Source organism: Bradyrhizobium sp. USDA 4516 (assembly GCF_054055915.1).
This window is the reverse complement of record NZ_JBSRXT010000001.1, coordinates 3,809,196-3,919,332: the sequence shown is the minus strand read 5'-3', so window position 1 is coordinate 3,919,332 and position 110,137 is coordinate 3,809,196. Positions and strand designations below refer to the sequence as shown.

Here is a 110,137-nt window from a genome sequence, read left to right as displayed (position 1 = left end):
GACCTGGGTGCCGTCGGGCAGTTCGGCATAGCCGGTGGCGAGCAGCACCAGAAGCTGCGGCCGCACCTTGCGCGCAGCGGCGGCGAGTTCGATGCCGGTCATGCCGGGCATCACGTGATCGGTCATCATCAGGTCGATCTCCTGGTCGCTCCTGAGGATTTCGAGCGCCTGCGGTCCGGAATTGACGCCGATCACGCGGTGACCAAGGTCCTCCAGCATTTCCATGGTGGACATCGCGATCAACGGATCATCGTCAACCAGCAGGATCACCGCCGAGCGCTTGACCGTTTGCGCTGCAGGCGCCGGGCTCTCGACTTCAGGCACCGCCGTTGCAACCGGCAGCACCAGTGCAGCCGTGGTGCCCTTGCCGACCGCGCTCGACAGCTCCAGCTCGCCGCCGAGCTGCACGGCGAGCCCATGCACCATCGACAGGCCGAGCCCGGTGCCCTTGCCCACCGGCTTCGACGAGAAGAACGGCTCGATCGCGCGCTTCAGCACGTCCGGCGACATGCCGGTGCCGCTGTCGATCACCGAGAGCTTCAAATAGTCGCCAGGCTGCAGCGCCGGATCATTCTTCGCCTGCCAGGTCGCGAGGCGGATCTCGATCACGCCGCCATCCGGCATCGCGTCGCGCGCATTGATCGCAAGGTTGAGGACCGCAAGCTCAAGCTGGTTGCTGTCGACGCAGGCGAGCGGCAGCCCCCCGGGAATGTCGAGCCGCAACATGATGCGCGGTCCGAGCGAGCGCTCGAGCAGATTGCTCATATCGCGCACCAGCGCGCCGAGATCGACCGGCACCGCGCGCAGATCCTGCTGCCGCGCGAATGCCAGCAGCCGCTGCGTCAACGACGCGCCGCGCTCGGCGCCCTGCAATGCGCCGTCGACCAGGCGACGCAGGCGTGGGTCCTCCGGCAAGCGCTTGCGCAGCAGATCGAGATTGCCCATCACCGCCATCAGCAGATTGTTGAAGTCGTGCGCGACGCCGCCGGTGAGCTGGCCGATCGCCTCCATCTTCTGGGCATGGCGGAGCTGTTCCTGCGCCCGCTCGCGCGCCGCAACCTCCTTCATCAGGTCGGCGGTGCGCTGCTCGACCCGCTGCTCCAGCGTCGCGGTGAGTTCGGCGAGTGCGGTGCGCTCGGCGGCGAGCTGCGCCAGCAATGCCTCGCGCTCGATCTCCGCGGTCTTGCGTGCGCTGATGTCGGAGCAGACGCCGACCAGCGAGCGGATGCCGCCGTCGGGCCGCCGCACCGCGCGGGCGCGCACGTCAACCCAGTGCTCAGTGCCGTCGGGCCAGATGTTGCGGTATTCGATCTGATAATCCGAGCCGGTGCGCAACGTTTGTTCGACGATCTCGCTCCGGCGCGCGCGGTCGTCGGGATGCACCGCGGCCAGGAGATCCTGATAGGTGAAGGTATCGCCCGGCCTGCGCCCGAAATATGTCTTGCAGGTCGGCGACGCCTCGAGCTCGAAATCCGGCAGATGAAGCTCGAGCGCGCCGAGATGACCGGCATTGAGCGCGGTCTGCAGCAGACCTTCGCTCTCGGTCAGATCCTCGAGGATCTGACGGGTCTGGTATTGGCGGCGGCGGCCGCGCACCGTCGCGGCGACCAGGCTTACCAGCGTGGTCGGATGAAACGGCCGCTCGATGAAGGTGACATTGCCGAGCGCCCGGCCGAGCCGCGCTGCTTCGGGATTGCGCTCGGGTCCCCCCTTCTCGCTGATCAGCACGATAGGAAAGTCCGACCATGACGGCTGCTCGTTCAGCCAGTGCGTCAGGCCGGCGAGATCGGCGGCCCTGATCACCTCGTCGGCAATGATGGCAAGGCCCGCCCCGCTTGCGATCTGGCGTTCGAGCTCGGCGAGATCACCGCAGATGTTGGCGTAATAGCCGGCTTCCTTGATCAGGTGAGCAGTCTTGACGGCGTCCCGCTCGCTCGCGGCGAGGATGACCGCGCGTTCCGAGGACGGACCAGGCTTCATCGCGTCTGTCCCCGCGGCGGCCGGGCGTCGACACCGTCCGGCACATCACACAACCGCCGGACGGCCATGGCCACGATGCCGGCGGCGGGATCAATACGCATCATGGGACCCCCTAACGTGAGCGAAACTCGCACGTGCGCCCAACCGTTCCCGGGAAGCCGAGTTATTTTTGCCGCAGGGGCAGCCGGTTGGCGCGGCTCCCGCACCGCGAATCGGTGAAACAACCCCATGCACAGTACGTGATCGGTCTTCGCCAGCCCCTGAAACGGGGGAAGGTCGGGATTGGGGTCAGCTGATCCCCACCCGCTTTGCTCTGGCGAGCAAAGCCACCTCCCCTTTTTCGAGGGGAGATGGAAGAAGCGCAGCGCGTCCTAGCGCCGCTCGATGACCAGGCTCTGGACCGCCTGGCCGAAATAGCCGCGCTGATCGGCGAGCCGCGACATTGCAAGCCCGGCGCCGTCGGGCCCGATCCAGGACTGGCCGTCGAGCAGGATCCAGTCGCCGACCGGCTCGCGCGCCAGGCTCACCGAGAGATCAGCGTTGATGAAGGTCCATCGGCTGAAATCGAGCGCCGGCGAGGTGCCGTTGGAGAAGTCCGAGGCAACCACTGCCCGCATCGCCTGCGAGACGGCGGCGCCCGCAATCAGCGGGCGGTCGACGCGGAACCATATCGCGCCAGGTCCCGTCACGCCGAAGCGGCCGCGCGCGGCCCGCATCGAGATGCATTTCACGAACGGACTGTTCGCAAGATTGCCCGGCTCGATCATACTTTCGTCGGGGCCCGGCAGATCGACGGCAAGCGCTGTGATGTCAGGCGGCAATTCGGCCGTCTGTTGCTTGATCTTGAGCACGGTGGCCGAAACCACGAGAACGCCGTCGGCAAGCAGCCTGACGCCACAGAGCTGGATCTTGCGGCCGTCGCGCAGGATCTCGCTCGAGACCGTCAGCGGCGCCACCGGCACCGGGCGCATCAGGTCGATGGTGACGCGCGCGATCCGCATCGGCACCGGCGTCGGAAGGGCTTCGGCCGCCCACACCACCAGCGCTGCCGGTGCGGAGCCATGCTGCATCCGCGGATCCCACGGACCCGCGGCGTCGGGACTGGTGACGACGCGGTCGCCGTCGACGCGAAAGATCGGTTCCATCACAGCATGATCCGGAAAAGTGGGACGCAGTTTTCCCCGCGACAAACGCGAAGCGTTTGCGCGTGGATCATGCTGAAATGAAGAGCTGAAGCGCGATGATGATTCATCGTGATCTCATCGTGCTTCAGGCAAGCACCGGATCGACCGCGTCCTCATACTCTTTCCTGAACCGGGCGATCAGCTCGGCCGCAGGCACCACCTTGGAGATGCTGCCGACGCCCTGGCCCGAGCCCCAGATCTCCTTCCAGGCCTTCGGCTTGGCGCGCTCGCCGGACGTATCGGTGCCGAAGCTCATCTTGGAAGGATCGGAGGTCGGCAGGTTTTCCGGATCCATGCCGGCCGCGACGATCGACGGCTTCAAATAATTGCCGTGCACGCCGGTGAACAGGTTGGAGTAGACGATATCCTCGGCGGACGAATTGGTGATCATGTCCTTGTAGCCCTCGACCGCGTTTGCCTCCTTGGTCGCGATGAAGGCGGAGCCGATATAGGCGAAGTCGGCGCCGATGATGCGCGCGGCGCGGATGGCGCGGCCGTTGGAAATGGTGCCCGACAGCGCGATCGGCCCGTCGAACCATTGCCGCGTCTCCGCTACGAACGGGAACGGCGACAGCGTGCCGGCATGACCGCCGGCGCCGGCCGCGACCAGGATCAGGCCGTCGGCGCCCTTCTCGATCGCCTTGTGCGCGAACTTCTGGTTGATCACGTCGTGGAAGACGATGCCGCCCCAGCCGTGGACGGCCTGGTTGAGCTCCTCTCGCGCGCCGAGCGAGGAGATGATCATCGGCACCTTGTGCTTCTCGCAAAGCGCCATGTCGTGATCGAGCCGGTTGTTCGACTTGTGCACGATCTGGTTCACCGCGAACGGCGCCGACGGCCGTTCCGGATGCGCCTTGTCATAGGCGGCGAGCTCTTCCTTGATCCGGTACAGCCATTCGTCGAGCAACTCCGGCGGCCGCGCGTTCAACGCCGGAAACGAGCCGACCACGCCGGCCTTGCACTGCGCGATAACGAGGTCGGGCACGGAGATGATGAACAGCGGCGCCCCGATCACGGGAAGAGACAGGCGGCCCTTGAACAGAGCAGGCATGGACATTTGAAGCGGATCCTCAAGCGTTGGTCGTTGATTGGTCTCGAATGCTGACCGTCATACCAACAAGGCAATCTTTCCAGTGTCAAGTATTGCGTTTTGGCGCTGCAAAAAAGATGACAAATCCTCATCCTGAAACCGTGTTTTCGCGGGCGCCTGGCATCCCAGACGCAAAGCCTGGCCGCCGCTATTGGCAGACCGCCCGTGTCACGAAATTTTCCGTCCTGCAGTCGTTCGGGCCGCGCTTGTGGCCCGGCAGATAGACCAGCGGCGAGCATTTCTCGGAGGCGTCGGTATCGATGCCCTTACCTTCCCGAAACCCCTTGCTCTGGCACAGCCGGTCGGCGCCGATCTTGCAGTCCGGCGCACCGTTCGAGGCCACCACGCAGGCCGCGCGTCCGGTCACCACCGTCGAGGGGCGCGCGATGTTCGACAAATCGTTGATGGTCTCGCCGGGGCTCTTCAGCGGCGGCAGCGCCGATTTCGACTTCTCGAACAGCTTTCCGATTTCGTTGATCAGCCCGGGATTCTCGCGCTCGACCGGCGCCGGCGGCAGCTCGATCTGTTGCTGCTGGGATTCAACGGGCTGCGGCGACGGCGACTGCACGCCGAGCGCGGGCGGCGCGGATTGCGCCCATCCTCCGTCGACCGCAGGCAGCGCCATCGACAGTGCAAGGCCCGCCATCGCAACGCGCGCCCTGGCGGGATTGAGTCTCGCAGGATTCACCGGTCGTCGATTCCATCGGCCATCGCAGCGAGCGTAGTCCGAAGCCGTCCGTGGACAAAGACGCGAACGACTAGAACTTTGGTCAGATCAGCTTGAATGCGACGACAAAGCCCAGCACCAGCACGATCGCGCCGATCGCGACCCACAGGCCGAGCCGCTTCTCGAGTTCGGCGCGGATGAAATCGCCATAGCGGTTGAGCAGCACCGCGACGAAGAAGAAGCGGCCGCCGCGCGCGACGATCGAGCACAGGATGAACAGCCAGATGTTGTAGCCGGCAAAGCCCGAGGTGATCGTCACGAGCTTGTAGGGGATCGGCGTCAGTCCCTTCAGCAGGATGATCACGGCGCCCCATTCGGCGTAGGAGGCGCGGAACGCGTCGACCTTGTCGGAGAGACCGTAGAGATGGATGAGCCACTGCCCGAGCGAGTCGTAGAGCAGTGCGCCGATCGCGTAACCGAGCACGCCGCCGGCAACCGACGCCACCGTGCAGACCGCGGCGAACCACCACGCCCGCTTCGGCCGCGCCAGCGACATCGGCAGCAGCATGATGTCGGGAGGGATCGGGAAGAAGGAGCTCTCGGCGAAGGCGACGGCCGCGAGAATCCACAGCGCATAGGGCTTGTCGGCCGCCTCGACGCACCAGTCGTAAGTCCGTTTCAACATGGGCGCGATGAACCATCATGGAGCGGATTTGTCCATGCCGGGATTGAGCTGAAATTTGGTTGATTTACGGCTACCGTTTGCGCAGCCGGTTCTCCAGCGCGACAATTCGGCGCCGAACCACCGGGACCGGCCCCGGTTTGGGCAGCTTGACCGGCGACTTCGGCAGCTTCTCGGCGATCCCGAGCAGCCGCTCGCGCCGCTCCATCTCGCGCCAGACATCCTCCGGCTTCACGCCAGCCGACGCCCAGAGAACGGCGAGGTTGTAGAACAGGTCGGCGCTTTCGCGAATGACGGCATCCGACTTGCCGCTGACGGCGTCGATCACGACTTCGATCGCTTCCTCGGCGAGCTTCTTGGCCATCTTGGCCGGGCCGCGCTGGAACAGCCGTGCCGTGCGCGACGTAGCCGGATCAAGATCCTTGGCCGCGATCACCGCCTGGTAAAGCCGCTCGATCGAATCACTCATGCTTCGAGCCTAGTCGAAACGCGTCGCCAGCGTGTTAACGGCGACGACGAAAAAATCCACCGGGCCGCGGCCGGTGGATTGGATGCTTTGTGACAGTTCTGAGAACCGCCGACGGCCGTCAGTACGGCTGATACGGCAGTTGCGACCGCCGCCCGTAATAGCCGCGGTAACCATAGTACGGTCCGCCGCCGTAATAGACCGGGCCGCCACCATAGTAGACGGGACCACCGTAGTAGCCCGGGCCACCATAGTAGCCGTAGGAGTCGTAATAGTCGCGACGGCTCTGGGCTGCGGCGATCGCGAGGCCCGTGCCGACGATCCCGGCGAACGCAGCCGCAGCCGCTGCGCCACCGCCGCCATAGTAGCGACGGCGGGCACTGATGTCGGTCGCGCCGCTCGTGCCTTGTGACGTCGTCACAGCGGTCGCCTTGCCTGCCGAAGCGGAGCCTGCGAACGCCATCGTCGGCTCGACGGCCGTCAACGTCACTGCAGCAACCGTTGCCAATGTGGCTGCGCGGCCAATGGACGAAAAAACACCTTTTCGCGCAAACATTGCAGTCATCCTTTGTGGAAGCTGGCCCGACGGGCCTTGGTTAGCTAACCCACTGCCTCCAGATTAGGTTCCCCAAACCGAATGCAAGCTGAACGACCTGAGGTGAAAACATGGCAAGCCGAAGCCTGGCAGTCATCGACCGTTCACCTTGCCTGGGGCAAAATGCCTGCAAATAACGCTTGAAATTGACGCTTGCTCTGGCGCATTCGATGTCATGAAGCAGGCGCGCCGGCGCGGCACTTTGTCTCGCCTCCCGGATGTCATGATGCAGGTAAGTCGGACCACCGTTCTCCGCTGGATGCTGGCCGGCATGATCGGCCTCGCAGGAGGCGTGTGGCCGGCGCTGACGCCGCTGCGCGCCAGCGATCCGCCGCCGCCGCTCACCATCCAGTTCACGCTCGACCGTCCGCTTGATGCCGCCGCAGCGCCATTTGTGATGGCGTTATCCGGCGGCCTGTTCAGCGCCGAGGGCCTCAGCGTCGGCACCAACGTCGCGACCAGCTCGGCGGATGCCATCGCGCGCGTCGCCGACGGCTCGAGCGATTTCGCCCTCGTCGACATCAACTCGCTGATCCGCTTTCGCGACGAGCCCGGTGCTGCGCCCGTCAAGGCGGTGTTCGTGCTGTTCAACCAGGCGCCTTATGCGATCATCGCGCGCAAGAGCCGCGGCATCAGGACGCTGACCGACATGCAGGGCAAGAGCCTCGGCGTCGCCGAGGGCGACCTCTCGATCCGGCTATGGCCCGCGGTCGCGAAGCAGAACGGCATCAAGCTGTCGGGCGTGAAGCAGAGCACGATCAGCGCCGCGGTGCGCGAGCCGATGCTCTCCGCCGGCCAGGTCGATGCCGTCACCGGCTTCTCCTATCTCTCGGCGATCAATTTGCGCGATCGCGGCGTGCCCGCCGACGATCTCGCGGTGCTGCGCTTCGCCGACTATGGCTGCGAGGCCTACGGCTTTGCCGTGATCGTCAGCCCGCGCCTTGCCGCCGCGAAGCCGGATGCGGTGAAAGGATTCGTGCGCGCGGCAATCCGCGGCACCAACCTCGCGATCAAGGATCCGGCCCGCGCCGCCGGCGAGGTCGCGAGCCGCATGGATGGCGGCTCGCGCGATCTGGAGCTGGAGCGGCTGAACGCCATCATCCGCGACAACATCCTGACCAGCGAGGTAAAGCGCGACGGCATCGGCGGCATCGAAGCGGAGCGCTTCGAGCGCTCGGTCGACCAGCTCGCGGAGGACTTCAAATTCCAGAAGCGGCCGCACGCCGCCGACATCTTCGACGAGGCTTTCCTGCCGCCGATCGACGGCCGGCTGGTGAATTGACGGCTCCGCTCTGCTCGTCATGGCCGGGCTTGACCCGGGCATCCACGTCTTCGATGACCGCCTGCAAGAAAGGCGTGGATGGCCGGGTCAAGCCCGGCCATGACGGAGTGCGATGCACTGCCGGCCGCTGGCCCTGCATCGCGAACCCTGATTAAATTGCATTCTCGCCTGATCGGGCGCCCACCGCTGACGAGTGCCGCCGGCATGTCCATGCTTCGCCTCTATACCCGCGTCCTCGAACTGCTCGGCAAGGAGGCGCGGCTCGGCTGGATCCTGGCCATCGCCAACGTGCTACTCGCCGGCGCGCAATTCGCCGAGCCGGTGCTGTTCGGCAAGATCGTCGACGTGCTGTCGGGCCGGCCGGTCACCGGGCTGTTCGCGACCTCCTCGGCATGGCCGCTGCTCGTCGCCTGGGCGGTGTTCGGCCTGTTCACGATCGGCTGCAGCGCGATCGTGGCGCTGCAGGCCGACCGGCTGGCGCACCGCCAGCGCCAGGCGGTGCTGACCGATTATTTCGAGCACATCCTGCAGCTGCCGCTGACCTTCCATTCCGGCACCCATTCCGGGCGGCTGATGAAGGTGATGCTGAACGGCACCGACGCCCTGTGGCGGCTCTGGCTCGGCTTCTTCCGCGAGCATTTCGCCGCGATCATGTCGCTGATCGTGCTGCTACCGCTTTCGCTCTACATCAACTGGCGGCTGGCGATCCTGCTGTTCGGGCTCTGCGTCGTGTTCACCGTGCTGACCACGCTGGTGGTGCGCAAGACCTACGGCATGCAGAGCGAGGTCGAGGCCTATTACAGCGACCTCTCGGCACGCGCCTCGGACGCGCTCGGCAATGTCGCGCTGGTGCAGAGCTTCGTGCGGATCGATTCCGAGGTGCAGGGCCTGCGCTACGTCGCCGACAAGCTGCTCGCGGTGCAGATGCCGGTGCTGTCATGGTGGGCGCTGGTCACCGTGATCACACGCGCCTCGACCACGATCACGGTGCTCGCGATCTTCACCGTCGGCATCGCGCTGCATAACCAGGACCTCACCACGGTCGGCGAGATCGTGATGTTCGTCTCGTTCGCCACCATGCTGATCCAGAAGCTCGAGCAGGTGGTCAGCTTTATCAACAACGTGTTCATGGAAGCGCCGCGCCTGCAGGAGTTCTTCGACGTGCTCGACGCGGTGCCGGCGGTGCGCGACCGGCCCGGCGCGGTCGATCCCGGACGGCTGTCCGGCCTCGTCGAGTTCGACGACGTCTCGTTCTCCTATGACGGCAAGCGGCCGGCGATCGAGGATCTCAGCTTCACCGCTCTGCCGGGCCAGACCATCGCGCTGGTCGGCTCGACCGGCGCCGGCAAGTCCACCGCGATCGCGCTGCTGCATCGCGCGTTCGATCCGCAATCGGGCATCATCAGGATCGACGGTATGGACATACGCGCACTGAAGCTGACGGCGCTGCGGCGAAACATCGGCGTGGTGTTCCAGGAGGCGCTGCTGTTCAACCGCTCGCTCGCCGACAATCTGCGCGTCGGCAAGCCCGACGCCACCGACGAGGAGCTGCGCACCGCCGCGGCGCGCGCGCAGGCGCTGGATTTCATCGAGCGCAGCGAAAAGAAGTTCGATACCCATGCCGGCGAACGCGGCCGCATGCTGTCCGGCGGCGAACGCCAGCGGCTGTCGATCGCGCGTGCGCTGCTGAAGGATCCGCCGATCCTGATCCTCGACGAGGCCACCAGCGCCCTCGACGCCGTCACCGAGGCCAAGGTGAATGCCGCTCTCGACGAAGTGATGAAGGGCCGTACCACCTTCGTGATCGCGCACCGCCTGTCCACCATCCGCCACGCCACCCGCATCCTGCTGTTCGACCAGGGGCGGGTGATCGAAAGCGGAACTTTCGATGAACTGGTGGCGAAAGGCGGGCGTTTTGCCGAGCTGGCGCGGGCCCAGTTCATGGTCCAGGAACAGGCGCGCGCCGGCATCGAGACACCATAATTCCCGCCTTTCCAATTGAGGCGGCTGCCGAAATTCAGCCGATTTCGTCCACGATATAATTCCCCGGCCTCTGTTCTCTGCTGGCAAGCCGGTATAGGGTTTGCATCGCCGCAATGCGGCGCCGGACACGCTTGAAACCCGTACGTCACAATCGCAAGACCTCCTTTTTTCAAGGCGGGTCTCAAAGGACCGGAACCGGATTCGTGCACCTTCCTCGCCCGTCATTGAAATGGATTCTGGCCGTCGCGATGCTCGCCATCGCCGCGCCGCAAATGGCGCAAGCCGAGGCACTGCTGGTTGTCGAGGCCGATTCCGGAAAGGTGCTGCAGGCCGACAATGCGACGATGCCGTGGTACCCGGCTTCGCTCAGCAAGATGATGACGGCCTATGTGACGCTGAAGGCGGTCAAGGACGGCCGCGTCTCGCTCGACACGCTGCTCACGGTGTCGCCGACCGCGTCGTCGCAGTCGCCATCGAAGATGGGCTTCCGGCCCGGCACCCAGGTCACCGTCGACAACGCGCTGAAGATGATGCTGGTGAAGTCGGCCAACGACATGGCCGTGGTGCTGGCCGAGGGCATCGGCGGTTCGATCGACGGCTTTGCCGGGATGATGAACCAGACCGCGCAAAGGCTCGGCATGACGCAAACGAGCTACGTCAATCCGAACGGCCTGCCCGCCGACGGCCAGATCACCTCGGCGCGCGACATGGCGATCCTCGCCCGCGCCATCATCCGCGACCTGCCGGAATACGAGTATTTCGTCCACATCCCGTCGATCCGCTTCGGCCGCCGCATCACCCAGAACTTCAACAAGCTGATCGGCCGCTATCCCGGCGCCGACGGCTTCAAGACCGGCTTCATCTGCGCCTCCGGCTACAATCTCGTGGCGTCGGCGACGCGTGACGGCAAGCGGCTGATCGCCGTGGTGCTCGGCGCCTCCTCGGGCCGCATGCGCGCGATCCGCGCCGCGCAGCTCCTGGACCGCGGCTTTGCCAACAATGGGATGGCGTGGCTGCGGCCCTCGCTCGGCACCGTCGACAATCTGGTGCCGATCGATTCCACGCCGCCGAACCTGCGCGAGGAGATGTGCGGTCCCAAGCACAAGCGGCCCGCCAGCGACGAGGACGCCGAAGACACCGTCGCCAGCGCCGGAAGCTCCAGCACCAATGGCGACGGCGGCGTCAGCTTCTTCGCCTCGGGCCTGCAGGCTGCGATGCCGACCAAGCCGGCTGACATGCTGGCGCAGCCCGCCGCGGCCTCCGAGCCGGTCGTGGTTTATACGGGGCCGACCAAGACCGGTGCTGCGTTGATCGCCGCGGTCGAGGCCGACACCGAGAAGATGCAGCCGGTCAAGCGCGCCAAGGGCAAGCACAGCCGCGTCGCGGGCAAGAAGCCCGATGCGGCCGATGACGCGAAGGCCGACACCAAGGGCGCCTCCAAGTCGGACAACAAGCCGGCGGCCAAGCCCGCGCGTCACGCCAACGCCAAGCCGGATGCCGCAGCTGCGAAGACGGCCGCGGCCGACAAGCCCGCCGCCGCAAAGCCTGCCGGCAAGCCGGCGGCGGCAAAGCCGGCTGCCAAGCCCAAGACTGCGGCCGACAAACCCAAGGCTGCCGACAAGCCGAAAGCCGACGCCAAGCCGGCCGGCTAGCACAGCGCCCGCCCGTCATTTCCGACCGTCATTTTCTCCAATGCGTCGATAACGCGCAGCGGCTTGCCATTGGCCGCGGCATCGCTCAATACTGACTGAAATATCGCGGCCAAAGGTCGGAAAACCCGGAAGCAATCCGGGACATCAGCCAAATTTGAGAGAGGGGATTGACCATCATGGAGCGCATCTGGCTCAAGCATTATCCGGCCGGCGTGCCCGCGGATATCGACGTCACGCAATATTCGTCGCTGGTCGAATTGCTGGAAGAAAGCTTCAAGAAATTCGCCGATCGCAAGGCGTTCATCTGCATGGACAAGGCGATCACCTATCGCGAGCTCGACGGGATGTCGACGGCGCTCGGCGCCTACCTGCAGAGCAAGGGCCTGCAGAAGGGCGCACGGGTCGCGCTGATGATGCCGAACGTGCTGCAATATCCGATCGCGACCGCCGCCGTGCTGCGCGCCGGCTATGCCGTGGTCAACGTCAACCCGCTCTACACCCCGCGCGAGCTCGAGCACCAGCTCAAGGATTCCGGCGCGGAGGCGATCATCGTTCTGGAGAACTTTGCCACCACCGTGCAGAAGGTGCTTCCCAACACCGCGGTCAAGCACGTGATCGTCGGCAGCATGGGCGACCTGCTCGGCCTCAAGGGCGTGATCGTCAATCTGGTGGTGCGCCGGGTGAAGAAGATGGTGCCGGCCTGGTCGATTCCCGGCGCCGTCGGCTTCAACGAGGCGCTGTCGGCCGGCCGCGCCGCCAAGCTCAACAAACCGACGCTGACGCTCGATGACGTCGCCTTCCTGCAATATACCGGCGGCACCACCGGCGTCTCCAAGGGCGCGACCCTGCTCCACCGCAACATCCTGGCCAACGTGCTGCAGAACGACGCCTGGCTGCAGCCGGCGCTGGCGAAGCCGCCGATCGTCGAACAGATGGTCATCGTCTGCGCGCTGCCGCTCTATCACGTCTTCGCGCTCACCGCCTGCTATCTGCTGGGCATGCGGGCCGGCGGCACCAATCTGCTGATTCCGAATCCGCGCGACATGGCGGGCTTCGTCAAGGAGCTGTCGAAGTACCAGGTCAGCTTCTTCCCGGCGGTCAACACCCTCTACAATGGCCTGCTGAACACGCCCGGATTCGACAAGCTCGACTTCTCCAAGCTGAAGATCGCCAACGGCGGCGGCATGGCGACGCAAAGGCCGGTCGCCGAGAAATGGTTGAAGGTTACGGGCATCTCGTTGTCGGAAGGCTATGGCCTGTCGGAGACGTCGCCGACCCTGACATGCAATCCTGCAACGATCGAGGAGTTCTCCGGGACGATCGGCCTTCCCGTCCCCTCGACCTGGCTCTCGATCCGCGACGATGACGGCAATGAGTTGCCGATCGGCGAGGCCGGCGAAATCTGCGCCAAGGGCCCGCAGGTGATGGCGGGCTACTGGAACAGGCCGGACGAGACCGCGCGCGTGATGACGGCGGACGGCTATTTCCGCACCGGCGACATCGGCGTGATGGACGAGAAGGGCTACACCAAGATCGTCGATCGCAAGAAGGACATGATCCTGGTCTCCGGCTTCAACGTCTATCCGAACGAGATCGAGGAAGTGATCGCAAGCCACCCGGGCGTGCTCGAATGCGCCGTGATCGGCGTGCCCGACGCGAAGTCCGGCGAAGCGGTGAAGGCCTTCGTGGTCAAGAAGGACCCGAACATCACCGCCGAGGACATCATCAAGTTCAGCGCCACCCAGCTCACCGCCTACAAGGTGCCGAAGCAGATCGAGTTCAGGACCGACCTGCCGAAGACCAATGTCGGCAAGATCCTGCGCCGCGAGCTGCGCGACGAGAAGAAGGCCGCGGCCTAAGGCGTGAGTGGACTGACGTTCGATGTCTGACGCAAGCCTCGCGACGCCGGCTGACGTGCTTGGCTTCTGGCGGAATGCCGGCCGCGACCGCTGGTACAAGCACGACGACGCCTTCGATGCCGAGATCCGCAGCCGCTTCCTTGCCACCTGGCAGAAGGCGGCTGCCGGCGAATTGTCGTCATGGGAGGCGAGCGATGAGGGCGCGCTGGCGCTGACCATCGTGCTCGACCAGTTTCCGCGAAACCTGTTTCGAGGCGACGCCAGGACCTTTTCAAGCGATGCGCTGGCGCGTGAAGTGGCAAGGCGCGCCATCGACCGCGGCGTCGATGCGCGGACCGCCCCCGTGCTGCGCGAATTCCTCTATCTGCCGTTCGAGCATTCGGAGGACCTCGACGACCAGCAGCGCTGCGTGACGCTGTTCGGGCAATATGACTGCCATCCCGACAACCTGAAATACGCCGAGGACCACGCTGACATCATCCGCCGGTTCGGCCGCTTCCCGCACCGGAATCGCGTGCTGGGCCGGCAGACCACGGCCGAGGAGCAGGCCTTTCTCGACGCCGGCGGGTTTTCCGGCTGATGACGGAACGGTGACCAGAGCCTTTTTCCGTTCCGATTGAATCGGAACGGGGCTCTAGATTCTTGTTTTGACGCGTTTTCTTCACGCGAACCGGGATCCACTTCGCTCGAAAACGCTTTGGCCTCCGGCATTGCCGTTCTTCGGCGAGCCCGTATTGTGCCGTGCTGTAGCCGGGTTTAAGACAGTTCCGCTTCACCGAGGGAGAACAACGATGACGATCAATGTTGGCGACAAGCTGCCGGAGGCCAAGTTTCGCGTGATGACCGCCGAGGGTCCGCAGGTCAAAACCACCGACGACATTTTCAAGGGCAAGAAGGTCGCCCTGTTCGCGGTGCCCGGCGCCTACACCGGCACCTGCCACAAGATGCATCTGCCGAGCATCTTCCTCAACGCCTATGCCATGAAGAACAAGGGCGTCGACACCATCGCGATCGTCTCGGTCAACGACGCCTTCGTGATGAACGCCTGGAAGCGCGACACCGACCAGCGCGACGAAGCCGTCTTCCTCGCCGACGGCAACGCCGACTTCGCCAAGGCGATCGGCATGGAGCTCGACGCCTCCGGCAACGGCCTCGGCATCCGCTCCAAGCGCTACTCGATGCTGGTCGAGGACGGCGTGGTGAAGAAGCTCAACCTCGAGCCCGCCCCGGGCAAGGTCGAGGTTTCCGGCGGCGACACGCTGCTCGGTCAGCTCTAAGCCGACGCTTCTTCCCTTCTCCCCTTGTGGGAGAAGGTGGCGCGGATGCAATCCGCGCCGAATGAGGGGTCTCTATCCGCGGAGACAGACCCCTCACCCGTCCGCGATGCTGCGCATCGCGTCCACCCTCTCCCACAAGGGGAGAGGGCAAGATCGCCGAAATTTAGGGAATCGTAGGATGGGTAGAGCGCAGCGAAACCCATTGCCTTCGTGCCGTGCATTGAGATGATGGGTTTCGCTGCGCTCTAGCCATCCTACGCACCCGACACGCTGCGGGCCTAACTCTTCAACTTCGCCATCGCCACGCCTTCGCGCGCCAGCTCGTCGGCGCGTTCGTTCTCAGTGTGGCCGGCGTGGCCCTTGATCCAGTGCCAGCGCACCTCATGCGGCTTCAGCGCGGCGTCCAGACGCTGCCACAGCTCGACATTCTTGACCGGCTTCTTGTCGGCGGTGCGCCAGCCGTTGCGCTTCCAGCCATGGATCCAGCCGGTGATGCCCTGGCGGACATACTGGCTGTCGGTGGTGAGATCGACCACACAGGGCTTCTTCAGCGCTTCCAGCGCCGAGATCGCCGCCATCAGCTCCATGCGGTTGTTGGTGGTGTGCGCCTCGCCGCCCTTCAATTCCTTCTCGACCTCGCCGAATCTGAGGATCGCGCCCCAGCCGCCCGGCCCCGGATTTCCGGAGCAGGCACCATCGGTGAAAACAGTCACATGCGGCTTTTCGCTCACGCCGCGCACCCGGCCGGCGTGATGCCGTAGTCGTTGATAGCAGCGACGCTCTGCTGGAAGCGCAGCTTGCGGACATATTCCAGCGGGTCCTTCGGCTGCACCAGCGCGCCTTCGGGCACGTTGAGGAAATCGACCAGGCGCGTCAGCAGGAAGCGCATCGCGGCACCGCGCGCGAGCAGCGGCAGCGCGGCCTCTTCCGCCGCCGACAGCGGGCGCTCGCGGCCATAGGCGTTGAGCAATGCGCGCGCCTTGGTGACGTTGAAGGAATGATCCGGCTCGAAGCACCAGGCGTTGAGGCAGATCGCGACGTCGTAGGCCAGGATGTCGTTGCAGGCGAACGGGAAGTCGATCAGGCCCGAGAGCCTGTCGCCCAGAAAAAACACGTTGTCGGGAAACAGGTCGGCATGGATCACGCCGACCGGCAGATCGGTCGGCCAGGCGGCTTCGAGATGATCGAGCTCGCGCGCGATGAAGTCGTGCAAGCCCGGCTGCACGCTGTCGGCCCGCGCGGCGGCGAGATCGAACAGCGGCCGCCAGCCGGAGACCGACAGCGGATTGTTGCGGACCAGCGGAAAATCCCGGCCGGCAACGTGCATTTTGGCCAGCGCCTCGCCGACGCCGGAGCAATGCGCCACGTTCGGCCGCCGCGGCCACACGCCCTCGAGGAAGTTGATGATCGCGGCGGGCCGGCCGGCGAGCCGGCTAGTGACTTCGCCCTTGCGGTTGCGCGCCGGCTGCGGGCACGACACGCCGCGCTCGGCGAGATGGGCCATCAGCGACAGGAAATACGGCAGGTCGTCCTCCGCCACGCGCTTCTCATAGAGCGTGAGGATGTAGGCGCCCTGGCTGGTGTGCAGCAGGAAGTTCGAATTCTCGACGCCCTCGGCGATGCCCTTGTAGGAGAGCAGTTCGCCGATGTCGTAGCTTTTGAGGAATTCCGCGAGGTCTTCGGCGGCAACGTCGGTGTAGACCGCCATATGGTCTATTCCGCCGCGGCAGCGTCAGGCCGCAGCGAACGCGGCAGCGGGAAGAACTCGTTCTCCTCCGCGGCCGAGACCGTCTCCACGTGCAGTTCATAGCGCTCGGCGAAGGCGCCCATGATCTCCTCGACGATCACTTCCGGCGCAGAGGCGCCCGCGGTGATGCCGAGGCTCGTGATGCCTTCGAACCTGCTCCAGTCGATGTCGCTGGCGCGCTGGGCGAGCACGGCGATCGGACAGCCCTCGCGCTCGGCGACCTCGCGCAGGCGCTGCGAGTTCGACGAGTTCGGCGCGCCGACCACGATCAGGGCGTCGACCACCGGCGCCACCTTCTTGACCGCGAGCTGACGGTTGGTGGTCGCGTAGCAGATGTCCTCCTTGTGCGGACCATTGACGTTCGGGAAGCGCTGCTTGAGCAGCGTCACGATCTCCGCGGTGTCGTCGATCGACAGCGTGGTCTGGGTCACGAAGGCGAGGTTGTTGGGGTCCTTCGGAACAAAGGTCTTGGCGTCCTCGGCGGTCTCGATCAGGGTCACGGCGCCCGCCGGCAGCTGCCCCAGCGTGCCGACCACCTCGGGGTGGTGGGAATGGCCGATCAGCAGGATCTCGCGGCCGCGCTTGAAATGGATCGCCGCCTCGCGGTGGACCTTGGTCACCAGCGGGCAGGTCGCGTCCAGCGAGAAGAAATTGCGGGATTTGGCCTCGGCGGGAACCGATTTCGGAACGCCGTGGGCCGAAAACACCACCGGCGCGTTGGTATCGTCGGGAATTTCGGCCAATTCCTCGACGAAAATGGCGCCTTTGGTCTTCAGGCTGTCGACCACATACTTGTTATGGACGATTTCGTGCCGGACATAGACCGGCGCACCATAAATGGTGAGGGCACGTTCGACCGTGTCGATGGCACGGACCACCCCGGCACAAAAGCCGCGGGGGGAACAAAGCACGATTCTAAGGTCGGGTTTTTTGGCTGACATCGGGCTGTCTCGGGGCAATCTCGGGACCGAATCACCCCTCGCCGGCGGGCGGGGAACGGCCAATTTGAGTAAGGACTTGGGACTGCTTTCGGGCGCTGTCAAGGCGATTTTGCTGGCCCATTGCGCCATTCCCCCCGGAGGGCTTATATAGGCCCTATAATTCCCGTCATCGCCGATGACTACCAGCTTCGCCTCGACAGAGGTGGGCGAAGCACAAAGGAGATTTGCCATGAGCAACGCACCGCTGATGCCGAAGGCGACTGCCGTGTGGTTGGTCGACAATACCGCCCTGACCTTCGATCAGGTGGCCGATTTTACCAAAATGCACCCCCTCGAGGTCCGCGCCATCGCCGACGGCGACGCCGCCCAGGGCATCAAGGGCATGGACCCGATTTCGAACGGCCAGCTGACCCGCGAGGAGATCGAGCGCGGCGAGCGCGACCAGAACTACCGCCTCAGGCTCCAGGAGAGCAAGGTGGTGCTGCCCTCCGCCGCCAAGAAGAAGGGCCCGCGCTACACCCCGGTGTCGCGCCGCCATGAGCGTCCGAGCGCGATCCTCTGGCTGGTCCGCAACCATCCCGAGCTGAAGGACGCCCAGATCATGCGTCTGGTCGGCACCACCAAGACCACGATCGCCAGCGTGCGCGACCGCACCCACTGGAACGCCTCGACCCTGACCCCGATGGACCCGGTGACGCTCGGCCTGTGCTCGCAGATCGAGCTCGATTTCGAGGTGCAGCGCGCCGCCAAGGAGAAGCCGACCACCACGGTCTACGGCGGCGCCACGCTGCTGCCGGCCTCCGAGACCACGCGCAAGGACGAGCTGGACGATCAGCCGATCGAGCGCCACGACGATCTCAACGTCGATGCCGTGTTCGCCAAGCTGAAGACGATCGGCGGCAAGAAGCCCGCCGACGACGAAGAGTAAGCGCGGATCGCGCAACTCGAAGCGCAGAATACGAAACGCGGCAGGGCAACCTGCCGCGTTTTTGCTTGGAAGCGCATGCGATGGGCGTGACGACGGCCGTCGGCGCGGCTCAATGCCGGTCGGGATTGTTCATCATGTATTCGCCGAGATCGCGCTGCCTTCGATCGGTGCGGGCTTCGGCGTTCTGGCGCTGCACGTCGCGGTTCTTGCGGCAGGCGACATAATCAGGCGAGCCGACCGCCACCTTGCCGCCGGCCTGGCAGTACTGGTCGTCGTCGCCCATGCTCTCCGCGATCGGCGATCGGCCGCGTTCGAGGCAGCCTGCAAGCAGCGGCAGCGCGAGCAGCAAGGCGAGAGGCGCGCGAGCGGAAATGGATCGCATCCGTGGGTCCGTATCTCATGGCATATGACAGGGAGGCCGGGATGACCCGGCAATCCATCAAAATCAAGCCCGTTTTGCTTCCGAATGCGGAAGTCTTGTTCCACAGGTGCCGACCTCAGGCGCGGGAGGTGCCAGCACCCCCTCGCCCCGCTCTTGCGGGGTCGAGACGAGCGCTGCTCGCTCTTAGAGGGTTGGGGTGAGGGGCCGCCTCCGCAGAATGAATGCAGCGAGCGCGCGGAGCCCCCCTCACCCGGATCGCATTGCCATGCGACCCGGCCTCTCCCCGCAAGCGGGGCGAGGCAACAAGAGCTACGCCTTCCCCTTCAGCGCCTCGCCGATTTCGTCGAGCACCTTCGGGTCCTCGATCGTCGCCGGCATGGTCCAGGGCTCGCCGTCGGCGATCTTCTTGATGGTGCCGCGCAGGATCTTGCCGGAACGGGTCTTCGGCAGCCGCGCCACCGTGATCGCGAGCTTGAACGCGGCGACCGGCCCGAGCTTGTCGCGCACCAGCGCCACGACGTCCTTCTCGACCTCGGCGGGCTGCTTGGTCACGCCGGCCTTCAGTACCAGGAAGCCGCACGGCACCTCGCCCTTGATCGCGTCCTTGACGCCGAGCACGGCGCATTCGGCAACGTCGGGATGCGAGGCGAGGATCTCCTCCATGCCGCCGGTGGAGAGCCGGTGGCCGGCGACATTGATGATGTCATCGGTGCGGCCCATCACCCAGACATAGCCGTCCTCATCCTTGTAGCCGGCATCCGAGGTCTTGTAGTAGCCGGGGAATTCCGAGAGATAGGCGTCCCCGAAGCGATCGTCCTGCTGCCACAGCGTCGGCAGGCAGCCCGGCGGCATCGGCAGCTTGATGACGATCGAGCCCATCGTGCCCGACGCCACCGGCTTCGCCGCCTCGTCGACGATGTCGACCTGATAGCCCGGCATCGGCACCGTGGGCGAGCCGTGCTTGACCGGCAGCTGGCCGAGCCCGACCGGATTGCCGGCGATGCACCAGCCGGTCTCGGTCTGCCACCAGTGGTCGATGACCGGCACCTTCAGCTGCTGCTCGGCCCACTCCACCGTCGGCGGATCGGCGCGCTCGCCGGCGAGGAACAGGGTGCGGAAGCTCGAGAGATCGTAATTCCGGATGAACTTGCCTTCGGGGTCTTCCTTCTTGATCGCGCGGAACGCGGTCGGCGCGGTGAAGAAGGCGACCGCCTTGTGCTCGCTGATCACGCGCCAGAACGCGCCGGCATCCGGCGTGCCGATCGGCTTGCCCTCGTACATGATGGTGGTCGCGCCGTGGATCAGCGGGCCATAGACGATGTAGGAATGGCCGACCACCCAGCCGATGTCGGAGCCGCACCACCAGATCTCGCCGGGCTTCACGCCGTAGAGATTGTGCATCGACCATTTCAGCGCGACGAGATGACCACCATTGTCGCGCACCACGCCCTTCGGGATTCCGGTCGTGCCCGACGTGTAGAGGATGTAGAGCGGATCGGTGGCGGCTACCGGCACGCACGGCGCGGCCTTGCCGGCGTCGAATGCGGCGCGGCGCAGCGTCGCCCAGTCATGATCGCGGCCCGCGGTGAGCTCGCAAGCCTGCTGCGGCCGCTGCAGGATGATGCAGGTCTCGGGCTTGCTGCCGGCGAGGCGGATCGCCTCGTCGAGCAGCGGCTTGTATTGCACGATGCGCCCGGGCTCGATGCCGCAGCTCGCCGAGAAGATCAGCTTCGGCTTGGCGTCATCGATGCGGGTCGCAAGCTCCTTGGCCGCGAAGCCGCCGAACACCACGCTGTGCACCGCGCCGATCCGCGCGCAGGCGAGCATCGCGACGACGGCCTCCGGCACCATCGGCATATAGAGGATGACGCGATCGCCCTTCGCCACGCCGAAATCCTGCATCACCGCAGCCAGCGTCTGCACCTCCTCCAACAATTCGGAATAGGTGAACTTGGTGATCGTGTTGGTGAGCGGCGAATCGTGGATCAGCGCGACCTGGCCGGCGCGGCCGCCGGCGACATGGCGATCCAGCGCGTTGTAGCAGGTGTTGACCACGGCGCCGGCGAACCAGCGCCCGTAGGCGCCCATGGAGGGATCGAAGATCTTCTTGGCCGGCTCGATCCAGTCGATCTCGCGCGCCGCTTCCGCCCAAAAGTCCTCGGGGTCCCGGAGCGAGCGGGCATACACCTCATGATACCGGCTCTGCTGGATATTCATCGCGTTTCTCCCTCGCGCGGTCGCGCGTCATTTGCCGACCATTGTCACGGGAAGTGGCGCCGTTTCAAGCCGAAATGACCGCGACCTTCGGCCGGGTCGGAGCAAAGCGTTTTCGAGCGAAGTGGGTCCCGGTTCGCGTGAAGAAAACGCGTCAAAACAAGAATCTAGAGCTCATTCCGCTTCGACGCCGTTGATCCGCTGCAGCCGCTCGCGCATCGCCTTTTCCAGGTCGTAGCCCGACTTGCCGAAGTCGGCATTGCGGCGGGCGATGAACTGATCCTGCGCGCGCTGCAGCTCGCGCGCCTGGCGCGGATTCTGCGCCTCGCGCACCGTGCGGAAGGTCGATGCGACGATCTCGCGATCGAGGTCGGCAAGCGTGGGATTGGCGCAGATTGCCTTCTCCACCGGCCGGCGCGCCTTGCGGCAATCGAAGCTCGGCTTGCCGGCGACCGCCATCATGGCGCCGATCCGCTCCAGCTCCAGCGACAGCGATTTGTAGTTGGCCCTGGCGGCGGCGTGATTGGGGTCGAGCTTGACGGCAGCACCAAAATCCAGGATCGCCTTCGGCCGGTCGCCCTTGCGGCGCCACAGTTCGCCGCGCGCATTATGCGCATCGGCGAGCGATGGATCGAGCTTGAGCACGGTGTCATAGTCCGCGATCGCGCGATCGATCATCTGCTTGCGGTCATAGGCGCCCGCCCGCGCCATCAGCGCCTTGACGCGATCGGGCCTCGTCGCCTTCTCATTGTCGATCAGCGCGCCGCAGACATCGATGATCTTGTCGTCATCGGCGGCCGCTGCCGCCGCGATGCAGGGGCCGGCGTTGGCCTGCACATCCTCGCCCGGTTCGCTGCCGGTGGCGCGCGCAACGCCCGTCATCAGCGCGCCCGACAGGCCGACACAGACCAGCATCGCGGCCAGATTTGCAGGTTTGCGTCGCATCCCGATCGCCGACAAGACATCCCTCTCTTGCACCCGAACCGCCGGCCCCTGATGGCCGGCAGCGCGCCATTTGCCGCAAAACCACACGCTGGATTATACGTCAATTGAGACGATCGGCTGCATCGGGGGTTCGGCTTGCTCACATTCGAATGGATCATCGGGCTGTTGCTCGCGGCGGTGGCGCTATCGGCGCTGGCGCGGCGGATCAAGGTGCCCTACCCGACCTTCCTGGCGCTCGGCGGCGTGCTGCTGACGCTGCTGCCGTGGGCCCCGACCTGGGCGCTGGAACCGAAACTGGCGCTGGCGCTGTTCGTCGCGCCGGTGCTGCTCGACGCCGCGTTCGACACTTCGCTGCGCGATCTCCGTAACAACTGGCTGCCGGTCTCGACGCTGGTGGTGGTCGCGGTCGGCGTCACCACAGCGGCGGTCGCGGTGGTCGCGCATTGGCTGCGCCCGGACATGCCATGGGCGGTTGCGATCGCACTCGGCGCCATCGTGGCACCGCCGGACGCGGCCGCAGCCACCGCGATCCTGCGCCAGGTCAACCTGCCCTACCGGATCCAGAAGATCCTCGAAGGAGAAAGCCTGCTCAACGATGCCAGCGCGCTGCTCATCTATCGCGTCGCGGTCGGCCTCGTCGCCGCCGAGCACATGAAGATCCGCGAGTTCGTGCCGTCCATCACGATTGCGCTGGTCGGCAGCCTCGCCGCCGGCTTCCTGTTCGCGCAAGTCTGGATGATGATCACGCGTCGCATCACCGAGGCACCGAGCGCGATCATCACGCAGTTCGGCGGCACTTTCATGGTGTGGATCATTGCCGAGCATCTCGGGCTGTCCGGCATCCTCACCATCATCGCCTATGCGATCACCATCTCGCGCACCGCGCCGGCCCGCACATCGGCGCGGCTGCGCGTGTCGTCCTACGCGGTGTGGGAAACCGTCGTGTTCGTGCTCAACGTGCTCGCCTTCATGCTGATCGGCCTGCAGTTGCGCCCGATCTGGTCCGGGCTCGACGACGAGGTGCGGTGGAAGTATTGCAGCTTTGCCGCCGCGATCCTCGCCGTCGTGATCCTCGCCCGCATCCTCTGGGTAATGCCCTACGGCGCGCTGCTGCGCACACTGAAGACGCGCAACCTGCTGCCCGCCCACGTGGTGGACGCCGTGCCGACCTTGAAGCGCGGCTTCATCGTGTCCTGGTGCGGCATGCGCGGCATCGTCACGCTGGCGGCGGCGTTTGCGCTGCCTGAATGGTTTCCGTATCGCGATCTGATCCTGCTGACGGCGTTTGCCGTGGTGCTCGGTTCGCTCGTGATCCAGGGGTTGACGCTGCGGCCATTGATCCTGGCGTTGAATTTCGCTGACGACGATCCGGTCGGACGCGAGGCGGCCCATGCCCGCGGCGTGGTGTTTCGCGCCGCGCTCGACGAGATCGACGCCGACCCGTCGGAAGAGGCCGAGATCCTGCGGCTCGAATATCGCGCCGTGCTGCTGCGCGCGGAGAATGATCCCGACGGCGGCCTGACCTCACGCGAGCTGCCGTCGGATCCGCTGCGCCGCCGCGCCATCGCCGCGGCGCGTCAGGCATTGCTCAATCTGCGCCGCACCGAAGCGATCGGCGACGACGCATTCCATCTGGTCGAGGAAGAGCTCGACCGCGCCGAGCTCAGCGTGGAGGCCTAAAGCGCCATGAGGTTCGGATGAATAGCCGCCGCGACAGCACTGCGCTCCCTCTCCCCGTTCTTTACGGGGAGAGGGTTGGGGTGAGGGGCTGTCTCCGCGTAACCGGCGATAGCTGCATTTGCGGAGAATCCCCCTCACCCGGAATGCATCTAGCGATGCATTCCGACCTCTCCCCGCACGCGGGGCGAGGTAAAGCGAAGTTCGCTGCTCAGACGCCCGATTCAAGCACCCGACTTGGAGGTGATGCCGCCGTCGACCACGAGCTCGATGCCGGTGACATACTTCGATTCGTCCGACGCCAGGAACAGCGCGGCATTGGCGACGTCCCAGGCGTCGCCCATATGCCCCATCGGCACCTGCGCGTCGCGGGCGCGCCACATCGCCTCGACATCGCCCTTGGCGTAGCTCTGCGCCAGCCCGGCCGAATGCGCGACCATCGGTGTCTTCATCAGTCCGGGCAGGATCGCGTTGACGCGCACATGCTTCGAGGCGAACTCGACCGCGGTCGAGCGCGTCATCTGGTTCATCGCGGCCTTGCTCGCGTTGTAGCTGACATAGGAAATGCCGACATGGCGGATCGAGGCGATCGAGGAGATGTTGATGATCGAGCCGCCGCCCTGCTTGATCATGACGGGAATGACGTGCTTCATCGACAGATAGGCGCTCTTGAGGTTGACCGCGAAGACGCGGTCCCACTCCGCTTCCCCAACTTCCACCACGCTGCCGACCTCGGCGATGCCGACATTGTTGTCGAGCACGTCGATGCGGCCATAGGCCTTGAGGCAGGCCGCGACCATCGCCTCCACCTCGCCGGCGCGCGAGACATCGGCGGTGAATGCGGCAGCCTTGCCGCCCTCGCCGGTGATGATGCCGACGGTCTCCTCCGCCGCGGCGCCGTTGCGATCGACGCAGAAGACGCTGGCGCCCTCGCGCGCAAAGGTGACGGCGGTCGCCTTGCCATTGCCCCAGCCGGGCCCGATCGAACCCGCGCCGACCACCATCGCAACCTTGCCCTTGAGCCGATCCATCGGTCTTTCTCCCTTGTTGTTCTTGTCGTGACTGTAGCCCGGATGAGCGAAGCGATATCCGGGAGCGCTATCCCCCGCATATCGCTCCGCTCATGCAGGCTACGGATACTTACTACGGATTCTCGCAAACACTCATCGTCGTGACATTAGCACCGATCGGATGCCCGATAATCTCCGATAGCGTCTGGCAGTGTCCCTCCTGGCACAGGTGCCATTCACCCGCGGCGCCGGAATTGCCGAGCACGACCTCCGCCCTTGGCGCCGGCGGGGGCGACCATTGAAACCAGCCATCGACAAGGCGCGCCTCCGGCGGCGGCTCCATGCCGGCGCCCGTGCCCTTGACGCGCGCCTGTTGCAGCGTGAGCCCGGCCGGCGTGACCAGCCAGTCCTCCTGCCAGGCGCTCTTCTCGATCGAATGCGTCCAGGCGAGCGTGAAGGCCGCGATCGACAGCGCCTTCACGACTCCCGCGGAAGCGAGGCAGAGGCTCAAGCCGCCGCCACCGCATTGCGCGGACGCTGCCGCCATTGCCATAGCACGACAGCAGCAGCGAGCGTGAAGCCCGCTGTATCCGAGAACGGGAAATCGCCGAGCAGGCAGAGCGCGGCGCCGAACGCGACCAGGATCTCGATGAAAGTCAGCCGCGTGAACAGGAAGCCGATCGCGACGATGCCGAACAATCCGATCGCCACCAGCGCCTTGAAGGTCGCCAGCGCCACCGCGCCGTAGAAGCCGAGCTGCGCCTGCATCGGATCCCCGGTCTGCAGCATCAGCGCCGGCGAATAGACGAAGATGAACGGAATGACGTAGCCGGCAAGCGCGATCCGCATCGCCTCCCAGCCGATCTTGTCCGGGTTCTCCTTGGCGATCGGCGCCGCCGCCAGGGCCGCGAGCGCAACCGGCGGCGAGAGGTCGGCCATGATGCCGTAGTAGAACGCAAACATGTGGCTTGCGATCAGCGGCACGCCGAGCTTGGCGAGCGCCGGTGCAGCCAGCGCCGCGGTGATGATGTAGGTCGGGATCGTCGGGATGCCGGTGCCGAGCAGGATCGACAGCAGCATGGTCATGATCAGCGCCAGGAACAGGCTCTTGGCGCCGAGCCCGATGATCCAGCTGCCGAAGATGGTGCCGACGCCGGTCTGCGTCATCATGCCGATGATGGTGCCGACGATGGCGCAGGCCATGCCGACCGTCAGCGCCGATTTGGCGCTGTCGGCGAGCGAGTCGCGGCAGGCTTTCAGGGTGGGCGCGGCCGCCGCGGGTGATCGCCGCGATCACGATGAGGCCGGCGACGACGCTGGCGACCGGAACGATCTCGATGCCGTGGCGCGACACCGCGGCAACCACCAGCGCGAGGCCGATCCAGAAGATGTAGCGCACGATGGTGTTGGAGAAGCCGAGCGTGATGCTGGCGCCGAGGATCAGCGCGACCGTGAGCGCAAGTCCCATGCTGCCGGCATAGAGCGGCGTGAAGCCCTCGAACAGCATGTAGACCAGCGCCGCGAGCGGCAACACCAGGTACCAGCGCGCCACCAGCGCTTTCCAGGCGCTCGGGATCTCCGAGCGCTTCATGCCGACGAGGCCGTGCTTGCCAGCCTCCAGATGCACCATCCAGAACGCCGAGGCGAAATAGAGGATCGCCGGGATCACCGCGGCCTTGACGATCTCCGAATAGGGCACGCCGAGCGTCTCGGCCATGATGAAGGCGACCGCTCCCATGACGGGCGGCATGATCTGGCCGCCCATCGAAGCGGTGGCCTCGACGCCGGCGGCGAAGGCGCGGCGATAGCCGAACTTGATCATCAAGGGGATCGTGAACTGGCCGACGGTAACGACGTTGGCGACGCCCGAACCCGAGATCGTGCCCATCATGCCCGAAGCGAACACCGCGACCTTGGCGGGGCCGCCGCGGGTGCGGCCGAACAGGCCGAGCGAGACGTCGGTGAACAGCTGGATCATGCCGGCGCGTTCCAGGAACGAGCCGAACAGGATGAACAGGAAGATGTAGGTTGCCGAGACGTAGATCGGCACGCCGTAGAAGCCCTCGGTGCCGAACGAGAGATGGGTGACGATCTGGTCGAAGTCATAGCCGCGGTGATTGAACGGCGACGGCAGATATTGGCCGAAGAACCAGTACAGCAGACAGGCGCCGCACATCAGCGGCAGCGCCGCCCCCATCAGCCGCCGCGTGCCCTCGAAGATCAGGACCGCGAGCAGCGTGCCGACCGCGAGGTCCATGTTGGTCGGATCGCCATCGCGGGCGATCAGGTCGGCATAGAAGATCCACTGGTAGAGCCCGCAGAGGAACCCGGCGGCGCCGACGATCCAACTCACCGCGCGGCCGAAATCGGTCCTGGCGGTGAAATTGCCGATCAGGCCGAAGGTCAGGAGGATCAGGAAGCCGACATGGACGCCGCGCACCACCTGGCTCGGCAGGTAGTTGAAAGCCGCGACATAGAGCTGGAACACCGCAAACGCGAGACCGATGGCATAGGCCAGATGCCCCCAGGCACCCGGGCCGAAGCCTTCCGGAAAGCCATGCTCGAAATTGTCGAATTCAACCTTGACGGGCTGCTCGCCCTCAACCTGCTGCTGCATATGATCAGTCCCCCGCCGTGCCAACGGCGCTTATATCCACTGAGTCCGCCCACCGAAAGCCGGGACAGGAAAAACGCGCCACGTCATTGCGAGCGAAGCGAAGCAATCCATCGCGCCACAAGGGGAGAGATGGATTGCTTCGTCGCTTCGCTCCTCGCAATGACGGCAAGGAGCAGACGTTCCGGCCCTACTTGATCAGGCCCTTCTCCTTGTAATAGCGGATCGCGCCGGGATGCAGCGGAACCGGGTTGCCGGTCGCGGCGGCCTCGAGCTTGATCTCCTTACCCGCGGCGTGGGCATTGGCGAGTTCCGGCAGCGATTCGTAGACCAGCTTGGTCATCTGATAGGCGAGATCGTCCGACACCGCGCTCGAGGTCACGAGGTAGTTCACGACCGCGGCGGTCGGCACGTCCTTGTCCTGGCCGGTATAGGTATTAGCCGGGATGATCACGGAGACAAACGGCGGGCCGATCTTGTCGACGGTCTCCTTCGGCACGGCGACCACGGTGATCTCGCTCGAGGTCGAGAGGTCCTTCAGCGAGGCGACGCCGAGGCCGGCGGACTGCAGCGTGGCGTTGAGCTGGCGGTTCTTCATCAGATCCACCGATTCGGCGAACGGCAGGTACTCGACCTTGCCGAGCTCCTTGTAGCTCATGCCGGCGGCCGCGAGGATCGCGCGCGAGTTGAGCTCGGTGCCCGACTTCGGCGCGCCGACCGACAGGCTCTTGCCCTTGAGATCGGCGAGCGTCTTGATGCCGCTCTCGGCGGTCGCGACGATCTGGATGTAGTTCGGATAGATCGCGCCGATGGTGCGCAGCTTGTCGAGCTTGTTCTTGAAGCCGGCCTCGGCGTCGCCTTCCCAGGCGGCTTTGAGCGAATCGCCGAGCGTGAAGGCGATCTCGCCGCGGCCCTGCTGCAGCAGCACCAGGTTCTCGACCGAGGCCTTGGTCGCCTGCACTTGGGTTTTCACGCCGGGGATCTTGTCGCCGTAGATCTTCCCCATCGCGACACCGAGCGGATAGTAGACGCCGGAGGTGCCGCCGGTGAGCACGTTAATGAACTGCTCGGCCTGTGCGACAGGCGCGGACAAAACGCTGGCTGCCACGATCGCGGCAGCCATCAACTTGGAATTCATGAGTATTATTCTCCCCTTAAGCCGGCCGGAAATTGGCCGGACACCCCCGCCGGGTCAACCCATCCAAATGACGCATGCGCGGCGGAAATCCCCGATAGCAACACCACCTTACCTGCGCGGGAACTCTCCGCGCGACCGGGCGACCGCTTCGAGTTGGTCGCCGCGACCCAGCCGCTGGCGGCCGCTAGCGGCCCGGTGTTCGCGCCGGCGATCGCCGCGGGACACTTGGCATTGTCGGACCCAGGGCGTTCGCGGCGCGGACCGGCCGCAACGAAGCAGCGAAGATCGGCTTGCGGCCCCGGATGTCGGCTTGAGCACCGCTATCGCCGGATTCATTGTCGTCCATGCCGGTTGCAGCGCTGCATTCCTGTTGCTTGCAGCCGTCGCTTGTGCCGCGCTGATCGGCTACTGCGCGTTGATGCGGGAGACGTTGCGAACAGCAGCGACGACGTCACGCACATCTGCATTGGCATCACAAAACGGGTGATCTGATTCGCCGTCGGCGCTCCGCGCAGCACTCTGCATGATGCGATCTGATGTCCGACAATGACGCAATTCCGCGTCGGCGTCGACGCGACAACACAGTCATTAACGCCGTCTCTCGATGACACACGCGCACAGTGTTTCTGCCGATGTGCAAAGTCGGACGCGATCGCGCTCATGAATGTCAGATGACGCATTTGTTGCAGGTGTAACAGCGGTGAGACGCCGCGATTCCAGCGCCATTTGAATCGAATTGAATCCTTTAAGGTTAGCGGGGCAATCAATGTATGATCCAGAAATTTCCATGATTGCCGCCGCTCTAGGATGTACGAGTCAAGCCGGGGTAACTACGGACAAGGCGGGGCATGAATCACATCAGTCACATCGAACGCACGCGAGCCGGCTGGTTCGGACATCGCAAGCTGACCCCACGCGCATGCATTGCGGACAGCAAAAAACACCTTCGCACCTTCCTCGCCGAGGCGCTGGACGACCTCGGCTTCATCACCAGTGAATGCAGCCAGGCTTTGGAACTCGACACCGTTCTGGACGCGGAACGGCCCGATCTCCTGGTGCTCGGCGTGTCCGTGGACGGCATCGAAGTCAGTAAAATTCTCGAGACTTTGGTGAGAAAGGACTATGGCGGCAAGGTCCTCGTCATCGGGCAGCCGGACTCGATCATCGTCAAGGCGGTCCGGCAAATCGGCGATGAGTACGGCATCGCCATGCTGCCGGCGCTGTCGACGCCGTTCAGCGCCGGGACCCTTCGCGACAGTCTTGCGTCGTTGATGCCGCTTGAACCCGCGCCGAGCCCGGCGGTGGACGTGCCCGAAGCGCTGAAGGCCGGCTGGCTCGAGCTGTGGTATCAGCAGAAAATTCATCTCCGGACGCTGGTCCCGAGCGGCGCCGAGGCGCTGATCCGGATGCGCCACCCTGCCTGGGGCGTCGTGCCGCCGGCCTACTTCATCCCGGATGAAAGCGACCCGCATTTTCATGCGCTGTCCGAGTTCGTGATCGAGCGCGCAATCGAGGACTGGCGCTATCTCATCGAGCAGATCGGGCCGGTCAATCTCTCGATCAATCTGCCGATCTCCTTCCTCGCCGACGATCGTGCCGTGCGCGAGCTCTGTTACCGGATGCCGGATCATGCAGCCTTCGCGGGCCTCTTGATCGAGATCGACAGCACCGAGGTGGTCGATCATCTGGATCTGGCGATCGATGTCGCCCGGCGCGTTCGACTGCACAATATCGGCATCTCGATCGACAATGTCGGCGCGAACTGGCCGTCTTTGCTGGGACTGCCGAACTTTCCATTCGTCCAGCTCAAGGTCGACCGTCAATTCGTCACCGGCTGCGCGGATCAGCGCCTGAAGCAGACGGTGTGCCGGCGTGTCGTGGAGCTGGCCCACGACAACGACGCGCAGGTCGTGGCCCAGGGGGTCGAGACGCGCGCGGACTTTCTCGCCGCGCACGAAATGGATTTCGATCAGGTCCAGGGCTACCTGTTCGGCAAGCCGATGGGCGTCAAGAAGTTCGCCCGCTCACGCATGCATTTCTCTGAGAAAGAGCCAGCCTCCTGAAGGCATCGCCTCTGGTCAGGCTCATGTGTCGCGATCGATCGCGCGCAGCGCTTCGCCGCGCGCGATCAGGCGTTTTGCATTGGAATAGGTCGGCACCTCGAGCAGCGAGCCGTCAAGTTCGACGCGCCCAAAGCCCTTTGTCCGCGCCGCTTCGAACGCCGCGGCGATCCTGCCCGCCTGGCGCAACTCCTCCTCGCCCGGCGTCAGGACGCCGTTGACGATCGGGGCATGCGCGGGATCGACCAGGCTCTTTGCGGCGTAACCCAGCCGGCGCGCCCAGATCGTGTCGCGTTCGACGCCTTCAGCGTCGCTCCAGGTGTAGGGACAATCGACCGCGACGACATCAGCGGCACGACATTCGACGATGAAGCGCTGCCGCGCGTAAGCGAGCTCCAGGCCATCGCTGCCGCGCTCGGCACCAAGATCGGCGGCGAGGTCTTCGGAGGCCATCAGGCAACCGATGACGCGCCGGCTCGCCATGGCGATCGCACCGGTCTGCACCAGACCGCGCGCGAACTCGATATTCGGCAGCAGCGATGTCGATCCCTCGGCGATACCGCAGTCGCGCTCGAACCGCGTCACCGCCTCGTCAAGCCTGACGAAATGGTGCGGCTCGGCGACCTTCGGCAGCGCGACGATATCCGGACGTCCGCGCATCACGGCGGCGAGATCGTCCATGCCGTCCTGGTCCAGCGGATTGACGCGGACCGCGACCATCACGCCCTGGTCGCGCCAGGCGGCGTAGAGCTCGGCCGCCAAGGCCCGCGCCTTCGGGCGCAGCGGCGGCGGGGTAAAATCCTCGAGCTCGTGGATCAGCACGTCGGCGCCGCTGGCGGCCGCGTGCTGCAGCACGTCCTCGTTGGCGCCTTCGAGAAACAGCCAGGAGCGGCACAGCGGGGCCGGGCGCAGCTTGCGCATCACGCGGCCCGCGCCGACGTCACTGGAACGTCATGTCGAGGCATTTCGAGATGTCGGAGCCGAGGCCGGACGAGATGGTGATGCAGCCGCGGATCTTCTGGGTGTTGACGTCGTTCGCCCAGATCGCATAGCCGCCGGGACCGAAGAACGAGTTGGTGTTCGGCGGCTCGGTCTCGGTGGCATCGAACGTGTAATTGCCGTCGGTCTCGAAAATGCGCGGCTTCTTGGTGCAGCCGCCGTCGGCCTGCACGTTGATGACCTCCTTGTTGTCCCGCGTCAGCGCCAGCGAGACCTGGCAGCGGAAATATTCCGAGGTCTTGGCATTGAACAGATAGGCGTAGGACTTGCAGGTCGCGGTATTGAGCTTGCCGGCGGACAGGCCGCGGCTGCAGGAAATCCGCTGGTTGTTGGAGAGCCTGAACTCGTCCGCCTGCGCGACTGACGCCAGCGTCATGAACGACAGAGCGACACCGATTCCGATCTTCATGACGTGGTTCATCCTGATCATCCCAAGGTAGTGTTTCCGGCAATCCAAGCGTTTGTAAACGGTAACGCGAAAATAGTCGCCAAGCTTGATGCGGGAAATCACAAAGTCGCCGATCCGCGAGCGGTCGCGCCGATTGTCGTATTGACGCGCGAACATCGTTCGTGATTTGTTCAAAAATGTGGGGACGACGCCGTTTTCTCGGCCGGAGGTGGATCATGACGCATTTTTTGACCAAGACTCTTATCGCGACTGCGGCGTTTGCCGCGCTGACGACCTGCGCATTCGCGCAGGAGGCTGCGCCCTGGGAACTGAAGCCCGACATGGGCTACGCCTATGACAAGGACGGCAAGACCTGGTCCTACAAGATGGGCACCAACAACGCCGGCACGCTGCTGAAGGGCGCCAAGAAGGTGCCGAAGGGGACGCTGTTCTTCATCGGCCAGAACGGCCAGCTCTACATGCGCTCCGGGCCCTATCTCGAGGGCGACGGCAAGTTCAAGTTCGGCTCGAATTAGAGCGTTTTCGAGCGAAGTGGACGCCGGTTCGCGTAAAGAAAACGCGTCAAGAAGAGTCCAGGGCTTCGGTTCTGATTCAATCAGAACCGAAAATGCCCTAGCGGTTTTCGGCAGGCGTCAGAACGTCGCGGCCAATTCCTTCGCGCCCGGCTTGTTGCTGTTGAAATCCATCCGCTCATTGGTGACGGCAAGCAGCCTGGCCACCGTGTTGTGGCGGATGGCGACCGGGTTGCGCTCGTAGCCGGAGCGCTGGAAGAAGTTCGCGGTCGGCACCTGCTCGCGCATCGCCTGCGGCATGGTCACCATGTCGAGCCCGGTGCCGTCGCCGGTCAGGTTCATCATCTCGAGCTCGGCCGCGGTCAGCGGCCGGCTGTAGCCCTTGTTGCGGGCGAAGATCACCGAGGTCAGCAGCTTGTGGGTCTGCAGCATCGGGCCGACATCGATGTCGAGCACCATGGCATGGCACGCCCAGCCCTGCGGCGTATCGGCGAGGCGCGCATGCGCCGACCAGTCGTCGGGCACGGTGCGGGTGAACGCGACCATCTTCTTCAGCACCGCGAGCTTGTGCTCCATCGCCGTGCGCGCGGGCCCCTGCGTCCTCGCAACCCGCTCGGTCAGATCCCGCACGAATTCATGGCCCTGCTCGGCCAATAGCTCGACGGTGTTGGTGGTGAGCAGCTGGTTGTAGCCCATCGCGGTGGAGATGGCGCGCTTGCCGCCGTGCTCGATGCCCGCCTGTACGTCGTAAGTGCCGGTGCCGCCGGTCTCGAACGAATAGACCCGCACCGCCTGTTCCGGCGTCAGCCCCGCGGCGCGCGCGTAGCGCGCATAGGCGCGCTTGAACTCGACCTCGCTGGCCGGCCGCTGCGGCGTGAACTGGAATTGCTCGGCCGCCGCCCTGACCAGATCGGAGGCCACCGGAAGCGTCTTGGGCGGACGCGGCGGCTTGCCTTCCTCCTCTTCCGGAGCCGGATTGACCGGCCGCTTCGGACCCTCATAGACCGGCGGCTGCTGCAGGACGTAATCGTCCAGCGAGATCTGCACGCGGTCGCGCCGCTTGGCATTGCGGCCGCGCCTCTTCTCGGCGATCGCGTTCCAATAGGCGCTCGCGTCCTGCTCGAAGGCTGCGCGCGCCTCCTGATATTCCTGCAGCTTGCGGCGATACTCCATGATCGCCTGCGGCGATGCCTGCGCCATCGCATTGGCGACGGAAGGCGGCAGCGCGTCGGCCTCGCCGGCAAAAACGGACGGCGCGCCGGCGGCGAGCGCGAGCGCGACAAATCCAGGGCACAGGCGAATCAATTGCGGGCGCATGGCCTCGTTGTAGCAAGCACGGCCGCGAAGTCAGCCCGGAATTGTCCGGATCGCAGCGGCCGGATGCCGCGATCGATGCAGAATATTCGCCACAATGCGGTGTTCTCCGAACGAAAGCCTTGGAGAAAGCCCTGGAGATTGCGATGAGAATGGCACTCTGGCTCGTCGCCGCCTGCGCGTTGACGCTCGCCGCATCGGCGCGCGCCGAGCGTCCGGACTGCGGAACGTTTCCGGATACGCGTTCACGCTTCACCTGTTACGAGAATGTGTCGCGGGCGCCTCAGGAACCCGAGGCCGCGGCGCATTCGTCTGGTGCGCAGGGGAAATCAATAAAGATGAACGCCCGCAAGCGGCGTCACAAATAGCATCATCGTCGCTACTTCCACGCGAACACAGGCTGCTCCAGTTCGGCGACGCGGGTGTTGCGGCCGGCCAGCACCTCGCGAAATTGATAGATCAGCGCGGCGGTCGGCGCATGGATCTGCTGGCCACCGAGGCGGAAGCGGATCACGCGGCGCGAGCTTTCAGGGATCGTGGCGAAGCTGAACGCGTCCTCCAGCTCGATCGCATCGAGGCCGATGCGATGGACGGAGGCGACCTCGTCCGGGTTCGGGAGGATCGCTGCATGCGCACCGGCCCAGACCACGACCGGCGTGATCAGATAGCCGGACCGCGTCGGATAATCGTCGAGCATGCCGAGCACGTCGCGCTCCGACAGTGCGAGCCCGAGCTCCTCATGCAGTTCGCGCAGCGCGGCCTCGACCTGCGTCTCGCCGGCATCGCAGCGCCCGCCCGGCAGCGCCCATTGCGCGCTATGGGCGCGCAGGCGCGCGCTGCGGCGGGTCAGCAGGAAGGCCGTGCCGCTGCCGTCGCCGCCTTCGGTCAGCGCGATCGCGACCGCCGCGCGCTTCAACGTCGGCGCGGCGTCCGCCGGCGCCAGGCGTGCGAATGCGGCACAGAGCTCTGCGATATTCCGCCGGGTGGCATCGTCAAATGTGCGGGCCATTGACCTTGACTACAACACAACAGCGTTTGATGAAATGACTGCTACCACATGCCTCCTGCGATCAATCATCAGCAAGCAACGGACCCCACCTCATGACGGCCAAGGCCGCGGACAAACTCAAATCCGACGGCTGGAAGATCGCCGAAACCACGGGATTCCTGAACCTGATCGGCCCGTTGTGGGAACGGTTGAAGGACGGCGCGCTTGAACTCGCGCTGATCACCGAAGACAAGCACCACAATCGCCGCGGCCTCGTGCAGGGCGGCGTGATCATGACCTTCGCCGACCGCGCCTGCGGCATGGCCGCACGCTACGTCTCGGGCAAGCCGACGCTTGCAACCGTGCAGCTCGACACCCATTTCGTCGAGGCCGGCAAGATCGGCGAGATCCTGACGACGCGGCCGCGCGTGGTACGCTCGACCCGCAGCCTGATCTTCATCACGGCCGAGGTAACCGTCGACAAGCGCTGTATCGCGATGGCCAACGGCGTGTTCAAGATTTTGAAGAACGAGAGTTGATCCTTTGTCATTCCGGGATGGTCCGAAGGACCAGACCCGGAATCTCGAGATTCCGGGCTCGATGCTTGCGCATCGCCCCGGAATGACCGCAGGAAAGGAAAGTCCGATGCAATATCGCCAGCTCGGCCGCAGCGGCCTGAAGGTCTCGCCGATTTGCCTCGGCACCATGATGTTCGGCGGACCGACCGACGAGGCGACCTCGGCGCGGATCGTGGCGAAGGCGCGCGAGGCCGGCATCAACTTCATCGACAGCGCCGACGCCTATAATGGCGGCAAGTCCGAGGAGGTCGTCGGACGCGCGATCTCGAACAGCCGGTCGAACTGGGTGCTCGCGACAAAACTCGCCAATCCAATCGGCGACGATCCTAACCACGGCGGGCTGTCGCGTCGCTGGGTGTTCCAGGCCGCCGACGAGAGCCTGAAGCGGCTCGGCACCGACTACATCGACGTCTACTATCTGCACAAGGAAGACCACGCGACGCCGCTCGACGAGACGGTGCGCGCGATGGGCGACCTGATCCGCGCCGGCAAGGTGCGCTATTTCGGCGTCTCCAACTACCGCGCCTGGCGCGTCGCCGAGATCTGCAACATCTGCGACCGGCTCGGCATCGACCGTCCGGTCGCGAGCCAGCCCTATTACAATGCGATGAACCGGATGCCGGAGGTCGAGCATTTCCCGGCCTGCGCCTATTACGGGCTCGGCATCGTGCCCTATAGCCCGCTGGCGCGCGGCGTGCTTACCGGCAAATACGCGCCCGACGCGGCGCCACCCGCGGACACGCGTGCGGGGCGCAACGACAAGCGCATGATGCAGACCGAGTGGCGGCCGGAATCGCTCGAGCTCGCGCAGGAAATCAAGCGCCACGCCGAGAGCAAAGGCATCACCGCCGGGCAGTTCGCGGTGTCCTGGGTACTGAACTCGTCGTTCGTCAGCGCCGTGATCGCGGGGCCGCGCACCGAAGCGCAATGGGACGACTACATCCGCGCGCTCGACTATCGCTTCACCGCCGAGGACGAAGCTCTGATCGACCGCCTCGTCGTCACCGGCCATCCCTCGACGCCGGGCTTCAACGACCCCGCCTATCCGATCGAGGGGCGCCGCGCGCGGAGCGGATCGTCGCTGTAGCGGCAGCGTCACAATTTTAGTTTTGCGCTCCGCCCGCCGTCATTGCGAGCGGAGCGAAGCAATCCATCGTGCCGCAAGCGGAGAAATGGATTGCGTCGTCGCTGACGCTCCTCGCAATGACGGTGTGTTGCACTCGCTCGGTACGGATAACCCGCTCGGCAACGCCGAAGTTACGTTTCGTAGCTTCCGAATTGCGCGAAGCCCGAGTCGGCTGCAGCATCAGGGCATGGAAATGCTGATGCTGGTGCTGCAATGACGGCATCCAATGTACTGGACTGGATCGTGGCCCTCCTCGTCTGCTGGGCGAGCCTGACCGCAATCTTTGAACCTTCGCGCGGTGCCTCGCAGTGCGACGTATCCACCGCGACGAGCAGCGCGCCGCAGGCCTCGCTGGCGACCCCGACGCAGGCGGAGTTCGAGGAGATGATCCGCGACATGAAGCTGCATGATTGAACGGGATCGGCAAACCGCGAAAATCCTTCCGCATCGTCCCCCAAATGAAACAGGGCGGCGCCGAAGCGCCGCCCTGCCCTGATTGCCGTTTGCTTGCCGCTTACTTCACGAGGTCGAAGCGGTCGGCGTTCATCACCTTGGTCCAGGCCGCGACGAAGTCCTTCACGAACTGCTCCTTGGAGTCGGACTGGCCGTAGACCTCGGCGAACGCCCGCAGCTGCGAGTGCGAGCCGAAGATCAGATCGACGCGGGTGCCGGTCCACTTCACCGCCTTGGTCTTGCGGTCGCGGCCCTCATAGACGCCCTGGCCGGCATCGCTCCACACCGTGCCCATGTCGAGCAAGTTGAGGAAGAAGTCGTTGGTGAGCGTCCCCGGCTTGCCGGTGAAGACGCCGTGCTTCGACTTCTTGGCATTGGCGCCGAGCACGCGCAGGCCGCCGACGAGGACCGTCAGTTCCGGTCCGGTCAGCCGCAGGAGTTGCGCACGGTCGACCAACGCCTCCTCGGGCTGCAGGAACTGATGCTTGCCGCCGATATAGTTGCGGAAGCCGTCAGCCCGCGGCTCGAGCGGAGCGAAGGACTCGACGTCGGTCTGGTCCTGCGTCGCATCGGTGCGGCCCGGCGTGAAGGGCACCTTCACATTGGTGCCGCCGTCCTTGGCCGCCTTCTCGATCGCAGCGGCGCCGCCGAGCACGATCAAATCGGCCAGCGAGACCTTCTTGCCGAACTCCTTCTGGATGGCTTCGAGCTTGCTCAGAACACCCTTGAGCTGCGCCGGCTCGTTGACATCCCAGTCCTTCTGCGGCGCAAGGCGGATGCGTGCACCATTGGCACCGCCGCGCTTGTCGGAGCCGCGGAACGTCGAGGCCGAGGCCCAGGCGGTCGACACCAGTTCGGACACCGACAGACCCGAGGCGAGGATCTTCGCCTTGAGCACCTCGATGTCCTTGTCGTCGATCACGGCGTGATCGAGCGCCGGCACCGGGTCCTGCCAGATCAGCGTTTCCTTCGGCACCAGCGGGCCGAGGTAGCGCTGGATCGGACCCATGTCGCGGTGCGTGAGCTTGAACCAGGCGCGGGCGAAGGCGTCCGCGAACTGATCCGGATGCTCATAGAACCGGCGCGAGATCTTCTCATAGGCCGGATCGAAGCGCAGCGACAGGTCGGTGGTCAGCATCGTCGGGACATGCTTCTTCGACGGATCGAACGCGTCCGGAATGACGGCGTCCGCGCCCTTTGCCTTCCACTGCTTCGCACCCGCCGGGCTCTTCGTCAGCTCCCATTCGTACTTGAACAGGTTCTCGAAGAAGTGGTTGCTCCACTTGGTCGGGGTCTGGGTCCAGGTGACCTCGGGACCGCCGGTGATCGCGTCAGCGCCGACGCCGGTGCCGAACTTGCTCTTCCAGCCGAGACCCTGATCCTCGATCGCGCCACCTTCCGGCTCCGGACCGATCAACGATGGATCGCCCGCACCGTGGGTCTTGCCGAAGGTGTGGCCACCGGCAATCAGCGCGACGGTCTCCTCGTCGTTCATCGCCATGCGGAAGAACGTCTCGCGGATGTCCTTCGCGGCGGCGACCGGGTCCGGATTGCCGTTCGGACCTTCCGGGTTGACGTAGATCAGGCCCATCTGCACCGCGCCGAGCGGCTCGGAGAGCTGGCGCTCGCCGCTGTAGCGCTCGTCGCCGAGCCAGGTGCCTTCCGGACCCCAGTACAGCTCTTCCGGCTCCCACACGTCGGCGCGGCCACCCGCAAAACCAAACGTCTTGAAGCCCATCGATTCCAGCGCGACGTTGCCGGCGAGGACCATCAGGTCGGCCCACGAGATCTTGCGGCCGTACTTCTGCTTGATCGGCCACAGCAGCCGGCGCGCCTTGTCGAGGTTGGCGTTGTCAGGCCAGCTGTTGAGCGGGGCGAAACGCTGCTGACCGGCACCGGCGCCGCCGCGGCCGTCGGTGATGCGATAGGTGCCCGCCGAGTGCCAGGCCATGCGGATCATCAGGCCGCCGTAATGGCCGAAGTCGGCCGGCCACCATTCTTGCGACGTCGTCATCAGGGCCGTGAGGTCCTTGATCACGGCGTTGAGATCGAGGCTCTTGAATTCCTTGGCGTAGTCGAAGCCCTTGCCCATCGGATCGGACAGGCTGGAGTTGCGATGCAGCACCTGAACGTCGAGCGTCTCCGGCCACCAGTCACGATTCGAGTGCCCGCGAGGCCCGCCTGTGAATGGGCATTTGCCCGCGCCTTCGTCGGTTTTTGCGTCCATGTTTCTTCTCCGAGGTGATGGATTCTGGAATGCGCTGGAGCTCTTCCAAGAACGATTCTACGCAACCCAATCCATCAGAGGAAATTGACTTTAGTGATCGCGTCGATAAGATTATCTGATGATAAATGTCACACTCCGGCAACTCAGGTATTTTGATGCTCTGGCCCACCACCGCCATTTCGGGCGCGCCGCGGATGCCTGCGCGGTGTCGCAGCCGGCGCTGTCGATGCAGATCCGCGAAATGGAACAGGCGGTCGGCGGCGTGCTGATCGAACGCAATGCGCGGCAGGTGACGCTGACGACCTTCGGCGAGGACCTGCTGCGCCGCGTGCGCGACATCCTGCGCTCGGTCGATGAGCTCGGCGACTTCGCGCGCGCCTCGCGCGACAAGCTTGCCGGGCGGCTGCGGGTCGGCATGATCCCGACCGTCGCGCCGTATCTGCTGCCGAAGGTGATCGAGAACCTGGCGCGGCTGCATCCCGAGCTCGACATCCATGTCCGCGAGACGCTGACGCCGAAGCTGATCAAGGAAGTCGCCGAGGGCCGGCTCGACACCGCGATCGTGGCGCTGCCGGTATCGGAACCGTCGCTGACCGAGGTCGCGCTGTTCTCGGAAAACTTCCTGCTGGTGCGGCCGGGCGAGGACGCCAAGACGCCGGTGCCGAGCGCCGAGATGCTGCGCGAGATGCGGCTGTTGCTGCTCGAGGAGGGCCACTGCTTCCGCGACCAGGCATTGTCGTTCTGCAACATGCAGTCCTCGCCGCCGCGCGAGGTGCTGGACGCGAGTTCGCTGTCGACGCTGGTGCAGATGGTCGGCGCCGGTATCGGCGTCACCTTGATCCCCGAGATGGCGGTGACGGTGGAGACGCGCTCGGCGCCGGTCACGGTCTCGCGCTTCAAGCACCCGCAGCCCTCGCGCACCATCGGCATGGTCTGGCGCAAGACCTCTCCGCTTGCCGCGCAGCTCCAGCAGATCTCCGAGGTCGTCAGCCTCGCTGCCCGCGCCCTGCGTGCGCCGAAACAGGACGGCGCCAAGGAGCCGGCGAAGCGCGCGGGGCGAAGGAAGGTGGCGTGACTGCCGAGACGCTGCGGCGAAGATGTAGTTCTCGTTTGACGCACACGTCTCGCCACCCCCACAACCGTCGTCCTGGCGAAAGCCAGGACCCATAACCACCGCGTTTGATTGTGAACGGGATCGTGGCTCCAGCTTCGCTCAACAACTGATGGTCGGGGTAATGGGTCCTGGCTTTCGCCAGGACGACATCGAATATGTTGCGCGGTCCGGGAATCATACGTCCGCATTCTCGCGGCGAATGACGAGATGAGGCGGCGCCCCTACTTCTCCAGATACTTCTTCATCTCGGCGATCAGGCCGTCGCGCAGTTCGGGGCGCTTGAGGCCGAAGGCGATGTTGGCGCGGAGGAAGCCGGGCTTGGAGCCGCAATCGTGGCGCTCACCCTCGAACTCCACGCCGTAGAACTTCTGCGTCTTCGCAAGACCGATCATCGCATCGGTGAGCTGGATCTCGCCGCCGGCGCCGCGCTCCTGCGTGGCCAAGATGTTGAAGATCTCGGGCTGCAGGATGTAGCGGCCGGTGATCGACAGGTTGGACGGCGCGGTGCCCTGCGGCGGCTTCTCGACCATGCGGTCGACCTCGAAGATGTTGCCGGTGCGTTTGCCGACGCTGCAGATGCCGTATTGATGGGTGAGTTCGTCGGGCACCGCCTCGACCGCGATCAGGTTCGACTTGTCACCAAGCCTGCTCGCGGCATCGATCATCTGCTTGAGGCAGCCCGGCGTGTTCAGCACCAGCTCGTCCGGCAGCACCACCGCGAACGGCTCGTTGCCGATGATATCGCGCGCGCACCACACCGCGTGGCCGAGCCCGAGCGGCGCCTGCTGCCGGGTGAAGCTCATCGCGCCGGCCTCCGGCTGGTTCTGCGCCAGGATATCCTGCTCGGTCTTCTTGCCGCGCTGCGCCAGCGTGGTGTCGAGCTCGAACATGCGGTCGAAGTGATCCTCGATGACACCCTTGTTGCGGCCGGTGACGAACACGAAATGCTCGATGCCGGCTTCCCGGGCCTCGTCGACCACGTACTGGATCAGGGGCTTGTCGACGATCGTCAGCATCTCCTTCGGCATCGCCTTGGTGGCGGGCAGCACGCGGGTACCGAGACCGGCGACGGGGAATACGGCTTTGCGGATCTTCATGGGATTATCGGAAGCCTTGAAATGGGTGGGACGGCGGCACGAAATGAATCATGCCTTTGGTACCCCGTTTTGCAGCCGCCAACAAAGGCGGATGTGTGGTGCGGCTTAATTCCGCCGTTCCCGTCAGCCAAATGCGGGCCGCAACAAAATCTCGCCCTTGTTAAGTTATTGGAAACCGTGCCGGGGCCTTCTGGAACAGCACGATTTTGACAGGCACACGACAAATGCGCGCGTTGGGAACATCAAGGACCAAGCTTTTCGGCGCGAGCCTGATCGCGCTGGCCCTGCTGCTGCCCGGCAGCACGCAAGCCCAGTCGGCGGGCAACGGCCTGACCAACCTGATCGACAGCATCTTTTCCGGACCGAACGCGACGCCGCCGCAGGCCGCAACCGGACAGGACGGCGCGGCACCGCCGTGGAGCGGTGAAGACGGCGCCTCCGGCCATCCGCTGATGACCGCAGCGGCGATCCGCCAGGCCGCGTCGGACTTCCCGAACTGCGTCGCAGCGATGTGGCCAGATGCCGCACGGCGCAACATCACCCAAGAGAATTTCGAGCGCTTCACCGCCGGCCTGACGCCCGATCTGCGCATCATGGATCTCATGGATTCGCAGCCGGAGTTCACCAAGGCGATCTGGGATTATCTCGACATCCTGGTCAGCGACACCAGGCTCGCCAAGGGCCGCGAGATCCTTGCGAAATACAAGCCGCAGTTCGATGCCACCGAGAAGGCCTATGGCGTCGACCGCTACATCATTGCGGCGATCTGGGGCATCGAGTCGAACTACTCGACCCAGATGGGCGATCGCAACGTGGTGCAGTCGACCGCGACGCTCGCCTGCATCGGCCGCCGTCAGGCCTATTTCAAGGACGAGTTCCTGTCGGCGCTGGAAATCCTCAACCGCGGCGACCTCAGGCCCGAGCAGATGCGCGGCTCCTGGGCCGGCGCCTTCGGCCCGACCCAGTTCATGCCGACCGCGTTCAAGCGCTATGCCGTCGATGGCGACGGCGACGGCCGCCGCGACGTCGTCGACAATCCGAGCGACCTGATCGCCTCGACCGCCAACAATCTGAAGAAGGACGGCTGGCAGACCGGCGCGAGCTGGGGCTACGAGGTCGTGCTGCCGCAAGGCCTCAATTACATGCTGGCCGACCGCGCCAAGGCCATGCCGCTGTCGCAATGGGAGCATCTCGGCCTCAAGCGGCCGAACGGCCAGCCGTTCCCGCGGTCGTCCGACAAGGCCTATCTGCTGGCGCCGGCCGGCGCCGAGGGGCCGGGCTTCCTGATGCTGCAGAATTTCCGGGTGATCATGAAGTACAACCCGGCCGAGGCCTATGCGCTCGCCATCGGCCATTTCGCCGACCGCCTGCGCGGCGGCCAGCCCTTCGCGCAGCCCTGGCCGCGCCAGGAGCGGGTGCTGTCGCGCGCCGAGCGGCTGGAACTACAGCAGCTGCTGGCCCAGCGCGGCTTCTACAAGGGTACGCCCGACGGCCAGTTCGGCGGCCAGACCCGCGAGGCGCTGCGCGGCTTCCAGGTGTCGATCGGGGCACCGGCCGACGGTTTTGCCACCGCCGAGGTGCTGGAGCGGCTCAGGGGGCGGTAGGGCTGAAACCGGAGGCTGCCCCGTAGCCCGGATGCAGCGCAGCGAAATCCGGGGTTCTCGCCGTGCGACTGGTCTGGTCCCGGATTACGCTTCGCTCCATCCGGGCTACGGCTCTTGCCCCTCCCGCAAGCGGGAGAGGAGGCACGGTTCCGTCGCCGCGACGGCTGGGCCCTCCACCCCAAAAGTAACCGTGAAATCCGATATTTGCCGCCTGTCTTGACGGCGGCCGGAGGCACCCGATTTATGGTGGAAAAGCTGCCCGCTTGCGGCCCGATTCCGCTAGTATGCTCACGTACTTCCAGATCATTTGCGACCGAACGCGATGCGAGAGCCAAAGTCCTTTTTGCGCATATTCACCGAAGCCGGTCCGCTGGTCGCGCTGACGGTAGCGCTTGCGCTGTTGATCGGCATCGCCCAGCCCGCCTCGGCGCAATTCTTCGGCTTCCCCGGCTTTGGTGGCGGACCGCCGCAACCACAGCGCCGCGCTCCGCCGCAGCACGGCGGCGGCGGCTGGTTCGGCGGCGATTTCTTCGCGCCGTTCCAGCAGCAGCAACCGCAATCATCGCAGCCGCAGCGGCCGCGCGAGGATTTCTCGCGCGCTCCGGCACCGGCCAAGCGCGAGGTGGCCGCCGAGCGCAACGTGCTCGTCATCGGCGACGCCATGGCCGACTGGCTCGGCTATGGCCTGGAAGATGCCTATTCCGACCAGCCCGACATGGGCGTGATCCGCAAGCACAAGACGGTCTCCGGCCTGATCCGCTATCAGCCCAAGGGCGATCCGGCGGATTGGGCCGCGGCCGCGAAGGGCATTCTCGCCACCGAGAACCCCGACGCCATCGTCGTGATGCTCGGCCTCAACGACCGCACCGCGATCCGAGAATCTGTCGTGGAGAAGAAGGTCGACAAGAAGGACGAGAAAAAGGACGCGCGCGGCAAGCCCGAAGCCAAGCCGGGCGACAAGCCCGATGCCGCCGCCAAAACTGATGGCAAGCCGGTCGAGGCCGAGCCGCCGGCCGACGACGCCGACAATGACTCGCAGGCCGCGCCGGAAAAGACTGCGCGTTCGCCGAACGGCCTCTATGAATTCCGCGACGACCGCTGGGTCGAGCTCTACGGCAAGAAGATCGAGGAGTTGATCAACGTGCTGAAGAGCAAGGGCGTGCCGGTGCTGTGGGTCGGCCTGCCCGCGATCCGCGGCCAGAAGGGCACGTCGGACATGCTGTTCCTCGACGCGCTCTATCGCGACGGCGCCGGCAAGGCCGGCATCACCTATGTTGACGTCTGGGACGGCTTTGTCGACGAGGCCGGCCGCTTCATGCAGAAGGGCCCGGACTTCGAAGGCCAGCCCCGCAAGCTGCGTACCGATGACGGCGTGTTCTTCACCAAGGCCGGCGCGCGCAAGCTCGCGCATTATGTCGAGCGCGAGGTGACGCGCCTGCTCGCGGTGCGCTCCGGGCCGATCGCGCTGCCGAGCGAACCCGCGACGCCGGATACCAGCGCGGAGCCCGGCAAGCCCGCGCCGCGGCCGCTGGCGGGCCCGGTGCTGCCGCTGGTCGCCTCCACCGTCGGCACCGATCAATTGCTCGGCGGACCGGGCTCGCGGCCCGCCGCCGTCGATGCGCTCGCCGCGCGCACGCTGGTGAAGGGGGAGGCGCTGGCGCCACCCGCCGGCCGCGCCGATGATTTCGTCTGGCCGCGCCGCGAGATGGGCCGCGAGCAAGCCAAGGGCGATGTGCCGGTTGCCGCGACCACGCCCGCCGCGCCGGCGGGCGGACCGGCCAATCCGCCGCCCTCGACCACGGCGATCGCGCCCGACGGCTCGATCATCACCGCACCGAAGCCGCCAAGGCGCGTGTTCCGTCCGGCCCAGACCCAGGCCCAGCCGCAACAGCAGCCGCAGACACAGCCTTGGCTGCGCGATCTGTTCGGGTTCGGCGCGCCGCAGCAGCGCCCGTTGGTCGCTCCGCCGCCGCGCCCGCCGCGCGGTGTCGGACAGCGGGCCGCGGTGCCGGGGAGTCCGTGGCAGTAGGGATTTCTGCCTGGTTCTTCCGACGAAGCGGGCAGGCTCCGTCATTGCGAGCCAACGGGTCGCGCGAACGCGCGCCCGATGACAAGCTCCGCGAAGCAATCCGTCGATCCACACGCGCGGACGGGTGGATTGCTTCGTCGCTTCGCTCCTCGCAATGACGACGGGTGGATTTGCGAGGGCGGGTAACCCGCCGATGTCTTGCGCAGCGAGAGGGGGGTTACGCCATCGCTAACCCGCCCTGCGCACCTCTCGAGATTCAGCCGTAATAGCGCCAGCGCGACGGCGGCGGGCGGCGCGGCTGGCGCGTCATCAGGAGCGCGAGTGCAAAGCCGATGCCGCCGGCGATCAGCAGCGATCCCAGCGGGTTCTCCTGCACCGCATGCGCCATCGCCTTCTGTCCGCTGCGAACGGTCTCGCCGCGATGCTCATAGGCATCCTTGGCGTAGTTGACCGCGGTGTCGGCGGCGTCGCGCGCGGCGTCCTTGGCCTGGCCGTAAAGATCCTGCACCGAGCCCGCGGCTTCGCGCGCGCGGCCCGAGGCCTGGGTCTGCGCATCGCCGGTCGCGTCGCCGACAGCACCTTCGGCCTTGCCCGCGAACTCCTTCGCCGTTCCGAAAATCCGATCCTTGTCCATCGTCACGCTCCCTGATCTGTCCGGGAGCTAACCGGGAAACGGCGCGCAGGTTCCTGCGGTTACAGGATCAGCCCACCGTCGACGACGATGGTCTGGCCGACGATGTAGGAGGCGAGCGGAGAGGCCAGGAACAGCGCGGCGCCGGCCATGTCGGCGGGCGTGCCGAGACGCTTCAGCGGAATGCGCTCGAGCGCGCCTTCGAGACGCTTCGGATTTGCCGTCGTCGCCTTGGTCATCTTGGTGTCGACGAGGCCGGGCGCAATGCCGTTGACCCGGATGCCGTTCTCCGCCCAGGCCTCGCCGAGCGTGCGCGTCAGCCCGACGGCGCCGGTCTTCGAGGCGTTGTAGGCCGGATTCCCCATGGTGGAATGATAGGCCGCGGTCGAGCTCACGATGATCAGCGAGCCCTTGGCTGCGCTCAGCATCGGCTGGAATTTGGTCGCGCAGGCCATCAGGCTCATCAGGTTGACCTCGAGCACCTTGCGAAAGCCCTCCATCTCGAATTCCCCACGGCGGTAAATCACCGCGCCCTGCGCCAGCACCAGCACGTCGAGCTGGTCGAACGACGGCTTGAAGGCCTCGATCGCCTGCGGGTTGCTGACATCGAGCTGCGCGTAGGCGAGGCCCTCGAGATGCGAACCTTCCTCGGCGGAATAGTCGCTCGCCTGCGCGCGGGTGCCGCAGATCGCGACGCGCGCGCCCTTGGCGCGGAACGCCTGCGCGATGCCGTTGCCGATGCCGCTGGAGCCGCCGACCACCAATACTTGCTTGCCGCCGAAATCGAGCTCGTTCATCGCGCGTTCCTCTCTCGTGCTGTTGTCTTGATTGCGCATGATCCTTCTCGGAAAGCCAACCGGGAAACTTGCGTTAACGCGCTGCGCGCATGCCGATATGGGATCAGTGGTTTGACGTATCTTGCGATCGGTGCCAGCGTTGCCGTCTCTCACAACGCAGAAAATCAACGGGGGGTCCGTCATGTCCGAATACAAGCAGCTCAGCCGTTCGGTGAAGGGCCTCACCGTTCTCGTCACCGGCGCCGCCAGCGGCATGGGCCGCGCCACCGCGCGGGTGTTTGCCGATGAAGGCGCCAATGTCGCGGTCACCGACCTGACCGAAGAAGGCACGCAGGCGGTGACGAAGGAGATTTCGGCAAGCGGCGGCTCGGCGAAGGCCTGGACGCTCGACGTCGGCGATCGCGACGCCATCACCAAAGTCGTCAACGACGTCGCCGCGCATTTCGGCGGGCTCGACATCATCGTCAACAATGCCGGCATCTCGGTGCGGGTGCCGATCGACGATCCCGCGTACGAGGACGCTTGGGCCAAGGGCATCGCGGTGATGCTGACGGCGCATCCGCGCATCATCCGCGCGGCACTGCCATACCTGCGCAAGTCGCGCTCGCCGCGCATCGTCAACATCGCCTCGACCGAGGCGCTCGGCGCGACCGCGCTGCACAGCCCCTACTCCGCGGCCAAGGGCGGCGTCACCAGCCTGACCCGCTCGCTCGCGGTGGAACTGGGACGCGAGGGCATCACCGTGAACTGCATCTGCCCGGGCCCGATCCGCACCGCCATCACCGACCGCATCTCCGAGGAGCACAAGACGCTCTACGCCAAGCGCCGCACCGCGCTCGCCCGTTACGGCGATCCGGAAGAGGTCGCGCACATGACGCTGAGCCTGTGCCTGCCCGCCGCATCGTTCCTGACCGGCGCCGTGATTCCGGTCGACGGCGGGTTGATGGCGCGGAATGCCTGACCCGCGCACGGCCCGCGAGCGTTGACAGCGCGCGCGCGTCGAGTAGCCTTCCCGTCAAATGAAGCGGGAAAACCGCCCGCGATAGACGGGGAGATACGCCAATGACGGTCCTGATCCGGCAGCTTCACAAGCATTTCGTCGGCGAGGTTTCCGGCGTCGATCTGCGCAAGCCGCTGACGAAGCAGGAAGCGATCGACATCGAGGCCGGCATGGACAAATACGCCGTGCTTGTGTTCCACGGCCAGGACATCTCCGACGAGCAGCAGATGGCATTCGCGCTGAATTTCGGCGAGCGCGAAGATGCGCGCGGCGGCACGGTGACGAAGAAGCAGGACTACCGCCTCGCCTCCGGGCTGAACGACGTCAGCAATCTCGGCAAGGACGGCAAGCCGCTGCCGAAGGACCACCGCACCCATCTGTTCAACCTCGGCAACTGCCTGTGGCATTCCGACAGCTCGTTCCGGCCGATCCCGGCGAAATTCTCGCTGCTGTCGGCGCGCGTGGTGAACCCGAAGGGCGGCAACACCGAATTCGCCGACATGCGCGCCGCCTATGACGCGCTCGACGACGAGACCAAGGCCGAGATCGAGGACATGATCTGCGAGCACTCGCTGATGTATTCGCGCGGCTCGCTCGGCTTCCTCGACTACACCGACGAGGAGAAGCAGATGTTCAAGCCGGTGCTGCAGCGCCTGGTGCGGACGCATCCGGTGCACGGCCGCAAGTCGCTGTATCTGTCCTCTCACGCCGGCGCCATCAGGGGCATGAGCACGCCGGAGGCGCGGCTGCTGCTGCGCGATCTGACCGAGCACGCGACGCAGCCCGAATTCGTCTATGTGCACAAATGGACGGTGCATGACCTCGTGATGTGGGACAACCGCCAGACCGTGCACCGCGTCCGCCGCTACGACCAGTCACAGCCCCGCGACATGCGCCGCGCCACGGTCGCGGGCACCCAGCCGACGGTCGCGCAGGAAGCGGCGGAGTAGGCGGAACTACTGGTGTCGTCCCGGCGAAAGCCGGGACCCATAACCACAGAGCGCTGTTATTGCACGACGCTGTGGCCCCAGCGCGGCATCACAACTGCATGCGGTGGTTATGGGTCCCCTGAGTTCACAAACGAAGTGCAACACTTCCTTGAGGAGGTGTTGCCATGGGGCGGACTTACAAGCAGCTCTCTCTGGACGACCGATGCGAGATTGCCTGCCTATCGGCCAATGGCAGCTCGGTCCGGCAAATCGCGGCAGCTCTGGATCGCTCGCCATCAACGATCTCTCGGGAACTGAGGCGCAATCGGGGGAGCCAGGTCGGCTACAAGCCGAGCTATGCCCAGCACCAGATGCGAGCGCGGCGCTGGACGGGCGGACGCCTCGAACGGGAGCCCGGCCTGCGCCGCGCGGTGTTGCAACGCCTTCGCCGCGGCTGGTCGCCCGAGCAGGTCGCTGGCCGGCTGGCCCGCGAGTACGGGCGCAAGGTGATCTCCCACGAGACCATCTACCGCTTCATCTATCGCCAACTCAGGCGCACCACGGACTTCAACTGGCGGCGCTATCTGCCGCGCGCCAAGAGCAAGCGCGGCTGCCGCGGCAAGCGGGGCGGCAGCCCCGCAAGCTTCATCGAAGGCCGTGTTTCCCTGGCAAATCGGCCGCTCGAAGCGGCCGACCGCAGCGTGCCCGGGCACTGGGAGGCCGACCTGATGATGTTCTCGAAATACGGTCAGGCCGTGCTGACCGTGCACGAGCGCACCTCGCGGCTGCTGCTCGGCATCCGCCTTGCCAGCAAGGTCGCGCGCGGTGTCGCCCGCCATCTCGTGGGCTTCTTCGCGCCCCTTCCACAAGAGCTGCGCCAGAGCGTTACCTTCGACAACGGCACCGAGTTCGCCGGTCACCTGGCGCTGCACCGCCTCTCGATCGCGACCTTCTTCTGCGATCCCCATGCCCCCTGGCAGAAGGGTGGCATCGAGAACGCCATCGGCAGGATGCGCCGCTTTATTCCCCGCAAGACGGATCTCGTAACCCTCTCGACCGCCAGATTCCGCCAGTTCATCGCCGCCTACAACAACACCCCGCGCAAATGCCTTGACTACCGCACGCCTGCCGAGTCCTTTGCTCAAGTGTTGCACTTCGAATGTGAATCCACCTCCCGGCTTTCGCCGGGACGACACTGAGAATGCGTTGGGATCGTCGACGACCTCAGCGACAGCCTACGCGTGGCCGGCGTCGTTCGACAGCATGCCGGCCTCGATGCCGATCTTGCGCAAGGCGCGCGCGTATTTCTCGTCGACGTCGGTACCGAAGATCAGCTCCGGATCGGCGTCGCAATGCAGCCAGCCATTGTGCTGGATCTCGTTCTCGAGCTGGCCCGGCGCCCAGCCGGCATAGCCGAGCGCGAGGATCGCGTGCTTCGGCCCGGCGCCCTTGGCGATCGCCTTCAGGATATCGACGGTCGCGGTGAGCGAGATGCCGTCGTCGATGTTCAGCGTCGCATCCTGAATGTAGAAGTCGCTGGAATGCAGCACGAAGCCGCGGCCGGTATCGACCGGGCCGCCCTTCATCACCTTCATCATCTCGGCATTCTCGGGCAGCTGGATCTGGTCCGACTTCTCGATGATGTCGAGCTGCACCAGTAGCCCGGGGAAATCGATGCTGCCGGCGGGACGGTTGACGATGATGCCCATCGCGCCCTCGGAGGAATGCGCGCACATGTAGATCACGGAGCGTTCGAAGCGGGGGTCGTTCATGACAGGCATCGCGATCAGCATCTGGCCGTCGAGATAGCCACCTTCGGCGGCATGGGCACCGACGGCCGGGCTTCTGCCGGCGGCGGTTTTGCGAGTCTTGCCTGTTTTGCCTTCAGGGCGCATCCGCAAAGGCCTTTCCTGCTGATTTGGCATCCTGATATCGGGTGGCGGTTCTGTCAATCAACCATCGACCGCCGTGCGGCGATGCATCACAAGCAATTCAATGGTTTGCACCGAAAGTTGCGGGTAAAGACGTCTCATGATCGTCATAGTTCCCTTGCGTGCCGCATTTGGCGTTGCCGCCCTGTTTTCCGTCGCATGTACGGCAACGGAGGTCCGCGCCGACGACGCCTCGCCGTGGCAACAGGACACGCATTCGGCGGTGCGGCTGCTCGCCGGATCGCGCAGCGGCGCGGTGCTGCTTGGCGGCATTGCGTTCCAATTGCAGGACGGCTGGAAGACCTATTGGCGGACGCCCGGCGATTCCGGCGTGCCGCCGCGGTTCGATTTCTCCAGGTCGGATAACGTCGAGGCGGTCACCGTGATGTGGCCGGCGCCGCGGCAATTCGACGACGGCGCCGGCGGCACCTCGCTCGGCTACAAGCACCAGGTGGTGCTGCCGCTGCGCATCGTGGCGAAGAATCCCGACAAGCCGCTGGTGCTGCGCGCCGACATCAACTACGCGGTGTGCGAGAAGCTGTGCGTACCGGTGGAGGCGAAGGCCGAGCTGGCGTTCGCGAGCGTCGCCTCGACCGAGGACGCCGCGCTTTCGGAAGCGCTCAACGCGGTGCCGAAGCCCGCCAATATCGGCGACCCCATCCCGTTCTCGATCCGCGACGTCAAGCGCGACGGCAAGAACAACGTGCTGGTCGATGTCACCGCGCCCGAGAGCCGCGACCTCAGCCTGTTCGTCGAGGGGCCGACGCCCGACTGGGCGCTGCCGGTGCCCAAGCTCGTTGCGCAGGCGCCGCCGGGCGTGAAGCGTTTCTCTTTCGAGCTCGACGGCCTGCCGCCCGGCGCCAAGGCCGACGGCGCCGCGCTGAAGCTGACGCTGGTCGGCGGCGACAAAAGCTACGAATTCAATATCAATTTGAATTGAGCCGTAGGGTCATTCCGGGGTGAAGCAGCGCATCGAACCCGGAATCTCGAGCTCCCGGTTTCAGTGCTTCGCACTGCCCCGGGACGCCCCCGAAGAGGTGCGTCACCGAACCCAATCTTAACGTTTCGTTGATAGATCGGAGGCCATTGCCGCCACGCGGCGCTTTAGGAATTTTCCGCCTTGGCTGTGATGGAGACACAATCGGCAACCTCCGCGCCATTGGGCCGGGCCGCACGCCTGCGCGGCCTCGCAGCGCGCGCGCTCGGCGGCACCAACGAGGCGTCGGTCACCAAGCGCCTCGCCGGCATGATCTTCGCCATCCGCGTCATCAGCGCCGGCATCGCCTATCTCGCGCAGATCCTGCTGGCGCGCTGGATGAGCGGCTCGGATTACGGCATCTACGTCTATGTCTGGACCTGGGTGCTGCTGCTCGGCAGCACCATGGATTTCGGCATCGCGCCCTCCGCGCAGAAGATCATTCCGGAATACCGCGCGCGCGGCGACCTTGCGGCGCTGCGCGGCTTCCTCTCCGGCGGCCGCTGGGTGGTGCTGGCGACGTCCAGCACGGTCGCGCTGCTGCTCGCCGGCGTGATCCACCTCGCCTCGCCCTGGATCGATCCCAACGCCGTGGTGCCGCTCTATATCGGCTGCCTGACGTTGCCGCCCTTCGTCGTCGCCAACACCCAGGACGGCATCTCCCGCGCGCATGACTGGATGCAGCTCGGCCTGATGCCGCAGTTCATCGTTCGGCAGGGGCTGATCATCGCGCTGACCGCCGGCGCGCTGGCGCTCGGCCTCAATCTCGGCGCCACCGCGGCGATGATCGCGAGCGCCGCCGCGGTATACATCGCGGCGATCGGCCAGATGGTCGTGCTCAACCGCCGCCTCACCGCCCATCTCGGGGTGGGCGAGAAGAGCTACGACGTCAAGGGCTGGTTCGCGATCTCGCTGCCGATCATGCTGGTCGAGAGCTTCTATCTGCTGCTCGGCTACACCGACGTGCTGATGCTGCAGCAGTTCCGCTCGTCCGAGGAGGTCGGCATCTATTTCGCCGTGGTGAAGACGCTGGCGCTGGTGTCGTTCGTGCACTACGCGATGGCGGCGACCACGGCGCACCGCTTCGCCGAATACAACGCGCTCGGCGACAAGGAGCGGCTGTCGGCCTATGTCGCGCACGCCATCAGCTGGACGTTCTGGCCCTCGCTGCTCGCGACCGTCGCCCTGCTGGTGTTCGGCAAGCCGCTGCTGTGGCTGTTCGGCCCGAAATTCGTCGACGGCTACAGCATCATGTTCGTCGCCGCGATCGGCCTCGTGGTCCGCTCGGCGATCGGGCCGGTGGAGCGGCTGTTGAACATGCTCGGCCACCAGAGCATCTGCGCGACGGCCTATGCGGTGTCGTTCCTGATGAATGTCGGGCTCTGCATCGCCCTCGTCCCCCGCTACGGCGGGATGGGCGCCGCCGCCTCGACCTCGCTGTCGCTGACCTTCGAGACGATCCTCTTGTTCTATGTCGTGCGCTCGCGCCTCGGGCTGCACGTGCTGGCGTTCGGCAAGCGGCGGACGGCGCCGTAGCATTCGGCCGGCGCGGCATCATGCGATGCATGAGCGCCGCCGGACTGGAAAACCCGCCTAACGGCGTTCAGCCTTGCGCCGGTCAGGCGCGCCTGATGTCCGCCTGCTTCCAAGAGTGGCCGGCAACCATGCGTCGGAAGAACCACAGAACGGCCGGGCAAGCCAGCAGCACGGCGGCGCCGAAGTCGAGCGCCGCGCTCGCGGAGCCGACCGCGGTGGAGAGCTTTCCTCCGATCGCAGGTCCAGCCAGCATGCCGGCGTAAAAGACGGTGTAGAATATTCCCATTCCGATCGGCCGCGTCCTCTGCTCGAGCACGCGCGCAGGCAGGCTCATGATCGGACCGGCAGGCAGGCCGCAGAGGATTCCAAGAGCAATGACGACGGGAAGCACCGTGCCGCTGCGCGACAAGAGCAGTGTCAGAAGCGCGAAGGCGATGCAGCCCGTGATCAGGATGACCTCGCCGCGCCTGGTCCGATCGGCGAGGAAGCCGCCCAACGGCACCGAAAGGGCGGCGAGCCAGAGCACGATACTGATGGTTGATCCGGCTGCGGCGCCGGACCAGCCTTGCTCGACCAGCATCGATGGACCGAAACTGAAGATCATCGCAAAACCGATGTTGTAGAGACACCAGATCAGCCCAGCGGCAATCACGGCGCAGATCGTGTCGGCGGTCAGGCTGCTAGGCTCGCCTTCAACCGCGACGGCCGCATCCGGCGCGCGATAAACCAGAGCTATGAGGCCGAGACCGATCAGGATCACCCCGGCGACGGCAAGATTGACGGCATGGAGTCCGAGCGTGGCTCCGATTGCCGGCAACAGCATGAGAGCGACTGCGATGCCGGCCGGCCATGAGTTGATGAAAATGGCCATCGCGGTGGCGATTTCCCGGCCGGCAAACCAGTCCGCGATCATCTTGGTCATCAGGACGTTCAGGAGGACGCCGCCGATGCCGGCAGTCAGCCGGCCTGCGATCTGCACGCTCCACGACGTCGACGTGGTCATCAGCAGTTCGCCTGCCAGCATCATCAGGAGACCGGCAAGGACCACCACCTTGTCGCCATAGCGGCGGCCGATCGCGCCGCCAGGCAAGGCAAGCAAGGCGCCCGGCGCAAAGTAGAGCCCGATCAGAACGCCGATATCGGCCAGGCTCGCGCCCAGACCCTGGCTGAGCTGTGGCGCGATGGCCGCGACGCTCTGAAACTGAAAGGCGATGGCGGCACGAGCGACGAACAGAGCAGCAAGAATGGTCCAGCGGCTTCGCATTTGGATTTTCTCCGATGCCCAGAACTATGTCGTCGGCTTGATGTTCTGGTTCAGGCGGAAGAAATTCGTCGGATCGTATTTGTTCTTGAGCGCGACAAGACGTGCGTAATTTTCGCCGTAGGCATCGCGCACGCGGTCTTCGCCCTCATCCCCCAGGTTGTTGGCATAGACGCCGCCGGTCGAATAGGGCCTGACGGCACTCCACAGCTCGCGCGCCCAACGCATGTTCGCTTCGTCACCGGCCGGATCGTCCCAGATCGCGACCGGAAAGCAGTCGAACGCCGCATCGCGGTTTGCGTAAGGCGAGCTCGATAGCGGAACCCGTGCAATTGCGCCGCCGACATGCTGGAGAACCAGCAAGGACGAGGTGTTGGGGGCTCTCGCATAGGCGTCGAGCAGCGCGTCGATCGCGCCGGCACCGATCTCGCGCAGGAATTGCGCCTTCCAGTAATAGCGACGTCCCCGCGGAAACAGGGCATCGCCGCCTGACTGAATCTCGAGATAGGGAACGGTTGCGAGGCGCGTCTCGACGGGCGAGCCGAACTTGACGATCGGCGAAAGGGCGCGCTCACCGTCATGATGCGAGCCGACATAACAACCGGAGATGTTGAAGAACCGGTCGCCCGACGGCAGCGTCACAAGGGCCGCATCGACGTTGACCTCATCGGCAGCGTTGCGGGCGAATTCATCGTAGAACTGCATGGCCTCGCGCGCCTGATCGTAAGGATAGAGCGTTGACGCGACGGGCAACGACGTGCCGATCGCGTGCAACTGGTATTCGAACGCAGTCACGATGCCGAAATTGCCGCCGCCGCCTCTCAAGCCCCAGAGCAGGTCGGGGTGTTCGGTCGCGCTGGCCCTTAAAACTTGTCCCTCGGCTGTCACCACTTCGGCGGCAATCAGGTTGTCGCAGGTCAACCCGTATTTTCGCCCGAGCTTGCCGAAGCCGCCGCCAAGCGTGAGCCCGGCGATGCCGGTGTCGCTGTTGACCCCCATGGTGGTCGCCAGGCCGTGCGCCTGCGTGGCACGATCGAATTCGCCGAGATCGAGGCCGGCCTCCGCGCGCGCGGTGCGCCTGACCGGATCGACATCGATGCGTTTCATCCGCGACAGGTCGATGACCATGCCGCCGTCACAGACCGAGAGGCCAGCGACATTGTGGCCTCCGCTGCGAACGGCCACCGGGAACGTGCGGGACCTCGCGAATGTCACAGCCTCGACCACATCCCGGGTATCCGCGCAGTAGGCGATCATGGCCGGCCGCCTGTCGACGGCGCCGTTCCAGACCTTGCGCGCCTCGTCGTAACCGGCGCTCCCGTCGAGGACCACTTGGCCCTTGAGCCGTAGCTGGGAGCTGGGCCGAAGCTCGGAATGCGGCTCGCCCATCACCTCGTTATTTGCCTGCCGCTGCTCCATCCGATTTGCTCCTCGTCAGGAATGCCCATGCCATCATCCCACGGCGTGCCAAATCGTCCTGAATCCGATCGGAAAAAGTTGCAAAATTTCGCCAAAAGCGATGGCTCCAGGCGATGGCGACGCTTGCAGCCCCAAAACAAAAGCCGGCCCTGATCCAATCAGAGCCGGCTTGTTCTGAGGCCGCCAAATCCCGCCGGAAAATTACTCCGCGGTCCAGCCGCCGTCGATCGAGTAGTTGGAGCCGGTGATCTGCGCGGCATCGTCGCTGCACAGGAACAGCGCAAGCGCCGCAACCTGATCGGATGTCACGAACTCCTTGGTCGGCTGCGCGGCGAGCAGCACGTCCTTGATGACCTGCTCCTTGGTCATGTTGCGCGCCTTCATGGTCTCCGGGATCTGGTGCTCGACCAGCGGGGTCCAGACATAGCCCGGGCTGATGCAGTTGCAGGTGATCTTGTGCTGCGCGAGCTCCAGCGCCACCGTCTTGGTGAGGCCGGCGATGCCGTGCTTGGCCGAGACATAGGCCGACTTGAACGGCGAAGCGACCAGCGAGTGCGCCGAGGCGGTGTTGATGATGCGGCCCCAGCCGCGCTTCTTCATGCCGGGCACCGCGGCGCGGATGCCGTAGAACGCGGACGACAGATTGATCGCGATGATCGCTTCCCACTTCTCCGGCGGGAATTCCTCGATCGGCGCAACGAACTGGATGCCGGCATTGTTGACGAGGATATCGACCGAACCGAAGGTCTTCTCGCCGAGCGCAATCATGTCGGCGATCTCGGCCGGCTTGGTCATGTCGGCCGGCGAATGCACGGCCTTGACCTTGAAGTCGGTCTCGATGCCGGAACGCTCCTTCTCGATATCGGCCGGAACGCCCATGCCGTTGAGAACGATATTGGCGCCGGCACCGGCGAAGGCGCGCGCGATCGCCAATCCGATGCCGCTGGTCGAGCCGGTCACAACGGCGGTCTTGCCTGTCAACGTACCCATTGTCGGTCGCTCCTATTTGCTTGCGGGGGGTGTGGGTTCATCCCCCGTGAGGTCGTAAGTCACCATGGTCTCCCCGGACTGCGGCCGTTCTAGCCATTCTTTGTGACGCATCGACAAATGCACGTCGCGGACGCCCGCGCCCCAGTGCTCGACCATCGCAACATGGGAGAAGTCGTAGTCCTTCGAGGAGCTCTCGTAGTTCTTGCTCTTGTAGATCAGGTGAACCACCGTGACGGTGTTCTCCTTGGACGCCTTGCGCAGCAGCTCGACCGACGGATCGTTCTTCAGGTAATCGGGCAGCTTGCCGATCAGGTCGCGTACCGCCATGCGGGCGTTGTGGATCTGCCGGTTCTTGTCGGTGTTCATCCGCGTCCGGCTGGAATAGCGGATGTCCTTCTCGCGCTCGGCGGCCTCCAGCAGCGTCTCCGGCAACGGCCCGCGCGCGCTGAACAGATCGACCTGGAAGATCAGGAGATCGCGGCTGGTCTCCTCGTCGAGCACGAAGTCGAGCGGGGTGTTGGAAGCGATGCCGCCGTCCCAATAATGCTCGCCCTCGATGACGACGGACGGAAAGCCCGGCGGCAGCGCGCCCGAGGCCATGATGTGCTCGGGGCCTATCTTCTTGCCGAGCTTCCTGAACTCGTAATTGTCGAAATAGCGGAAATTGCCCGAGGTGACGCTCACCGCGCCAACCGACAGGCGCGTCTTCAGATCGTTGATGCGGTCGAAATCAACGAGGCGCTCCAACGTCTTCTTCAAGGGCCCGGTGTCGTAATAGCTCAGCGATTGCGAGCTGCCAGGCGGCCACAGCGGCGCCGGCGGAATCCGCGGCGTGAAGAAGCCGGGCACGCCGAAGGTCGCGATGATGGCGGCACTGGTCTCGTTGAACAGCGAGCGGGCGCGCTCATGGTTGGAGACCGGATTCCACGGCACCGGCGCCGACACCATCTCCCAGAATTCCTTCAGCCGCGGCACACGCTCGGCCGGCTCGTTGCCGGCGATGATCGCGGCGTTGATGGCGCCGATCGAGATGCCGGCGATCCATTCCGGCTCGAAGCCTGCGTGGCAGAGCGCCTGAAAGGCGCCGGCCTGATAGGAGCCGAGCGCGCCGCCGCCCTGAAGAACCAGCACGCGCTGCGCTTGCGCCGGCGTCGAGGCAGGCGCGGTGTCGGAAGTATCCATTCGTAACCGTTCGCTCAAAAACGACTTGGGCCGCAACCGTGGCGACAGTTCGCCGCGGCGTCAATCAGCGAGATTATGGGGTTAGATCACGCGGAATTTATCGAGATCAGGTTGCCGCCAAAATGAGCGTCCAGAACACCTTGTACTTGGTGTTGGGAGCATAGACCGCCGCGATGCCCATTTTTGTGACACCGCTCTTCAGCATATTGGCCTTGTGCGGCGGTGAATCACGCCAGCCCGAAAAGGCTTCTGCCAGCGTGTGATAGCCGGCCGAGATGTTCTCGACCGCGACGGTGGCGGGATAGCCTCCGGCCTGCAGCCGCTTGCCGAGCGGGGCCTTTACGTCATGGTCCATCTTGTTGCGGGCGGCCATCGCCTGCGACTGCTGCTCAGCGAGCTTGGTCAGGTCCGGATCGACCACCACGGTGCCAAGACCATTGTTCTGGCGATACTGCGAAAACATGATCGCGGCCGCCTGGCTATCCAGGACAGCGCCGGGTTGGGCCATGTTGAGATACATGGTCGGTTCTTCCGGGATTTTGGTGTCCGTGCCGCAGCCGGCAAGCAGCAGAAGCCCGAACAGGGCGACCGTCGTCCGTTTCACTGTAAGAAAACCCCCAAAGATTGGCCCGCCGTTGTTGCATACCAACCGTGGCTGAATGGTGAACAGGGGCTAACTTTTGGCTGCGAAATGCCGTCATTCCGGGGCGCGAAGCGAGCCCGGAATCTCGAGATTCCGGGCTCGGTCCTACGGACCGCCCCGGAATGACGGTGAATGTGGTCAGGAACCGTCGCCCGGATGCCTACTCCTGGGCGGCAAAGATCCGGTAGCGGCGGGGCTGCAGCGAGACGATTTCGCCGGCCTGGAGCTCGCGGTCGCGGGGGGCGTCGATCTCGATCACGGTCTTGCCCTCGCTCCCCGACAGGGCCACCTCGGCGCGCTGGATCGGACCGAACGAGCGGACGTGCCGGATGGCGCCTTCCAGGGCGCCGGTTCCGGCCGGGCCGACCGCCATGTCGTGGCGGCGGACGAACAGTTTTGCCGCGCCCGACGCCGCGCCCAAAGCCGGAATGTTCAGGGGACGGCCGTCCAGCCGCACCGCATCGCCGGCGACGTCGACCGGCAGCACGATGGATTCGCCGATGAAGCCATGCACGAAGGCGGTCGCCGGATTGTCATAGACCTCGCCGGGCGAGCCGATCTGCTCGATCTTGCCCTTGTCCATCACCACGACGCGGTTGGCGACTTCGAGCGCTTCTTCCTGGTCATGGGTGACGAAGATCGAGGTGACGTGGATCTCGTTGTGCAGCGAGCGCAGCCATTGCCTGAGCTCCTTGCGCACCTTGGCATCGAGCGCGCCGAACGGCTCGTCGAGCAACAGGATCCGCGGCTCGATCGCGAGCGCGCGCGCCAGCGCGATGCGCTGGCGCTGGCCGCCGGACAATTGGCTGGGATAGCGATTGGCCAGCCAATCGAGCTGCACCAGGTCGAGCAACTCCTTGACGCGGGCACGGATCGTCGCCTCGTCCTTGCGGATCGCGCGCGGCTGCACGCGCAGGCCGAAGGCGACGTTCTCGAACACCGTCATGTGGCGGAACAGCGCGTAGTGCTGGAACACGAAGCCGACCTGGCGCTCGCTGGCGCCGCGCGAGAGCGCATTCTCGCCGTCGATCGCGACCTCGCCCGAGTCGGGCCAGTCCAGGCCCGCGATGATGCGCAGCAGCGTCGTCTTGCCGGAACCGGACGGACCGAGCAGCGCCAGCAACTCGCCGTCGGCGACCTTGAGGTCGACATTATCGAGCGCGGCAAAGCTGCCGAACGTCTTTACGATATTCTTGACTTCAATCGCCATCGGGCACCTCTGCCTCGTCGAGCCGCCGTTCGAGAACGGTTTTCGCCACCAGGGTGATCAGCGCCAGCATCGCGAGCAGCGATGCGATCGCGAACGAGGCGACGAACTGGTACTCGTTGTAAAGAATTTCGACCAGCAGCGGCATCGTGTTGGTCTCGCCGCGGATGTGGCCGGAGACGACCGACACCGCGCCGAACTCGCCCATCGCGCGCGCGTTGCAGAGCAGTACGCCGTACAGCAGGCCCCATTTGATGTTGGGCAGCGTGACGCGGAAGAAGGTCTGCAGGCCGGAGGCGCCGAGCGAGATCGCCGCCTCCTCTTCCTGGGTGCCCTGCTCCTGCATCAGCGGGATCAGCGCGCGCGCCACGAAGGGGAAAGTGACGAAGATCGTCGCCAGCGCGATGCCCGGCACCGCGAACAGGATGTGGACGTTATGCGCCTGCAGCCACGGCCCGAAATAGCCCTGCGCGCCGAACAACAGCACGTAGACCAGGCCCGAAATCACTGGCGAGACCGAGAACGGCAGGTCGATCAGCGTGATAAGGAAGGTCTTGCCGGTGAACTCGAACTTCGAGATCGCCCAGGCCGCGATCACCCCGAACACGAGGTTGAGCGTGACCGAGATCGCGGCGATCAAGAGCGTCAGCTTGATGGCGGCGAGTGCCTCGGGTTCCGCCAGCGCCGCGAGATACGCGCCGATCCCCTTCGAGAACGCCGACGCGAACACCACGACCAGCGGCAGCACGACGAAGATGCTGAGGAAGGCGATCGCGAGCGCGATGATGATGAAGCGGATCGGGCCGGGCTCGGTGCGCAGATTGCGCTGCGCCGTCCCCGGCTCCGCGCGCGCGATCTCGAGCCGCGGCGCCGGCGCCGCGACGCTGACATCGGTCGCGGGTGCGTAGGTCCGCAGTTGCGTGGTCGAGGTCACCAATCCCGTCTGCATCGACATCGCAAGACCTCAATGCACGGGGATGCGGGCTTGCGCCCAGCGCTGCAGCCGGTTGATCAGGAAGATGATCAGGAACGAGGCCACCAGCATCACGACCGCGATCGCGGTGGCATCGGCGTAGCGGAATTCGGACAGCCGGATCACGATCAACAGCGGCGCGATCTCGGAGACATTGGGCAGATTGCCGGCGATGAAGATCACCGAGCCGTATTCACCGATGGCGCGGGCGAAGGCGAGCGCGAAGCCGGTGAGCAGCGCCGGAATCAAGCTCGGCAGGATGACGCGAAACACCGTGTGCCAGCGATTGGCGCCCAGGCTCGCCGCCGCCTCCTCGATCTCGGGATCGAGATCGATCAGCACCGGCTGCACCGTGCGCACCACGAACGGAATGCCGATGAAGATCATCGCGATGAAGATGCCGATCGGCGTGAACGCGACCTTGATGCCGAGCTCGGCGAGCGGCGCGCCGAGCCAGCCCTTCTGGGCGAACAGCTGCGTCAGCGCGACGCCGGCGACCGCCGTCGGCAAGGCAAACGGAACATCGACGATGGCGTCGAACAGCCGCCGGCCCGGAAAGCGATAACGCACCAGCGCCCAGACGATGACGGTGCCCATCACCAGGTTGACGCATGCGGCCGCAAACGAAAGCCCAAACGAAATCTTCAGGGCGTTCAGGGTGCGGCGGCTGGTCAGGATGCCCCAGAACTGGTCGAGGCTCAGCTCGAACGTCTTGAGGAACAGCGCGGCCAGCGGAATCAGGATGATAACGGACAGCCATGTCAGGGTCAGTCCCATGGTGAGACCGAACCCCGGCAGGGTACTGCGCCGTGCAACCGCTGTGCTCACATATCCCCCTGATAATCCGATCAGTTCTTGTAGATCTGATCGAAGATGCCGCCCTCGGCGAAGTGCTCCTTCTGGGCCTTGGTCCAACCACCAAAAACGTCGTCGATGGTGAAAAGTTCAACCTTGGCGAAGGATTTTTCGTACTCCTTGGCGATCTCGGGATCGCGCGGTCGGTACGAGTTGCGCGCGGCGATCTCCTGGCCTTCCTTGGTGTACCAGTACTTCAGATAGGCCTCGGCGACGGCGCGGGTGCCCTTCTTGTCGGCGACCTTGTCGACCACGGCGACCGGCGGCTCGGCCAGGATCGACTGCGCCGGGGCCACGATCTCGAACTTGTCCGCGCCGAATTCGCGAAGCGCCAGAAAGGCTTCGTTCTCCCACGCCAGCAGCACGTCGCCGACGCCGCGCTCGACGAAAGTCACGGTCGAGCCGCGCGCGCCGGTGTCGAGCACCGGCACGTTCTGATAGAGATCGGCGACGAACTTCTTCGCCTTGTCCGCGGAGCCGAACTTCTTCTGCGCATAGCCCCAGGCGGCGAGATAGTTCCAGCGCGCGCCGCCCGAGGTCTTCGGGTTCGGCGTGATGACGCTGACGCCGGGTTTAATCAAATCGTTCCAATCCTTGATGCCTTTGGGATTGCCCTTGCGCACCAGGAACACGATGGTCGAGGTGTAGGGCGAGGCGTTGAGCGGCAGCCGCTTCTGCCAGTCGGCCGCGATCAGGCCCTTGCCCGCGATCGCATCGATGTCATAGGCGAGCGCCAGCGTGACGACATCGGCCTGCAATCCGTCGATCACCGAGCGCGCCTGCGAGCCGGAGCCGCCATGCGACTGCTTGATCTCGACGCTCTTGCCGGTTTCCTTCTGATAGGCCGCGGCGAACGCCTTGTTGAAATCGACATAGAGCTCGCGGGTCGGATCATACGACACGTTCAGCAGCGAATAGTCGGCCGCGAAGGCTGAGCTCGCCCACAACAGTCCCGCGACCAGCGGCAGGATACGACGGATCATTTCTGTCTCCATTCAACCTGAGAAATGTCAGGGAACACGCAAGACATAACTCACGGTGAAGTGGTCTTGAGTCAACGAAACCGGTTTTCTTTGTTTTCGGCGGCGCAGCGCGCTTGTGCTACGAAGTCTCGGCACTGCGAAGGCTTTGTCGCGTCGCCAAATCGCGATGAAGGCTCATCGCGATCGAGCGCCCTGCTCCATACCCTATGGCATCTTCATCGTATGGATGCCGCATTCCGTCTTGGCCCGGCCGCGCCAGCGGCCGTCGCGCGCATCCTCGCCGGCAGCGGACCGGCTGCTGCAAGGCATACACCCGACCGACTGATATCCCGATGCGACAAGTGGATGCGGCGGCAGCTTGCCGAGCGTGTAGATCGCCTCGATCTCCTCGCGCGAGACGTTGGCGAACGGATTGAATTTCAGCCTGACGCCGTCATCCTCGACAACCGGGATGTCGGCGCGGGCACCGCCCTGGAAACGCTTGCGGCCGTTGATCCAGCCGGCGAACGGCTTCAGCGCACGCGCCAGCGGCTCGACCTTGCGGATGCGGCAGCATGCGTCGGGATCGGTGAACCACAATTCGCGGTCCGGATCCTGGCGCGACAGCGCCTCCTCATCGGGCTTGATCGAACGCACGTCGGTGAGGCCGAGCGTTTCGACCAGCGTGTCACGATAAGCCAGCGTCTCCTCGAACAGCCTGCCGGTATCGAGAAACACCACCGGGATCGCCGGATCGACATCCGCCATCACCTTGAGCAGCGCGGCGGACTCGGTGCCGAACGACGACACCAGCGCCACTTTCTCGCGGCCGAGCGTCTTGACCGCGGCCGCGATCACCTCGGCGGGCGAGGCCGTGCGCAGCGCGCGATCGAGCGCATCGGCCGGCGCCACCACGAGCCCTGGTGCAAGCGTGCTCACTGGCCGGCGCTCTCCGAGTGACGCAGCTGCATGCGGCGGTTGAGTGCGGTGACGCGGCCGTCGCCGGTCGGCTGGTAGAACACCGAATAGCGCTTCATGGTCGCGGCAAACGCGTCGGCGTCGGCATCCTTCTTCACCTCGAAGGCGTCGAAGCCGGCGCGCGTCATGAACACGAACTGGTCGCGCAGGATCTGCCCGGTGGCGCGCAGTTCGCCGTCATAGCCGTAACGCTCGCGCAGCAGGCGCGCCTGGCTGTAGGCGCGGCCGTCGCGGAAGGTCGGAAACACCAGCGCGACCGAGGCCAGCCGATCGAGATGCGGCACGAGATCGTCGAGGTTGCGGTTGTTCGGCCAGATCACCCCTAGCTTGCCGGGACGGCGCAGCAGCGCCTCCGGATCGGCGAGAAAGCGCGCGGCGCTCACCAGCACCGCGCCGTCGCCCGGCAGCTCGGCGCCGTCGGCGACATGCACGAACAGATCGGTGGTGATTCTTCCCTGCTTAACGAGTGGCATAGACCCGCTCCCTGATAGGCTCGACGCCCAGACGCTTCACCGTATCGACGAACAATTCCTCGGGACGGTCGCGCAGCGCGAGATAGGCTTCGACAATGTCTTCGATCACGTCGGCGACTTCCGCATAGGGAACGGCCGGGCCGATCAGCGTGCCCAACTGCGCGTTCTCGTCGGCGCGGCCGCCGATCGTGATCTGGTAGAATTCCTCGCCGTTCTTCTCGACGCCGAGAATGCCGATGTGGCCGACATGGTGATGGCCGCAGGCATTGATGCAGCCGGAGATGTTGATGTGCAGCCGGCCGATCAGGTCGGCGGTGTCGTGGTTGGCGAAACGGCGCGTCAGCTCCTGCGCGATCGGGATCGAGCGCGCATTGGCCAGCGAGCAGTAGTCCAGCCCCGGGCACGCGATGATATCGGTGACGAGGTTGACGTTCGGCGTCGCGAGGCCGAGGCGGTCGAGCGCCTTGAACAGCTGCGGCAGGTCGCGCTTGGCGACGTGCGGCAGCGCCAGGTTCTGCTCGTGGCCGACGCGGATCTCGCCGAACGAATATTTGTCCGCGAGGTCGGCGACCGCGTCCATCTGCTCCGCGGTGGCGTCGCCCGGAGGGCCACCGACCGGCTTCAGCGACAGCGTCACGATCGAATAGCCCTGCACCTTGTGCGGCGCCACCGAGTTCTTGCGCCAGCGCTCGAACAGCGGATCATGCGCGGCCTGCTTCAGCTCGTCCGGCATGTGCGGCAGCTTCTCGTAAGGCGGATAGGAGAAGCGCGAGCGGACCTCCTCGATTGCGGCGTGATCGAGCGTCAGCCCGACATCGCCCATCGCCTTCCACTCCTCCTCGACTTCCTTGGCGAACTTCTCGATGCCGAGCTCGTGCACCAGGATCTTGATGCGCGCCTTGTAGATGTTGTCGCGGCGGCCGTACTGGTTGTAGACGCGCAGGATCGCCTCGACATAGCTCAGGATGTCGCGGCCGTGGACGAACGGCTTGATGGTCTTGGCGATGAACGGCGTGCGGCCGAGGCCGCCGCCGACCAGCACCTCGAAACCGGTCTCGCCGTCGGCGTTCTTGTGCAGCCGCAGCCCGATGTCGTGGATCTTGATCGCGGCACGGTCGTTCTCGGAGGCGGTGATCGCGATCTTGAACTTGCGCGGCAGGAACGAGAATTCCGGATGCAGCGTGGTGTGCTGGCGCAGGATCTCCGACCAGATCCGCGGATCCTCGATCTCGCCGGGCGCCACCCCTGCCCACTGGTCCGAGGTGACGTTGCGCATGTTGTTGCCGGAGGTCTGCATCGCGTGGATGCCGACTTCGGCGAGATCGGCGAGCGCATCGGGCAGCTCGGCGAGCTTGATCCAGTTGAACTGGATGTTCTGCCGCGTGGTGAAGTGGCCGTAGCCGCGATCGTAGCGGCGCGCGACATGGGCGAGCCGGCGCAACTGCTTCGACGACAGCGTGCCGTAGGGGATCGCGACGCGGAACATGTAGGCGTGCAGCTGCAGGTACACGCCGTTCTGCAAGCGCAGGATCTTGAATTCGTCCTCGGTGAGTTCGCCGGAAAGGCGGCGCTTCACCTGGTCGCGGAATTCCGAAACACGCTCGTTGATCAGCGTGCGGTCGAGTTCGTCATATGCATACATGATGGATGAGCCTTACGCCGGCACCTGAAGATCGATCGTGACGCCCTTGGCGCGGATGTGTTCGCGAAGATTGCCCGGCTTGAGCTTGCCGCCGTCCTTGAGCTCGACCGGCGCGATGTAGGGGCCGACCGCGCCGACATCGTCAGCGGTGGCTTCGGCCAAGAGAGCGCGCGCGTCGTCGGAGGTGCTGACGACGGCGGAATCGGACAGTTCGGTGGACCAGCCTTGCTTGGCGGTCCGGTACACCACGGCACCATCCCAGGTGCGGTTGGCGGTCACCACCGACGGGCCCGTGATCCTGATTTTCTTCTGTTCAAGCGGAGAGGTCATTCGGCAGCTTTCAGCAGTTCGGAGAACATCTGGTTGGAGAAGAGTTGGGTGACGTTGGACCGGCTCCACGGCGCGGAATGCGCGACCACGTCGCCGATGATGAGAATGGCCGGACCGCCGTCGACCTGTTTGACCAGTTCGGGCAGCCGCGCCAGCGTGCCGACCGCGGCCTTGGCATCCGGCCGCGTCACGCGCGCGAACACGCCGACCGGCGTCTCCGGCGAGCGGCCCGCGGCAAGCATGCCTTCGCGGATCGAAGGCGCCGCGGTCATGCCCATATAGACGACGACGGTCATCTTCTTGTCTGTCAGCACCGACCAGTCGACAACCTCGGCATCGCGCGCCTTGTGCGCAGTGAGGAAAGTGATGCGCAGCGCCTCGTGCCTGAAGGTCAGCGGCACTTCGAATTGCGCGGCCGCGCCCAGACCGGCGGAGACGCCCGGAATGATGGAGTAAGCGACGCCGGCGTCGCGCAGCGCCTCGATTTCCTCGCCGCCGCGGCCAAAGATAAAGGGATCGCCGCCCTTCAGCCGCACCGCGCGCTGGCCCGACTGCGCGGCCTCGATCATCAGCGCATTGATGGCGTCCTGGCCGATGCCGGGCTTGCCGACACGGCGGCCGACCGGGATCCGCGTGGCATCGCGCCGGATGCGGTCGAGAACTTCGGATGACACCAATTCGTCATAGAACACGACGTCGGCATCCTGCAGCGCGCGCAACGCCTTCACCGTGAGCAGATCCGGATCGCCGGGACCGGCGCCGACCAGCGTCACGTGACCGATGGCCTTGCCTTCCGCGCTCGCGCCGGCGAATGCGGCGGGATCGGCGATCGCGTTCAGCGCCTGCTCGGCCTCGTCCTTGCGGCCGGCCAGCACCAGCGCGCCAATCGGGCCGTCGACAATGCGCTCCCAGAAGCGGCGACGCAGCGGAAACTCCTCGATGCGGGCGTGGATCGATTTGCGGACGCCGCCGATGAAGCCGGCGAGATCGCCGATCCGCGCCGGCAGCACCGCCTCGATCTTCTCGCGGATGCGGCGCGCGACCACCGGCGACGTGCCGCCGGTGCCGACCGCGACCACGACATCGCCGCGATCGACGATCGCCGGCATGATGAAGGTGGAATGCACGAGGTCGTCCATCACGTTGACCGGCAGGCCGATCGCCTTGGCGCGCACCGACATCGCAACACCGATCTCGCCTGCGCCGGCACAGAGGACGGCGATGACATCGGAGAGGTCGGCGGTGAGCGGATCGCCTTCGGCGCGCTCGATCCGCGCGGCGTCCTCCGCCGCGAGACCGGCAATGTCATGATCGCTGTCGGTCGCGTACCAGCGCACCGCGGCGCCGGCGGCTGCGAGCAGCCGCAACTTGGCGCGCGCGAGGTCGCCCGCTCCAACGAGCAGCACCTTGCCGCTTTGCAGATCCAGAAACACCGGCAGATATCGCATCAGACACTCGCTTCCCCAACTTGGGGGTTGACTGAAATTATTTTCTATTTATCTCTCGATCAAGGCCAGCAAAGAGAAAATTATTTCTTCTCTATTGCAGCGCAACTTTAGAATTTTCAACTCCACAGGCCAAGGCCAAGAGATGCATCTTCTCGACAACGAATCCGTCGCCGCCAGGACGCGGTCCGCAGCGCTTAGCAATGCATCTTCCGTGCCGGGGATTCCCGCCAATCAGGCGCCTCCGTCGATGGATCATCTCGACGAGCTGGAGGCGCAGAGCATCTACATTCTGCGCGAAGCGTTCGCCCGGCTGAAGAAGCTCGCGTTGCTGTGGTCGCTCGGCAAGGATTCCAACGTGATGATCTGGCTGGCGCGCAAGGCGTTCTTCGGCCGCGTCCCGTTCCCGGCATTGCACGTCGACACCGGCAAGAAATTTCCGGAGATGTACGCGTTCCGCGACCGCTTCGGAAAGGAATGGGATCTCGACCTGCGCGTCGAGCCCTGCCCGCCGATCGACAGCGTCGACCCGACCCTGCCGCCGGCCGCGCGTTCTGCCGCGCGCAAGACCGAGGGGTTGAAGCTCGCGCTCAACAAGTTCGGCTTTGACGGATTGATCGCCGGCATCCGCCGCGACGAGGAGGCCACCCGCGCCAAGGAGCGCGTGTTCTCGCCGCGCGGCCTCGAGGGCGAATGGGATGTCCGCGACCAGCCGCCGGAGTTCTGGGACCAGTTCAACGCCTCGCCGCCGCAGGGCGCGCATTTGCGCATCCATCCGATCCTGCATTGGACCGAGGCCGACATCTGGGCCTACACCAAGCGCGAGAATATTCCGATCATCCCGCTCTATCTCGCCAAGGACGGCAAGCGCTACCGCTCGCTGGGTGATGCCGACATCACCTTCCCGGTCGCATCCACCGCCTCCAACATCGACGAGATCCTCACCGAGCTCGACGGCACCAAGATCCCGGAGCGCGCCGGCCGTGCGCTCGACCACGAGACCGAGGATGCGTTCGAGCGGCTGCGCGTCGCCGGCTATCTCTGACCAACACTTCAAGCAACACCAAGCTTCGTGCGAGCGTTCCGATGAACATGATCCTTCCCACTGCCTCGATCTCGGCAACGCCCAACGGCACGACGCGGCCGCAGGTGCGCATCGTCATCGTCGGCCATGTCGATCACGGCAAGTCGACGCTGGTCGGGCGCCTGCTGCACGAGACCGGTAGCCTGCCCGACGGCAAGCTGGAAATGCTGAAGGCGGTGAGCGCGCGGCGCGGCATGCCGTTCGAGTGGTCGTTCCTGCTCGATGCGCTGCAGACCGAGCGCGACCAGGGCATCACCATCGACACCACCCAGATCCGCTTCCGCACCCGCTCGCGCGACGTCGTGCTGATCGACGCGCCCGGCCACGCAGAGTTCTTGCGCAACATGATCACCGGCGCCTCGCAGGCCGACGGCGCGGTGCTGATCATCGATGCGCTGGAAGGCGTGCGCGACCAGACCAGGCGGCACGGCTATCTCCTGCATCTGCTCGGCGTGAAGCAGGTCGCGGTCGTGGTCAACAAGATGGACCGCGTCGAGTTCAGCGCCGACCGCTTCAAGGAGATCAGCGACGAGATTTCCGCGCATCTGATCGGCCTCGGCGTGACCCCCACAGCCGTGATCCCGATCTCGGCGCGCGACGGCGACGGCGTTGCCGAACGCACGCCGCGGATCGACTGGTACAAGGGCGCGACCGTGGTCGAGGCGCTCGATGCGCTCGAGCCGGCACGCCCGCTGGCCGAGCTGCCGCTGCGGCTGCCGGTGCAGGCGATCTACAAGTTCGACGACCGCCGCATCGTGGCGGGCCGCATCGAGTCCGGCAGCCTGAAGGCCGGCGACGAGATCGTGATCATGCCGACCGGCAAGATCGCGCGGATCAAGACCGTCGAGAGCTGGCCGGTGACGCCGGTGAACGCCCCACAGGGCGCCGGACGCTCGGTCGGCATCACGCTCGACCGCGAGCTGTTCCTCGAGCGCGGCGACATCATCGGACATTCCGGGCAGAGCCCGCGCGACACCCGCCGCATCCGCGCCCGGATCTTCTGGCTGCATGACAAGCCGCTGACCAAGGGCGAGCAGATCCTGATCCGGCTCGGCACCAAGGAAAGCCGCGCCACCGTGGTCGCGATCGAGAAGGCGGTCGATCCCGGCGCGCTGTCCAACGAAGAGAACACCGCGATCGCGCGCAACCATGTCGGCGAGATCGACATCTCGCTGGCGCAGCCGGTTGCAACCGATCCCTACACCGACAATCCGCGCACCGGCCGCCTCGTGATCGAGGTCAACGGCCGTATCGCCGGCGGCGGTCTCGTGCTGTCGGTCGACGCCGGCCGGCCGGCGGTGCCGGTCGATATCGTGCCGGTGGAGTCCGCGCTGCGGCCGGACGAGCGCTCGGCGCGCTACCACCACAACGGCGCAGTGGTCTGGTTGACCGGCCTGCCCGGCTCGGGCAAGTCGACCCTGGCGCGGGCGCTGGAACGGCGCCTGTTCGGCAATGGCGGCTCGCCGATCCTGCTCGATGGCGACACGCTGCGTGCCGGGCTGAACGGCGATCTCGGCTTCTCGCCGCAGGACCGCGCCGAAAACATCCGCCGCCTCGCCGAAGTCGCGACCCATCTGGCGCGCAACGGCCATATCGCCATCGTCGCCGCGGTGTCGCCATCGACCGCCGACCGTGCGGCAGCTCGCCGCATCGCCGACAGCGCATTCCGCGAGATCTATGTCGCAACGCCTGCCGAGGTCTGCGAGACCCGCGATCCGAAGGGCCATTACGCCAAGGCGCGCTCCGGCGGATTGCCGTCTTTCACCGGCATCACCAATGACTACCAGCCGCCGACCGGCAACGAACTGACCATCGACACCTCGAACCGCTCGGTCAGCGATGCCACCGACGAGATCGAGCGGATGCTGGCCACGACTGGCATCCTGTTCGACGAACTGACCGACCTCGCGGCGAATATTTAGCTTCTCTTGCTGTCATCGCGCGGCTTGTTGTCCAGGCGATCCAGTATTCCAGAGACAGCAATTATTGAGCCGATAGGCCGCGGCGTACCGGATGCCCCGCTTGCAGCGGGGCAGACGGCGGTGTTGAGGCCTATTCGGCCGCGCGGCTTGCGGCCCCGTGCCGTACCATCCCAGGCGATTGCCCGGTAACACGCTTGAACGCGCGGCTGAACGCCGCCTGTGACGCATAGCCAAGCCGCTGCGCGATCACATCGATCGGCTGGCGTTCATGCTTGATCCACTGTGTCGCGAGACGCATGCGCAGCTCGGCAAGATAGCGCAGCGGCGATTGCCCGGTCATGGCCTGGAAGCGCTCGGCGAACAGCGAACGCGAGCAACCCGCCTCCGCCGCCAATTCAGCAACAGTCCAGTTGCGGCCGGGCGCGCGATGCAGCGCGCCGATCGCGCGGCCGAGACGTGGATCACGCAAGGCCTCGAACCAGCCCATGGCGTTGTCGCCGCCGCATTCGACCCAGCCACGCACGATCGACGCGGCGAGCACATCGGCGAGCCGCGCCATCACGCCGACGGAGCCGGCCCGCGGCGTGCAGGTCTCCCGCTCCATGGCCTTCAGCATCGGTTCGATTTCCGGCTGGCGCGCAAGCAACGTGTCGGCCCGCATCACCTCCGGCATCAGCGCGATCAGCGGGCGCATGCCGCCAAGATCGAAATTCATGCAGGCGCTGAAGACCAGGACCGACTCGTCCTGCGGGCATCCTTCAGGGCAGGCCGATGTCACATCGACATTGCCGCACAGCGTCTCGGTCTCGAAACGCTCGACGTCGCAACTCGGCTCATCCGAGGCCGAGACAAGATCATGCGCGCCGCCGCGCGGCAGGAAAATCGCGTCACCGCATCCAAGGGGAAGCAGCGTCGCATCAGCGTAGCGCAGAAGTGCCGTGCCATGTGCAACGAAGTGGAATTGCGCGCGTCCGTACGGCGTTTCGAACCGAAACCCGAAGGGCGCCCGCGTCTCGATCCGACGGTAGTGAACGCCCTCAAGCCGCATGCCGAGCAGCAACTCGCTCACCAGATCGACGGCGGCGTCGGTCGTATCGGCGGCGGGCGATCTGGACGAACGATCAAACATTAGAGTGTTTATGGCATAGATCGTCCAAAACCTCCAGCCTATGTCTGCGGCGGTGCAACATAGATGGAAGGTTCGGCCAATGGATCAAGAAGTGGACCCCGCTCTGGCGCACGCCGATGCCGTTGCGCTGATGCCGGGCGACGCCGCGCTCAAGGTTGGTGACAAGCCGGCCTCACCGGAAAGGCCCGCCTGGGGCGCCGTCGCGGCCATGATGCTGGGCGTCACCGCACTTCTGACGGCCGAGTTCCTGCCGTCCGGTCTGTTGACGCCGATGGCGCGCGATCTCGGTGTGAGTCCGGGCCTCGCCGGTCAGGCCGTGACCGCGACCTCGCTGGCCGGGCTGGTCGGAGCATTGTTCACGCCGACACTGACGCGCAGGTTCAACCGAAAGCCGGTGCTGCTCAGCTTTTCGATTCTCCTGGTGATCTCCAATCTGCTGGTGGCGCTGGCGCCGAGCATCACGTTCCTGCTGGCGGCGCGGATCGTGCTCGGCCTTGCCATCGGCGGGTTTTGGGCGATGGCGGCAGCGACGACGATCAGGCTGGTACCGCCGTCGCTGGTTGCCCGGGCCTTGTCGATCGTGATGAGCGGCATTCCCGCCGCGATGATCATTGCCGTTCCGCTCGGCAGCTATCTCGGCGAGGTGGCGAGCTGGCGCTCCGTGTTCCTGCTCGCGACGGCATTGGGCGCAGCAGTATTCGTCATCCAGGCACTCGCTCTGCCGCGTTTGGCCCCAAGGGGAGAAGCCGGGCTCGACACCCTGATCGACATCCTGACACGGCCGGGGATCGGCGCCGGCATCTTGGCGGCAACGTTGGTCTTCACCGGACACTTCGGCTATTTCGGCTATATCCGTCCATTCCTCGAGAGCGTGACCGGGCTGGGCGCCGCCGGAGTTGCGGCGACCTTGCTTGCCTTCGGCGTCGCCAATTACCTCGGCTCGTTCGCGAGCGGGCTGGTGGCCGAGCGCAAACTCAAGCTCACGCTGATCGCGATGCCGCTGGCGATCAGCGTGATCGGTCTGTTGCTCTCGGTCTTTGGCAAGGACGTCATTCCGGCTCTGGTGCTGGTCGCACTCTGGGGATTTGCCTTCAGCGGCGTACCGGTCGCGACCACGACCTGGATCACCCGCATGGTGCCCGACGAGACCGAGAGCGGGACCGGACTGACCGTGGCCTCGATCTTCCTCGGCATCACCATGGGCGCGGCCGGCGGCGGGCTGGTGCTTGATCTGATGGGCGCAGCCGCTGTGTTCGTAGCGGGCGCAATTCCCCTGGTGCTCGCTGCATTGCTGATCGCCAGCAAGGTACGCACCGGGGCGCCCTGACGGGATTTCCGGGAGCGGACCCCTGGCGTTTGGAAAATTCAGGGTGGCCGCCCGCGTGACGATGCAGCGTGGGGCCGGAAAGGGGGCCTTCTCAGAACCGGGACTTTAGGGCTAAAAGGGCCGTGAACGCGGCCCTTTGGCGCGTTTTTTGCTGATTTCTCTCGAAAACAGCTCCTAAACGCCCCATTTCTTTGAGAAAGCCCATCATGACTCGTGTCGATGCCCATGGATTGAAGATCGCCCCTGTCCTGTTCGATTTCATCGCCAAGGAGGCGACGCCGAAAACCGGGATCGCCCCGGATGCGTTCTGGGCCGGACTTGCCGCCATCATCCAGAAGCTCGGACCGAAGAACCGCGAGTTGCTCGCGGTCCGCGACACGCTGCAGGCCAAGATCGACGACTGGCATCGCGCCAACAGGGGCAAGGCGTTCGACATCAACGCCTACACCGCGTTCCTCAAGGACATCGGCTACCTGCTGCCCGAGCCCGCGACCCACAAGGTCGAGACATCAAATGTCGATGAGGAAATCGGCAAGATCTGCGGCCCGCAGCTGGTGGTGCCGCTCACCAACGCCCGCTACGCGCTGAACGCCGCCAACGCGCGCTGGGGTTCGCTGTACGACGCGTTCTACGGCACCGACGCGATCCCGCACGATCCGAGCGAAGCTGGCCGTGGTTACAACAAGGCCCGCGGCGACAAGGTGATCGCGAAGGCGAAGGCGTTCCTCGACGCCGCCGTGCCGCTTGCGACCGGAAGCCACACCGACGTCACCTCCTACGCCGTGATCGCGGGCCAGCTCTCGGTCAAGCTGAAGAGCGGCAACTCGACCGCGCTGAAGAATGCCGCCCAGTTCGCCGGCTATCAGGGCGACGCCGCCCAGCCTTCCGCGATCCTGCTCGTCAACAACGGCATGCATGTCGAGGTCAAGATCGACCGCAACAACGTGATCGGCAAGGATGACCCGGCCGGCGTCGCCGACATGATCCTGGAATCGGCGGTCTCCACCATTCTCGACATGGAAGACTCGGTCGCTGCCGTCGACGCCGAGGACAAGGTGCTGGTCTATCGCAACACGCTCGGCCTGATGAACGGCACGTTGTCGGCCGATTTCGAGAAGGGCGGCAAGACGCTGACCCGCTCGCTCAATGCCGACCGCGTCTACAAGAGGCCCGACGGCAGCGAGCTGAAGCTGCACGGCCGCAGCCTGCTCCTGATGCGCAATGTTGGCCACCACATGTTCACCGACGCCGTGCTCGACGCCAAGGGTGAGGAAATCCCGGAAGGCATCCTGGATGCCGCGGTCGCCGGCCTGCTCGCGATCCACGACCTCAAGGGCAATTCCAAAGTCAAGAACAGCCGCACCGGCTCGGCCTATATCGTCAAGCCGAAGATGCACGGCCCCGACGAGGTGACGCTGACCTGCGACCTGTTCGCCGAGGTCGAGAAGATGCTCGGCCTGCCGGAGAACACGCTGAAGGTCGGCATCATGGACGAGGAGCGCCGCACCACGGTCAACCTCAAGGCCTGCATCCAGCGCGCCTCCAAGCGCATCATGTTCATCAACACCGGCTTCCTCGACCGTACCGGCGACGAGATCCACACCTCGATGGAAGCGGGTCCGATGATCCGCAAGAACGACATGAAGGCGCAGCCGTGGATCAAGGCCTATGAGGACTGGAACGTCGACAACGGCCTGATCGACGGCCTGCCCGGCCATGCCCAGATCGGCAAGGGCATGTGGGCCGCCCCCGACAAGATGGCCGACATGCTGGTGCAGAAGATCGGCCATCCGCAGGCCGGTGCCACCACCGCCTGGGTGCCGTCGCCGACCGCGGCCACGCTGCACGCGCTGCACTATCACCAGGTCAATGTGATCGCCCGCCAGCAGGAGCTCGCCAAGGGTGGGCCGCGTGCCAAGCTCTCCGACATCCTCACCATTCCGGTGTCGCAGTCGAACTGGGCGCCCGACGACGTGAAGCAGGAGATCGACAACAACTGCCAGGGCATCCTGGGCTACGTCGTGCGCTGGATCGACCAGGGCGTCGGCTGCTCCAAGGTGCCCGACATCCACGATGTCGGCCTGATGGAGGACCGCGCCACGCTGCGCATCTCGAGCCAGCACCTCGCGAACTGGCTGCATCAGGGCGTCATCACCAGGGACCAGGTGATGGAGTCGCTGAAGCGCATGGCCGTCGTCGTCGACAAGCAGAACGCCGGCGATTCGCTCTACAAGCCGATGGCGCCCGCGTTCGATGGCACCGCCTTCAAGGCCGCCTGCGACCTGATCTTCGAGGGCCGCACGCAGCCGAACGGCTACACCGAATACATCCTCACCGCGCGCCGCCGCGAGGCCAAGGCCGCGGGCTGATCTGCAAGCGATCGCAACGACAAGCAAAAGCCCCGGCGATAAGCCGGGGCTTTTTTGTTGGCGCCGCAAGTAACGCCGGGAAGAGCCGGACGCGATCACCTGCCGTCGCAAGGGCGCACTGCCAAATTATCGAAAACAACCCCATGCAAAGGTGCCGGCGGATACGGCGACTTGACTCGTCGGGCAAATCAGCTCTACATTTCCATTATCCCGAAATCGTGCAGACGCCCTCGCCGTGTCACCCCCCGCTCATGCATGCGCGGGTGACGACACCGAGAAGCTGTTTGACAACTTGAATCACGACCGCCGCCATTGTCGTCCTTGCCTAGTGCGCAATTGCGCACCAGGCAGGGACGACGATGAGGATGGTTGCGCTTCGCTCCTCGCAATGACGGATCTAGAACACCGCCAGATACTTCAGCAGCGAGATGATGCCGATGATGATGACGACGGCGCGCGCGATCTGCTTGGCGCGGCCGTCGAGCGGCAGCATGTTGATGAGATAAAGAACGAGAATAACGACAAGGAAGGTGACGAGTACGCCGACGAGCATGCGGAGCCCCCTGATGGCATCGGTGAATGTGCTGTTCGCCCTTTGCTAACGTGCAGGAGGCAGGCCGGTTCCGCGCCAGGAACCGAAGGCGGCCGCCCGCATGTGATCGACGCTACTCGCGCGCCACCACCGCCGGCCGGCCATATTTGGCGCGGATGCGATCCGGCGCCGGCGTGAAGTTGAGCTGCGCGCCGCGCCGGTCCGGACGGCTCACCGACATCAGCCCGTCCTTGCCGGCGACGATGTCGCCCTTGCGCAAGGTCGGATCGTCCTCGATTTTCACCGCGGCGAGGCCGACAGAGTCCTTGCCGTTGCAGGTGCAGCCCGAGACCAGCTCGTCGCGATAGCGGAACGCGTTCGGCAGCTCGGAATACGGCTTGCCGTCTTCCGTCGCGGCGTTGTCGATATTGCCGCCATAGACCACTTCGGTCGCGCTCGCCGGACAGAAGCTGTTGCAGCTTTCCGCCTTGCTCTGGTTGCCGGTCGACGCAAGCGGGAAATAGCGGCCATCGCAGGTCCGCACGCAATAGGCCTGGCCGACGTCATAGCGTGGACGGCGCTCGACCCGCGGCATCATAGGCGGGCCATCGTCGAACGGCATCCGAATCATCGGCGGGCGGCCATGCATGAAGCCGCCGAACAGTTGCGAGAAGAAATCCTGGGCTTGCGCCGCAGGCGCAAGGGACAGGCCAAGCACTGCCGCGGTCCCGAACGCCCACCGCCTGGAGTATCGCGTCACCATCACCGGCCCTCAGTACAACATCGATCGTCAGTACAACGAGGAAGCCGTCGGGATGTTCATCGCCTGACGCCCGGACGGCAGCGTCGCCGCCGCGGGGCGCGGCCGCGCCGCGGCCGGCCGGACCGGGATCTGCGTCGTGGTCGGGCCGATCTCGCGCGCGGCGAGGTGCGGCGCGTTCTTCGGCAGCACCACGACCCTGGTGCCGACATCGACCCGGCTGAACAGGTCGGAAACGTCTTCATTGGTCAGGCGGATACAGCCGGACGAGACGAACTTGCCGATCGTCGAGGGATCGTTGGTGCCGTGGATGCGGTATTCGCTCGAGCCGAGATACATCGCGCGCGCACCGAGCGGGTTGCCCGGGCCGCCGGCCATGAAGCGCGGCAGATAGGGCTGGCGCCTGATCATCTCGGCGGGCGGATGCCAGTCCGGCCATTCGGCCTTGCGGCTGATGGTCTGTGTGCCGGCCCAGGTGAAGCCGTCGCGGCCGACGCCGACGCCGTAGCGGATCGCCCGGCCGCCGCCGAGCACGTAATAGAGTGCGGTGTTGCCGGTATCGATGATGATGGTGCCGGGCGCCTCAGTCGTGTTGAGCGCGACGGTGGTCCGGCGCAGCCGCTCCGGCAGCGCGCCGTCCTCGCCGGCACTCGAGGGGTCGTTCATCACCTCGTCGGCGGGAAATGCGCCCGACTGCGTCGACGCATAGCCGAGCGCGGAAGAACGGACCTGGGCGCTGGCCGACGTGGCGACAACAAACGGCGTCGCAAACAGGACGCTGGCGAAGGCAAAGGTGCGCGCGGCGCGCGACGCAAGCCGGCGGCTGGAAACAGACTGCTGTGTCATGTGCTGCCCCTGGACGGGATGCGCATCGTGGTGATGCGATGCTGGGCCAACGCGCATGGCCGCGAGTCGGTTCCGCCGCGAGTCGTCGCGAAGCCGCGATTGTCAACCCGTCACGTCTCACGAACGCGCGACGGAACTTTCCGAGGAGCGGCCCGTTGTCATCGCGCCATTCGACGCGCGGGGCGACCACGCGGCGGGTTTGTTCGTCCTCACGCGGGAGGAGTTCGGTGCGCGCCTTTCCAAGTGAAGACCTGCTTGGCAAAGCGCCCGAAGGCACGCCAGTCCCCGACAGCAAGATCGAACTGCCGCCGGTTGTCAGCCGCGCCGAGGCCGTCGCTTTCGCATTGATGGCCCTGCTGGTTATTGTCATTGTCGCGGTGCTCTATTTCGCACGCGCCTTCTTCCTCCCGATTACCATGGCCTTCATCGTCGGCACCATGCTGTCGCCGGCGGCGAGCATGCTCGAGCGCTATCGGATTCCGCGCGCGCTCGGCGCGGTCGTCATCGTGATCGCGGTCGGCGCCGCCGTCAGCTTCATGGTCGGGCTGATTGCCTCGCCGGTGATGGAGTGGAGCTCGCGGCCGCCCGAGCTCGGCGCGATCCTGAAGGAGAAGCTGCACGTGTTCGACCGGCCGCTCGCGCTGTGGCAGGAATTGCAGACCATGGTCGGCGGCTCCGATACGCTGGCCACGCTCCAGCTGCCGAAATTCGAATGGGTGCAGCCGACGCTGGAATTCCTGTCGCCGACCTTCGCCGAATTCCTGCTGTTCATCGCGACCCTGATCCTGTTCATCGCAAGCTGGAAGGATCTGCGCCGCGCACTGGTGATGGCATTCAGCGAACGCACGGCGCGGCTGCGTACGCTGCGCATCCTCAACGAGGTCGAGACCCATCTCGGCAATTATCTTCTGATGGTGACCATGATCAATGTCGGCGTGGGCATCGTCACCGGCGCGATCTGCGCAGCAACGGGCATGCCAAATCCGGCTGGGCTCGGTGCGCTCGCCGCCACGCTGAACTTCGTTCCGATCATCGGGCCGATCGCGATGTTTGTCGTGCTGGTCGCGGTCGGCATCATCGCCTCGCCGACCATCGGCGCCGGGCTGATCGCGCCGGCCTGCTTTACCGTCGTGACCTTCATGGAAGGACATTTCGTCACGCCGACGATCGTCGGCCGCAGACTGTCGCTGAACGCGCTCGCAGTCTTCCTGGCGCTGGCGTTCTGGACCTGGCTATGGGGCCCGATGGGCGCCTTCCTGTCGTCGCCGCTCCTGATCGTGGCACTGATCGTCAAGGAGCATTTGATGCCGGTCAATTCGCCGCAGCTGCCGGAGGACTAGTGTCCCGAATCCGAAGTTCGCATCATTTGCCGTACCTTCGGAGCGAACTTCGGATTCGATAAGGACACTAGCAAACTTATGATTCTAGTGTGCTTTATGAATGCGAAGTTCGTGAAAGTGGCTGGCGCGAAATCGCACGAACTTCGCATTCAGCACACTAGCAAGGCGTTCTCGAGCGAAGCCGGCACCGTTTGAAAGCCCGGTTTCACGGCTGGAACCATGCACCGCGCGGCGCGTTTTTGCTCCAGCACGCAAGTTCTCCGGGAGCTTTTCGATGTCGAGCACGGACAGCGCATTTGGGATCAAGAACATGACGGACAAAGCGACCTACGAACGCCTTGAAAAGGATGTCACCGCCGTGAAGAACGATATCGCCGCCCTCACCGAACAGATCACCGACGCGCTGAACTCGTTTGCCAACAACGCGGGCAAGCAGGCCCGCCGCCGCTACAAGGATGCGCGCGCCAGTGCGGAAGATACGCTCGACGACATGTCGGAGCGCGGCAGCGCGATGATGGGCGCGGCGCAGGATGCCGCATCCTCGATCGAGGAATCACTGGAAGATATGATCACGCAGCGGCCGCTGGCGACGGTCGGCCTTGCGCTCGGTCTCGGCTTCCTGATCGGCGTCACCTGGCGCCGCTAGACAACCTGCGGTCTCCGGGGGATGAGCCCCATGGTGGCGATCCCGCGGAAACCACCCCTCTGGATGCGATGGCGGCGCTGGCGCGCCGCCGCCGCGTTTGTCGACGCGCTCTTCAGGGCAAGGCTCAAGGCAAGGTTCAGGGCAAGATTCAGGGCAGGGCTGGTCGATGCTTCAGCGGCTGATCAATGACGTCAAGGATTCCACCGGCAACGCGCTGCGGCTGACGTCGCTGGCCGCGGCCGCCGCGATCGCGCTGTTCATCACCATCGGCTTTCTGTGCGCGGCCGCCTTCGTCTACGTGCTGCAGCACTACGGACCGGTAGAAGCGTGCCTCGCCGGCGCCGCGCTGTTCCTTGTCGTCACGCTGATCGTCGCCAGCGTCTACATCGTGCGCAAGCGCGAGATGCGCCGCCGCGCCGAGAAGGCGGCAAAGGCCGCCGCGGCCAATGTGTTTGCCGATCCGGTGGTGGTCGCCACCGGCCTGCAGATCGTGCGGGCCATCGGGGCGAAGCGGCTGATCCCGATCCTGGCGATCGGCGGCCTCGCGCTTGGCCTGATGGCAAGCCGCAGCGCTGCCAGCAGCGGCGAGGCGGAGGAGGAGGAATAGCCTGCGTTGCCCGGTAAGGTGCAAACCGCAACCAACGATGTCATCGCCCGGTCAAGTGTTCAGCCCGGGCGATGACTCCGTCGACATTAGACGACTGTGCGCCCTTTTCAGGTCACGCAGCGGCCGGGCTGCAGCAGCTTGGCCACTTCGGTCAGCACGCTGACCACGGGCTCGCAGGCCACCTTGCGGGTGTCGCCGGGCCGTGCCCGAGCCGGCACCGCGGGGCGATGGCGCGCCTCTTCCTTGGCCACGGGGACGCGGACCAGCACCGACGTATCGGGAAGCCGCTCGACCTTCAGCGCAACGGTCCGGCTCGGCAGGCCGATGACCGGAACCGTGGAACGGTCGGTCTTGGCGGCGCGATTGACGGCGCTCTCCGGCGCCAGTGCGGTGGTGACCTGCTGGCGGCCGATGAGATCGTGGCCAGATGCCAGCTGGACGGCGCCAAGCGTCAGCCCAGCCGCCAGCGCAGCGAAAATTCCCATCTGAATCTTTGACATGGTGATGTCCCTCGCCCCATGGAAATTCGCTCGACGATCCCTTGGCGATCCCGGACACAACGCGAACGAAACCCGCGGGGTTCTCGCGTCCGGCCATCACTTAACCGTGTACGAAAATATTTTCGCTTGTGCGGAACGACTCAGGGGGTCTGCGAGTCTTTGGAAGAGCCGGTTATTCCCCCTGCCCCATTGACCGGCGACGTAGGGCGCGACCGTGGTGATGCCGGTCGCGCCCTGCTCTTTTCTGTGCCGCAAACGATGCGTCAGCCGGCCTGTCGCTCACCGGTCGCAATCGAACAATCTGAAACCAATGGCCCGGTCCTCCCACTCGCGAGGGGACCGTCCGCGTCAGGCATTGTCGTTCGATGGCATGTCCTGGGATCGAACAACCGTCACTTCACGGCAGGACGGGCAACGACCGACGTGAAACTTGATTCCGGTTGTCTGGTCGTCGACGAGCATCAATTCGCTCAAGGGCTCACCGCATTTGCAGGTGACCGTTTTCTGATCGGCAAAGTACATCTGACGTCCTCCATAAGCCTGGAGATTTCTCGTCTTCGGGGCGAGCTTGTTTGCGCCGTGCTCGCCCCCTCGCTTCCGCTCCTTCTCGGTCGATCAGATCCGGGCCATCCGGATTGGTGGGTGTGACTCCAAGCGCTTATTTCGAAGCGGATTTCGTCTTCCGTAACTCCGCGGCTTCGCGCGCCTGCCGTTCGGCCTTGAGGCGCTGGAAGTTGTCGTAGAACGCCTTCTCGTTGGCGCGATGCTCCTTCATCGCCTGCGATGCATCTTGCTGACGCTGCGCATCACGGTCCTTGCGCTGCTGGGGAGTAAGATTCATGCGACCTCCGACTAAGCTCTTGAATCAACGCTGGATTCAACGCATGAGGCCGGAAAAGGTTGCACCTTGGGAAGGAACTGGATCTATTTGCGCAGGCTCGCCCAGACGCCGCCGAGGATCAAAAGGCCGCCGACCAGATGGATCGGCTTCGGCGGCTCGCCGAGGATGATCCAGGACAGCAGCGCGCTCGCGATCGGTGCGACGTAGAGCACCAGCGAGCTCCGCACCGAGCCGAATCTCGCGCCGAGCCAGGCGAAGCCGGCATAGGCGATCAGGCCGGGCACGAGGCCGGCGAAGACATAGGCCTCGAACGCCCGGGTGTTGAACACCTCCGCGGGCGTCGCCCACATCTCCTGGAGCGCCGGCGGCAGCGAGCACAGCGCGCCGGCCGCCGAGAACAGGCTGACCCGAGCCAGCAGCGAGGCGCGCGGCGCGACGCGCGACTGCAGCAGCGTGTAGCCGGACCAGCCGAGCATCGCGCACACCACCAGGAGATCGCCCCAGGCCGCGCTCGATTGCGTCAGCGTTTCCAGATGACCGCCCGAGACGATCAGGAGCGCGCCGCCAAGCGCCAGCGCCGTGCCGAGCCATTGCAGCGGACCAATATGCTCGATGCCGAGCGCCGCCGAGATCAGCAGCACCATGATCGGCGACAGCGCGAAGATCAGCGCGATGTGGATCGCCGTGGTCGTGATGCCGGCGATGTAGACCGGGCCGCCGCACAGGAACATGCCGAGGAAGCCGGCGGCGAAGATCGGCCAGAGGTTCTGCGCCAGCGGGATCTTGCCGTCGCGGATCGCTGCGATCGCAAACGGCGCGAGGCCGATGGCGATGATGCTCCAGCGGAAGAAGGCCAGCGAAAACGGCGGCACCGAGCCGGCAAGCCCGCGCGCCAGAACCTGGTTGGAGGCCTGCCCGACCGCGACCAGGATGAAGCCGGTCAGCGCGACCGCGTCCTCCCAGCCTTTGGCGGGGCGGCTGACCTGCGCTTTCGGCAGCTCCGCATCCATGACACCGCCCCCTCAACCGGCGCGCGATCGGCTCACACGTCCGCTACTGCTCGGCCGCCTCGCGCTCCATGTCGCGGCCGGCGAGATCCTCGCCCTGCATGTCGGCGTATTCGCGCGCCATCTCGCGCATCAGGAATTTGGCGGGGACGTCGTGATAGCTGCCGTGGTCGTTGACATACTGCATGTAGGCGCGCCCTTCACCGTCGAAGGGATGCAGCAGTGCGTCGGCGTGGCCGTCGAAATCGAGCGGCTTGACGCCGAGCTTGGCGCACAGCGTGTCGTTGAAGGTCGGGGTCGCCTTGCGCCAGGCGCCGTCGACGAACACTTCGGTGAAGCCGTGCCAGGTGAACAGGTCCGAGCCCATGCTCTGGCGCAGCTTCTCGGTGGTGAGATGGTTGCGCACATCGGCGAAGCCGACACGCGCCGGGATGCCGCGGACCCGGCAGGCCGCGGCATAGAGCGCCGCCTTGCCGACGCAATAGCCGTTGCCGGCGGCGAGCACGCTGGAGGCCCGGTAGCTCTCGGGCGAGCGCATGCTGACATAGGGGTTGTAGCGGATGCCGTCGCGCACCGCGGTGTAGAGCCGGCGCGCCTTGTCGCGCGCGTTGGCGTCGGACGGAACGGCGGCGCGGGCGAACGCCTCGACGGCGGGATGGTCGCTGTCGACATATTCGCCAGGGTCGGTGTAGAGGCGGCTGATCGTTTCCGGGAGATGCTCGGTCATGGCGCAAGCTTAGCAAGCCATGTGGGCAGTTCAATGCAGCACGTGCAGCCCGTCCCGCAGCCCTGCCCCGCTCCGATTGAATCGAAACGGGGGCCTGGATTCAGTTTTGACACGCGTTTTCTTCACGCGAACCGGTGCCCACGTCGCTCGAAAACACGCTAGTTCTTGAAGTGTTCGTCCAACTGCGGCGGCGGGTAGCTGCGCCGCCTCGCCTTGAAATATTCACGCGTGAAATGGATGCCGATCCCGATCAGAAACGGCGGCGCAAGCGCGGCGGCGATCATCAGCGCGGTGATCGACTTCGGCGTCAGAATGTCCAGCACCATCGACGCCAGCAGCCACAGCGTGGCAGCAATCACCGCGACGTCGACGTGCTTCATTCCCCGGTCTTTCCTTTGGTTCCTGGCTGCCATCCGGGTTCCATCCTACCGGCTGGTCCCGGACGCGCCAAGGATTCCGGGCGGCGGACGGTACCTCCCGCCCTTCACTTTCATGTTTGGAACGGCGCTTGCGCCGGCCACGTTGGTGCAGAAGTCCTGGATCCAGGATCAAATCTTGATCCGGATCCGCCGAGCACGGAGGCCGCGATGGGCAACTCCAGTGACATCCACAGCGGCGTCGACCATCCCGCCAGCCGGAACGGCGTCAACGATCCCGTCGACGGCGTCGATGTGAAGCGAACCTTCAACGACAACCAGACGCCGCACGAACGTGCGCAATGGGCCGCCGATGTGCGCGCCGACGCCACGCCGAAGCGCGGCGAGCCGTTCCTGCCCGAAGCGCTGCGACGGCCGCCGACCGCACCGCTCAATCCACGCACCGGCCGCCGCGCGACTGACTAGGCTGTGAACGCCCGCACCAGCAGCAGGCCGCCGAACAGCGCGAGAATCGAAAGCGCAACGGAGGCTGCCATGTAGGCGCCGGCCAACCATAGCTCGCCGCGCTGCATCAGCACGATCGCATCGAGCGAGAAGGTCGAGAAGGTGGTGAAGCCGCCGCAAATGCCGACGGTGAGAAACACCCGCATCGCCTGGCTGGCATTCCAGCTCAGCGCGAACGCCTCCGCGAAGGCGCCGATCAGGAATGAACCCACGATGTTGATCACCAGCGTGCCCCAGGGAAATTCCGTACCGACAAGGCGCCCCGCGCCGATCGCCACCAGATAGCGCGCGACCGATCCCAGCGAACCGCCGATCGCGACCGCCGCCAACAACTGAACGTTCAATGCTCCACCTTTCCGGCTCGCCATTCGACGAAGCCCGCCACCAACCCAAGCACGAAGGTCGCCGCGACCAGCTCGCCCGGCGCGCCGACCAGCAGGGCGACGACACCGACGAGCCAGATCGACCCGACCAGCGACAATGCGATTGAGAGTGAACCAGGAAGACCCGCCATGCGCTGTCCCTTCTCATTCGCGGGACACGGCGGGTCGGCGGTGGCGCATGCTCCTACCGACGCTGTCGCGCCCGGTAGGAGTCATCAGCCTTGCGGCGGTTATCGGGGAACTCCATCCCCATCAACATGGGAATGGTAGGCGGGCGGAGCGGCGGGAGCAAGTGGGCCGTTCCGCCGTTTCGCTTCTCGGCTCAGCCGGCCGTCGACAGCATCGCGTTCAATTCGACGGCTGTCCGCAGTTGCTCGATGCGCGCGACGATCTGCTCGCGTTCGGCACCGCGCGGCAATTGCGCGAGCCGGCTTTCAAGTCGCACGCGGTGTTCCTCGAGGCGCTGCTCGAATGTGTGGGGTTCAGATCGCTTCCGCTTTTGAATCGTCCTCTGCATTATCGACCTTTGGCGGTTGAAGACCGGGGCTGTTGGCCCAGCGGTCCAGTTGCTCGATGACTTTCGCGTGGCTCGGACGCCGCGGTTTCGGGGCTTCCGGCTCCTCGGATAGCTTGCGGGGAAGCTTGACGTGGTTGGTCATGGCATCTCTCCAGCAGCATAACGAGATGGGTGGTCGGACCGTTCCTTTATTTTTATCTAAACTATTGATTTCATTTGGAAAATTTACTCAATCAACGTTTTTAACTCAACCGATGGAACCCCACGCGAGTTTGGCGGTTTAGCAAATCACTCAACAAGCTAAGTTTGGGTGTTTTGCGATGAATGAGCTTCGCGCCGAACGGCTTCAGGTCATGCTGTCGCCAGAGGAGTTGGCAGCCCTCGACGATTTCCGCTTCAAGCACCGCATGCCGACCCGCGCCGCGGCGGTCCGCGAGTTGCTCAAGCTCGGTCTGGCCGGCGGTGGCACCGATGGGGCGGCAGGAGTGAAATCGAGCGATTACGGGGTATTCAACCGGGGGCCGGATGGACATATCCAGAGCGATGCCCCGCTAGAGGCGGAAGAGGATTGACGGCGCGTTGGCGCAGACGTGGCGGTTCAGCCTGCGGCGAACAGGTCGACAATCGCCTTCAGGATGCACACCACGAGGGCCGACGTGAACATCGCCGTGCCGAGATCTGCGAGATAAAGCAGTTGCGCCCTCTGCTCCGCATCAAGCCGCGCGATCGCCTTGCGCATGGCCAAGCTCCCTTTTCGGGAGAACGCGATGCACCGATGTCCGTTCCCTCGCCTGCATCAGGCTCGCTGCAGCGCCAGCGTCACGCCGCCGAGCGTCAGTGCCATGGCGCCGATCTCGCGCAGGCCCAGCGGCTCACCGAGAATGATCGCGGCCGACACCACGCCGATGACCGGCACCAGCAGCATGCCCGTTGACGCCGATGTCGGCGGCAGGCGACGCAGCGTCTCAGCCGAACGCCGTCACACCACTAGGCAGAGAAAGCCCACCGTTCGATCGCGCTGCGTCGTATCCATGGGCGGCGCTTAGCAGGCGAACGCACGGGATTCCACATCGCTTCGCGTATGAGGGGCGTGTAGCGTATGCGGGGACGCGCGGCACGCTCCGTCAGGCGAAGGTGCCGATCGTGATCCGCGGCCAGCCGTCGTTTTTCCGAGCGGCGGCAAGCCTGGCCGTCCAGGCATCGATCAGGCTTGCGATGAGCAGGCGGCCGGTGCCGCGCATGTCGGGCAGTTTCATGGTCGGGGTGCCGAGCGTGAGCGCGACCACGCCGTGGGTCGCCGCCAGCAGCGCGGTCGCGAGCCGCTGCGGCAGGCCAGGCGCCGGCTCGGCGCCATGTGCCGCCAGAAATTCCCGCACCGAGATCACGAACAATTCGTAGCTGCGGCGCGCGATCTCGGTCTCGCCGAAATAGACGCCGTCGGGAAAACGGCGGTCCTCGGTCGTACCGGACATCGAGAACAGTGAGCGGAAGTGATCGGGATTGTCGGCCCAGTAATCGAGATAGGTTTCCATCACGCGCCGCAGCCGCAGATCGCTGTCGGCCGTCTCCGCGCGGACCCGCTCGAGGCGTTCGGCGACCGCCTCGAGATTCTGCTGCTTCACCGCGAGCAGCAGCAGCAGCTTGGTCGGGTAATATTTGAGAACGGTGCCCTTCGAGTAGCCGATCGCGTCGGCGATCTTCTGGATCGATACGGTCTCGAGCGTGCCGGCGGCGAACTCCTTGCGCGCGGTCTTAAGGATCAGCGCCTTCAGCGCCTCCTTGTCGGCCTCCTGGCGCGCCCTGCGCTGAAAGCGCCGTGCGTCTTTGGCTCGCTCCACGATCGACATCCCCATCTGCCTCGCGCCTCCATGCCGCGCACCCGCCCCGATGGCAACCCCGCCCTTGCAATATGCAAGTTAATTGACTATGGTCAATTAACTCATGACAAGACGGGAGGATCCGATGAGCAGCCAAGCGAGCTCCCTTGCAGGCGAAATGGCCCGCAGCGATTTCGATCCGTTCAGCGCGGCGACGCGGGCCGATCCCTACGGCACCTATGCGGAGCTGCGTGCCGCGGCGCCGGTCATCCGCCTGACCAGATATGACATCTGGGCGGTGCCGCGCTTTGCCGAGGTCAAGACGATCTTCGGAGACCATGTCAATTTCAGCAACGCCGGCGGCGCGGGACTTGCGAACCACTTCAAGGAGAAGCCGTGGCGGCCGCCGAGCATCGTGCTGGAAGCCGATCCGCCGCTGCACACCCGAACCCGCGCGGTGCTGGCGCGGATCCTCTCGCCCGGTGCGATGCGGCGGCTTGCAGATGATTTCAAGTCAACGGCGACGCGGCTGATCGACGGGCTGGTCGAGCGCGGATCGTTTGACGCCATCAAGGACATCGCGGAGGTGTTTCCGGTCAGCGTGTTTCCCGACGCGCTCGGCATCGACCAGGAGGGCCGCGAGAACTTCCTGACCTATGGCGCGATGGTGTTCGCCGGCTTCGGGCCCGAGAACGACTATTTTCGCGATTTGATGCAGCAGGCGCCCCGCGTGCTGCCCTGGGTCGCGGCGCGCTGCCAGCGCGAGGCGCTGCGCCCGGGCAGCTTTGGCGCGCAGGTCTATGAAGCGGCCGACGCCGGCGAGATCAGCGCGGAGGAAGCACCATTGCTGGTGCGCTCGCTGCTCTCGGCCGGGCTCGACACCACGATCAGCGCGATCGGCATGGCGCTGTACACGCTTGCGCGCCATCCCGAGCAATGGTCGCTGGTTGCAGCCGATCCGTCGTTGTCGCGCGCGGCATTCGACGAGACGCTGCGCTTCGATTCACCGGCGCCGTTCGTGTTCCGCACCACGCCGCATGACACCGAGATCGCAGGCGTCAAGATCGGCAAGCACGAGAAGGTGCTGCTGCTGCTCGCCTCCGCCAACCGCGACGAAACGCGCTGGGAGCATGCCGACCAATTCGACGTCAGACGGCGGCTCTCCGGACACATGGGCTTCGGCGTCGGCATCCACGGCTGTGTCGGGCAGATGGTGGCGCGGCTGGAAGCCGAGGCCGTGATCGCAGCGCTCGCCAGCCGCGTCAAGCAGCTCGAGATTGCAGGCCCCACAGCCTTCCGCGACAGCTCGGGCCTGCGGGCACTCAGCACAATGCCGGTCCGCGTGACGCCGAAGTAACGTCGCTATCGAAGGCTCAAAAAAAGCCGGCGTACCTTTCGGCACGCCGGTCTGGATTTTGCTCCCTTGCGTAAATTCAGATCATGCCGATGCCGCGCGCGGCGTGCGGTTGCGCGAGTTGCGCTGGAAGAACAGCGCCTGGCTCGCCACCGCCGACACCATCGCCGGCTGGAACGGCTTTGAGATCAGGAATGCCGGCTCCGGCCGCTCGCCGGTCAGGAAGCGCTCGGGATAGGCGGTGATGAACACCACCGGCACCTCGAAGGTCCGCAGCAACTCGTTCACGGCATCGAGGCCCGACGAGCCATCGGCGAGCTGGATATCGGCGAGGATCAGGCCGGGCTTCTTGTTCTTGGCGAGCGCCACGGCGTCGGAATGCGTGCGGGCAACGCCGATGACGTTGTGACCGAGATTCTTCACCAGGCTCTCGAGGTCCATGGCGATGAAGGTCTCGTCCTCAATGATCAGGACGTCGGTGGCGATCTCGGCGGCCATCTCGCGGCCGGCGGCATCGGTGAGCTTGCGCGTCTCGGCGATATCGGTGCCGAGAATGTAGCCGACCTCCTCCTCCGAGAAGCCCTCAAGCGACAGCAGCAGGAAGGCCTGGCGAGGCAGCGGCGTGATGTTGGACAGCCGACGCTCCGGCGGCAGCGACAGCGTCGCCACGTCGGCATTTTCGTTGTTGTTCACCGACACCGAATTCCAGATCTGGGTGAACAGCCGAAACAGGCCGGCGCGCGGCCCGTGGGTCTGATCCAGCAACGATCCATCCTGCAACAGGGCCTCGAGCATGGCCCCGACATAGGCGTCCCCCGACGCCTGATTTCCGGTCAGTGCGCGAGCGTAACGGCGCAACAGCGGAAGGTGTTCGGCAACGATCTGCGATCGGGACATTCCCACTCCATCCTTGTTCGTGAGGCCTGGCGGCCTGAAACCCGTTGTCTGGGGGCGGCAGAATCCAGTTCTGGGACGACCCCGGTTCCCCTGCATCGCCGACTACGCGCGAAAGCCGAAAAAGTTCCACGAAATAGTTCCAGCATTCCGGAACTTTCTGCGCAACTTTGCATTAGCTCCTAACCGACGAGGCAACGCGGCCAGCCTCTTTTTTCGAGGAAACGACTTGGAAATCAGAGACTTAACTCCCGGGGAAGCGTGGATCACATCATGAAGGAAGTAAAGAAGCAGGGCGGTCTCAACGCCGAGATTCAATCGAGAATCGGCCACCAGCTTCGCGCCATGTACGATGACGTGGTGCGACAGGGCGTACCCGACCGCTTTGCGGAGCTGATCCGCAAACTCGACGGGCCGGAGGCTGCGGCGGCGGCCGTCGCCGGGGGCGATACCGACAAGAACAATGGAGGGGACTAATGCCTCTCACGAATGAACTTCGCGACGATATCCTTGCGTCGGTCCCGAGCCTGCGCGCGTTCGCGATCTCGCTGTCCGGTAATGGTGACCGCGCCGACGATCTGGTGCAGGAGACCCTGCTGCGCGCGATCGCCAACATCGACTCGTTCCAGCCCGGCTCGAACCTCCCCGCGTGGCTGTTCACCATCCTGCGCAACCTGTTTCGCTCCGACTACCGGAAGCGGCGGCGCGAGGTCGAGGATGCCGAGGGCAATTATGCCAAGACGCTGAAGAGCCAGCCTTCGCAGGCGGCGCATCTGGAATTCGAGGAATTCCGCGCCGCGCTTGAAAAGCTGCCGCAGGACCAGCGCGAGGCGCTGATTTTGGTCGGCGCGTCCGGCTTCTCCTACGAGGATGCCGCGGCAATCTGCGGCTGCGCGGTCGGCACCATCAAGAGCCGCGTCAACCGCGCGCGATCGAAGCTCTCCGCGCTGCTCTATGTCGACAGCGCCGAGGATTTCGGCCCCGACAACACCGTGCGCGCCGTGATCGGCGGCAATGGCGGCTAAGCGCGACCACGGCGATAAATGAGAAAAGGCGGCCCGCGGGCCGCCTTTTTTCATGTTGGCCTGCAAGGCCACGCTCAGCGCGCCGTCAGCTGGCCATCGCCTTGACGGACGCCGGCTTGAAGCCGTTTCTCAATTCGAGGATCTTGGCTGCGATTTCGGTCACCGGGACCGGGTGACTGAATAGGAAGCCCTGCGCCTCGTTGCAGCCTTCGGCCCGCATATGATCCAGCTGCTCGACGGTCTCGATGCCCTCCGCGATCGTGGTCATGCCCAGGCTTCTGCCGAGGCTGATGACGGCGCGGACGATCGACTTCGATCCATGCGTCGCGGTCGCATCGCGCACGAAGGATTTGTCGATCTTGAGCTTGTCGAACGGGAAGCTGCGCAGATAGCTCAGCGACGAATAGCCGGTGCCGAAATCATCCAGCGCGATGCGCACTCCCTGCGCCTTCAGCTTGTGCAGCGTTGCGAGCGTCTCGTTGCTGTTCGCTAGGAACACGGACTCGGTGATTTCGAGCTCCAGCCGGCGCGGCGACAATTTTGACGTCGCGAGCGCGCCGACGACGACGTCGGTGAAGTCGGCATCGCGAAACTGGACCGCGGATACGTTGACCGCGAGCTTCATCTCGCTGGGCCAGGTCGTCGCCTGTTCGCAGGCGCGATTGAGCACCCATTCTCCCAGCGGGCCGATCAGGCCGATCTCTTCCGCGATCGGGATGAACTGGTCCGGCGGCACCAGCCCGCGCTTGGGGTGATGCCAGCGCAGCAGCGCCTCGAAGCCGCAGATGCGGTCGAGATGGAGATCGTAGAGCGGCTGGTAGAACAACGAGAACTCGTCCTTGACCATCGCCTCGCGAAGGTCGAGCTCGATCGCCCGACGCCGCTGCAAGCTGGCGTCCATCGCAGGCTCGAAGAAGCGCCAGGTGCCGCGGCCTTCCATCTTGGCGCGGTACAAGGCGACGTCGGCGTTCTTCAGCAGCTTCTCGCCGGTGGTGCCGTCGCCCGGCGACATCGAGATGCCGACGCTGCATCCGACGACGACGCGATGCCCGTTCAGCTCGTACGGCGCACCCACGCATTCCACGATGCGGCGCGCGAGGCGTTCGGCCTCGTCGCCGCCCTGGACGCCACACTGGATGACCGCGAACTCGTCGCCGCCCAAACGCGCGACGGTGTCGACCTCGCGGACGCAGGCGTTGAGCCGGTCCGCGACCGCGCACAGCAGTTCGTCGCCGACCGGATGCCCGAGCGTGTCGTTGACCTGCTTGAAATTATCGAGATCGAGGCAGAACACCGCGAAGCCGAGCCCGCGGCCGACCTGCGCAACCGCCAGCTCGATCCGCTCGGCCAACAACGTCCGGTTCGGCAGCTTGGTCAGGGCATCGTGCCGGGCCATGAACGCGATCTGCGATTCCGCCCGTTGCTGTTCGGTGACGTCCTCGCAGGTGACGAGCCAGCCGCCATCGGATGTCGGCCGTTGCGCGATCGCAATGATCCGTCCATCGCTGAGATGCTGCAGATAATTGCCGTCGTGCAGGGCCATCGAGCGCTCGCGCTCCGCCAGCAGGTCGGTGACGGTCCGCTCGCCGTGATTGCCCGCGGCGATGCTCAGGTCGAGCACCTCCTCCATGGTCATTCCGGGAACGACAAGCTCCGGCGAGATATCGAAGATCTCGCAGAACCGGCGGTTGGCGACTTGCAGCCGCGCCTCGCTGTTATAGAGGCACAATCCTTGCGACATGTGCGTGAGCGCCGCGTCGAGCCGCAGATTGGTTTCATGCAGCTCGGCCTTCTGCTGCTTCAGCGCGGAGATGTCGCTGTAGACGAGGACGACGCCGCCCTCCTGCGTCTCGCTGCGGCTGACGCGCAGCCAGCGTCCATCCGCAAGCTGCGCCTCGCTCGCAAAGCCATCGATGTCACCGTCGGCAGGCGCCAGCCTGGCGGCATCGAGCGGATTCGACTGCAGGAGCTGCGGCGAGAGACGGATGAATTCACTCGCGCGCGAGTTGGCCAGCGCGACCTGGCCATCCGCGTCGAGCAGCACGACGCCCTCACGCGACGTTTCGAGCGCATCGGAAAGCCGTGCCTGCGCCGAGCGGCGTTGCGATACTTCTTGATTGACCATCCGCCGAATGTTGTCGCGCATCGTTTCCATTGCGGTCAGAAGCGTGCCAAGCTCGTCGGTCCCGCCCTTGGGGATGGTCGCGTCGAGGTCGCCGCCGGCGATGCTTCGCGCGGCCCGCGATGCGATCGCGACCGGCCCGATAATGCGGCGCGCCAGCAGCCACGAAAACAGCGCCGACAGAAACAGCGCGACGGTCAGCCCGGCCACGTTGAGCTGCAGGTCCCGCTTGATCGTCGAGAGCGCCTTTTGCCTGAACAGGAAGCCATCGCCGGCCGTATAATTGACGAGCAGCTCGACCTGCTGACTGACAATCTTGGAGTAGCGATCGACATCGCCGACCGTCGCACCCGGTGCGCTCGGATCGGCCGCCGCGCTGCCCTCCGTGGACGATCCGATCGCGCGCCGGTGCAGCGCCATCCAGGCGTCGGCGGCTTCCTGAACCTTAGCGGCGGCTTGCGCAGCGCGCGAGGATTGCGACCGATCGGCAGCAATCGCCAGGTCTTCCGAGAGCGTCTTCGCGAGCTTTTCAATCTGGCCATCGAGATTGGCGCGAATCTCCGGATCCGTGGTCAGCAGGCGTTGCGACGAGGCGACCCGCATCGCGGCGAAATCCGCACCGGCCGCGCGTGCATAGTTGATCGACATCAGGGATTCGTCGAACGTCTTGGCCACCAGATCGCCGGCATGGCGGATGCCGAGGATGGAGTACCCGCCGAGGGCGACCGCAACGGCGCTCATCGCAAGGCAAAAAATCAGAATCTGGCTGCGGATCGAACCCTTGGTCAGGGCAAGACGCGAAAGGCGGACGGTTGCGAACCGAAAGGCCGCACCGCTCTTTACCTTGAGGTTGCCAAATAGGCTGTCCATGCCCGCGTTTCGCCGTAGTGCTCGATACTCAAGCTACGCAGAAACGCGCAGCACTGCGGAAAATAACTGTCTGCTCAAAATTGCTTTAGTAGTGACTGGAACTCATGCTGAAATCGTTAAGATCAGCTGGCGATAATCACCCTTACAGGTGATCCGGGAGCCACATTTGCAGCCCGGGATAGCCGATATTTGGCGTTCGAGGTTCAGCGGGGGTCTCATGCAGTCAGGCTTGTTGCGCGCCTTGCGCCTGGGCCAGTTCGGCCGCCTGCCGTTTGCGGCGGCGATCGTCACTGGAGCGCTTATTGGAGCAGCTTTGGGCGCAGCCCCTTATGTCATTTCGCAGAAGGATCGTGAATTCAAACCCGCGCAGATCTCGATCAAGCGGGGTGAGGTTTTACGGTTCGTTAACGATGACGGCGAACTGCTGCATCACGCTTATTTGAGCACTGATACGTTCAGTTTCGACTCGGGTGACCAGCAGCCGGGCAGCAAGTTCGACGTCACCTTCTCGGTGCCCGGCGACTACACCGTGCTGTGCGGCATTCACCCGAAGATGAAGCTTGCCGTCCACGTCGCCAAATAGCCGCCCCAGGCGGCGGCGATCTACAGGACCGACGTCTTGAAGATCGCGGCGTGGCCGAAATAATAGACAAACAAGGTCACCGACAGCGCGGCACAGAGCGCGACCGGGGCGAGCCACGGCGCACGACGGTCGCGCGACAACACCTTGTTGTCGGCGACAATCGCTAGCAGGACAGCGATGATTGCCGAGTGTCCGATCGTGTCGATCTTGCCGAATTCGAAGCACGCGCTGATGAACATCCCCGTCAGCACGGTTGCGGCGCAGCGCCGGATCAGCGGCGTCCAGATCAAGGCAAAGGCAAGCGTGAATTCCACCATGCCGGCGGCGCGCATGTAGAACTCGTTGTCGAAGCCCAGCGTCATCGCGGAATGCTCGATCAGCAGCGGGAAGCTCCACTCCGGATAGGCCCATTTTTCGACCGAGGCCCACATCAACGTCACCGCGGCGGCGTAGCGCATCACGTCGATCGGCCGGATTCCGAACAGATCCTTGTTCAGCCCAACCAGCGCAAAATAGGCGGCAACACCGAGAAAGATCGGGTAATCGGCGAGGTGAAAGACACCGTAGTCGCGCACACCGATCCCGAACAGGACCACCATCCCCGCCGCCGACAGCGGCAGCGTGCGTCGTGACAGCATCCCGGCAGCGATCGCAAGCTGCAGGGCGCCGACATACGGCGACGTCGTCTTCAACTCGGGCGTCAACAGGATGCCGCCCACGGCCCAGATCGAGATGAAGAAGAACCCGCACACGGCGCGCATCATCAATTCGGTGCGCAGCCGCAGCCCCTCGGTGACGCGGTCCATCACCCGGATCGTGGCGTCACCCAGCGAGGTGGGCTCGATCAGGCAACCCGCAAACAGCCAGAAGATGGCGACACCGAGCAGCAGTTCGAAATCCAGGCAAAGGACATTCTCGAGTCCGCGGGGCTGGCCGGCGACATCGTAGGCACAAAACCATTTGACATGTGCCTCGGCACTGCGCGCGGCGACGACACAAAACAGAACCGCTGCAAGGCACGTGGCGAAAAAGGAGCGCACCGCCGAGACGGTATCTCGCGCCCATCCACTAAACATTGAACCAACCGCCCACACACTTAAGGACTTGTTTAACTTATATCAAATTTTAAGCTTTGCGCCTGCCGGGACATCCCGTGGTTGCATTGTGGTTAATCGTGGCGGGCGAGCCCCCGGCCTGTCCCTTAGTGCAGTCTTTACAGCCGGTTGCCTCAAATTTTAGCTAATTCCGGCACGGGAGCTCAATTCAACTGTCGTAGTGAAATCCGGACAAATCGGATCGGGAGGCCGGTACAGTGTTCGGAGCGTTGAGCGTCGCAAGTATCGGGGTGGGGTCGGCCCTCGCCTATGTGACAAGATCGTCCGCTGCGCGCACAGCGACCCTCGAGACCTGCGCGGGCGCATTCGTGATCGTGGGGCTCGGCCTCCTGGGCGCGGCGCTGCCGCACCTGTCCTGAAACGAACCTCGTTCTGAACCGCGTTGAGCCGAGGTCAGCGCGGCAGTTTGGGGACGCCTGCCACCGGCGGGGCCGTCGCGGTCAGGGTTTGCAGGAAGGCGATGAGGTCGTTCTTCTCGTCTGCCGTCAGGGACAGCGGCTTGATGTCGGGCGATCGGCTCGGCCGATCGATCCCACCCTTGTTGTAAAGCTCGATGACATCTTCCAGCGTGGCCACCGATCCGTCGTGCATATAGGGCGCGCGGCGCGCGACGTCGCGCAATGTCGGCGTCTTGAACGCATATTTCAGCTTCGCCGAGGTCGGAAAGAAACGGCCGCGCCCGATGTCATGGCCCTTGGCGGTGCCGATATCCTGGAAGGATCCGTCGGAAAACGACGGGCCGCTGTGGCAAGCCGAGCAACGTGCCTTGCCGTTGAAAAGCTCAAAGCCGTGCTGGGCTGATTTGCTGATGGCGGTGTCGTCGCCCTTGATCCAACGGTCGAACGGAGCCTCGCCTGCGACGATGGAGCGCTCGAAGGTCGCCAATGACGCCTCGATCCTCGGCCGCGTGATCGCGCCGTCTCCGAATGCGTGGGCGAAGGCATCGACATAGCCGGGGATCGCCGAAAGTCGCGCAATCAATTCCGGCTCGGTCATGTTCAGGTTCGCCGGACTGAGGATCGGCCCGAACGCAACGGATTCCAGATCCCTGAACTTACCGTCCCATCCCAGCGGCTCGAAGAAGGCCACATCGATCAATGTCGGCGAGCGGATCGGCAGGCCCTTGGGATCCTCACCGATGGCGCGCGGAAGGCCATCGGCCCATGAAAGGGATGGCCTGTGGCAACTCGCGCAGGAGTGTGTCTTTGACCTCGACAGCAGCGGATCGAAGAACAGCAGTTGCCCAAGCGCGGATTTCGCCTCCGAATAGGGATTGCTGCTCGGGAACGGAACGACGTCCGGCCTCCGATAGCTGGCACGGATTGTCGCAGGGTCGCCGGGCGGCGCTGCCGGAGTCAAGGCAAGCGACAGCCCTACCGGCAAAACTGCCGCGAGCAAGGTCAGGCTGACCCAAAGCCTCATCGGGGTCCTCAGACGGTATCCTGCTCGGTATATGCCCAAGCATGTTCAACGAAGTTTTAACAATCGGTTGCGGTCTATTACTGATAGTGGGCATTGGTCACGATGACGCCGGCGCATGCTTGCGCGCGTGATTTCGATCAATCCGCGCGTCGATCCGATCACACAACCTGAGGCAGCCGCTACTTCTTCACCGGGCGCAGCGGCGCGGAGAACTGCTCGGTGCGGTCGCGCTCGGTCATGTCGACGACGGTGTCCATCGGCGCGGTCAGTTCATAGACATAGGAGACGTCGGTGAAATAGCGCTTCGCGGTGCCGCCGAGCGCCTCGGGCGCGACGCGGTCGAGCAGGATCAGGCCGAAATCACTGTCGGCTCGCCGCGTCGCCTGGCTGGTGTTGAACTCTTCCCAGCGGAAATGAAAGACCGAGTCCGCATCCTCGCCGACGACCTCCCAATTGGCGACGATGTGCGGGTGCTTGCCGACCAGCGACAGCCCTTCGTCGGAATGCGAGGCGAGCTCGAAGAACAGCAGCGACAGCGATTGGGCGGCGCGGGCGCTGACCGTGATGTCGGGACCGTTCACCGCGATCCGGTCGGCATGCGGGATCGCGCGCGATTCGAACAGGCCCTTCAGCTTGACGCCCTGCCACTGGCTCTCGCTGAGCAGCGTGACGACGTTCGACATCGCGTGGATGCGCCCGATCAAGAGCTCGCGCGCGACATCGATATCGGCGCCGTGCCGCAGCGTGCGGGTCACGATCGACTGGATCACCGCGAGGATGTTCTTGACGCGATGGTTGAGCTCGTCGATCACGGCGGTCAACCGGCGCTCGAATCCGATGCGGACCTCGATCTCGCGGCTGAGGCGCAAATTGTTATAGGCGACATAGCCGAACAGGCCGCAGACGATGCCGGTCAGCGCGAGGCCGATCGCCGCGACGATGGTCGCGGTCTGCTGCGCACGCACCGTGGCGTTGCTCTTGGCGTAATAGTCGAGCGACCAGTCACGGCCGCCGAACGTCACCGTGCGCACCATCGACGGCAGCGGGCCGTCCTGGCGCACCGCGCGCGAGGTGACGATGCCCTGCTCGTTGGCGGTGAACTCGTCGTTGGAGTCGCGCGGATCCTTCAACGCCACCGCGAATAGCGAGCTGTCATCGTTGGTCAGCATCAGCGACGACAGCTCATAGGAGAAGGTGATGAAGCCGGCCGGCTCGGACGCGCCCTCCTGGAACACCGGCGCGGCGAGCACGACCCCGACCGGGCCGTTCTGCCGCAACAGCGGCACCGGATCGGAGGCTACCGGCTTGGCGTTGGCCATCGCCTGCGCCAGCATCGGGCCCACCACCGAGTGGCGGTCGAAGGCGCGGCCCGGAATGCTCAAGGTCTCCGGATTGCGCGGCTCGACGTCCATCAGCACGTTGATCGGCTTGTCGAGCGCCTTGAGGTCGAGCGCCTGGTCGTCGAAATCCCGGATCGTCGGATTGGTGAAGCCGTTGGCCTTCAGCTCGGCCTCCGCCGCGGCGAGCTCGTCCGGCTTGAGCCGCGCGATCCAGGCGGCGACGACGAAATCGGTCTTGAAGGCGTAGATCGCCGAGCGCAGCGGCTGCAGCATGTTGGCCTTCACCATCGACGGCGCCCGGAACAGTCCGGAGGCGACCCGCGCCAGCAGCTCGCGCTCGGTCAGGCGGTCCTGCACCAGGCTGGCATGGACGTCGATCGCCCGCGCCAGCGCGATGCCGTCGATCGCGAGCTCCTGATCGTGCACCCGATAGGCGGCAAGACCGGAGAGCAGAACTCCGATCAGCGCAATCAAGGCAACGATGAAGCCCAGTCGAACCACACGCTTACTCGGCAATCAGGGGGTGGCGAAAGGGGACGGAAGTCATCTGGCTTCTGCAAGGGCGGCGACAAATCAGGATGCGATGAAGGCCCGCCGCAAAGGAATATGGAATAGCGATCATCGGTCCGCAACAGGAGCCGGTCGGCAGCATTAACGACGACGCCACCCGGCGGTCTTTGGCGGCGCCAAAGGTTGCTAATCGGCAAAGTTGGAAATTGTTCCGGCGATTGCGCAGCTTTTTTGCGGCGGCCAGCGACATCCAGCCAAGTGCCTCACCGTCATCCTGCAGCGCGTCTCGAAGGATGAACGGCCCACCGGTGGCCGTTCATCCTTCGAGGCTCGCTCTGCTCGCGCCTCCAGCGATAAAGGCGAAGCCTTTGCGCGGGGATGACGGGATAAGGGTTCGCACCGCCACAATGATTAACGCCTAACCCGCCTTGACCTTGCCCTGCGACCGAAGGCCGCCCTTGGTCTCGATGAAGCTGATGATGCGATCGAGGCCGTCGCTCTTCTTCAGGTTGGTCATCACGAAGGGCCGCTCGCCGCGCATCCGCCTGGCGTCGGTGTCCATCTTCTCGAGTGACGCACCGACATGGGGTGCGAGATCGATCTTGTTGATCACCAGGAGGTCGGATCGCGTGATGCCGGGGCCGCCCTTGGAGGGGATCTTGTCGCCGGCGGCAACGTCGATGACGTAGATCGTCAGATCGGCCAATTCCGGCGAGAAGGTCGCCGCCAGATTGTCGCCGCCGGATTCGATCAGCACCAGATCGAGGTCGGGGAATTTTGCCCGCATGTCGGCAACCGCGGCGAGATTCATCGAAGCGTCCTCGCGGATCGCAGTATGCGGACAGCCGCCGGTCTCGACACCGGCGATGCGGTCCGGCGTCAGCGAACCGGAGCGCACCAGAAACTCGGCATCCCATTTGGTGTAGATGTCGTTGGTGATCGCGGCGATGTCGTAGCGCTCGCGCATCGACTTGCAGAGCAGGTCCATCAGCGCGGTCTTGCCGGAGCCGACCGGGCCGCCGACGCCGACACGAAGTGGGCCGTGGGAAGTGGGCATATCAACAAGTCCCTCTATTGTCGTCCCGGCGAAAGCCGGGACCCATACCGCGTGATCCCTCAACCGGGTCCAGTGGCCGACACCATCCGCAACAACCACCCCCTGTGGTTATGGGTCCCCTGAGTTCACAAACGAAGTGCAACACTTCCTTGAGGAGGTGTTGCCATGGGGCGGACTTACAAGCAGCTCTCCCTGCTTTCGCAGGGACGACAGCGGAAGATGCATCATGACCGGAACAGCCTCGTGTATTGCGTCTCGTGACGCAGGCTTGCGAGATCGGCGCGAAAGGTCGCGCCGCCGAGATCGTCGAGCGAGGCCGCATTGGCCCGCGCCGCGGTCGCAGCAACGACCAGCTCGAGACCGGCCAACACGCGCTGACTGTCGGTCTGCCCGAGCGGGATCAGCCGGCTGCCCGCGGAAATCCAGTTCGAGGTCACTGCATGCAGGAAGGCGTGCAGCGCCGGCGCAAGCCGAATGCCGTGTGCAGCGCTGACGATGCCGACCGCGACGGGGTAGACGACAGGGCCGTTGCAAGCCGCAATCATAGCGTCGAGGCCGGGCGAATTCCACGCGGCACGGGCGATCTCGATGAAGGCGCGCCCCTGCGTCGTGGTCTCGAGCTGCCGCTCGCGCGACGGCACGAAGGCCGCGGCAAGCTCGGCGACCTGCTCCAGCCCGGCATGATTGGGCTGCAACGCCGCACGAAAACTCTGCGCGAGAAACACAGCGTCGCAAAATCCGCTGCCGTCGGAAAGCATCGCGGCGAGCCAGCCGCGCAGCGACGCGGCATCCGTGATGTCGCCGGCCTCGACCGCCCATTCGATGCCGCTGGAATAGGCGAACGCCCCCACCGGAAAGGACGGCGACAGCCATGTCATCAGCCGGTACAGCGCGGCCGCCTCATCCTCCGCCATCCCGCCGCGCAGCGCGGCGGGATCAGGCTCATTTGTGGTCATGAGCATGGGAGTGATCGTGGTGATGATGAGCTTGCTCGCAATGCTCATCATGATGATGGTGGTGGTCATGGTCAGGCCCATGATCATGGCCGTGGTGGTGACCGTGATCATGCGCATGGCTGTGGGCATGATCGTGCCCGGTGTGACCATGCGCGTGCGCGTCGGCATGCGCATGCTCGGCATAGGCGCCGCCCTCGGGATCGAACGGCGCCTCAATCTCGATCACACGGGCCCCTAACCCCTTCACCATCGCCTCGATCACGTGATCCCTGCGGATGCGCAATCCCTTCGGCATGATCTGCGTCGGCAGATGACGGTTGCCGAGATGCCAAGCGACCCGGATCAGATGATGCGGATCGCTGCCCCGGATTTCCGCCAGCGGCTCGGGAGCTGCGACTACCTCGACGAGGCGGCCGTCCTCCAGCACCAGCGCATCGCCGCCGCGCAGCGCGACGGCGTTTTCGAGATCAAGCAGAAATTCGAGCCCGCGCGTCCCTGACATCACCATCCGCCGCCGGTGCCGGTCGTCGAAATCGAGCACGACGGTATCGGCTGGCGCTTCCTTCCAGCGGTGCTGTCCCAGGACTTTGGTGGCGCGGATCATCGATGCCTCAGAGCTTCTCGACCTTGGCGTCGCTGATGATCTCGATCACCGTCGGCCCGGTCTTCATGTTAGCGGAATATTCGCGCCATACCTTCATGTGCGGCGCCCTGGCATGGCCGTTGAGATCCTCGCGGCTCTCCCAGCGCTCGACCACCACATAGAGGTTGGGATCGTTGACGCTGACATTGCCGTCATAGGAGATGCAACCCTTCTCCTTGCGGGTCTCGACCGTGCAGGCCTTGTGCCCCTTGATGAAGTCGTCCTTGTTCTCCGGCTTCATCGGCGTGGTGGCGATGACATAGATCATGGATTATCTCCCTTCTTTTTCTCGTTAGCGGACGTCGACCTTCTCGGGCGTGATCACCTCGATCTTCGGCGGCGCGGCCATGCATTTCACCGCGACCCGGCCGAACGTCTTCATGTGCTCGGCGGTGCGATGCGGCACCAGCGCCTCCGCGTTCTCCCACTGCTCGACGAACACCATCTTGCTGTGGTCGGTGACGCTCTCATGCAAATCGTAAGCGATGTTGCCGGGCTCCTTGCGGGTTTCCTTGATGCAGGCCGTCGCCGCAGCAATGAATTCGGCGCGGGTCTCGGGCTTGATGGTCAGCGTAGCAACGACGTAAATCACGGAAGTTCCTCCCGGTTTTCTGTTTTGGCTTGAGTCTTGTTTTGACGCGTTTTCTTTCCGCGAACCGGAAATCCACTTCGCTCGAAAACGCTCTGGTTACCGGGACGGGTTTTAGAACATAAAATAGCGCTGTGCCATGGGCAGCACCTCGGCCGGCGCGCAGGTCAGCAGCTCGCCGTCTGCGCGTACCTCATAGGTCTCGGGATCGACCTCGATCTCGGGCGTCGCGTCGTTGTGGATCATGCTCTTCTTGGAGATCTTGCCGCGGGTGTTCTGCACCGCATAGAGCTTCTTGGCTGTGCCGAGCTTGCGGGCGAGACCGCCGCTCGCCGCGGCCTTCGAGGTGAACACCACCGAGGATGCGGTGAGCGATTTGCCGAAGGCGGCGAACATCGGCTGGTAATGCACCGGCTGCGGCGTCGGGATCGAGGCGTTGGGATCGCCCATCGGCGCCGCCACGATCGAGCCGCCCTTGATGATGCAATCCGGCTTGACGCCGAAGAACGCCGGCGACCACAGCACGAGGTCGGCCATCTTGCCCTTCTCGACGGAGCCGATCAGCTTCGACACGCCGTGCGCAATCGCGGGGTTGATGGTGTATTTGGCGATGTAGCGCTTGACGCGGAAATTGTCGTTGTCGTTGCCCTTGTCCTGCGGCAGCGACCCGCGCTGCTTCTTCATCTTGTCGGCGGTCTGCCAGGTGCGAATGATGACCTCGCCGAGCCGGCCCATCGCCTGCGAGTCCGACGACATCATCGAGAGCGCGCCGAGATCGTGCAGGATGTCCTCGGCGGCGATGGTCTCCTTGCGGATCCGGCTCTCGGCGAAGGCGAGGTCTTCGGCGATCGACGGATCGAGGTGATGGCACACCATCAGCATGTCGAGATGCTCGTCGATGGTGTTGCGGGTGAACGGCCGGGTCGGATTGGTCGAGGACGGCAGCACGTTCTTCAGCCCGGCAATCTTGATGATATCCGGCGCATGGCCGCCGCCGGCGCCCTCGGTGTGGAAGGCATGGATGGTGCGGCCCTTGAACGCCTTCACCGTATCCTCGACGAAGCCGGATTCGTTCAGCGTGTCCGAATGCAGCATCACCTGGACGTCGTAGTCGTCGGCAACCGAGAGACAGGTGTCGATCGCCGACGGCGTGGTACCCCAGTCCTCATGCAGCTTCAGCGCGCAGGCGCCGCCCTTGATCATCTCGACCAGCGCCGCCGGACGCGAGGCGTTGCCCTTGCCGGAGATGCCGAGGTTGACCGGGAAGGCGTCGAACGACTGGATCATCCGCCCCATGTGCCAAGGGCCAGGCGTGCAGGTGGTGGCGAAGGTGCCGTGCGACGGACCGGTGCCGCCGCCGAGCATCGAGGTGACGCCAGACATCAGCGCGTGCTCGATCTGCTGCGGGCAGATGAAATGGATGTGGCTGTCGAAACCGCCGGCGGTGAGGATCTTGCCCTCGCCCGCGATCACGTCGGTACCGGGACCGATCACGATGGTGACGTTGGGCTGGATGTCGGGATTGCCGGCCTTGCCGATCGCCGCGATCATGCCCTCCTTGATCGCGACGTCGGCCTTCACGATTCCCCAGTGATCGACGATCAGCGCGTTGGTGATGACAGTATCCGCGGCGCCTTGCGCGTTGGTCACCTGCGACTGCCCCATGCCGTCGCGGATCACCTTGCCGCCGCCGAACTTCACCTCCTCGCCATAGGTGGTGAGATCCTTCTCGACCTCGATGATCAGATCGGTGTCGGCAAGCCTAACCCTGTCGCCGGTGGTCGGGCCGAACATGTCGGCATAGACGGAACGCTTGATCTTCACGGACATGTCAGCCCCCAGTTTCAGTCAGCGCGGCCTTGGCACGCGCAATCGTGTCGTCGAAAATGCGGTCGAGCCGCGGATTGATGCCCCGGCAACCGGCAACGACCTTGTCGGCCCAGGCCGCATAGTCGGCGAGATCATCGCGCTCGTCCTTGCTCGGATGCGGCACGATCCGCGCGCCGATATTGCTGATCTTGTCGGCGATCTTGATCAGCTTTGCACCGGGAGATTTGTGCGGAGCATCCTCGATCTGCTTTTGCCGGCGGGCAGGCTTTGGCAGGCTCATGTCATCGGTGCACTCGACAACGAGATCGGCAACGCGCGCGCTGAACTTCTGCGCGAGCTCCTCGCGCGTGGTCTCGGTGTCCTCGATGGTGTCGTGCAGCCAGCCGGCAGCCACCAGTTCGGCATCGGTGCCGTTAGTGACCTGCGCGAGCAGATTCGCGACCTCGGCGAGATGGTTGATGTAAGGCTCACTCCCCCGCCCCTTGCGCGCCATCCCGTTATGACGGTGCGCGGCAAGCTCGGCAGTTTCGGAGACCATGCGGACAGCGGGAAGCATGGCGCTACAGCTTCCCCTTCACCTCGGCGCGAAAGCCGTAGATCACGCGCTTGCCGGCGAGTGCGACGAGCTGGACGTCGCGGGTCTGGCCGGGTTCGAAGCGGACGGCGGTGCCGGCGGCGATGTCGAGGCGCATGCCGCGGGCTTTCTTGCGGTCGAATTTCAGCGCCGGGTTGGTCTCGAAGAAGTGGTAATGCGAGCCGACCTGGATCGGACGATCGCCGGTGTTGGCGACCGAGAGCGTCACGGTCTTGCGGCCGGCATTGAGCTCGATCTCGCCGTCCTTGATGAAGAGTTCGCCGGGGATCATTCGTCTCTCCTGTCATTCCGGGGCACGCGAAGCGTGAATCCGGAATCTCGATCAACAATCTCTGGATTCCGGGTTCTGCCTTCGGCCGCCCCGGAATGACGCTCGTGGCTATCGGATCGGCTCGTGCACGGTGACGAGCTTGGTGCCGTCGGGGAATGTCGCCTCGACCTGGATGTCGTGGATCATCTCCGGGATGCCATCCATCACCTGCGCGCGGGTCAGGACCTTGGCGCCGGCCTGCATCAGCTCGGCGACGGTGCGGCCGTCGCGCGCGCCCTCGACGATGAAGTCGGTGATCAACGCGACGGCTTCGGGATGGTTCAGCTTGACGCCGCGCTCGAGCCGGCGCCGCGCCACCATGGCCGCCATCGAAACCAGGAGCTTGTCCTTTTCGCGGGGAGACAAATTCATGCGAGCACTCTGAAAGCGTTGAAAGGATTAGTTGAGCCAAAGCCGCGGCAGCGGGACAGTGGAGGCGCGGCCGAGCACCGTCATCATGTCAGCGCGCAGCCGGGCCGCATCTTGGGCACAGAAGCGGGCCATTGCAAAGCCATTCCAGGCGGAGATGCCGACCTCGCCGCCGAAGCTTTCCGACGCCTCGCGGATGCGCTCGACCAAGGCTTCGTCACCCGGCACGATCAGCGCCGTGCCGATCGCGCAGCCGCCGCCCGCGATCGCGGGTCGCGCGAGCTTCTCGCCGATCTCGCCGTCGAGCCTGACGGTCTCGGCGAACACCAGCTTGCCGCCACGGCGCATCCGCCAGCGGTCGACGAACTCGCCGTGGCGCATGGTCTCGCCCATCGCGGCGCGGCCGAACACCACGATCTCGCAGAGCAGGAGCGAGGCACCCTCGGCAAGGTCGATGTCGAAGCCGCGGTGAATGCGGGCACGGTCGAACAGGATGGTTTCCTGCGGCAGCCAGGCGAGATGCGCGCCTGCGGCAACGGTCAGCGCGATGTCGAGCCGTGCCGCCGCTGCCGGTGCACGGTAGACTTTCTCAGCCGCCGCGGTGGTCAGCGTCAAACGCGCGCCCTCGCCGGCCGCGACCGCGATCTCGAAGCGATCCCCGCCGGCAATGCCGCCGGCGGTGTTGACGAACATGGCCGAGAGACCGTCGTCCTCCGGCGATGGGAAGCGGACGCGCAGCGAGCCGGACTCATGCAGGTCGCCGCGGCGCGTGGCGCCGTCTTTCAGATGCACGCCGAGCCGGACCGCACCCTGGGCGCGGTTTGCCGCAAACGTCGCCGCTGCCGCGCCTGCGATCCCGGTCCGCATTCCCCCAACGCTCCCTTCGCGCGCCACGACAGGCGGCGTCACATCCTGTTCACAGCGCCATCTGGCGGCTGATCTCGGCGGGATCGAGGCTTGCGCGGTCGCAGGCATATTTCACCGCACCCCGGTCCATCACGGCAAAACTGTCGCCGAGTTCGCAGGCAAAGTCGAGATATTGTTCGACCAGCACGATGGCGATGTTGCCGAGATTGCGCAGATAGGAGATGGCGCGGCCGATATCCTTGATGATCGAGGGCTGGATGCCCTCGGTCGGCTCGTCGAGCAGCAGGAGCTTTGGCCGCATCACCAGCGCGCGGCCGATCGCAAGCTGCTGCTGCTGGCCGCCGGAAAGGTCGCCGCCACGGCGGCCCAGCATGGTCTCCAACACCGGAAACAGCGAGAACACGTCGTTGGGAATGTTGCGGTCTTCGCGCTTGAGCGGACCGAAGCCAGTCTTGAGGTTCTCTTCCACCGTCAGCAGCGGAAAGATCTCGCGGCCCTGCGGCACGAAGCCGATGCCGCGCCGCGCCCGCTCATAGGGCTTTAGCGCGGTGATGTCCTTGCCGTCGAAATTGATCGTGCCGGAAGCGATCGGATACTGGCCGACCATGGCGCGGAGCAGCGAAGTCTTGCCGACGCCGTTGCGGCCGAGCACACAGGTGACCTTGCCCGGTTCGGCGGTCAGCGACACGCCGCGCAGCGCCTGCGCCGCACCGTAATAGAGATTGATGTTGTCGATCTTCAGCATCGCCCTAGCGCCCCAGATACACTTCGACCACCCGCTCGTTCGACGACACCTGGTCAATCGAACCTTCGGCGAGCACCGAGCCCTCATGCAGGCAGGTCACCTTGACGCCAAGCTCGCGCACGAAGGTCATGTCGTGCTCGACCACCATGATGGTGTGGTTCCTGTTGATCTCCTTGAGGAGCTCGGCCGTGAGATGGGTCTCGACATCGGTCATGCCGGCGACCGGCTCGTCGACCAGCAGCACCTTCGGGTCCTGCGCCAGCAGCATGCCGATCTCGAGCCACTGCTTCTGGCCGTGCGACAGGCTGCCGGCGAGGCGGTTGCGCGCATCGGTCAGGCGGATGGTCTCGAGCACCTTGTCGATGCGCTCGGACTCAGCCTTGCTGCCGCGCCAGAACAGCGTGCCGCGCACGGAATGATCGACATTGAGCGCGAGCAGGAGATTGTCCTGCACGGTCTGGCTCTCGAACACCGTCGGCTTCTGGAATTTGCGGCCGATGCCGAGCTCGGCGATACGGGTCTCGTCGAGGCGGGTCAGGTCGACGGTGCCGTCGAACAGCACGGTGCCCTCGTCCGGCTTGGTCTTGCCGGTGATGATGTCCATCATCGTGGTCTTGCCGGCGCCGTTCGGGCCGATGATGGCCCGCATCTCGCCGGGTTCGAGCGCCAGCGACAGATTGTTGATGGCGTGGAAGCCGTCGAACGAGACATGCACGCCGTCGAGGTAGAGCATGGCCGAGGTGGCGCGGGTGTCCATGACGTTCATCTGCCTACTCCGCCGGGTTCGGTGCGCCGATGCCGTCTTCGCGCGCGGCACTCTCGGCGTCGGGTGAGTTGCGCCGCGCTTTCAGCGGCTCCCACCAGGCGTTGAAGGTACCGACGATGCCCTTGGGCAACAGCAGCGTGACCAGGATGAACAGCGCGCCCAGCATGAACAGCCAGTACGGTGCAAGCGGCCCCGAGGTGAAGAACGTCTTGGCATAGTTGACGACGACGGCGCCGAGCGCCGCGCCGATCAGCGTGCCGCGGCCGCCGACCGCGACCCAGATCACCGCCTCGATCGAGTTGGCGGGCGCGAACTCGCTGGGATTGATGATGCCGACCTGCGGCACGTACAGCGCACCGGCGACGCCGGCCATGCAGGCCGACAGCGTGAACACGAACAGCTTGTAGGATTCGACACGATAGCCAAGGAAACGGGTCCGGCTTTCGGCGTCACGTACTGCGATCAGGACCTTGCCGAGCTTCGAGGTCACGATCGCGCGGCAGATCAGGAACGCGATGATCAGCGCAAGGCAGCTCAGCAGGAACAGCGCCGCGCGGGTGCCTTCGGCCTGCACGTTGAAGCCGATGATGTCCTTGAAGTCGGTCAGCCCGTTATTGCCGCCGAAGCCGAAATCGTTGCGGAAGAACGCCAGCAGCAGCGCATAGGTCATCGCCTGCGTGATGATCGACAGATACACGCCGGTGACGCGCGAGCGGAAGGCGAGCCAGCCGAAGCAGAAGGCGAGCAGACCCGGCACCAGCAGCACCATCAGTGCGGCGAACCAGAACTGGTCGAAGCCGTACCAGTACCAGGGCAGCTTGCTCCAGTTCAGGAACACCATGAAGTCGGGCAGGATCGGATTGCCGTAGACGCCGCGGCTGCCGATCTGGCGCATCAGGTACATCCCCATCGCGTAGCCGCCCAGCGCGAAGAACGCACCGTGGCCGAGCGAGAGGATGCCGCAATAGCCCCAGATCAGATCGATCGAGAGCGCGAGGATGGCGTAGCAGACATATTTGCCCCACAGCGCGACCAGATAGGTCGGCACCTGGAACATCGAGCCCTGCGGCAGCAGCAGGTTCGATAGCGGGATCAGCACGCCGATCGCGGCGACGATCAGGACGAACGCGGTCGCCGCGCGGTCGAGCGAACGGGTGAGGATGTGCGGCGTCATGCTTCCACCGCCCGACCCTTGAGCGCGAACAGGCCGCGCGGCCGCTTCTGGATGAACAGGATGATCAGCACCAGGATCGCGATCTTGCCGAGCACCGCGCCCGCGACAGGCTCGAGGAACTTGTTGGCGATGCCGAGCGTGAAGGCGCCGACCAGCGTGCCCCAGAGATTGCCGACGCCGCCGAACACCACGACCATGAAGCTGTCGATGATGTAGCTCTGGCCGAGATTCGGGCTGACATTGTCGATCTGCGACAGCGCCACGCCGGCAATGCCGGCGATCCCCGAGCCGAGACCGAAGGTCAGCGCGTCGACGCGCGAGGTGGCGATCCCCATCGAGGCCGCCATGCGGCGGTTCTGGGTCACCGCGCGCATCTCGAGGCCAAGCGCGGTGTAGCGCAGCATCGCCAGCAGGATGGCAAACACCGCGAGCGTGAAGCAGAGGATCCACAGCCGGTTATAGGTGATGGTGATCTGGCCGAGCTCAAAGGCACCGCTCATCCAGGAGGGGTTGCCGACCTCGCGGTTGGTCGGGCCGAACGCGGTGCGCACCGCCTGCTGCAACACCAGCGACAGGCCCCAAGTCGCGAGCAGCGTCTCCAGCGGACGGCCGTAGAGGAAGCGGATGATGGTGCGCTCGATCACGACACCGATCAAGCCGGCGACCAGGAAGGCGAGCGGCACCGCGATCAGCAGCGAATAGTCGAACAGCGCAGGATAGCGGCTGCGGATCACCTCCTGCACCACGAAGGTGGTGTAGGCCCCGAGCATCACCATCTCGCCATGCGCCATGTTGATGACGCCCATCACGCCGAAGGTGATGGCAAGCCCAATCGCGGCGAGCAGCAGCACCGAGCCGAGCGACAGGCCGTACCAGGCATTCTGCACCATCGACCACATCGCCAGATTGCTCTGGATCGAGGACACCGCGCTTGCGGCCGCGTTGGCGACCAGCGGCGGCTGGTCGGCGCCGAGGCCGGTGAGCAGCGCCAGCGCCTCCTGATCGCCGCGCGCCTTGACCACGGCGACGGCGTCGAGCTTGTCGCTGTCGGATGCGTCCGACTTGAACAGGATGATGGCGGCGCGCGCCTCAGCGAAGGCCTGCTTGACCGACTTGACGTTCTCCTTGGCGAGCGCAGCCTCCACCGTCGACAGCAAATTCTCCTCGTGGCTCTTGAACACCGACTGCGCAGCGGCGAGGCGTTTGGCCGGATCCGGCGACAGCAGCGTCAGGCCGCCGAGCGCAGCCTCCACGGTGCGGCGCAAGCGGTTGTTGAGGCGGACGGCGGCGGCGTTGTCAGGCAGCTTGTCGACGGCAGCACCCGTGGCGGCGTCGACGATCTTGCCGTCGGTCCGCGTGATGAAGACCTTCTTGCTGTCGGGATCGGCCGAGAGCCGGCCGTCCTGCAGCGCGCTGATGATGGGCGAGGCCAGCGCATTGCCCGATGCGGCGACCTCGCCGATCGCCGCCTCGGTGTCGGAGAACTCGTCATTGGCGAATTTGGCGACCGAATCCTCGAACGGACCGGCCAGCGCCGGCACTGTGAGGCAGCTCAGCAGCAGGATCGAGAGAAACAGCGCACGAAAACGATCAATACAATTGGCGAACACGTCAGTACCCCGGCAGGAGTGTGAGGAGAAGGCGGCGAGCTGTGCCGCCTTCTCCAGGTTCTTGGATGGTTGTGTTGTGTCGTTGTTCAGGTCAGGAGCTCAGGAGCCCTGTTGTCAGGAGCCCTATTGTCAGGAACCCTGGCCGCCGCACTTGTTGGTCTTGGTGTTGAAGTTGCCGCACTTCTTGCCGACCCAATCGCCGATCAGGTCCTTGGAGCCCTCGAGCTCCTTCGACCAGGCGTCGCCGGCCACCAGGCCCGGGGTCTTCCAGACCACGTCGAACTGGCCGTTGCCCTTGATCTCGCCGATGAACACCGGCTTGGTGATGTGGTGGTTCGGCAGCATCTGCGACACGCCGCCGGTCAGGTTCGGCGCCTCGATGCCGGGAAGCGCATCGATCACCTTGTCCGGATCGGTCGACTTCACCTTCTCGACCGCCTTCACCCACATGTTGAAGCCGATGTAGTGCGCTTCCATCGGATCGTTGGTCACGCGCTTCGGGTTCTTGGTGTAGGCCTGCCACTCCTTGATGAACTTCTCGTTCGCCGGGGTCTTGATCGACTCGAAGTAGTTCCAGGCGGCGAGATGGCCGAGCAGCGGCTTGGTGTCGATGCCGGCGAGCTCTTCCTCGCCGACCGAGAATGCGACCACCGGGATCTCGGTCGCCTTGATACCCTGGTTGCCGAGCTCCTTGTAGAACGGAACGTTGGCGTCGCCGTTGATGGTGGAGACCACCGCGGTCTTCTTGCCGGCCGAGCCGAACTTCTTGATGTCGGCCACGATCGTCTGCCAGTCGGAGTGACCGAACGGCGTGTAGTTGATCATGATGTCGTCCTGGGCGACGCCCTTCGACTTCAGATAGGCTTCCAGGATCTTGTTGGTGGTGCGCGGATAGACGTAGTCGGTGCCGGCCAGCACCCAGCGCTTCACCTTCTCTTCCTTCATCAGATAGTCGACCGCCGGGATCGCCTGCTGGTTCGGCGCCGCGCCGGTGTAGAACACGTTGCGCTCGGACTCCTCGCCCTCATACTGTACCGGGTAGAACAGGATGTTGTTCAGCTCCTTGAACACCGGGAGCACGGATTTGCGCGACACCGAGGTCCAGCAGCCGAACACGACCGCGACCTTGTCCTTGGTGATCAGCTCGCGGGCCTTTTCGGCGAACAGCGGCCA

Annotated in this window: 113 protein-coding genes, 2 pseudogenes and 1 riboswitch (2 of these 116 only partly in view); of the genes and pseudogenes, 36 read left to right on the top strand and 79 right to left on the bottom strand. The window is 65.0% G+C overall.

Annotated features, from left to right (window positions below; genetic code table 11):
* From ACVI1L_RS18110 to ACVI1L_RS18080, 7 genes are all read right to left on the bottom strand, one after another.
* Positions 1-1,980, bottom strand: partial view of an ATP-binding protein gene (locus ACVI1L_RS18110; protein WP_316395919.1) — the 5' portion only. It extends 147 nt beyond the left edge of the window; the window shows 1,980 of its 2,127 coding nt (coding positions 1-1,980); the start codon lies at positions 1,978-1,980; the stop codon falls past the left edge of the window.
* Positions 1,981-2,351: 371 nt separating this feature from the next.
* A complete protein-coding gene (locus tag ACVI1L_RS18105; RefSeq protein ID WP_456783402.1) occupies positions 2,352-3,125 on the bottom strand; it encodes a thioesterase family protein in 774 nt (257 codons plus the stop codon).
* A 124-nt stretch (positions 3,126-3,249) separates the two neighbouring features.
* Positions 3,250-4,221: an NAD(P)H-dependent flavin oxidoreductase gene (locus tag ACVI1L_RS18100; RefSeq protein WP_168857332.1), complete on the bottom strand. Its 972-nt coding sequence runs from the start codon at positions 4,219-4,221 to the stop codon at positions 3,250-3,252.
* Positions 4,222-4,402: 181 nt separating this feature from the next.
* A complete protein-coding gene (locus tag ACVI1L_RS18095; protein WP_375166527.1) occupies positions 4,403-4,942 on the bottom strand; it encodes a hypothetical protein in 540 nt (179 codons plus the stop codon).
* An 82-nt stretch (positions 4,943-5,024) separates the two neighbouring features.
* The gene (locus ACVI1L_RS18090) at positions 5,025-5,606 is read right to left on the bottom strand and encodes a YqaA family protein (protein ID WP_028334775.1); all 582 of its coding nucleotides are present in this window, start codon (positions 5,604-5,606) and stop codon (positions 5,025-5,027) included.
* Positions 5,607-5,676: 70 nt separating this feature from the next.
* Entirely contained in the window at positions 5,677-6,072 is a 396-nt protein-coding gene (gene hisE, locus ACVI1L_RS18085) for a phosphoribosyl-ATP diphosphatase (protein ID WP_456783401.1), read from the bottom strand.
* Positions 6,073-6,190: 118 nt separating this feature from the next.
* Positions 6,191-6,625 carry a hypothetical protein gene (locus tag ACVI1L_RS18080; protein WP_229190265.1) on the bottom strand — a complete coding sequence of 145 codons (435 nt, stop codon included), beginning with the start codon at positions 6,623-6,625 and terminating at the stop codon, positions 6,191-6,193.
* 265 nt (positions 6,626-6,890) lie between these two features.
* On the opposite strand from ACVI1L_RS18080, the gene ACVI1L_RS18075 reads away from it, so the two are divergent.
* The 6 genes from ACVI1L_RS18075 to ACVI1L_RS18050 all read left to right on the top strand — a co-directional run bounded on the left by ACVI1L_RS18075 (position 6,891) and on the right by ACVI1L_RS18050 (position 14,717).
* Entirely contained in the window at positions 6,891-7,946 is a 1,056-nt protein-coding gene (locus ACVI1L_RS18075; protein WP_456783400.1) for an ABC transporter substrate-binding protein, read from the top strand.
* 204 nt (positions 7,947-8,150) lie between these two features.
* Entirely contained in the window at positions 8,151-9,929 is a 1,779-nt protein-coding gene (locus ACVI1L_RS18070; protein ID WP_316395922.1) for a glucan ABC transporter ATP-binding protein/ permease, read from the top strand.
* 203 nt (positions 9,930-10,132) lie between these two features.
* Positions 10,133-11,581, top strand: a complete 1,449-nt coding sequence (locus ACVI1L_RS18065) for a D-alanyl-D-alanine carboxypeptidase family protein (RefSeq protein WP_456783399.1) — start codon at positions 10,133-10,135, stop codon at positions 11,579-11,581.
* 176 nt (positions 11,582-11,757) lie between these two features.
* Entirely contained in the window at positions 11,758-13,440 is a 1,683-nt protein-coding gene (locus tag ACVI1L_RS18060; RefSeq protein WP_076825259.1) for a long-chain fatty acid--CoA ligase, read from the top strand.
* Positions 13,441-13,462: 22 nt separating this feature from the next.
* Positions 13,463-14,020, top strand: coding sequence for a DUF924 family protein (locus tag ACVI1L_RS18055; protein WP_057016402.1), 558 nt, complete (start codon positions 13,463-13,465; stop codon positions 14,018-14,020).
* 211 nt (positions 14,021-14,231) lie between these two features.
* A complete protein-coding gene (locus tag ACVI1L_RS18050) occupies positions 14,232-14,717 on the top strand; it encodes a peroxiredoxin (RefSeq protein WP_018269652.1) in 486 nt (161 codons plus the stop codon).
* Positions 14,718-14,995: 278 nt separating this feature from the next.
* Here ACVI1L_RS18050 and rnhA read toward each other — a convergent pair whose 3' ends face one another.
* Genes rnhA through ispH form a run of 3 tightly spaced genes read right to left on the bottom strand, consistent with a single transcriptional unit; the run spans position 14,996 to position 17,405 of the window.
* Entirely contained in the window at positions 14,996-15,448 is a 453-nt protein-coding gene (gene rnhA / locus ACVI1L_RS18045) for a ribonuclease HI (RefSeq protein ID WP_168857327.1), read from the bottom strand.
* Positions 15,445-16,425, bottom strand: a complete 981-nt coding sequence (locus tag ACVI1L_RS18040; RefSeq protein WP_283064905.1) for a homoserine kinase — start codon at positions 16,423-16,425, stop codon at positions 15,445-15,447. The genes rnhA and ACVI1L_RS18040 overlap by 4 nt, the downstream gene beginning before the upstream one ends.
* Positions 16,426-16,430: 5 nt before the next feature.
* Entirely contained in the window at positions 16,431-17,405 is a 975-nt protein-coding gene (ispH, locus tag ACVI1L_RS18035; protein ID WP_057016404.1) for a 4-hydroxy-3-methylbut-2-enyl diphosphate reductase, read from the bottom strand.
* Between the two features lie 229 nt (positions 17,406-17,634).
* On the opposite strand from ispH, the gene ACVI1L_RS18030 reads away from it, so the two are divergent.
* The gene (locus tag ACVI1L_RS18030) at positions 17,635-18,333 is read left to right on the top strand and encodes a DUF1013 domain-containing protein (protein ID WP_057016405.1); all 699 of its coding nucleotides are present in this window, start codon (positions 17,635-17,637) and stop codon (positions 18,331-18,333) included.
* A 109-nt stretch (positions 18,334-18,442) separates the two neighbouring features.
* Here ACVI1L_RS18030 and ACVI1L_RS18025 read toward each other — a convergent pair whose 3' ends face one another.
* The 3 genes from ACVI1L_RS18025 to ACVI1L_RS18015 all read right to left on the bottom strand — a co-directional run bounded on the left by ACVI1L_RS18025 (position 18,443) and on the right by ACVI1L_RS18015 (position 21,874).
* Positions 18,443-18,715, bottom strand: a complete 273-nt coding sequence (locus tag ACVI1L_RS18025; protein ID WP_075969207.1) for a hypothetical protein — start codon at positions 18,713-18,715, stop codon at positions 18,443-18,445.
* Positions 18,716-19,024: 309 nt separating this feature from the next.
* Entirely contained in the window at positions 19,025-20,932 is a 1,908-nt protein-coding gene (locus ACVI1L_RS18020) for a propionyl-CoA synthetase (RefSeq protein WP_456783398.1), read from the bottom strand.
* Positions 20,933-21,103: 171 nt separating this feature from the next.
* Positions 21,104-21,874, bottom strand: a complete 771-nt coding sequence (locus tag ACVI1L_RS18015; RefSeq protein WP_456783397.1) for a tetratricopeptide repeat protein — start codon at positions 21,872-21,874, stop codon at positions 21,104-21,106.
* A 135-nt stretch (positions 21,875-22,009) separates the two neighbouring features.
* Here ACVI1L_RS18015 and ACVI1L_RS18010 point away from each other — a divergent pair, with 135 nt between their 5' ends.
* The gene (locus tag ACVI1L_RS18010) at positions 22,010-23,554 is read left to right on the top strand and encodes a cation:proton antiporter (protein ID WP_057016407.1); all 1,545 of its coding nucleotides are present in this window, start codon (positions 22,010-22,012) and stop codon (positions 23,552-23,554) included.
* A 221-nt stretch (positions 23,555-23,775) separates the two neighbouring features.
* Here ACVI1L_RS18010 and ACVI1L_RS18005 read toward each other — a convergent pair whose 3' ends face one another.
* From ACVI1L_RS18005 to ACVI1L_RS17990, 4 genes and pseudogenes are all read right to left on the bottom strand, one after another.
* The gene (locus ACVI1L_RS18005) at positions 23,776-24,582 is read right to left on the bottom strand and encodes an SDR family NAD(P)-dependent oxidoreductase (protein ID WP_456783396.1); all 807 of its coding nucleotides are present in this window, start codon (positions 24,580-24,582) and stop codon (positions 23,776-23,778) included.
* Between the two features lie 112 nt (positions 24,583-24,694).
* On the bottom strand, positions 24,695-25,108 hold the full coding sequence (locus ACVI1L_RS18000; RefSeq protein WP_456783395.1) for a DUF1850 domain-containing protein: 414 nt from the start codon (positions 25,106-25,108) through the stop codon (positions 24,695-24,697).
* Positions 25,069-27,178: pseudogene (locus tag ACVI1L_RS17995) on the bottom strand (TRAP transporter permease). Before ACVI1L_RS17995 ends, ACVI1L_RS18000 begins: the two are co-directional and overlap by 40 nt.
* A gap of 187 nt (positions 27,179-27,365) precedes the next feature.
* Positions 27,366-28,313: a TAXI family TRAP transporter solute-binding subunit gene (locus ACVI1L_RS17990; RefSeq protein WP_456783394.1), complete on the bottom strand. Its 948-nt coding sequence runs from the start codon at positions 28,311-28,313 to the stop codon at positions 27,366-27,368.
* Positions 28,314-28,623: 310 nt separating this feature from the next.
* On the opposite strand from ACVI1L_RS17990, the gene ACVI1L_RS17985 reads away from it, so the two are divergent.
* Both ACVI1L_RS17985 and ACVI1L_RS17980 read left to right on the top strand, forming a co-directional pair.
* Positions 28,624-28,800, top strand: coding sequence for a hypothetical protein (locus tag ACVI1L_RS17985; protein WP_156436140.1), 177 nt, complete (start codon positions 28,624-28,626; stop codon positions 28,798-28,800).
* A gap of 361 nt (positions 28,801-29,161) precedes the next feature.
* Positions 29,162-30,376: an EAL domain-containing response regulator gene (locus ACVI1L_RS17980; protein ID WP_456783393.1), complete on the top strand. Its 1,215-nt coding sequence runs from the start codon at positions 29,162-29,164 to the stop codon at positions 30,374-30,376.
* Between the two features lie 21 nt (positions 30,377-30,397).
* Here ACVI1L_RS17980 and ACVI1L_RS17975 read toward each other — a convergent pair whose 3' ends face one another.
* Entirely contained in the window at positions 30,398-31,294 is an 897-nt protein-coding gene (locus ACVI1L_RS17975) for an HpcH/HpaI aldolase/citrate lyase family protein (protein WP_456783392.1), read from the bottom strand.
* 19 nt (positions 31,295-31,313) lie between these two features.
* Complete coding sequence (locus tag ACVI1L_RS17970; protein WP_028334752.1) at positions 31,314-31,793, bottom strand: hypothetical protein; 480 nt, start codon at positions 31,791-31,793, stop codon at positions 31,314-31,316.
* A 203-nt stretch (positions 31,794-31,996) separates the two neighbouring features.
* Here ACVI1L_RS17970 and ACVI1L_RS17965 point away from each other — a divergent pair, with 203 nt between their 5' ends.
* The gene (locus ACVI1L_RS17965; protein ID WP_168858382.1) at positions 31,997-32,296 is read left to right on the top strand and encodes a hypothetical protein; all 300 of its coding nucleotides are present in this window, start codon (positions 31,997-31,999) and stop codon (positions 32,294-32,296) included.
* 117 nt (positions 32,297-32,413) lie between these two features.
* Here ACVI1L_RS17965 and ACVI1L_RS17960 read toward each other — a convergent pair whose 3' ends face one another.
* A complete protein-coding gene (locus ACVI1L_RS17960; RefSeq protein WP_456783391.1) occupies positions 32,414-33,610 on the bottom strand; it encodes a hypothetical protein in 1,197 nt (398 codons plus the stop codon).
* A gap of 119 nt (positions 33,611-33,729) precedes the next feature.
* Here ACVI1L_RS17960 and ACVI1L_RS17955 point away from each other — a divergent pair, with 119 nt between their 5' ends.
* Positions 33,730-33,975, top strand: coding sequence for a hypothetical protein (locus ACVI1L_RS17955; protein WP_229190255.1), 246 nt, complete (start codon positions 33,730-33,732; stop codon positions 33,973-33,975).
* Positions 33,976-33,986: 11 nt separating this feature from the next.
* Here ACVI1L_RS17955 and ACVI1L_RS17950 read toward each other — a convergent pair whose 3' ends face one another.
* Entirely contained in the window at positions 33,987-34,616 is a 630-nt protein-coding gene (locus ACVI1L_RS17950) for an NUDIX hydrolase (RefSeq protein ID WP_076825220.1), read from the bottom strand.
* A gap of 92 nt (positions 34,617-34,708) precedes the next feature.
* On the opposite strand from ACVI1L_RS17950, the gene ACVI1L_RS17945 reads away from it, so the two are divergent.
* From ACVI1L_RS17945 to ACVI1L_RS17935, 3 genes are all read left to right on the top strand, one after another.
* On the top strand, positions 34,709-35,134 hold the full coding sequence (locus tag ACVI1L_RS17945) for a PaaI family thioesterase (protein WP_076825222.1): 426 nt from the start codon (positions 34,709-34,711) through the stop codon (positions 35,132-35,134).
* Between the two features lie 106 nt (positions 35,135-35,240).
* Positions 35,241-36,260, top strand: coding sequence for an aldo/keto reductase (locus tag ACVI1L_RS17940; RefSeq protein ID WP_076825265.1), 1,020 nt, complete (start codon positions 35,241-35,243; stop codon positions 36,258-36,260).
* Positions 36,261-36,512: 252 nt separating this feature from the next.
* Positions 36,513-36,713 carry a hypothetical protein gene (locus ACVI1L_RS17935; protein ID WP_057016417.1) on the top strand — a complete coding sequence of 67 codons (201 nt, stop codon included), beginning with the start codon at positions 36,513-36,515 and terminating at the stop codon, positions 36,711-36,713.
* A 100-nt stretch (positions 36,714-36,813) separates the two neighbouring features.
* Here the strand turns inward: ACVI1L_RS17935 and katG are convergent, their stop codons facing one another.
* Positions 36,814-38,979, bottom strand: a complete 2,166-nt coding sequence (gene katG, locus ACVI1L_RS17930) for a catalase/peroxidase HPI (RefSeq protein ID WP_057016418.1) — start codon at positions 38,977-38,979, stop codon at positions 36,814-36,816.
* Between the two features lie 118 nt (positions 38,980-39,097).
* Here katG and ACVI1L_RS17925 point away from each other — a divergent pair, with 118 nt between their 5' ends.
* Complete coding sequence (locus ACVI1L_RS17925; protein ID WP_076825224.1) at positions 39,098-40,054, top strand: hydrogen peroxide-inducible genes activator; 957 nt, start codon at positions 39,098-39,100, stop codon at positions 40,052-40,054.
* A gap of 260 nt (positions 40,055-40,314) precedes the next feature.
* Here the strand turns inward: ACVI1L_RS17925 and galU are convergent, their stop codons facing one another.
* Complete coding sequence (galU, locus tag ACVI1L_RS17920; RefSeq protein ID WP_028334743.1) at positions 40,315-41,190, bottom strand: UTP--glucose-1-phosphate uridylyltransferase GalU; 876 nt, start codon at positions 41,188-41,190, stop codon at positions 40,315-40,317.
* Positions 41,191-41,414: 224 nt separating this feature from the next.
* Here galU and ACVI1L_RS17915 point away from each other — a divergent pair, with 224 nt between their 5' ends.
* Both ACVI1L_RS17915 and ACVI1L_RS17910 read left to right on the top strand, forming a co-directional pair.
* On the top strand, positions 41,415-42,794 hold the full coding sequence (locus tag ACVI1L_RS17915) for a lytic murein transglycosylase (protein WP_253625038.1): 1,380 nt from the start codon (positions 41,415-41,417) through the stop codon (positions 42,792-42,794).
* A gap of 322 nt (positions 42,795-43,116) precedes the next feature.
* Complete coding sequence (locus ACVI1L_RS17910; RefSeq protein WP_456783390.1) at positions 43,117-44,823, top strand: SGNH/GDSL hydrolase family protein; 1,707 nt, start codon at positions 43,117-43,119, stop codon at positions 44,821-44,823.
* 256 nt (positions 44,824-45,079) lie between these two features.
* On the opposite strand, the gene ACVI1L_RS17905 is transcribed toward ACVI1L_RS17910, so the two are convergent.
* Entirely contained in the window at positions 45,080-45,457 is a 378-nt protein-coding gene (locus ACVI1L_RS17905) for a CsbD family protein (RefSeq protein WP_050387227.1), read from the bottom strand.
* Positions 45,458-45,516: 59 nt separating this feature from the next.
* The gene (locus tag ACVI1L_RS17900; protein WP_456785565.1) at positions 45,517-46,251 is read right to left on the bottom strand and encodes an SDR family NAD(P)-dependent oxidoreductase; all 735 of its coding nucleotides are present in this window, start codon (positions 46,249-46,251) and stop codon (positions 45,517-45,519) included.
* Positions 46,252-46,432: 181 nt separating this feature from the next.
* On the opposite strand from ACVI1L_RS17900, the gene ACVI1L_RS17895 reads away from it, so the two are divergent.
* From ACVI1L_RS17895 to ACVI1L_RS17885, 3 genes are all read left to right on the top strand, one after another.
* Positions 46,433-47,212, top strand: a complete 780-nt coding sequence (locus ACVI1L_RS17895; RefSeq protein WP_076825229.1) for an SDR family NAD(P)-dependent oxidoreductase — start codon at positions 46,433-46,435, stop codon at positions 47,210-47,212.
* Between the two features lie 101 nt (positions 47,213-47,313).
* Positions 47,314-48,201, top strand: coding sequence for a TauD/TfdA dioxygenase family protein (locus tag ACVI1L_RS17890; RefSeq protein ID WP_456783389.1), 888 nt, complete (start codon positions 47,314-47,316; stop codon positions 48,199-48,201).
* Positions 48,202-48,365: 164 nt separating this feature from the next.
* Complete coding sequence (locus ACVI1L_RS17885; protein WP_456783388.1) at positions 48,366-49,379, top strand: IS30 family transposase; 1,014 nt, start codon at positions 48,366-48,368, stop codon at positions 49,377-49,379.
* 36 nt (positions 49,380-49,415) lie between these two features.
* Here ACVI1L_RS17885 and ACVI1L_RS17880 read toward each other — a convergent pair whose 3' ends face one another.
* Positions 49,416-50,075, bottom strand: a complete 660-nt coding sequence (locus ACVI1L_RS17880; RefSeq protein ID WP_076824945.1) for a YqgE/AlgH family protein — start codon at positions 50,073-50,075, stop codon at positions 49,416-49,418.
* A 136-nt stretch (positions 50,076-50,211) separates the two neighbouring features.
* Here ACVI1L_RS17880 and ACVI1L_RS17875 point away from each other — a divergent pair, with 136 nt between their 5' ends.
* Together ACVI1L_RS17875 and ACVI1L_RS17870 are read left to right on the top strand one after the other, a co-directional pair.
* Complete coding sequence (locus tag ACVI1L_RS17875; protein WP_076824943.1) at positions 50,212-51,051, top strand: protein-disulfide reductase DsbD domain-containing protein; 840 nt, start codon at positions 50,212-50,214, stop codon at positions 51,049-51,051.
* 189 nt (positions 51,052-51,240) lie between these two features.
* Positions 51,241-52,623: an oligosaccharide flippase family protein gene (locus ACVI1L_RS17870; protein WP_156436122.1), complete on the top strand. Its 1,383-nt coding sequence runs from the start codon at positions 51,241-51,243 to the stop codon at positions 52,621-52,623.
* 82 nt (positions 52,624-52,705) lie between these two features.
* On the opposite strand, the gene ACVI1L_RS17865 is transcribed toward ACVI1L_RS17870, so the two are convergent.
* The 14 genes from ACVI1L_RS17865 to cysG form a co-directional block, all read right to left on the bottom strand.
* Positions 52,706-53,887, bottom strand: a complete 1,182-nt coding sequence (locus tag ACVI1L_RS17865; protein ID WP_456783387.1) for an MFS transporter — start codon at positions 53,885-53,887, stop codon at positions 52,706-52,708.
* A 24-nt stretch (positions 53,888-53,911) separates the two neighbouring features.
* Positions 53,912-55,303, bottom strand: a complete 1,392-nt coding sequence (locus tag ACVI1L_RS17860) for an FAD-binding oxidoreductase (RefSeq protein ID WP_456783386.1) — start codon at positions 55,301-55,303, stop codon at positions 53,912-53,914.
* Between the two features lie 201 nt (positions 55,304-55,504).
* Positions 55,505-56,293 carry a 3-hydroxybutyrate dehydrogenase gene (locus ACVI1L_RS17855; RefSeq protein ID WP_137476689.1) on the bottom strand — a complete coding sequence of 263 codons (789 nt, stop codon included), beginning with the start codon at positions 56,291-56,293 and terminating at the stop codon, positions 55,505-55,507.
* 12 nt (positions 56,294-56,305) lie between these two features.
* The gene (locus tag ACVI1L_RS17850; protein ID WP_456783385.1) at positions 56,306-57,475 is read right to left on the bottom strand and encodes a DUF3734 domain-containing protein; all 1,170 of its coding nucleotides are present in this window, start codon (positions 57,473-57,475) and stop codon (positions 56,306-56,308) included.
* 106 nt (positions 57,476-57,581) lie between these two features.
* Positions 57,582-58,079 carry a CAP domain-containing protein gene (locus ACVI1L_RS17845; protein WP_028334729.1) on the bottom strand — a complete coding sequence of 166 codons (498 nt, stop codon included), beginning with the start codon at positions 58,077-58,079 and terminating at the stop codon, positions 57,582-57,584.
* Between the two features lie 199 nt (positions 58,080-58,278).
* Positions 58,279-59,328, bottom strand: coding sequence for a sulfate/molybdate ABC transporter ATP-binding protein (locus ACVI1L_RS17840; protein ID WP_028342240.1), 1,050 nt, complete (start codon positions 59,326-59,328; stop codon positions 58,279-58,281).
* The gene (gene cysW / locus ACVI1L_RS17835) at positions 59,318-60,280 is read right to left on the bottom strand and encodes a sulfate ABC transporter permease subunit CysW (protein ID WP_456783384.1); all 963 of its coding nucleotides are present in this window, start codon (positions 60,278-60,280) and stop codon (positions 59,318-59,320) included. Before cysW ends, ACVI1L_RS17840 begins: the two co-directional genes overlap by 11 nt.
* Before the next feature lie 9 nt (positions 60,281-60,289).
* Positions 60,290-61,096, bottom strand: a complete 807-nt coding sequence (gene cysT / locus ACVI1L_RS17830; RefSeq protein ID WP_076824967.1) for a sulfate ABC transporter permease subunit CysT — start codon at positions 61,094-61,096, stop codon at positions 60,290-60,292.
* A gap of 50 nt (positions 61,097-61,146) precedes the next feature.
* Entirely contained in the window at positions 61,147-62,136 is a 990-nt protein-coding gene (locus ACVI1L_RS17825; protein WP_456783383.1) for a sulfate ABC transporter substrate-binding protein, read from the bottom strand.
* Between the two features lie 204 nt (positions 62,137-62,340).
* Complete coding sequence (locus ACVI1L_RS17820) at positions 62,341-63,054, bottom strand: phosphoadenylyl-sulfate reductase (RefSeq protein ID WP_456783382.1); 714 nt, start codon at positions 63,052-63,054, stop codon at positions 62,341-62,343.
* Positions 63,051-63,566: a DUF934 domain-containing protein gene (locus ACVI1L_RS17815; RefSeq protein ID WP_456783381.1), complete on the bottom strand. Its 516-nt coding sequence runs from the start codon at positions 63,564-63,566 to the stop codon at positions 63,051-63,053. The genes ACVI1L_RS17820 and ACVI1L_RS17815 overlap by 4 nt, the downstream gene beginning before the upstream one ends.
* Positions 63,553-65,208, bottom strand: coding sequence for a nitrite/sulfite reductase (locus tag ACVI1L_RS17810; RefSeq protein ID WP_253625043.1), 1,656 nt, complete (start codon positions 65,206-65,208; stop codon positions 63,553-63,555). Before ACVI1L_RS17810 ends, ACVI1L_RS17815 begins: the two co-directional genes overlap by 14 nt.
* 12 nt (positions 65,209-65,220) lie before the next feature.
* Positions 65,221-65,538, bottom strand: coding sequence for a DUF2849 domain-containing protein (locus tag ACVI1L_RS17805; RefSeq protein ID WP_028334721.1), 318 nt, complete (start codon positions 65,536-65,538; stop codon positions 65,221-65,223).
* A complete protein-coding gene (gene cysG, locus ACVI1L_RS17800; protein WP_456783380.1) occupies positions 65,535-66,986 on the bottom strand; it encodes a siroheme synthase CysG in 1,452 nt (483 codons plus the stop codon). The genes ACVI1L_RS17805 and cysG overlap by 4 nt, the downstream gene beginning before the upstream one ends.
* Positions 66,987-67,233: 247 nt before the next feature.
* On the opposite strand from cysG, the gene cysD reads away from it, so the two are divergent.
* Both cysD and cysC read left to right on the top strand, forming a co-directional pair.
* Entirely contained in the window at positions 67,234-68,028 is a 795-nt protein-coding gene (cysD, locus tag ACVI1L_RS17795) for a sulfate adenylyltransferase subunit CysD (protein ID WP_168858368.1), read from the top strand.
* Between the two features lie 41 nt (positions 68,029-68,069).
* A complete protein-coding gene (gene cysC / locus ACVI1L_RS17790) occupies positions 68,070-69,989 on the top strand; it encodes an adenylyl-sulfate kinase (RefSeq protein ID WP_168858367.1) in 1,920 nt (639 codons plus the stop codon).
* A 130-nt stretch (positions 69,990-70,119) separates the two neighbouring features.
* Here cysC and ACVI1L_RS17785 read toward each other — a convergent pair whose 3' ends face one another.
* Positions 70,120-71,037, bottom strand: a complete 918-nt coding sequence (locus tag ACVI1L_RS17785; protein ID WP_456785564.1) for an AraC family transcriptional regulator — start codon at positions 71,035-71,037, stop codon at positions 70,120-70,122.
* A gap of 160 nt (positions 71,038-71,197) precedes the next feature.
* On the opposite strand from ACVI1L_RS17785, the gene ACVI1L_RS17780 reads away from it, so the two are divergent.
* Complete coding sequence (locus ACVI1L_RS17780) at positions 71,198-72,445, top strand: MFS transporter (protein WP_456783379.1); 1,248 nt, start codon at positions 71,198-71,200, stop codon at positions 72,443-72,445.
* A 206-nt stretch (positions 72,446-72,651) separates the two neighbouring features.
* Positions 72,652-74,814 carry a malate synthase G gene (locus tag ACVI1L_RS17775; protein ID WP_456783378.1) on the top strand — a complete coding sequence of 721 codons (2,163 nt, stop codon included), beginning with the start codon at positions 72,652-72,654 and terminating at the stop codon, positions 74,812-74,814.
* A gap of 397 nt (positions 74,815-75,211) precedes the next feature.
* Here the strand turns inward: ACVI1L_RS17775 and ACVI1L_RS17770 are convergent, their stop codons facing one another.
* The 3 genes from ACVI1L_RS17770 to ACVI1L_RS17760 form a co-directional block, all read right to left on the bottom strand.
* A complete protein-coding gene (locus tag ACVI1L_RS17770; protein ID WP_085970696.1) occupies positions 75,212-75,367 on the bottom strand; it encodes a Thivi_2564 family membrane protein in 156 nt (51 codons plus the stop codon).
* Positions 75,368-75,479: 112 nt separating this feature from the next.
* On the bottom strand, positions 75,480-76,109 hold the full coding sequence (locus tag ACVI1L_RS17765) for a DUF2865 domain-containing protein (protein ID WP_057016146.1): 630 nt from the start codon (positions 76,107-76,109) through the stop codon (positions 75,480-75,482).
* Positions 76,110-76,136: 27 nt separating this feature from the next.
* Entirely contained in the window at positions 76,137-76,952 is an 816-nt protein-coding gene (locus ACVI1L_RS17760; protein ID WP_456783377.1) for a L,D-transpeptidase, read from the bottom strand.
* 227 nt (positions 76,953-77,179) lie between these two features.
* On the opposite strand from ACVI1L_RS17760, the gene ACVI1L_RS17755 reads away from it, so the two are divergent.
* Positions 77,180-78,292 (top strand): AI-2E family transporter, encoded by a 1,113-nt coding sequence (locus tag ACVI1L_RS17755; RefSeq protein ID WP_456783376.1) that lies wholly within the window; start codon positions 77,180-77,182, stop codon positions 78,290-78,292.
* Between the two features lie 84 nt (positions 78,293-78,376).
* On the opposite strand, the gene ACVI1L_RS17750 is transcribed toward ACVI1L_RS17755, so the two are convergent.
* On the bottom strand, positions 78,377-78,577 hold the full coding sequence (locus ACVI1L_RS17750; RefSeq protein ID WP_141342503.1) for a hypothetical protein: 201 nt from the start codon (positions 78,575-78,577) through the stop codon (positions 78,377-78,379).
* Here ACVI1L_RS17750 and ACVI1L_RS17745 point away from each other — a divergent pair.
* Complete coding sequence (locus ACVI1L_RS17745; protein ID WP_016842979.1) at positions 78,567-78,938, top strand: DUF883 family protein; 372 nt, start codon at positions 78,567-78,569, stop codon at positions 78,936-78,938. The two genes, ACVI1L_RS17750 and ACVI1L_RS17745, sit on opposite strands and share 11 nt — an antisense overlap.
* Positions 78,939-79,104: 166 nt before the next feature.
* On the top strand, positions 79,105-79,545 hold the full coding sequence (locus ACVI1L_RS17740; protein ID WP_456783375.1) for a hypothetical protein: 441 nt from the start codon (positions 79,105-79,107) through the stop codon (positions 79,543-79,545).
* Positions 79,546-79,652: 107 nt separating this feature from the next.
* Here ACVI1L_RS17740 and ACVI1L_RS17735 read toward each other — a convergent pair whose 3' ends face one another.
* The 6 genes from ACVI1L_RS17735 to ACVI1L_RS17710 form a co-directional block, all read right to left on the bottom strand.
* Positions 79,653-80,045 (bottom strand): hypothetical protein, encoded by a 393-nt coding sequence (locus ACVI1L_RS17735; RefSeq protein WP_076824921.1) that lies wholly within the window; start codon positions 80,043-80,045, stop codon positions 79,653-79,655.
* A 348-nt stretch (positions 80,046-80,393) separates the two neighbouring features.
* Positions 80,394-80,567, bottom strand: a complete 174-nt coding sequence (locus ACVI1L_RS17730) for a hypothetical protein (RefSeq protein ID WP_168857994.1) — start codon at positions 80,565-80,567, stop codon at positions 80,394-80,396.
* 136 nt (positions 80,568-80,703) lie between these two features.
* Positions 80,704-80,886, bottom strand: a complete 183-nt coding sequence (locus tag ACVI1L_RS17725) for a hypothetical protein (RefSeq protein WP_057016142.1) — start codon at positions 80,884-80,886, stop codon at positions 80,704-80,706.
* Between the two features lie 83 nt (positions 80,887-80,969).
* Positions 80,970-81,896, bottom strand: a complete 927-nt coding sequence (locus ACVI1L_RS17720) for a DMT family transporter (RefSeq protein ID WP_168857995.1) — start codon at positions 81,894-81,896, stop codon at positions 80,970-80,972.
* Between the two features lie 43 nt (positions 81,897-81,939).
* The gene (locus tag ACVI1L_RS17715) at positions 81,940-82,620 is read right to left on the bottom strand and encodes a transglutaminase-like domain-containing protein (RefSeq protein ID WP_456783374.1); all 681 of its coding nucleotides are present in this window, start codon (positions 82,618-82,620) and stop codon (positions 81,940-81,942) included.
* Between the two features lie 158 nt (positions 82,621-82,778).
* The gene (locus ACVI1L_RS17710; RefSeq protein WP_456783373.1) at positions 82,779-83,000 is read right to left on the bottom strand and encodes a hypothetical protein; all 222 of its coding nucleotides are present in this window, start codon (positions 82,998-83,000) and stop codon (positions 82,779-82,781) included.
* 207 nt (positions 83,001-83,207) lie between these two features.
* Here ACVI1L_RS17710 and ACVI1L_RS17705 point away from each other — a divergent pair, with 207 nt between their 5' ends.
* Positions 83,208-83,462: a hypothetical protein gene (locus ACVI1L_RS17705; RefSeq protein WP_057016138.1), complete on the top strand. Its 255-nt coding sequence runs from the start codon at positions 83,208-83,210 to the stop codon at positions 83,460-83,462.
* Here ACVI1L_RS17705 and crcB read toward each other — a convergent pair.
* The 4 genes from crcB to ACVI1L_RS17685 form a co-directional block, all read right to left on the bottom strand.
* Positions 83,459-83,845, bottom strand: a complete 387-nt coding sequence (gene crcB, locus ACVI1L_RS17700; protein ID WP_456783372.1) for a fluoride efflux transporter CrcB — start codon at positions 83,843-83,845, stop codon at positions 83,459-83,461. The two genes, ACVI1L_RS17705 and crcB, sit on opposite strands and share 4 nt — an antisense overlap.
* Positions 83,842-84,015 (bottom strand): hypothetical protein, encoded by a 174-nt coding sequence (locus tag ACVI1L_RS17695; RefSeq protein WP_156436118.1) that lies wholly within the window; start codon positions 84,013-84,015, stop codon positions 83,842-83,844. The genes crcB and ACVI1L_RS17695 overlap by 4 nt, the downstream gene beginning before the upstream one ends.
* Positions 84,016-84,083: 68 nt before the next feature.
* Positions 84,084-84,144, bottom strand: a riboswitch (Fluoride riboswitch).
* 62 nt (positions 84,145-84,206) lie between these two features.
* On the bottom strand, positions 84,207-84,329 hold the full coding sequence (locus tag ACVI1L_RS17690) for a hypothetical protein (RefSeq protein ID WP_256521238.1): 123 nt from the start codon (positions 84,327-84,329) through the stop codon (positions 84,207-84,209).
* A gap of 37 nt (positions 84,330-84,366) precedes the next feature.
* Entirely contained in the window at positions 84,367-84,543 is a 177-nt protein-coding gene (locus tag ACVI1L_RS17685) for a hypothetical protein (RefSeq protein WP_194295308.1), read from the bottom strand.
* A 178-nt stretch (positions 84,544-84,721) separates the two neighbouring features.
* Between ACVI1L_RS17685 and ACVI1L_RS17680 the strand changes: the two genes are divergently transcribed.
* Positions 84,722-84,973, top strand: a complete 252-nt coding sequence (locus tag ACVI1L_RS17680) for a hypothetical protein (protein WP_057016136.1) — start codon at positions 84,722-84,724, stop codon at positions 84,971-84,973.
* Between the two features lie 26 nt (positions 84,974-84,999).
* On the opposite strand, the gene ACVI1L_RS17675 is transcribed toward ACVI1L_RS17680, so the two are convergent.
* The 3 genes and pseudogenes from ACVI1L_RS17675 to ACVI1L_RS17665 all read right to left on the bottom strand — a co-directional run bounded on the left by ACVI1L_RS17675 (position 85,000) and on the right by ACVI1L_RS17665 (position 86,248).
* Positions 85,000-85,140, bottom strand: coding sequence for a hypothetical protein (locus ACVI1L_RS17675; protein WP_155258615.1), 141 nt, complete (start codon positions 85,138-85,140; stop codon positions 85,000-85,002).
* A gap of 57 nt (positions 85,141-85,197) precedes the next feature.
* Positions 85,198-85,368 (bottom strand): annotated as a pseudogene (locus tag ACVI1L_RS17670) (EamA family transporter); the annotation flags it as partial.
* A 157-nt stretch (positions 85,369-85,525) separates the two neighbouring features.
* Complete coding sequence (locus ACVI1L_RS17665; RefSeq protein WP_229191703.1) at positions 85,526-86,248, bottom strand: TetR/AcrR family transcriptional regulator; 723 nt, start codon at positions 86,246-86,248, stop codon at positions 85,526-85,528.
* 115 nt (positions 86,249-86,363) lie between these two features.
* Between ACVI1L_RS17665 and ACVI1L_RS17660 the strand changes: the two genes are divergently transcribed.
* Positions 86,364-87,575, top strand: a complete 1,212-nt coding sequence (locus ACVI1L_RS17660) for a cytochrome P450 (protein ID WP_456783371.1) — start codon at positions 86,364-86,366, stop codon at positions 87,573-87,575.
* Between the two features lie 81 nt (positions 87,576-87,656).
* Here the strand turns inward: ACVI1L_RS17660 and ACVI1L_RS17655 are convergent, their stop codons facing one another.
* Entirely contained in the window at positions 87,657-88,469 is an 813-nt protein-coding gene (locus ACVI1L_RS17655) for a response regulator (RefSeq protein ID WP_057016134.1), read from the bottom strand.
* Between the two features lie 270 nt (positions 88,470-88,739).
* Between ACVI1L_RS17655 and ACVI1L_RS17650 the strand changes: the two genes are divergently transcribed.
* A complete protein-coding gene (locus tag ACVI1L_RS17650; protein ID WP_018269610.1) occupies positions 88,740-88,943 on the top strand; it encodes a NepR family anti-sigma factor in 204 nt (67 codons plus the stop codon).
* Positions 88,943-89,491: a sigma-70 family RNA polymerase sigma factor gene (locus ACVI1L_RS17645; protein ID WP_016847265.1), complete on the top strand. Its 549-nt coding sequence runs from the start codon at positions 88,943-88,945 to the stop codon at positions 89,489-89,491. Before ACVI1L_RS17650 ends, ACVI1L_RS17645 begins: the two co-directional genes overlap by 1 nt.
* Before the next feature lie 85 nt (positions 89,492-89,576).
* Here ACVI1L_RS17645 and ACVI1L_RS17640 read toward each other — a convergent pair whose 3' ends face one another.
* The gene (locus tag ACVI1L_RS17640) at positions 89,577-92,483 is read right to left on the bottom strand and encodes an EAL domain-containing protein (protein ID WP_456783370.1); all 2,907 of its coding nucleotides are present in this window, start codon (positions 92,481-92,483) and stop codon (positions 89,577-89,579) included.
* Positions 92,484-92,700: 217 nt separating this feature from the next.
* Between ACVI1L_RS17640 and ACVI1L_RS17635 the strand changes: the two genes are divergently transcribed.
* Positions 92,701-93,066 (top strand): methylamine utilization protein, encoded by a 366-nt coding sequence (locus ACVI1L_RS17635; protein WP_076824951.1) that lies wholly within the window; start codon positions 92,701-92,703, stop codon positions 93,064-93,066.
* A 20-nt stretch (positions 93,067-93,086) separates the two neighbouring features.
* On the opposite strand, the gene ACVI1L_RS17630 is transcribed toward ACVI1L_RS17635, so the two are convergent.
* The 19 genes from ACVI1L_RS17630 to urtA form a co-directional block, all read right to left on the bottom strand.
* Positions 93,087-94,070, bottom strand: a complete 984-nt coding sequence (locus ACVI1L_RS17630; protein ID WP_057016179.1) for a hypothetical protein — start codon at positions 94,068-94,070, stop codon at positions 93,087-93,089.
* A gap of 504 nt (positions 94,071-94,574) precedes the next feature.
* Positions 94,575-95,603, bottom strand: a complete 1,029-nt coding sequence (locus tag ACVI1L_RS17625; RefSeq protein WP_057016131.1) for a cytochrome-c peroxidase — start codon at positions 95,601-95,603, stop codon at positions 94,575-94,577.
* Between the two features lie 179 nt (positions 95,604-95,782).
* Positions 95,783-97,444, bottom strand: a complete 1,662-nt coding sequence (locus ACVI1L_RS17620; RefSeq protein ID WP_456783369.1) for a CHASE domain-containing protein — start codon at positions 97,442-97,444, stop codon at positions 95,783-95,785.
* Between the two features lie 4 nt (positions 97,445-97,448).
* A complete protein-coding gene (locus ACVI1L_RS17615; protein WP_316395951.1) occupies positions 97,449-97,703 on the bottom strand; it encodes a hypothetical protein in 255 nt (84 codons plus the stop codon).
* Positions 97,704-97,871: 168 nt separating this feature from the next.
* Complete coding sequence (ureG, locus tag ACVI1L_RS17610) at positions 97,872-98,510, bottom strand: urease accessory protein UreG (protein WP_028334695.1); 639 nt, start codon at positions 98,508-98,510, stop codon at positions 97,872-97,874.
* 224 nt (positions 98,511-98,734) lie between these two features.
* The gene (locus ACVI1L_RS17605) at positions 98,735-99,472 is read right to left on the bottom strand and encodes an urease accessory protein UreF (protein WP_057016129.1); all 738 of its coding nucleotides are present in this window, start codon (positions 99,470-99,472) and stop codon (positions 98,735-98,737) included.
* Positions 99,453-100,070, bottom strand: a complete 618-nt coding sequence (locus ACVI1L_RS17600) for an urease accessory protein UreE (RefSeq protein WP_456783368.1) — start codon at positions 100,068-100,070, stop codon at positions 99,453-99,455. The genes ACVI1L_RS17605 and ACVI1L_RS17600 overlap by 20 nt, the downstream gene beginning before the upstream one ends.
* A 7-nt stretch (positions 100,071-100,077) precedes the next feature.
* The gene (locus tag ACVI1L_RS17595) at positions 100,078-100,377 is read right to left on the bottom strand and encodes a putative quinol monooxygenase (protein WP_028342270.1); all 300 of its coding nucleotides are present in this window, start codon (positions 100,375-100,377) and stop codon (positions 100,078-100,080) included.
* 24 nt (positions 100,378-100,401) lie between these two features.
* On the bottom strand, positions 100,402-100,701 hold the full coding sequence (locus tag ACVI1L_RS17590; RefSeq protein ID WP_024581875.1) for a putative quinol monooxygenase: 300 nt from the start codon (positions 100,699-100,701) through the stop codon (positions 100,402-100,404).
* Between the two features lie 111 nt (positions 100,702-100,812).
* Positions 100,813-102,528, bottom strand: a complete 1,716-nt coding sequence (ureC, locus tag ACVI1L_RS17585; RefSeq protein WP_253604700.1) for an urease subunit alpha — start codon at positions 102,526-102,528, stop codon at positions 100,813-100,815.
* A 1-nt stretch (position 102,529) separates the two neighbouring features.
* Complete coding sequence (locus ACVI1L_RS17580) at positions 102,530-103,084, bottom strand: HD domain-containing protein (RefSeq protein ID WP_456783367.1); 555 nt, start codon at positions 103,082-103,084, stop codon at positions 102,530-102,532.
* Positions 103,085-103,088: 4 nt separating this feature from the next.
* Entirely contained in the window at positions 103,089-103,394 is a 306-nt protein-coding gene (locus ACVI1L_RS17575) for an urease subunit beta (protein ID WP_028334688.1), read from the bottom strand.
* Between the two features lie 108 nt (positions 103,395-103,502).
* Entirely contained in the window at positions 103,503-103,805 is a 303-nt protein-coding gene (locus ACVI1L_RS17570) for an urease subunit gamma (RefSeq protein WP_028334687.1), read from the bottom strand.
* A gap of 27 nt (positions 103,806-103,832) precedes the next feature.
* On the bottom strand, positions 103,833-104,669 hold the full coding sequence (locus ACVI1L_RS17565) for an urease accessory protein UreD (RefSeq protein WP_456783366.1): 837 nt from the start codon (positions 104,667-104,669) through the stop codon (positions 103,833-103,835).
* A gap of 49 nt (positions 104,670-104,718) precedes the next feature.
* Positions 104,719-105,414, bottom strand: coding sequence for an urea ABC transporter ATP-binding subunit UrtE (urtE, locus tag ACVI1L_RS17560; RefSeq protein WP_057016124.1), 696 nt, complete (start codon positions 105,412-105,414; stop codon positions 104,719-104,721).
* A 4-nt stretch (positions 105,415-105,418) separates the two neighbouring features.
* The gene (gene urtD, locus ACVI1L_RS17555) at positions 105,419-106,180 is read right to left on the bottom strand and encodes an urea ABC transporter ATP-binding protein UrtD (protein ID WP_016842654.1); all 762 of its coding nucleotides are present in this window, start codon (positions 106,178-106,180) and stop codon (positions 105,419-105,421) included.
* A 4-nt stretch (positions 106,181-106,184) separates the two neighbouring features.
* Positions 106,185-107,354 (bottom strand): urea ABC transporter permease subunit UrtC, encoded by a 1,170-nt coding sequence (gene urtC, locus ACVI1L_RS17550; RefSeq protein ID WP_310882011.1) that lies wholly within the window; start codon positions 107,352-107,354, stop codon positions 106,185-106,187.
* The gene (urtB, locus tag ACVI1L_RS17545) at positions 107,351-108,949 is read right to left on the bottom strand and encodes an urea ABC transporter permease subunit UrtB (RefSeq protein WP_456785563.1); all 1,599 of its coding nucleotides are present in this window, start codon (positions 108,947-108,949) and stop codon (positions 107,351-107,353) included. The genes urtC and urtB overlap by 4 nt, the downstream gene beginning before the upstream one ends.
* Positions 108,950-109,093: 144 nt before the next feature.
* Positions 109,094-110,137, bottom strand: partial view of an urea ABC transporter substrate-binding protein gene (gene urtA / locus ACVI1L_RS17540; RefSeq protein ID WP_371852088.1) — the 3' portion only. It continues 252 nt past the right edge of the window; 1,044 of the gene's 1,296 nt are visible here — the last part of the coding sequence; the start codon falls outside the window, past its right edge — the gene reads right to left on this strand; its stop codon occupies positions 109,094-109,096.

Bases quoted from the DNA above. Each gene is read 5' to 3' on its own strand.
- ACVI1L_RS18105 (WP_456783402.1), bottom strand. From the start codon at position 3,125: ATGGAACCGATCTTTCGCGTCGACGGCGACCGCGTCGTCACCAGTCCC.
- ACVI1L_RS18100 (WP_168857332.1), bottom strand. From the start codon at position 4,221: ATGTCCATGCCTGCTCTGTTCAAGGGCCGCCTGTCTCTTCCCGTGATC.
- ACVI1L_RS18090 (WP_028334775.1), bottom strand. From the start codon at position 5,606: ATGTTGAAACGGACTTACGACTGGTGCGTCGAGGCGGCCGACAAGCCC.
- hisE (WP_456783401.1), bottom strand. From the start codon at position 6,072: ATGAGTGATTCGATCGAGCGGCTTTACCAGGCGGTGATCGCGGCCAAG.
- ACVI1L_RS18080 (WP_229190265.1), bottom strand. From the start codon at position 6,625: ATGTTTGCGCGAAAAGGTGTTTTTTCGTCCATTGGCCGCGCAGCCACA.
- ACVI1L_RS18075 (WP_456783400.1), top strand. From the start codon at position 6,891: ATGCAGGTAAGTCGGACCACCGTTCTCCGCTGGATGCTGGCCGGCATG.
- ACVI1L_RS18070 (WP_316395922.1), top strand. From the start codon at position 8,151: ATGTCCATGCTTCGCCTCTATACCCGCGTCCTCGAACTGCTCGGCAAG.
- ACVI1L_RS18060 (WP_076825259.1), top strand. From the start codon at position 11,758: ATGGAGCGCATCTGGCTCAAGCATTATCCGGCCGGCGTGCCCGCGGAT.
- ACVI1L_RS18055 (WP_057016402.1), top strand. From the start codon at position 13,463: ATGTCTGACGCAAGCCTCGCGACGCCGGCTGACGTGCTTGGCTTCTGG.
- ACVI1L_RS18050 (WP_018269652.1), top strand. From the start codon at position 14,232: ATGACGATCAATGTTGGCGACAAGCTGCCGGAGGCCAAGTTTCGCGTG.
- ACVI1L_RS18040 (WP_283064905.1), bottom strand. From the start codon at position 16,425: ATGGCGGTCTACACCGACGTTGCCGCCGAAGACCTCGCGGAATTCCTC.
- ispH (WP_057016404.1), bottom strand. From the start codon at position 17,405: ATGTCAGCCAAAAAACCCGACCTTAGAATCGTGCTTTGTTCCCCCCGC.
- ACVI1L_RS18030 (WP_057016405.1), top strand. From the start codon at position 17,635: ATGAGCAACGCACCGCTGATGCCGAAGGCGACTGCCGTGTGGTTGGTC.
- ACVI1L_RS18025 (WP_075969207.1), bottom strand. From the start codon at position 18,715: ATGCGATCCATTTCCGCTCGCGCGCCTCTCGCCTTGCTGCTCGCGCTG.
- ACVI1L_RS18020 (WP_456783398.1), bottom strand. From the start codon at position 20,932: ATGAATATCCAGCAGAGCCGGTATCATGAGGTGTATGCCCGCTCGCTC.
- ACVI1L_RS18015 (WP_456783397.1), bottom strand. From the start codon at position 21,874: ATGCGACGCAAACCTGCAAATCTGGCCGCGATGCTGGTCTGTGTCGGC.
- ACVI1L_RS18005 (WP_456783396.1), bottom strand. From the start codon at position 24,582: ATGGATCGGCTCAAGGGCAAGGTTGCGATGGTGGTCGGCGCGGGTTCG.
- ACVI1L_RS18000 (WP_456783395.1), bottom strand. From the start codon at position 25,108: ATGGCGGCAGCGTCCGCGCAATGCGGTGGCGGCGGCTTGAGCCTCTGC.
- ACVI1L_RS17990 (WP_456783394.1), bottom strand. From the start codon at position 28,313: ATGAATTCCAAGTTGATGGCTGCCGCGATCGTGGCAGCCAGCGTTTTG.
- ACVI1L_RS17980 (WP_456783393.1), top strand. From the start codon at position 29,162: ATGAATCACATCAGTCACATCGAACGCACGCGAGCCGGCTGGTTCGGA.
- ACVI1L_RS17975 (WP_456783392.1), bottom strand. From the start codon at position 31,294: ATGCGCAAGCTGCGCCCGGCCCCGCTGTGCCGCTCCTGGCTGTTTCTC.
- ACVI1L_RS17970 (WP_028334752.1), bottom strand. From the start codon at position 31,793: ATGAACCACGTCATGAAGATCGGAATCGGTGTCGCTCTGTCGTTCATG.
- ACVI1L_RS17965 (WP_168858382.1), top strand. From the start codon at position 31,997: ATGACGCATTTTTTGACCAAGACTCTTATCGCGACTGCGGCGTTTGCC.
- ACVI1L_RS17960 (WP_456783391.1), bottom strand. From the start codon at position 33,610: ATGCGCCCGCAATTGATTCGCCTGTGCCCTGGATTTGTCGCGCTCGCG.
- ACVI1L_RS17950 (WP_076825220.1), bottom strand. From the start codon at position 34,616: ATGGCCCGCACATTTGACGATGCCACCCGGCGGAATATCGCAGAGCTC.
- ACVI1L_RS17945 (WP_076825222.1), top strand. From the start codon at position 34,709: ATGACGGCCAAGGCCGCGGACAAACTCAAATCCGACGGCTGGAAGATC.
- ACVI1L_RS17940 (WP_076825265.1), top strand. From the start codon at position 35,241: ATGCAATATCGCCAGCTCGGCCGCAGCGGCCTGAAGGTCTCGCCGATT.
- ACVI1L_RS17935 (WP_057016417.1), top strand. From the start codon at position 36,513: ATGACGGCATCCAATGTACTGGACTGGATCGTGGCCCTCCTCGTCTGC.
- katG (WP_057016418.1), bottom strand. From the start codon at position 38,979: ATGGACGCAAAAACCGACGAAGGCGCGGGCAAATGCCCATTCACAGGC.
- ACVI1L_RS17925 (WP_076825224.1), top strand. From the start codon at position 39,098: ATGATAAATGTCACACTCCGGCAACTCAGGTATTTTGATGCTCTGGCC.
- galU (WP_028334743.1), bottom strand. From the start codon at position 41,190: ATGAAGATCCGCAAAGCCGTATTCCCCGTCGCCGGTCTCGGTACCCGC.
- ACVI1L_RS17915 (WP_253625038.1), top strand. From the start codon at position 41,415: ATGCGCGCGTTGGGAACATCAAGGACCAAGCTTTTCGGCGCGAGCCTG.
- ACVI1L_RS17910 (WP_456783390.1), top strand. From the start codon at position 43,117: ATGCGAGAGCCAAAGTCCTTTTTGCGCATATTCACCGAAGCCGGTCCG.
- ACVI1L_RS17905 (WP_050387227.1), bottom strand. From the start codon at position 45,457: ATGGACAAGGATCGGATTTTCGGAACGGCGAAGGAGTTCGCGGGCAAG.
- ACVI1L_RS17900 (WP_456785565.1), bottom strand. From the start codon at position 46,251: ATGAACGAGCTCGATTTCGGCGGCAAGCAAGTATTGGTGGTCGGCGGC.
- ACVI1L_RS17895 (WP_076825229.1), top strand. From the start codon at position 46,433: ATGTCCGAATACAAGCAGCTCAGCCGTTCGGTGAAGGGCCTCACCGTT.
- ACVI1L_RS17890 (WP_456783389.1), top strand. From the start codon at position 47,314: ATGACGGTCCTGATCCGGCAGCTTCACAAGCATTTCGTCGGCGAGGTT.
- ACVI1L_RS17885 (WP_456783388.1), top strand. From the start codon at position 48,366: ATGGGGCGGACTTACAAGCAGCTCTCTCTGGACGACCGATGCGAGATT.
- ACVI1L_RS17880 (WP_076824945.1), bottom strand. From the start codon at position 50,075: ATGCGCCCTGAAGGCAAAACAGGCAAGACTCGCAAAACCGCCGCCGGC.
- ACVI1L_RS17875 (WP_076824943.1), top strand. From the start codon at position 50,212: ATGATCGTCATAGTTCCCTTGCGTGCCGCATTTGGCGTTGCCGCCCTG.
- ACVI1L_RS17870 (WP_156436122.1), top strand. From the start codon at position 51,241: ATGGAGACACAATCGGCAACCTCCGCGCCATTGGGCCGGGCCGCACGC.
- ACVI1L_RS17865 (WP_456783387.1), bottom strand. From the start codon at position 53,887: ATGCGAAGCCGCTGGACCATTCTTGCTGCTCTGTTCGTCGCTCGTGCC.
- ACVI1L_RS17860 (WP_456783386.1), bottom strand. From the start codon at position 55,303: ATGGAGCAGCGGCAGGCAAATAACGAGGTGATGGGCGAGCCGCATTCC.
- ACVI1L_RS17855 (WP_137476689.1), bottom strand. From the start codon at position 56,293: ATGGGTACGTTGACAGGCAAGACCGCCGTTGTGACCGGCTCGACCAGC.
- ACVI1L_RS17850 (WP_456783385.1), bottom strand. From the start codon at position 57,475: ATGGATACTTCCGACACCGCGCCTGCCTCGACGCCGGCGCAAGCGCAG.
- ACVI1L_RS17840 (WP_028342240.1), bottom strand. From the start codon at position 59,328: ATGGCGATTGAAGTCAAGAATATCGTAAAGACGTTCGGCAGCTTTGCC.
- cysW (WP_456783384.1), bottom strand. From the start codon at position 60,280: ATGTCGATGCAGACGGGATTGGTGACCTCGACCACGCAACTGCGGACC.
- ACVI1L_RS17825 (WP_456783383.1), bottom strand. From the start codon at position 62,136: ATGATCCGTCGTATCCTGCCGCTGGTCGCGGGACTGTTGTGGGCGAGC.
- ACVI1L_RS17815 (WP_456783381.1), bottom strand. From the start codon at position 63,566: ATGCCACTCGTTAAGCAGGGAAGAATCACCACCGATCTGTTCGTGCAT.
- ACVI1L_RS17810 (WP_253625043.1), bottom strand. From the start codon at position 65,208: ATGTATGCATATGACGAACTCGACCGCACGCTGATCAACGAGCGTGTT.
- ACVI1L_RS17805 (WP_028334721.1), bottom strand. From the start codon at position 65,538: ATGACCTCTCCGCTTGAACAGAAGAAAATCAGGATCACGGGCCCGTCG.
- cysG (WP_456783380.1), bottom strand. From the start codon at position 66,986: ATGCGATATCTGCCGGTGTTTCTGGATCTGCAAAGCGGCAAGGTGCTG.
- cysD (WP_168858368.1), top strand. From the start codon at position 67,234: ATGGATCATCTCGACGAGCTGGAGGCGCAGAGCATCTACATTCTGCGC.
- cysC (WP_168858367.1), top strand. From the start codon at position 68,070: ATGAACATGATCCTTCCCACTGCCTCGATCTCGGCAACGCCCAACGGC.
- ACVI1L_RS17785 (WP_456785564.1), bottom strand. From the start codon at position 71,037: ATGCGGCTTGAGGGCGTTCACTACCGTCGGATCGAGACGCGGGCGCCC.
- ACVI1L_RS17780 (WP_456783379.1), top strand. From the start codon at position 71,198: ATGGATCAAGAAGTGGACCCCGCTCTGGCGCACGCCGATGCCGTTGCG.
- ACVI1L_RS17775 (WP_456783378.1), top strand. From the start codon at position 72,652: ATGACTCGTGTCGATGCCCATGGATTGAAGATCGCCCCTGTCCTGTTC.
- ACVI1L_RS17770 (WP_085970696.1), bottom strand. From the start codon at position 75,367: ATGCTCGTCGGCGTACTCGTCACCTTCCTTGTCGTTATTCTCGTTCTT.
- ACVI1L_RS17765 (WP_057016146.1), bottom strand. From the start codon at position 76,109: ATGGTGACGCGATACTCCAGGCGGTGGGCGTTCGGGACCGCGGCAGTG.
- ACVI1L_RS17760 (WP_456783377.1), bottom strand. From the start codon at position 76,952: ATGACACAGCAGTCTGTTTCCAGCCGCCGGCTTGCGTCGCGCGCCGCG.
- ACVI1L_RS17745 (WP_016842979.1), top strand. From the start codon at position 78,567: ATGTCGAGCACGGACAGCGCATTTGGGATCAAGAACATGACGGACAAA.
- ACVI1L_RS17740 (WP_456783375.1), top strand. From the start codon at position 79,105: ATGCTTCAGCGGCTGATCAATGACGTCAAGGATTCCACCGGCAACGCG.
- ACVI1L_RS17735 (WP_076824921.1), bottom strand. From the start codon at position 80,045: ATGTCAAAGATTCAGATGGGAATTTTCGCTGCGCTGGCGGCTGGGCTG.
- ACVI1L_RS17730 (WP_168857994.1), bottom strand. From the start codon at position 80,567: ATGTACTTTGCCGATCAGAAAACGGTCACCTGCAAATGCGGTGAGCCC.
- ACVI1L_RS17725 (WP_057016142.1), bottom strand. From the start codon at position 80,886: ATGAATCTTACTCCCCAGCAGCGCAAGGACCGTGATGCGCAGCGTCAG.
- ACVI1L_RS17720 (WP_168857995.1), bottom strand. From the start codon at position 81,896: ATGGATGCGGAGCTGCCGAAAGCGCAGGTCAGCCGCCCCGCCAAAGGC.
- ACVI1L_RS17715 (WP_456783374.1), bottom strand. From the start codon at position 82,620: ATGACCGAGCATCTCCCGGAAACGATCAGCCGCCTCTACACCGACCCT.
- ACVI1L_RS17710 (WP_456783373.1), bottom strand. From the start codon at position 83,000: ATGAAGCACGTCGACGTCGCGGTGATTGCTGCCACGCTGTGGCTGCTG.
- ACVI1L_RS17705 (WP_057016138.1), top strand. From the start codon at position 83,208: ATGGGCAACTCCAGTGACATCCACAGCGGCGTCGACCATCCCGCCAGC.
- ACVI1L_RS17695 (WP_156436118.1), bottom strand. From the start codon at position 84,015: ATGGCGGGTCTTCCTGGTTCACTCTCAATCGCATTGTCGCTGGTCGGG.
- ACVI1L_RS17685 (WP_194295308.1), bottom strand. From the start codon at position 84,543: ATGACCAACCACGTCAAGCTTCCCCGCAAGCTATCCGAGGAGCCGGAA.
- ACVI1L_RS17680 (WP_057016136.1), top strand. From the start codon at position 84,722: ATGAATGAGCTTCGCGCCGAACGGCTTCAGGTCATGCTGTCGCCAGAG.
- ACVI1L_RS17675 (WP_155258615.1), bottom strand. From the start codon at position 85,140: ATGCGCAAGGCGATCGCGCGGCTTGATGCGGAGCAGAGGGCGCAACTG.
- ACVI1L_RS17665 (WP_229191703.1), bottom strand. From the start codon at position 86,248: ATGTCGATCGTGGAGCGAGCCAAAGACGCACGGCGCTTTCAGCGCAGG.
- ACVI1L_RS17660 (WP_456783371.1), top strand. From the start codon at position 86,364: ATGAGCAGCCAAGCGAGCTCCCTTGCAGGCGAAATGGCCCGCAGCGAT.
- ACVI1L_RS17655 (WP_057016134.1), bottom strand. From the start codon at position 88,469: ATGTCCCGATCGCAGATCGTTGCCGAACACCTTCCGCTGTTGCGCCGT.
- ACVI1L_RS17650 (WP_018269610.1), top strand. From the start codon at position 88,740: ATGAAGGAAGTAAAGAAGCAGGGCGGTCTCAACGCCGAGATTCAATCG.
- ACVI1L_RS17645 (WP_016847265.1), top strand. From the start codon at position 88,943: ATGCCTCTCACGAATGAACTTCGCGACGATATCCTTGCGTCGGTCCCG.
- ACVI1L_RS17640 (WP_456783370.1), bottom strand. From the start codon at position 92,483: ATGGACAGCCTATTTGGCAACCTCAAGGTAAAGAGCGGTGCGGCCTTT.
- ACVI1L_RS17635 (WP_076824951.1), top strand. From the start codon at position 92,701: ATGCAGTCAGGCTTGTTGCGCGCCTTGCGCCTGGGCCAGTTCGGCCGC.
- ACVI1L_RS17625 (WP_057016131.1), bottom strand. From the start codon at position 95,603: ATGAGGCTTTGGGTCAGCCTGACCTTGCTCGCGGCAGTTTTGCCGGTA.
- ACVI1L_RS17615 (WP_316395951.1), bottom strand. From the start codon at position 97,703: ATGTCGCTGGCCGCCGCAAAAAAGCTGCGCAATCGCCGGAACAATTTC.
- ureG (WP_028334695.1), bottom strand. From the start codon at position 98,510: ATGCCCACTTCCCACGGCCCACTTCGTGTCGGCGTCGGCGGCCCGGTC.
- ACVI1L_RS17605 (WP_057016129.1), bottom strand. From the start codon at position 99,472: ATGCTCATGACCACAAATGAGCCTGATCCCGCCGCGCTGCGCGGCGGG.
- ACVI1L_RS17600 (WP_456783368.1), bottom strand. From the start codon at position 100,070: ATGATCCGCGCCACCAAAGTCCTGGGACAGCACCGCTGGAAGGAAGCG.
- ACVI1L_RS17595 (WP_028342270.1), bottom strand. From the start codon at position 100,377: ATGATCTATGTCATCGCCACCACGCCGATGAAGCCGGAGAACAAGGAC.
- ureC (WP_253604700.1), bottom strand. From the start codon at position 102,528: ATGTCCGTGAAGATCAAGCGTTCCGTCTATGCCGACATGTTCGGCCCG.
- ACVI1L_RS17580 (WP_456783367.1), bottom strand. From the start codon at position 103,084: ATGCTTCCCGCTGTCCGCATGGTCTCCGAAACTGCCGAGCTTGCCGCG.
- ACVI1L_RS17575 (WP_028334688.1), bottom strand. From the start codon at position 103,394: ATGATCCCCGGCGAACTCTTCATCAAGGACGGCGAGATCGAGCTCAAT.
- ACVI1L_RS17570 (WP_028334687.1), bottom strand. From the start codon at position 103,805: ATGAATTTGTCTCCCCGCGAAAAGGACAAGCTCCTGGTTTCGATGGCG.
- ACVI1L_RS17565 (WP_456783366.1), bottom strand. From the start codon at position 104,669: ATGCGGACCGGGATCGCAGGCGCGGCAGCGGCGACGTTTGCGGCAAAC.
- urtE (WP_057016124.1), bottom strand. From the start codon at position 105,414: ATGCTGAAGATCGACAACATCAATCTCTATTACGGTGCGGCGCAGGCG.
- urtD (WP_016842654.1), bottom strand. From the start codon at position 106,180: ATGAACGTCATGGACACCCGCGCCACCTCGGCCATGCTCTACCTCGAC.
- urtC (WP_310882011.1), bottom strand. From the start codon at position 107,354: ATGACGCCGCACATCCTCACCCGTTCGCTCGACCGCGCGGCGACCGCG.